The 115343-nt window shown below is 61.2% G+C and carries 95 protein-coding genes, 3 tRNA genes and 10 pseudogenes (1 of these 108 running past the window's edge); 53 read left to right on the top strand and 55 right to left on the bottom strand.

What is annotated here, in order from left to right; all coding sequences use genetic code 11:
- Positions 1-1717, top strand: partial view of an aminomethyl-transferring glycine dehydrogenase gene (gene gcvP, locus NKI95_RS21330; RefSeq protein ID WP_352719239.1) — the 3' portion only. It extends 1094 nt beyond the left edge of the window; the window shows 1717 of its 2811 coding nt (coding positions 1095-2811); the start codon falls outside the window, past its left edge; its stop codon occupies positions 1715-1717.
- 71 nt (positions 1718-1788) lie between these two features.
- Here gcvP and NKI95_RS21325 read toward each other — a convergent pair whose 3' ends face one another.
- Complete coding sequence (locus NKI95_RS21325) at positions 1789-2958, bottom strand: GGDEF domain-containing protein (protein ID WP_352719238.1); 1170 nt, start codon at positions 2956-2958, stop codon at positions 1789-1791.
- A gap of 274 nt (positions 2959-3232) precedes the next feature.
- Between NKI95_RS21325 and parE the strand changes: the two genes are divergently transcribed.
- The gene (gene parE, locus NKI95_RS21320) at positions 3233-5284 is read left to right on the top strand and encodes a DNA topoisomerase IV subunit B (protein ID WP_352719237.1); all 2052 of its coding nucleotides are present in this window, start codon (positions 3233-3235) and stop codon (positions 5282-5284) included.
- 189 nt (positions 5285-5473) lie between these two features.
- Here parE and NKI95_RS21315 read toward each other — a convergent pair whose 3' ends face one another.
- Positions 5474-6595 (bottom strand): DUF2336 domain-containing protein, encoded by a 1122-nt coding sequence (locus NKI95_RS21315; protein ID WP_352719236.1) that lies wholly within the window; start codon positions 6593-6595, stop codon positions 5474-5476.
- Positions 6596-6705: 110 nt separating this feature from the next.
- Between NKI95_RS21315 and NKI95_RS21310 the strand changes: the two genes are divergently transcribed.
- A complete protein-coding gene (locus NKI95_RS21310; protein WP_502908456.1) occupies positions 6706-7197 on the top strand; it encodes a MaoC family dehydratase in 492 nt (163 codons plus the stop codon).
- A 3-nt stretch (positions 7198-7200) separates the two neighbouring features.
- On the top strand, positions 7201-8082 hold the full coding sequence (locus NKI95_RS21305) for an HpcH/HpaI aldolase/citrate lyase family protein (protein WP_352719234.1): 882 nt from the start codon (positions 7201-7203) through the stop codon (positions 8080-8082).
- A 20-nt stretch (positions 8083-8102) separates the two neighbouring features.
- On the opposite strand, the gene NKI95_RS21300 is transcribed toward NKI95_RS21305, so the two are convergent.
- Complete coding sequence (locus NKI95_RS21300; protein WP_352719233.1) at positions 8103-8687, bottom strand: nitroreductase family protein; 585 nt, start codon at positions 8685-8687, stop codon at positions 8103-8105.
- A gap of 156 nt (positions 8688-8843) precedes the next feature.
- Here NKI95_RS21300 and NKI95_RS21295 point away from each other — a divergent pair, with 156 nt between their 5' ends.
- Positions 8844-9809 (top strand): RgsD C-terminal domain-containing protein, encoded by a 966-nt coding sequence (locus tag NKI95_RS21295; protein WP_352719232.1) that lies wholly within the window; start codon positions 8844-8846, stop codon positions 9807-9809.
- A gap of 11 nt (positions 9810-9820) precedes the next feature.
- On the opposite strand, the pseudogene NKI95_RS21290 reads toward NKI95_RS21295, so the two are convergent.
- From NKI95_RS21290 to NKI95_RS21270, 5 genes and pseudogenes are all read right to left on the bottom strand, one after another.
- Positions 9821-10770, bottom strand: a pseudogene (locus tag NKI95_RS21290) (lysophospholipid acyltransferase family protein).
- Positions 10771-10854: 84 nt separating this feature from the next.
- The gene (gene thrS / locus NKI95_RS21285; RefSeq protein ID WP_352719231.1) at positions 10855-12828 is read right to left on the bottom strand and encodes a threonine--tRNA ligase; all 1974 of its coding nucleotides are present in this window, start codon (positions 12826-12828) and stop codon (positions 10855-10857) included.
- Positions 12829-12994: 166 nt separating this feature from the next.
- Positions 12995-13810, bottom strand: coding sequence for a class D beta-lactamase (blaOXA, locus tag NKI95_RS21280; protein ID WP_352719230.1), 816 nt, complete (start codon positions 13808-13810; stop codon positions 12995-12997).
- Positions 13811-13955: 145 nt separating this feature from the next.
- The gene (gene yidD / locus NKI95_RS21275; protein WP_502909224.1) at positions 13956-14342 is read right to left on the bottom strand and encodes a membrane protein insertion efficiency factor YidD; all 387 of its coding nucleotides are present in this window, start codon (positions 14340-14342) and stop codon (positions 13956-13958) included.
- 66 nt (positions 14343-14408) lie between these two features.
- Positions 14409-14576: a hypothetical protein gene (locus NKI95_RS21270; protein WP_352719229.1), complete on the bottom strand. Its 168-nt coding sequence runs from the start codon at positions 14574-14576 to the stop codon at positions 14409-14411.
- Between the two features lie 91 nt (positions 14577-14667).
- On the opposite strand from NKI95_RS21270, the gene NKI95_RS21265 reads away from it, so the two are divergent.
- Positions 14668-15582 (top strand): LysR substrate-binding domain-containing protein, encoded by a 915-nt coding sequence (locus tag NKI95_RS21265; RefSeq protein ID WP_352719228.1) that lies wholly within the window; start codon positions 14668-14670, stop codon positions 15580-15582.
- Here NKI95_RS21265 and NKI95_RS21260 read toward each other — a convergent pair.
- On the bottom strand, positions 15579-16025 hold the full coding sequence (locus tag NKI95_RS21260) for an iron-sulfur cluster assembly scaffold protein (protein WP_023678879.1): 447 nt from the start codon (positions 16023-16025) through the stop codon (positions 15579-15581). The two genes, NKI95_RS21265 and NKI95_RS21260, sit on opposite strands and share 4 nt — an antisense overlap.
- 240 nt (positions 16026-16265) lie before the next feature.
- Here NKI95_RS21260 and folE point away from each other — a divergent pair, with 240 nt between their 5' ends.
- The 3 genes from folE to NKI95_RS21245 all read left to right on the top strand — a co-directional run bounded on the left by folE (position 16266) and on the right by NKI95_RS21245 (position 18463).
- Positions 16266-16901, top strand: coding sequence for a GTP cyclohydrolase I FolE (gene folE, locus NKI95_RS21255; protein WP_352719227.1), 636 nt, complete (start codon positions 16266-16268; stop codon positions 16899-16901).
- Between the two features lie 35 nt (positions 16902-16936).
- Positions 16937-17407 carry a phosphoribosyl-AMP cyclohydrolase gene (gene hisI, locus NKI95_RS21250; RefSeq protein ID WP_352719226.1) on the top strand — a complete coding sequence of 157 codons (471 nt, stop codon included), beginning with the start codon at positions 16937-16939 and terminating at the stop codon, positions 17405-17407.
- Positions 17408-17491: 84 nt separating this feature from the next.
- A complete protein-coding gene (locus tag NKI95_RS21245) occupies positions 17492-18463 on the top strand; it encodes a patatin family protein (protein WP_352466977.1) in 972 nt (323 codons plus the stop codon).
- Positions 18464-18483: 20 nt separating this feature from the next.
- On the opposite strand, the gene recJ is transcribed toward NKI95_RS21245, so the two are convergent.
- From recJ to NKI95_RS21220, 5 genes are all read right to left on the bottom strand, one after another.
- A complete protein-coding gene (gene recJ, locus NKI95_RS21240; RefSeq protein WP_352719225.1) occupies positions 18484-20268 on the bottom strand; it encodes a single-stranded-DNA-specific exonuclease RecJ in 1785 nt (594 codons plus the stop codon).
- 60 nt (positions 20269-20328) lie between these two features.
- A complete protein-coding gene (gene glpX / locus NKI95_RS21235) occupies positions 20329-21312 on the bottom strand; it encodes a class II fructose-bisphosphatase (RefSeq protein ID WP_352719224.1) in 984 nt (327 codons plus the stop codon).
- A gap of 142 nt (positions 21313-21454) precedes the next feature.
- Complete coding sequence (locus tag NKI95_RS21230; protein WP_352719223.1) at positions 21455-22768, bottom strand: homoserine dehydrogenase; 1314 nt, start codon at positions 22766-22768, stop codon at positions 21455-21457.
- A gap of 41 nt (positions 22769-22809) precedes the next feature.
- Positions 22810-24027 carry an LL-diaminopimelate aminotransferase gene (locus NKI95_RS21225; protein ID WP_023678886.1) on the bottom strand — a complete coding sequence of 406 codons (1218 nt, stop codon included), beginning with the start codon at positions 24025-24027 and terminating at the stop codon, positions 22810-22812.
- 40 nt (positions 24028-24067) lie between these two features.
- Complete coding sequence (locus NKI95_RS21220; RefSeq protein ID WP_352719222.1) at positions 24068-24400, bottom strand: hypothetical protein; 333 nt, start codon at positions 24398-24400, stop codon at positions 24068-24070.
- A 151-nt stretch (positions 24401-24551) separates the two neighbouring features.
- On the opposite strand from NKI95_RS21220, the gene phaC reads away from it, so the two are divergent.
- The 3 genes from phaC (at position 24552) to NKI95_RS21205 (ending at position 28084) form a co-directional block, all read left to right on the top strand.
- The gene (gene phaC / locus NKI95_RS21215; RefSeq protein ID WP_352719221.1) at positions 24552-26387 is read left to right on the top strand and encodes a class I poly(R)-hydroxyalkanoic acid synthase; all 1836 of its coding nucleotides are present in this window, start codon (positions 24552-24554) and stop codon (positions 26385-26387) included.
- A gap of 327 nt (positions 26388-26714) precedes the next feature.
- On the top strand, positions 26715-27833 hold the full coding sequence (locus NKI95_RS21210) for a YcbK family protein (RefSeq protein WP_352719251.1): 1119 nt from the start codon (positions 26715-26717) through the stop codon (positions 27831-27833).
- Positions 27834-28009: 176 nt separating this feature from the next.
- Positions 28010-28084, top strand: a tRNA-Glu gene (locus tag NKI95_RS21205).
- A 126-nt stretch (positions 28085-28210) separates the two neighbouring features.
- Here NKI95_RS21205 and NKI95_RS21200 read toward each other — a convergent pair.
- The gene (locus NKI95_RS21200; protein ID WP_023678889.1) at positions 28211-28507 is read right to left on the bottom strand and encodes a DUF982 domain-containing protein; all 297 of its coding nucleotides are present in this window, start codon (positions 28505-28507) and stop codon (positions 28211-28213) included.
- A 298-nt stretch (positions 28508-28805) separates the two neighbouring features.
- On the opposite strand from NKI95_RS21200, the gene map reads away from it, so the two are divergent.
- Complete coding sequence (gene map, locus NKI95_RS21195) at positions 28806-29633, top strand: type I methionyl aminopeptidase (protein ID WP_352466984.1); 828 nt, start codon at positions 28806-28808, stop codon at positions 29631-29633.
- A 53-nt stretch (positions 29634-29686) separates the two neighbouring features.
- A pseudogene (locus tag NKI95_RS21190) lies at positions 29687-30136 on the top strand (UPF0758 domain-containing protein); the annotation flags it as partial.
- Between the two features lie 30 nt (positions 30137-30166).
- Here NKI95_RS21190 and NKI95_RS21185 read toward each other — a convergent pair.
- A complete protein-coding gene (locus NKI95_RS21185; protein ID WP_352719220.1) occupies positions 30167-31024 on the bottom strand; it encodes a hypothetical protein in 858 nt (285 codons plus the stop codon).
- Between the two features lie 2 nt (positions 31025-31026).
- Positions 31027-31263, bottom strand: a complete 237-nt coding sequence (locus tag NKI95_RS21180) for a DUF6471 domain-containing protein (RefSeq protein ID WP_352719219.1) — start codon at positions 31261-31263, stop codon at positions 31027-31029.
- Between the two features lie 102 nt (positions 31264-31365).
- Here NKI95_RS21180 and NKI95_RS21175 point away from each other — a divergent pair, with 102 nt between their 5' ends.
- On the top strand, positions 31366-32328 hold the full coding sequence (locus NKI95_RS21175; RefSeq protein ID WP_352719218.1) for an IS1595 family transposase: 963 nt from the start codon (positions 31366-31368) through the stop codon (positions 32326-32328).
- A gap of 47 nt (positions 32329-32375) precedes the next feature.
- Here NKI95_RS21175 and NKI95_RS21170 read toward each other — a convergent pair whose 3' ends face one another.
- From NKI95_RS21170 to NKI95_RS21160, 3 genes are all read right to left on the bottom strand, one after another.
- Positions 32376-32612, bottom strand: a complete 237-nt coding sequence (locus NKI95_RS21170) for a hypothetical protein (protein ID WP_352719217.1) — start codon at positions 32610-32612, stop codon at positions 32376-32378.
- Positions 32605-33180 carry a hypothetical protein gene (locus NKI95_RS21165; protein WP_352719216.1) on the bottom strand — a complete coding sequence of 192 codons (576 nt, stop codon included), beginning with the start codon at positions 33178-33180 and terminating at the stop codon, positions 32605-32607. Before NKI95_RS21165 ends, NKI95_RS21170 begins: the two co-directional genes overlap by 8 nt.
- 74 nt (positions 33181-33254) lie before the next feature.
- Positions 33255-33653, bottom strand: coding sequence for a hypothetical protein (locus tag NKI95_RS21160; protein ID WP_352719214.1), 399 nt, complete (start codon positions 33651-33653; stop codon positions 33255-33257).
- 62 nt (positions 33654-33715) lie between these two features.
- Here NKI95_RS21160 and NKI95_RS21155 point away from each other — a divergent pair.
- The 4 pseudogenes from NKI95_RS21155 to trbF all read left to right on the top strand — a co-directional run.
- A pseudogene (locus NKI95_RS21155) lies at positions 33716-33925 on the top strand (JAB domain-containing protein); the annotation flags it as partial.
- A 175-nt stretch (positions 33926-34100) separates the two neighbouring features.
- Positions 34101-34679 (top strand): annotated as a pseudogene (locus NKI95_RS21150) (site-specific integrase); the annotation flags it as partial.
- A pseudogene (locus tag NKI95_RS21145) lies at positions 34663-35322 on the top strand (TrbL/VirB6 family protein); the annotation flags it as partial. The pseudogenes NKI95_RS21150 and NKI95_RS21145, both read left to right, overlap by 17 nt.
- Positions 35322-35690: pseudogene (gene trbF, locus NKI95_RS21140) on the top strand (conjugal transfer protein TrbF); the annotation flags it as partial. The pseudogenes NKI95_RS21145 and trbF, both read left to right, overlap by 1 nt.
- Here the strand turns inward: trbF and NKI95_RS21135 are convergent.
- Positions 35691-36368 (bottom strand): annotated as a pseudogene (locus NKI95_RS21135) (SDR family oxidoreductase); the annotation flags it as partial.
- Positions 36369-36466: 98 nt separating this feature from the next.
- Between NKI95_RS21135 and NKI95_RS21130 the strand changes: the two are divergent.
- A complete protein-coding gene (locus NKI95_RS21130; protein WP_352719213.1) occupies positions 36467-37366 on the top strand; it encodes a LysR family transcriptional regulator in 900 nt (299 codons plus the stop codon).
- Here the strand turns inward: NKI95_RS21130 and NKI95_RS21125 are convergent, their stop codons facing one another.
- Complete coding sequence (locus tag NKI95_RS21125; RefSeq protein ID WP_352719212.1) at positions 37367-38116, bottom strand: helix-turn-helix transcriptional regulator; 750 nt, start codon at positions 38114-38116, stop codon at positions 37367-37369.
- Between the two features lie 32 nt (positions 38117-38148).
- On the opposite strand from NKI95_RS21125, the gene NKI95_RS21120 reads away from it, so the two are divergent.
- The 8 genes from NKI95_RS21120 (at position 38149) to NKI95_RS21085 (ending at position 45207) form a co-directional block, all read left to right on the top strand.
- The gene (locus tag NKI95_RS21120; protein WP_352719211.1) at positions 38149-38385 is read left to right on the top strand and encodes a hypothetical protein; all 237 of its coding nucleotides are present in this window, start codon (positions 38149-38151) and stop codon (positions 38383-38385) included.
- On the top strand, positions 38369-39889 hold the full coding sequence (locus NKI95_RS21115; RefSeq protein ID WP_352719210.1) for a sugar ABC transporter ATP-binding protein: 1521 nt from the start codon (positions 38369-38371) through the stop codon (positions 39887-39889). The genes NKI95_RS21120 and NKI95_RS21115 overlap by 17 nt, the downstream gene beginning before the upstream one ends.
- Before the next feature lie 21 nt (positions 39890-39910).
- Positions 39911-40963: an ABC transporter permease gene (locus tag NKI95_RS21110; RefSeq protein ID WP_352719209.1), complete on the top strand. Its 1053-nt coding sequence runs from the start codon at positions 39911-39913 to the stop codon at positions 40961-40963.
- A gap of 31 nt (positions 40964-40994) precedes the next feature.
- Positions 40995-42113, top strand: coding sequence for a substrate-binding domain-containing protein (locus NKI95_RS21105; protein ID WP_352719208.1), 1119 nt, complete (start codon positions 40995-40997; stop codon positions 42111-42113).
- 65 nt (positions 42114-42178) lie between these two features.
- Complete coding sequence (locus tag NKI95_RS21100; protein WP_352719207.1) at positions 42179-43096, top strand: polysaccharide deacetylase family protein; 918 nt, start codon at positions 42179-42181, stop codon at positions 43094-43096.
- A 69-nt stretch (positions 43097-43165) separates the two neighbouring features.
- The gene (lhgD, locus tag NKI95_RS21095; RefSeq protein WP_352719206.1) at positions 43166-44389 is read left to right on the top strand and encodes an L-2-hydroxyglutarate dehydrogenase; all 1224 of its coding nucleotides are present in this window, start codon (positions 43166-43168) and stop codon (positions 44387-44389) included.
- Complete coding sequence (locus tag NKI95_RS21090) at positions 44389-44727, top strand: NIPSNAP family protein (RefSeq protein WP_352719205.1); 339 nt, start codon at positions 44389-44391, stop codon at positions 44725-44727. The genes lhgD and NKI95_RS21090 overlap by 1 nt, the downstream gene beginning before the upstream one ends.
- Before the next feature lie 264 nt (positions 44728-44991).
- Positions 44992-45207 carry a helix-turn-helix domain-containing protein gene (locus NKI95_RS21085; protein ID WP_352719204.1) on the top strand — a complete coding sequence of 72 codons (216 nt, stop codon included), beginning with the start codon at positions 44992-44994 and terminating at the stop codon, positions 45205-45207.
- Positions 45208-45256: 49 nt separating this feature from the next.
- Here NKI95_RS21085 and NKI95_RS21080 read toward each other — a convergent pair whose 3' ends face one another.
- Positions 45257-46921, bottom strand: coding sequence for a DUF8508 domain-containing protein (locus tag NKI95_RS21080; RefSeq protein WP_352719203.1), 1665 nt, complete (start codon positions 46919-46921; stop codon positions 45257-45259).
- 943 nt (positions 46922-47864) lie between these two features.
- Between NKI95_RS21080 and NKI95_RS21075 the strand changes: the two are divergent.
- The 4 genes and pseudogenes from NKI95_RS21075 to NKI95_RS21060 form a co-directional block, all read left to right on the top strand.
- A pseudogene (locus NKI95_RS21075) lies at positions 47865-48029 on the top strand (JAB domain-containing protein); the annotation flags it as partial.
- A 157-nt stretch (positions 48030-48186) separates the two neighbouring features.
- Complete coding sequence (locus NKI95_RS21070) at positions 48187-49065, top strand: type IV toxin-antitoxin system AbiEi family antitoxin domain-containing protein (RefSeq protein ID WP_352719202.1); 879 nt, start codon at positions 48187-48189, stop codon at positions 49063-49065.
- Complete coding sequence (locus NKI95_RS21065) at positions 49055-50479, top strand: nucleotidyl transferase AbiEii/AbiGii toxin family protein (protein WP_352719201.1); 1425 nt, start codon at positions 49055-49057, stop codon at positions 50477-50479. Before NKI95_RS21070 ends, NKI95_RS21065 begins: the two co-directional genes overlap by 11 nt.
- A gap of 7 nt (positions 50480-50486) precedes the next feature.
- Entirely contained in the window at positions 50487-50795 is a 309-nt protein-coding gene (locus tag NKI95_RS21060) for a hypothetical protein (protein ID WP_352719200.1), read from the top strand.
- 159 nt (positions 50796-50954) lie between these two features.
- On the opposite strand, the gene NKI95_RS21055 is transcribed toward NKI95_RS21060, so the two are convergent.
- Genes NKI95_RS21055 through NKI95_RS21040 form a run of 4 tightly spaced genes read right to left on the bottom strand, consistent with a single transcriptional unit; the run spans position 50955 to position 55676 of the window.
- A complete protein-coding gene (locus NKI95_RS21055) occupies positions 50955-52844 on the bottom strand; it encodes a RiPP maturation radical SAM C-methyltransferase (RefSeq protein WP_352719199.1) in 1890 nt (629 codons plus the stop codon).
- A complete protein-coding gene (locus tag NKI95_RS21050; RefSeq protein ID WP_352719198.1) occupies positions 52841-54715 on the bottom strand; it encodes an asparagine synthase-related protein in 1875 nt (624 codons plus the stop codon). The genes NKI95_RS21055 and NKI95_RS21050 overlap by 4 nt, the downstream gene beginning before the upstream one ends.
- The gene (locus tag NKI95_RS21045) at positions 54708-55439 is read right to left on the bottom strand and encodes a lasso peptide biosynthesis B2 protein (RefSeq protein ID WP_352678637.1); all 732 of its coding nucleotides are present in this window, start codon (positions 55437-55439) and stop codon (positions 54708-54710) included. Before NKI95_RS21045 ends, NKI95_RS21050 begins: the two co-directional genes overlap by 8 nt.
- 15 nt (positions 55440-55454) lie before the next feature.
- Complete coding sequence (locus NKI95_RS21040) at positions 55455-55676, bottom strand: hypothetical protein (protein WP_352719197.1); 222 nt, start codon at positions 55674-55676, stop codon at positions 55455-55457.
- Positions 55677-56200: 524 nt separating this feature from the next.
- Here NKI95_RS21040 and NKI95_RS21035 point away from each other — a divergent pair.
- Complete coding sequence (locus NKI95_RS21035; protein ID WP_352719196.1) at positions 56201-56536, top strand: hypothetical protein; 336 nt, start codon at positions 56201-56203, stop codon at positions 56534-56536.
- A gap of 303 nt (positions 56537-56839) precedes the next feature.
- Here the strand turns inward: NKI95_RS21035 and NKI95_RS21030 are convergent.
- Positions 56840-56942 (bottom strand) — tRNA-Arg (locus NKI95_RS21030).
- A 296-nt stretch (positions 56943-57238) separates the two neighbouring features.
- On the bottom strand, positions 57239-60631 hold the full coding sequence (locus NKI95_RS21025; protein ID WP_352719195.1) for a TM0106 family RecB-like putative nuclease: 3393 nt from the start codon (positions 60629-60631) through the stop codon (positions 57239-57241).
- Between the two features lie 105 nt (positions 60632-60736).
- Between NKI95_RS21025 and NKI95_RS21020 the strand changes: the two genes are divergently transcribed.
- Both NKI95_RS21020 and NKI95_RS21015 read left to right on the top strand, forming a co-directional pair.
- Positions 60737-61291 carry a hypothetical protein gene (locus NKI95_RS21020; protein ID WP_352719194.1) on the top strand — a complete coding sequence of 185 codons (555 nt, stop codon included), beginning with the start codon at positions 60737-60739 and terminating at the stop codon, positions 61289-61291.
- 150 nt (positions 61292-61441) lie between these two features.
- The gene (locus NKI95_RS21015) at positions 61442-61630 is read left to right on the top strand and encodes a hypothetical protein (protein ID WP_352719193.1); all 189 of its coding nucleotides are present in this window, start codon (positions 61442-61444) and stop codon (positions 61628-61630) included.
- Here NKI95_RS21015 and NKI95_RS21010 read toward each other — a convergent pair.
- Positions 61624-62394, bottom strand: a complete 771-nt coding sequence (locus tag NKI95_RS21010; RefSeq protein ID WP_352719192.1) for a trypsin-like serine protease — start codon at positions 62392-62394, stop codon at positions 61624-61626. The genes NKI95_RS21015 and NKI95_RS21010 overlap by 7 nt on opposite strands.
- 204 nt (positions 62395-62598) lie before the next feature.
- Here NKI95_RS21010 and NKI95_RS21005 point away from each other — a divergent pair, with 204 nt between their 5' ends.
- The gene (locus NKI95_RS21005; RefSeq protein WP_352719191.1) at positions 62599-63510 is read left to right on the top strand and encodes an MBL fold metallo-hydrolase; all 912 of its coding nucleotides are present in this window, start codon (positions 62599-62601) and stop codon (positions 63508-63510) included.
- 48 nt (positions 63511-63558) lie between these two features.
- On the opposite strand, the gene NKI95_RS21000 is transcribed toward NKI95_RS21005, so the two are convergent.
- From NKI95_RS21000 to NKI95_RS20985, 4 genes are all read right to left on the bottom strand, one after another.
- On the bottom strand, positions 63559-68865 hold the full coding sequence (locus NKI95_RS21000; RefSeq protein WP_352719190.1) for a hypothetical protein: 5307 nt from the start codon (positions 68863-68865) through the stop codon (positions 63559-63561).
- A 3-nt stretch (positions 68866-68868) separates the two neighbouring features.
- Complete coding sequence (locus NKI95_RS20995) at positions 68869-76026, bottom strand: hypothetical protein (protein WP_352719189.1); 7158 nt, start codon at positions 76024-76026, stop codon at positions 68869-68871.
- A 458-nt stretch (positions 76027-76484) separates the two neighbouring features.
- Positions 76485-77117 (bottom strand): helix-turn-helix domain-containing protein, encoded by a 633-nt coding sequence (locus NKI95_RS20990; RefSeq protein WP_352719188.1) that lies wholly within the window; start codon positions 77115-77117, stop codon positions 76485-76487.
- 112 nt (positions 77118-77229) lie between these two features.
- The gene (locus tag NKI95_RS20985) at positions 77230-78036 is read right to left on the bottom strand and encodes a hypothetical protein (protein WP_352719187.1); all 807 of its coding nucleotides are present in this window, start codon (positions 78034-78036) and stop codon (positions 77230-77232) included.
- A gap of 1061 nt (positions 78037-79097) precedes the next feature.
- Here NKI95_RS20985 and NKI95_RS20980 point away from each other — a divergent pair.
- Positions 79098-79481 (top strand): helix-turn-helix domain-containing protein, encoded by a 384-nt coding sequence (locus NKI95_RS20980; protein WP_352719186.1) that lies wholly within the window; start codon positions 79098-79100, stop codon positions 79479-79481.
- 105 nt (positions 79482-79586) lie between these two features.
- Positions 79587-79751 (top strand): annotated as a pseudogene (locus NKI95_RS20975) (JAB domain-containing protein); the annotation flags it as partial.
- Between the two features lie 78 nt (positions 79752-79829).
- Here the strand turns inward: NKI95_RS20975 and NKI95_RS20970 are convergent.
- Together NKI95_RS20970 and NKI95_RS20965 are read right to left on the bottom strand one after the other, a co-directional pair.
- A pseudogene (locus NKI95_RS20970) lies at positions 79830-81358 on the bottom strand (MFS transporter).
- A 61-nt stretch (positions 81359-81419) separates the two neighbouring features.
- The gene (locus NKI95_RS20965) at positions 81420-81863 is read right to left on the bottom strand and encodes a DUF417 family protein (protein WP_352719184.1); all 444 of its coding nucleotides are present in this window, start codon (positions 81861-81863) and stop codon (positions 81420-81422) included.
- Positions 81864-81954: 91 nt separating this feature from the next.
- Here NKI95_RS20965 and NKI95_RS20960 point away from each other — a divergent pair, with 91 nt between their 5' ends.
- The gene (locus tag NKI95_RS20960) at positions 81955-82476 is read left to right on the top strand and encodes a MarR family winged helix-turn-helix transcriptional regulator (RefSeq protein WP_352667981.1); all 522 of its coding nucleotides are present in this window, start codon (positions 81955-81957) and stop codon (positions 82474-82476) included.
- Between the two features lie 117 nt (positions 82477-82593).
- On the opposite strand, the gene NKI95_RS20955 is transcribed toward NKI95_RS20960, so the two are convergent.
- The 3 genes from NKI95_RS20955 to NKI95_RS20945 all read right to left on the bottom strand — a co-directional run bounded on the left by NKI95_RS20955 (position 82594) and on the right by NKI95_RS20945 (position 87855).
- The gene (locus NKI95_RS20955; RefSeq protein WP_352719250.1) at positions 82594-85173 is read right to left on the bottom strand and encodes a bifunctional diguanylate cyclase/phosphodiesterase; all 2580 of its coding nucleotides are present in this window, start codon (positions 85171-85173) and stop codon (positions 82594-82596) included.
- Between the two features lie 485 nt (positions 85174-85658).
- On the bottom strand, positions 85659-86525 hold the full coding sequence (locus NKI95_RS20950; RefSeq protein WP_352719183.1) for a class I SAM-dependent methyltransferase: 867 nt from the start codon (positions 86523-86525) through the stop codon (positions 85659-85661).
- A 139-nt stretch (positions 86526-86664) separates the two neighbouring features.
- Positions 86665-87855, bottom strand: a complete 1191-nt coding sequence (locus NKI95_RS20945) for a glycosyltransferase family 4 protein (protein ID WP_352719182.1) — start codon at positions 87853-87855, stop codon at positions 86665-86667.
- Positions 87856-88350: 495 nt separating this feature from the next.
- Between NKI95_RS20945 and NKI95_RS20940 the strand changes: the two genes are divergently transcribed.
- The 7 genes from NKI95_RS20940 to NKI95_RS20910 all read left to right on the top strand — a co-directional run bounded on the left by NKI95_RS20940 (position 88351) and on the right by NKI95_RS20910 (position 94185).
- Positions 88351-88707 carry an SPW repeat protein gene (locus tag NKI95_RS20940; protein ID WP_051409696.1) on the top strand — a complete coding sequence of 119 codons (357 nt, stop codon included), beginning with the start codon at positions 88351-88353 and terminating at the stop codon, positions 88705-88707.
- A gap of 331 nt (positions 88708-89038) precedes the next feature.
- Positions 89039-89854: a cytochrome c oxidase subunit II gene (gene coxB, locus NKI95_RS20935; protein WP_352719181.1), complete on the top strand. Its 816-nt coding sequence runs from the start codon at positions 89039-89041 to the stop codon at positions 89852-89854.
- A 91-nt stretch (positions 89855-89945) separates the two neighbouring features.
- Entirely contained in the window at positions 89946-91715 is a 1770-nt protein-coding gene (gene ctaD / locus NKI95_RS20930; RefSeq protein WP_352466989.1) for a cytochrome c oxidase subunit I, read from the top strand.
- On the top strand, positions 91712-92416 hold the full coding sequence (locus tag NKI95_RS20925; RefSeq protein ID WP_352719180.1) for a cytochrome c oxidase subunit 3: 705 nt from the start codon (positions 91712-91714) through the stop codon (positions 92414-92416). Before ctaD ends, NKI95_RS20925 begins: the two co-directional genes overlap by 4 nt.
- A 13-nt stretch (positions 92417-92429) precedes the next feature.
- A complete protein-coding gene (locus NKI95_RS20920) occupies positions 92430-93152 on the top strand; it encodes a heme-copper oxidase subunit III family protein (protein WP_352719179.1) in 723 nt (240 codons plus the stop codon).
- 10 nt (positions 93153-93162) lie between these two features.
- Positions 93163-93567, top strand: a complete 405-nt coding sequence (locus NKI95_RS20915) for a cytochrome C oxidase subunit IV family protein (RefSeq protein WP_352719178.1) — start codon at positions 93163-93165, stop codon at positions 93565-93567.
- 144 nt (positions 93568-93711) lie between these two features.
- Positions 93712-94185: an aminoacyl-tRNA deacylase gene (locus NKI95_RS20910; RefSeq protein WP_352466993.1), complete on the top strand. Its 474-nt coding sequence runs from the start codon at positions 93712-93714 to the stop codon at positions 94183-94185.
- 62 nt (positions 94186-94247) lie between these two features.
- On the opposite strand, the gene NKI95_RS20905 is transcribed toward NKI95_RS20910, so the two are convergent.
- From NKI95_RS20905 to tig, 5 genes are all read right to left on the bottom strand, one after another.
- Entirely contained in the window at positions 94248-95060 is an 813-nt protein-coding gene (locus NKI95_RS20905; protein ID WP_352719177.1) for a DUF2189 domain-containing protein, read from the bottom strand.
- Positions 95061-95375: 315 nt separating this feature from the next.
- Positions 95376-96308 carry a heme o synthase gene (locus NKI95_RS20900; protein ID WP_352719176.1) on the bottom strand — a complete coding sequence of 311 codons (933 nt, stop codon included), beginning with the start codon at positions 96306-96308 and terminating at the stop codon, positions 95376-95378.
- Positions 96309-96455: 147 nt separating this feature from the next.
- Complete coding sequence (locus tag NKI95_RS20895) at positions 96456-96836, bottom strand: c-type cytochrome (RefSeq protein WP_352719175.1); 381 nt, start codon at positions 96834-96836, stop codon at positions 96456-96458.
- 187 nt (positions 96837-97023) lie between these two features.
- Positions 97024-97548 carry a hypothetical protein gene (locus NKI95_RS20890; RefSeq protein WP_352719174.1) on the bottom strand — a complete coding sequence of 175 codons (525 nt, stop codon included), beginning with the start codon at positions 97546-97548 and terminating at the stop codon, positions 97024-97026.
- A gap of 160 nt (positions 97549-97708) precedes the next feature.
- Complete coding sequence (gene tig, locus NKI95_RS20885; protein WP_352719249.1) at positions 97709-99184, bottom strand: trigger factor; 1476 nt, start codon at positions 99182-99184, stop codon at positions 97709-97711.
- A 343-nt stretch (positions 99185-99527) separates the two neighbouring features.
- Between tig and NKI95_RS20880 the strand changes: the two genes are divergently transcribed.
- A tRNA-Leu gene (locus tag NKI95_RS20880) sits at positions 99528-99612 on the top strand.
- A 91-nt stretch (positions 99613-99703) separates the two neighbouring features.
- On the opposite strand, the gene NKI95_RS20875 is transcribed toward NKI95_RS20880, so the two are convergent.
- Both NKI95_RS20875 and NKI95_RS20870 read right to left on the bottom strand, forming a co-directional pair.
- Positions 99704-100288, bottom strand: coding sequence for a GDYXXLXY domain-containing protein (locus NKI95_RS20875; RefSeq protein WP_352719173.1), 585 nt, complete (start codon positions 100286-100288; stop codon positions 99704-99706).
- Positions 100285-101403, bottom strand: a complete 1119-nt coding sequence (locus NKI95_RS20870) for a DUF2157 domain-containing protein (RefSeq protein WP_352719172.1) — start codon at positions 101401-101403, stop codon at positions 100285-100287. Before NKI95_RS20870 ends, NKI95_RS20875 begins: the two co-directional genes overlap by 4 nt.
- A 223-nt stretch (positions 101404-101626) precedes the next feature.
- On the opposite strand from NKI95_RS20870, the gene NKI95_RS20865 reads away from it, so the two are divergent.
- The gene (locus NKI95_RS20865) at positions 101627-101767 is read left to right on the top strand and encodes a DUF1127 domain-containing protein (RefSeq protein ID WP_091596947.1); all 141 of its coding nucleotides are present in this window, start codon (positions 101627-101629) and stop codon (positions 101765-101767) included.
- A gap of 47 nt (positions 101768-101814) precedes the next feature.
- Positions 101815-101955: a DUF1127 domain-containing protein gene (locus tag NKI95_RS20860; RefSeq protein ID WP_023678914.1), complete on the top strand. Its 141-nt coding sequence runs from the start codon at positions 101815-101817 to the stop codon at positions 101953-101955.
- 359 nt (positions 101956-102314) lie between these two features.
- Here the strand turns inward: NKI95_RS20860 and NKI95_RS20855 are convergent, their stop codons facing one another.
- On the bottom strand, positions 102315-102776 hold the full coding sequence (locus NKI95_RS20855) for a hypothetical protein (RefSeq protein ID WP_352719171.1): 462 nt from the start codon (positions 102774-102776) through the stop codon (positions 102315-102317).
- A 239-nt stretch (positions 102777-103015) separates the two neighbouring features.
- Between NKI95_RS20855 and trmFO the strand changes: the two genes are divergently transcribed.
- The 3 genes from trmFO to NKI95_RS20840 all read left to right on the top strand — a co-directional run bounded on the left by trmFO (position 103016) and on the right by NKI95_RS20840 (position 105110).
- Entirely contained in the window at positions 103016-104425 is a 1410-nt protein-coding gene (gene trmFO, locus NKI95_RS20850; RefSeq protein ID WP_352719170.1) for a methylenetetrahydrofolate--tRNA-(uracil(54)-C(5))-methyltransferase (FADH(2)-oxidizing) TrmFO, read from the top strand.
- A gap of 78 nt (positions 104426-104503) precedes the next feature.
- Positions 104504-104806 carry a type II toxin-antitoxin system ParD family antitoxin gene (locus NKI95_RS20845; RefSeq protein WP_352719169.1) on the top strand — a complete coding sequence of 101 codons (303 nt, stop codon included), beginning with the start codon at positions 104504-104506 and terminating at the stop codon, positions 104804-104806.
- The gene (locus tag NKI95_RS20840; RefSeq protein ID WP_352719168.1) at positions 104778-105110 is read left to right on the top strand and encodes a type II toxin-antitoxin system RelE/ParE family toxin; all 333 of its coding nucleotides are present in this window, start codon (positions 104778-104780) and stop codon (positions 105108-105110) included. Before NKI95_RS20845 ends, NKI95_RS20840 begins: the two co-directional genes overlap by 29 nt.
- Positions 105111-105195: 85 nt before the next feature.
- Here the strand turns inward: NKI95_RS20840 and NKI95_RS20835 are convergent, their stop codons facing one another.
- Genes NKI95_RS20835 through yajC form a run of 4 tightly spaced genes read right to left on the bottom strand, consistent with a single transcriptional unit; the run spans position 105196 to position 109399 of the window.
- On the bottom strand, positions 105196-106023 hold the full coding sequence (locus NKI95_RS20835; protein ID WP_502909225.1) for a phytoene/squalene synthase family protein: 828 nt from the start codon (positions 106021-106023) through the stop codon (positions 105196-105198).
- Between the two features lie 25 nt (positions 106024-106048).
- Entirely contained in the window at positions 106049-106438 is a 390-nt protein-coding gene (locus NKI95_RS20830; protein WP_352719166.1) for an Mth938-like domain-containing protein, read from the bottom strand.
- Between the two features lie 15 nt (positions 106439-106453).
- Positions 106454-109006: a protein translocase subunit SecDF gene (gene secDF / locus NKI95_RS20825; protein ID WP_352719164.1), complete on the bottom strand. Its 2553-nt coding sequence runs from the start codon at positions 109004-109006 to the stop codon at positions 106454-106456.
- 51 nt (positions 109007-109057) lie between these two features.
- The gene (gene yajC, locus NKI95_RS20820) at positions 109058-109399 is read right to left on the bottom strand and encodes a preprotein translocase subunit YajC (RefSeq protein ID WP_352719163.1); all 342 of its coding nucleotides are present in this window, start codon (positions 109397-109399) and stop codon (positions 109058-109060) included.
- A gap of 275 nt (positions 109400-109674) precedes the next feature.
- On the opposite strand from yajC, the gene NKI95_RS20815 reads away from it, so the two are divergent.
- Positions 109675-110550, top strand: coding sequence for an ATP-binding protein (locus NKI95_RS20815; protein WP_352719162.1), 876 nt, complete (start codon positions 109675-109677; stop codon positions 110548-110550).
- A gap of 97 nt (positions 110551-110647) precedes the next feature.
- On the opposite strand, the gene NKI95_RS20810 is transcribed toward NKI95_RS20815, so the two are convergent.
- The 4 genes from NKI95_RS20810 to serS form a co-directional block, all read right to left on the bottom strand.
- Complete coding sequence (locus tag NKI95_RS20810) at positions 110648-112180, bottom strand: peptidoglycan DD-metalloendopeptidase family protein (protein WP_352719161.1); 1533 nt, start codon at positions 112178-112180, stop codon at positions 110648-110650.
- Between the two features lie 285 nt (positions 112181-112465).
- Positions 112466-113131 carry a protein-L-isoaspartate(D-aspartate) O-methyltransferase gene (locus NKI95_RS20805; protein ID WP_352719160.1) on the bottom strand — a complete coding sequence of 222 codons (666 nt, stop codon included), beginning with the start codon at positions 113129-113131 and terminating at the stop codon, positions 112466-112468.
- The gene (gene surE, locus NKI95_RS20800) at positions 113128-113886 is read right to left on the bottom strand and encodes a 5'/3'-nucleotidase SurE (protein ID WP_352719159.1); all 759 of its coding nucleotides are present in this window, start codon (positions 113884-113886) and stop codon (positions 113128-113130) included. Before surE ends, NKI95_RS20805 begins: the two co-directional genes overlap by 4 nt.
- Complete coding sequence (serS, locus tag NKI95_RS20795) at positions 113886-115190, bottom strand: serine--tRNA ligase (protein WP_352719158.1); 1305 nt, start codon at positions 115188-115190, stop codon at positions 113886-113888. Before serS ends, surE begins: the two co-directional genes overlap by 1 nt.
- Positions 115191-115343 lie beyond the last annotated feature (153 nt).

Raw genomic sequence — 115343 nt, 5'->3', positions numbered from 1 at the left:
AGCAGGCGTTTCGGTGCTCGGCGAAAGCCGCTTCGACACGGTGACCGTGGAAGTGAAGGGCAGAGCCGGCGCGATTGCCGCCGCCGCAGAAAAGACCGGCCGGCTGCTGCGCGTCATCGACGCCGACCATGTCGGCATCAGCTTCGACGAGACCTCCACCGAAGCCGATCTGGAGGCAATCGCAGCACTTTTCGGTGCCAAGGCCGGCGTTGCCGCCGGCAGTTCCATGCCAGGAAAACCGCGCGGCAAGGAGTTCCTCACTCAGCCCGTCTTCCGCGAAAACCACTCGGAAACCGACATGATGCGCTTCCTGCGCCGGCTGGCCGACAAGGACCTGGCGCTTGACCGCGCCATGATCCCACTCGGCTCCTGCACCATGAAGCTCAACGCCGCCGCCGAAATGATGCCGGTGAGTTGGCCTGATGTCGCCAACCTGCATCCCTTCGCGCCGGCAAACCATTCGATAGGCTATCGCGCCATGATCGACGAGCTGGAAGGCTGGCTGGCGGAGATCACCGGCTTCGACGCGGTGACCCTGCAGCCCAATGCCGGCAGCCAGGGCGAATATGCCGGGCTGCTCGCCATTCGCGGCTATCATCTGTCGCGCGGCGAAGGCCATCGCACCGTCTGCCTGATCCCGTCCTCGGCGCATGGCACCAACCCGGCAAGCGCGGCCATGGCCGGCATGAGCGTCGTCGTCGTGCGCTGCACCGAAGACGGCAATATCGACATGGACGACCTGCAGGCCAAGGCGGCCGAGCATGCGCAAGACCTCGCGGCGCTGATGTTCACCTATCCTTCGACGCACGGCGTCTTCGAGGAAGGCGCGCGCGACCTCTGCGCCCTTGTCCACAGCCATGGCGGCCAGGTCTATTTCGACGGCGCCAATCTCAACGCGCTGGTCGGCCTCGCCCGTCCCGGCGATATCGGCGCCGACGTCTGCCACATGAACCTGCACAAGACTTTCTGCATCCCTCATGGCGGCGGCGGCCCCGGCGTCGGCCCGATCGGCGTCAAGGCGCATCTGGAGCCATATCTGCCCGGCCACGTCACCGAAGGCTCGGCCCATGCCGTGGCGGCGGCACCGTTCGGCAGTGCCTCGATCCTGCCGATCACCTGGATGTATATCCGCATGATGGGCGCTTCCGGCCTGAAGCAGGCGACCGAGACGGCGATCATCTCCGCCAACTATGTGGCGACGCGGCTTGGCGAGCATTTCCCCCTGCTTTACAAGGGGCGCAACGGACGCGTTGCGCATGAATGCATCCTCGACACCCGCGTGCTCAAGGACAGCGCCGGCATCAGCGTCGACGATATCGCCAAGCGGCTGATCGACTATGGCTTTCACGCGCCGACCATGTCGTTCCCGGTGGCCGGCACACTGATGGTCGAGCCGACCGAATCCGAGCCCAAGCGCGAGCTGGATCGTTTCTGCGAGGCCATGATCGCCATAGCCGGCGAGGCAGCCAAGGTGGCGAAGGGCGAATGGCCCTTGGCCGACAATCCTCTGGTCAATGCGCCACACACCGCCGCCGAGGCATTGGCCGGCCAGTGGACCCATCCCTATTCGCGTCTGGAGGCGGCCTACCCCGCCGGGGATGCCGATACGGCGGCAAAATACTGGCCGCCGGTGTCACGCATCAACAACGTCGCCGGCGACCGCAACCTGGTCTGCTCCTGCCCGCCGCTGTCGGAATATCTGGGTGCGGCGGAATAGACCATGATCCCGAAAAGTGGAATCCGGTTTTCGGACAAGATCATGGTCTAACAAGAAGATAGAAGCTTCAATCAGGCAGAACGCAAGGCCGGCCCGTCGGACTTGCTCGCCCGGTCCCGGGCGACGACGCGATTTCGCCCGGCGCGCTTTGCCGCATAGAGTGCTGCGTCGGCTTCGGCCAGCACATCGTCGAGACCGGTGCCGCTTGTTCCGCCAAAGCCGATGCCGCCACTGACTGTGCTTCGCAACGGACCAAGCTGGGTGGCCACGACTTCCGTGCCGAAGGCGACGCTGATCTTGCTCGCAACATCATAGGCCTTCTCTTCCGTCATCCGCGACATGACGAGGACGAATTCCTCGCCGCCCAGTCGGAAGGCGTCGACGCCGGTTCTGGCGTATTTCCTGATGACCCCTGCGAAGCGGCGCAGGACCTGATCGCCGACCGGGTGACCGAATACGTCGTTCGTCCTCTTGAAATGGTCGAGATCGAACATGGCGACGGACATGAACGGACCGAAGACCCGCTCGCCGTAGAGTGCCGTCAACGCCCGCCGATTCATCAGCCCGGTCAATGGATCGGTCATCGTCTCGGCCTTAAGTTCGATCTGCGCCTGCAAATGGTGCAGGGAGAGCGTCAATGCGCCGAGCCCGGTCATGCAGGCGACGGCCACGACGGAATTCACCCGCTCGGCCCAATTGTCCGGTGCTACACCGAGCACCCATTGGCCCTTGACCAGCAGGACCGCGCCGCAAAGTCCGAACGACAGCGCACAGACGCCGCTCAGGAACGAGACGACCAGCAATATCCGGCGATCGTGACCACCCTCAATCCAGAACATCGCCCCGATGAGCGAGAGCAGCGCCGTTACCGTCGCGTAGGTGACAATAAAGCCGACACCATCAAACCCGAGATACGTCGCGCCCGCGCAAACAGCCATCGCAACCAAGGTCGGCAAGATGGCTCGCCTGTAGTCGCCTATGCTGAGATATTGCATGGCCGACAGGCAGATAATCAGGAAGCCGAGGCTGAGAAGCACAAGCACGATCTGGCAAAGCCAGGCGCTTGGATCCCTGGTGTAATGCCAGAACAACACTACATGTGCGACGAGCACGAGAATGCCGCACGCCACCGTCAGCACAAAGCGTGCCTGTGGCGCGGTGAACCAGATCGCAAACATGGTGATGCTAAGGCACGTGCCCGACAGCGCCGCCGCGAGCAGGAGCGAACTGTAATCCAACATGCTTAAGCGACAGCCTCATGAGGGTTCCGCTGCATTCTAGATCAGCGACAGTCCGCAAATACCGTTTTTTCAGCCAATCTTCCGGCGTAACCTTCGGACAGGGTTTACAAAACGTCGATGCTCCAGGCTTCGACCCCATTTCCGCCGCTTGGTTGTCGAATGGTTTTGCAGTAAGAGGCTCTATCCTCGAACGTAACAGGAACCTCCGTCGCCTGCCCGCGAAAAGCGTGGCAGTATCGGGTGGTGATTCGCAGCATCGGAATCCAGAACCAGCATGGACGACAACAACGATCTTTTTGCCAATTTGGGCAAGCAGCCGCAACCGGCTCGCGCCGCCGCGCGCCCAGCCGACCCGCTGGTGCAGGCGGCGAAGCGGCCGGCGGCCCGTGACGCCAGCGAGAGCTACAGTGCCGCCGACATCGAGGTGCTGGAGGGCCTGGAGCCGGTGCGCCGCCGCCCGGGCATGTACATTGGCGGCACCGACGACAAGGCGATGCACCATCTGTTTGCCGAGGTCATCGACAATTCGATGGACGAGGCGGTCGCCGGCCATGCGACCTTCATCGATGTCGAGCTTTCCGCCGATGGGTACCTGTCCGTTACCGACAATGGCCGCGGCATCCCGGTCGATCCGCACCCGAAATTCAAGAAGCCGGCGCTCGAACTCATCATGACGACGCTGCATTCAGGCGGCAAGTTCGACAGCAAGGTTTACGAGACGTCCGGCGGCCTGCACGGTGTCGGCGTTTCCGTCGTCAACGCGCTGTCCGACCATCTCGAGGTCGAGGTCGCGCTGGGAAGGAAACTTTATCGGCAAAAGTTCTCGCGCGGCATTCCTGTGACCGGCCTGGAGCAGCTCGGCGAGGTGCACAACCGGCGCGGCACGAAGATCCGCTTCCATCCAGACGAGCAGATTTTCGGCAAGGGCGCGGCTTTTGAGCCGGCGCGGCTCTACCGCATGGCGCGGTCAAAGGCGTATCTGTTCGGCGGTGTCGAAATCCGCTGGACCTGCGATCCCTCGCTGATCAAGGAAAAGGACACGACGCCGGCCAAGGCAGAATTCCATTTTCCGGGCGGCCTCAAGGACTATTTGAAAGCCTCGCTCGGCGACGAATTCCAGGTGACCCGTGAAATGTTCGCCGGCAAGAGCGAGAAGCAGGGCGGCCACGGTTCGCTCGAATGGGCGGTGACCTGGTTCGGCGGCGACGGTTTTATCAATTCCTATTGCAACACCATCCCGACCGCGGAGGGCGGCACGCATGAGGCCGGGTTCCGCAACGTTCTGACGCGCGGCTTGCGTGCCTATGCCGATTTGGTCGGCAACAAGCGCGCCTCGATCGTCACTTCCGAGGATGTGATGATCTCGGCGGCGGGCATGCTGTCGGTGTTCATCCGCGAACCGGAATTCGTCGGCCAGACCAAGGACAGGCTGGCGACGATCGAGGCGATCCGCATCGTCGAAAGCGCCATCCGCGACCCGTTCGACCACTGGCTGGCCGACAATCCGCAGGAAGCTTCGAAACTGCTCGAATGGGTGATCGCGCGTGCCGACGAGCGGGTGCGCCGCCGCCAGGAAAAGGAAGTGTCGCGCAAGAGTGCTGTGCGCAAGCTGCGCCTGCCCGGCAAGCTCGCCGACTGCACGCAGAATGCCGCCGCCGGTGCCGAACTTTTCATCGTCGAGGGCGATTCGGCCGGTGGCTCGGCGAAGCAGGCGCGCGACCGCGCCAGCCAGGCGGTGCTGCCGCTGCGCGGCAAGATCCTCAATGTCGCCAGCGCCGGCAGCGACAAACTTGCCGGCAACCAGCAGATATCCGACCTCATCCAGGCCCTGGGCTGCGGCACGCGCTCGAGATATCGCGACGAGGACCTGCGTTACGACCGGGTCATCATCATGACCGATGCCGACGTCGACGGCGCCCATATCGCCTCGCTGCTGATCACCTTTTTCTACCAGGAGATGCCAAGCCTGATCCGCGGCGGCCATCTCTATCTGGCGGTGCCGCCGCTTTATTCGATCCGGCAAGGCGGCAAGGTCGCCTATGCCCGCAACGACGCGCACAAGGACGAACTCCTGCGCACCGAATTCACCGGGCGCGGCAAGGTCGAAATCGGCCGCTTCAAAGGGCTGGGCGAAATGATGGCTGCCCAGCTCAAGGAAACCACCATGGACCCGAGAAAGCGCACGCTGCTGCGGGTCGATGTGATCGACGCCGAGGCGGCGACCAAGGATGCTGTCGACGCACTGATGGGCACCAAGCCCGAGGCCCGCTTCCGCTTCATCCAGGAACGCGCGGAATTCGCCGAGACGGAAGTGCTGGATATCTGAGCGTCTTCTGCCAGGCGAGGTGGCGAGCCGCGGACGGCGGCTGTCACTGTTCGCAAGACTTTCCGGATTTTTCGCGCAAGATGAGGTCTGGAACGGTTCAGCGTTTCACGGAAACGCCGAACCGCTCTATCTTTTTGTTTTGACGCAATTCCGGATGGAAAACCGTTTCACACTTTTCCTGGAATTGCTTTAGGCAGCGGCGATCGCCAGCGCGTGCCCGCGTGCGTTTTCGCGCAGCGCGTCGAGGTGGATCGATTTGACCAGCCCGGCGAGATCGCCTTCGGCGGACTGCCCTCCCAATTCCTTCAGCATCAGCCAGCTGACTTCCTGGACGCCGGCGAGGCGTTTGCCATTGGCGACCTCGCGCCAGACCTTCAGCGCGCGCAGGATGATGGCGTGGGTGGCGGCGGCAAGCCCGGCGCTGCGGAACAGTGCCTGCAACGCTATGTCATGCCCGCCGGCCAGCAGTGCCCTCACCCGTTGCTCGGACTGCTGGCTGAGCGCGACCAGCGCCGAGCCAAAGAAGTCGACCTTGCCGTGCGCGATGGTGCGGATGATGAAGCTTGCGGTCAGGTCGCCGCGCAGGCGCAGATGTTCGACAAGTGCGGTATGTTCCTCTGCTCGCGTGCCTTCGATCAGCGTCACCGAAGCCTTGACGCAAGCATCGCGCGTGACGCGCTCGGCCCTGGCGGCGCCCATCAGCGCCAGCACCAGCGCTGAGCCCTTGAGCGTCTCGCCCACTTTGACCAGCAGCAAATGGCGGCAATCGGCGGGCAGGCGCACGTCGGCAATCAGCGCCTCGCGCACCAGAGGCAGGTGGCCGTGCCGCTCGGCCATGCGCCGAAAGCTGATCGATGCGATGTCGGCGCCGCTGTTGGCGAGCAGCGTGGCGCAGGCCTCCGGCTCGCCGATCTCGGCGATCGCCGCCGCAACCGACATTGAGACGCGCGGCCGGTCGGCGATCACCTTCTGCGTCGCTTTCTGGCCGCCGGCAACCCGATCGATCAGGTCGGCATCGGTAAGCAGCGGCGACCGCGCCAGCACCAAGGCTGCGACTTCCGGCTGGTCCGAGGCCAGCGCGCTGACGATCTGCGGCGGCGCATGATGGCTCATGGAAAGCGCGTCGGCGATCGCCAGTCGCACCTTCGACGATGCGTCATCGAGCAGCAACGTCAGCGCCGCCTCCGCAGCGCAGCGGTCCTCGAAAGGCAGGTCCGAGTCGACATAGGCGCGGGCAAGTGCGCTTGCCGCCGCAACGCGCTCCGACACCTTCGCCGTGTGAATCCATTTCAGGAAATGCGAAACGACCATGTCGCCTGCTTACGCCCTTTGCCAGAACGCTTCTGGCCCCTGTGGAGACCGTAGGCACAAATGGTTTACGAACGGTTCACCATGTTCGTTAACTGGCTTGCGAGCCCGGTTTGCAACGCCTATCAACCCTTAAGCAGCGGAGGAGATCGACAATGGCCGGACTTTATCTGGAGGAGTTCGTTGTCGGCCATGAGTTCAAGCACACGCTGCGCAAGACCGTGACCGAAAGCGACAACATGCTGTTTTCGGTGATGACGCTGAACCCGCAGCCGCTGCACATCGATTTCGACTTCGCCGCCAAGAGCGAATGGGGCAAGCCCCTGGTCAATTCGCTGTTCACGCTTGGCCTGATGATCGGCATCTCGGTCAACGACATCACCGTCGGCACCACCATCGCTAATCTCGGCATGAAGGAGACGGTGTTTCCGCACCCCGTCTTCCATGGCGACACCATTCGCGTCGAGACCACTGTCGTCTCGGTGCGCGAATCCAGGTCGAAGCCGGACCGCGGCGTCGTCGAGTTCGAGCATCGCGCCTATAATCAGAACGACGTCCTGGTTGCCAAATGCACGAGGCAAGCGATGATGATGAAAAAGGCATAGCCGATGCGTTCCCTGCTCTTCGTTCCCGGCGATTCGGAAAAGAAGCTGGAAAAGGCCTTTGGCGTGGGCGCCGACGTGGTCATCGTCGATCTCGAGGATTCGATTGCCGCGCAGAACAAGGGTCTGGCGCGCGACACAGCGGCGCATTTCATCGCCGAGCACAGGCACCGAACCAACTCCGTGATCTATCTGCGCGTCAATGACCTTTCGACCGGACTGACCGACGACGATCTGGCGGCGCTCGTGCCAGCAAAACCAGACGGCATCATGCTGCCTAAGTCGAACAGCGGACTGGATGTTCAGCATCTCTCGGCCAAGCTCAGGGTGCACGAAGCTGAAAGCGGCCTGCCGGATGGAGCTATAAAGATCCTGCCGATCATCACAGAAACGGCCGCAGGCGTCTTGGCCGCAGCGACCTACGCCCGTGCAAGCGCGCGGCTTGTCGGCGTCACCTGGGGGGCGGAAGATTTGTCGGCGGCAATCGGCGCGCGCGCGACGCGCGACGAGAACGGCCGCTACACGGATGTATTCCGCTTCGCCCGCACCATGACCATCCTCGCCGCAAGTGCCGCGGAAGTCGCCGCAATCGACACCGTCTTTCCGGATTTTCGCAACATGGCCGGTTTCGAGGCCGAATGCGCCGAGGCCGAGCGCGACGGTTTCACCGGCAAGCTGGCGATCCATCCGGCGCAGGTGCCGGTCATCAACGCCGCCTTCACGCCCTCGGCGCAAGCGGTGAAAAGCGCCCTTGCGATCGTCGAGGCGTTCAAGGCGGCAGGAAATCCCGGCGTCGTCGGCATGGATGGCAAGATGTACGACCGGCCGCATCTCAAGCTCGCAGAGCGGCTCCTGGCGCGAGCCAAGGCATCGGGGCTTGATCCTTAGGGGTCTGTTCCGCTCCGAAATTATCCCACCCACGGCCCCGAATAGTCGGCATAGAGCTTTGCCGGATCTGGCCGCGGCCGTTCCGGCGCTGGCCCCTGATAGGAGCCGATATGGACGAAACCGACGACCCGCTCATGCGGCGCCAAGCCGAGGATCGCCCTGCCCTCCGGCACGTCGGAATACCAGTTGCTGATCATGTTGGTGCCGTAGCCCAGCGCATTGGCGGCAAGCATCAGGTTCATCGCCGCCATGCCGCCGGACAGGAACATCTCCCATTGCGGGATCTTTGGATTTTCCCTGGGGATCGAGATCACGCCGATGACCAGCGGCGCGCGCGAAAAGCGCGCCAATTCCTGGTTGCGGCGGCCTTCCGGCAGCGGTCCTTCACGCTGCTCGGCAAGTGCCGCCAGCTTCTTGCCGATCTCGACGCGAGCCTCGCCGCGATAGAGGATAAAACGCCACGGCTCCAGCCGGCCGTGGTCCGGCACCCGCGAGGCGGCGGCGATCATCGTCGCGATCTCAGCATCGCTCGGCGCCGGCTCTTTCAAATCCGGGATCGGCGTGGAATTTCGGGTCAGCAGAAAATCGATGATCGGCGACGCCATGGGCGCAAGTCTCCTGGAATTTGAGCTGAAGCGCACCATCGGGACATCGGGCGGCTTGGGCATTGGCGCGGCGCGCCGGACAAACAGCCCTGCAGCAAAAGCCGACCGGACTCTTAAGCCTTGAAATTGCCACCGCCTTGGGCTTCAACGCAAGGCATGTTTGAGGGGACATTGCGTCTTTTCCTGGTATGGCTCGCTGTCGCGCTGTTGATGGTGCCGGTTTCGCTTGCCGTCGCCCAGGAAGTGGACGGCCTCGGCGATCTGAAACTTCCCGGAATTTCGGGCTATGCGCCTCCGAAAAGCGAGACATCGCTGGCGTTGGGGAGCAGCGGGGCAATCACGCTGTCGGCGCAATTGACCGACAAGGGCGCCGACATTACGCGCGGCATCGTCTGGCGCGTTTTCAAGCCCGAATCGGCCAGCGACGGCAAGCTGCCGATGGTCGCCTCGGCTCATGGCGGCACGGCCGTATTCCAGCTCGAGCCGGGTTCGTATCTGGTCCACGCCTCCTACGGACGGGCCGGCGCCACCAAGCGCATCACCGTCGGCAAGGAAGCCAAGCGCGAGAGCCTCGTGCTCGATGCAGGTGGCCTCAAGCTTGATGCCGTGCTGTCCGGCGGGGTACGCATACCGCCGAAGAAGCTGCGCTTCTCGATCTATGAGAGCCACGCCGCGGCCGATGGCGATCGCGCCCTGATCATACCCGATGTCGAGCCGAACAGCGTCGTGCGGCTCAATGCCGGCACCTATCATGTCGTGTCGACCTATGGTGCGGTGAACGCGGTCATCCGCTCCGACATCCGCGTCGAGGCCGGCAAGCTCACCGAAGCGACGGTCGAGCACCGTGCCGCCGAGATGACCATGAAGCTGGTGCGCGAACCGGGCGGCGAGGCGATCGCCGACACCTCCTGGTCGCTACTGAACGAATCCGGCGATCCGATCAAGGAAACCGTCGGCGCCTTTGCCTCGATGGTGCTGGCCGAGGGCGACTACACCATCATCGCCAAAAATCGCGACCGCATCTACCAGAAGGATTTTACGGTGGTGGCCGGGCACAATCAGGACATCGAAGTTCTGGCCACCGAGGCTTCCGCTATCGATTCCGAGGAAGGCGCCGACTAAGCCGCGCCCCTCTAGGCTGCTTTGCGCATGCGTCGCGCCAGCAACGGCACGCGGCCACGCGCCTCGACCGGCGCTAGGTCGAAGACGCCACGCTGAAGGCGGTCGAGCAAGGCCTTGCGGTCGCGCAGCGGCTCCAGTTGGTCCCACCCCAGCGCATCGCCCACGCGCACGTCGATCGATTTGCCGGATAGCCGCGCAAATTCGCAGATGAGCAACGATGTGCGCAGCGTCAGCGAGGCCTTGCCGACGAATTTCGCGACACGCCCGTCGCGCTCGGCCATGTTCATCGGCCCGCTGACCAGATGGAACAGCCGCCCGTTCTGCCCGGAAAAATGCATCGGGATGACCGATGCCTTGGCATCCTGAACGAGACGGGCCGGAAACATCTTCCACGGCAAATCGCGCGCCCGGCCAAATCCCTTCGGCGCGGTAGCCACGCGGCCGGCCGGGAAGACAACGATGGTGACGCCCTGCTTGAGCAGCTTCACTGCCTCATGACGCACTGCCATGTTGTTCTTCAGCGCGTCCTTGGTCTCGGAAAAGTCGATCGGCAGCGAATAGGCCTCCATCTCGCGGATCTTGAGCAGATCCTTGTGGATCATGACGCGGAACGGCCGGCCGAGTTGCTCCGCCAGCGACAGCACGGCAATACCGTCGCCGATGCCGAACGGATGGTTGGCAACGATCACCAGCGGTATATCCGGCAGGTTTGCCGGCGGCCATTGACCGGCGGTCCTCACCCGGACGTCGATCAGCTCCAGCATGTGGCTGAACACGCGCTCGCCGCTCGGCACCACGTGCCGGCGCCAGAAATCATCCAGAAATCATAGAGTGCCGCGAAACGATCGCGTTCCGATAGGCCTTCGACCGATTGGATGAACCAGCGCGTCAGCGCCGGCTGATGCGGACTGGCATAGGAGAGCTCTGGAAATGGTCTTTCGCGCATCTTCAGCTTGAGCATGGGGCTCGCTACATAATTGGCGTGACAGGCATATGAAAAATGGCGGTGGATCGCTCCACCGCCATTCGTTGCTGATTGGCTGGCTCACGCCGCGCGGCGCTTGCGGTCGGGTGTCACCGCCTCGTCGGCAAGCAGCTTTACGGCGGCTGCGAGGCCGAGCGATTTCTGGTCGCGCGACCCGAGACGGCGGACATTGACCGTTTCTTCCTCGGCCTCGCGCTTGCCACAAACAAGGATGACCGGGACCTTGGCAAGCGAATGCTCGCGGACCTTGTAGTTGATCTTCTCGTTGCGCAGGTCGGCTTCGGCGATCAGCCCGGCCGTCTTCAGCTGCGCAACGACCTTTCGCGCGTAATCGTCGGCATCGGAAGTGATCGTCGCCACCACCACCTGCAGCGGTGCGAACCAGAGCGGGAAATGGCCGGAATAATTCTCGATCAGGATGCCGAGAAAACGCTCCATCGAGCCGCAGATGGCGCGATGCACCATCACCGGCTGCTTCTTTTCCGAATCCGAGCCGATGTAGAAGGCGCCGAACCGTTCCGGCAGGTTGAAATCAACCTGCGTGGTGCCGCATTGCCAGTCGCGGCCGATGGCGTCCTTCAGCACATATTCGAACTTCGGCCCGTAGAACGTGCCCTCGCCCGGATTGACGCCCGTCTTGATCCGGTTGCCCGACCGCGCCGCGATCTTGTCGAGCACGTCCTGCAGCACGCCCTCAGCATGATCCCACATCGCGTCGGTGCCGACCCGTTTTTCGGGGCGGGTCGCCAGCTTGACGGTGATTTCGTCGAAGCCGAAATCGGCATAGGTCGACAGGATCAGGTCGTTGATCTTGATGCACTCGTCGGCGAGTTGTTCCTCGGTGCAGAAGATGTGGGCATCGTCCTGGGTAAAGCCGCGCACGCGCATCAGCCCGTGCAGCGCGCCGGACGGCTCATAGCGATGCACATTGCCGAATTCCGCAAGTTTTACCGGGAGATCGCGGTAGGACTTCAGCCCGTGCTTGAAGATTTGGACGTGGCCGGGGCAGTTCATCGGCTTCAGCGCAAACACCCGGTCGTCGTCGGTGTCGTCGCCAGCAACCGTCACCTTGAACATGTTGTCCCGGTACCAGCCCCAGTGGCCTGACGTCTCCCACAGGCTCTTGTCGAGCACCTGTGGTGCGTTGACTTCCTGATAGCCCTGCTCGTCGAGGCGGCGACGCATGTAATTGACCAGGTTCTGGAACATCCTCCAGCCCTTGGCATGCCAGAACACGACCCCGGGGCCCTCCTCCTGGAAGTGGAACAGGTCCATCTCGCGGCCGAGCTTCCTGTGGTCGCGCTTCTCGGCTTCCTCCAGCATCGTCTGATAGGCTTCGAGCTGCGCCTGATCGGCCCAGGCCGTGCCGTAGATGCGCGTCAGCATCGGATTGTTGCTATCGCCGCGCCAATAGGCGCCGGCGACCTTCATCAGCTTGAAGGCGTTGCCGATCTGGCCGGTCGAGGCCATATGCGGGCCGCGGCAAAGGTCGAACCAGTCGCCCTGTGCATAGATCTTGAGATCCTGATCCTCGGCGATGGCGTCGATCAGCTCGAGCTTGTAGCGTTCGCCCTTGTCGGCAAAGATCCTTTTCGCCTTCTCACGCGACCAGACCTCTTTGGTGAACGGCTTGTTGCGCGCAATGATCTCGCGCATCTTCTTCTCGATCACCGGGAAATCGTCGGGCGTGAACGGCTCGTTGCGGGCAAAATCGTAGTAGAATCCGTTCTCGATCACCGGTCCGATGGTCACTTGCGTTCCCGGCCAAAGTTCCTGCACGGCTTCGGCCAGCACATGCGCCGCATCGTGGCGGATGAGCTCCAGCGCGCGCGGGTCCTCACGAGTGATGATCTCGACTTTGCCCGATCTGCCGATCGGGTCGGAAAGGTCGCGCAGCGTGCCGTCGATCGAATAGGCAACGGCCTTCTTGGCCAGCGACTTCGAGATCGATTCCGCCAGGCCAGCGCCGGTCATCGCCGCGTCGTAATCGCGGACGGAGCCATCGGGAAATGTCAGGGAAACGGAATTCAGCATAAATTCTCCTATCCAGTCCCGCAAACGAGCGCGGGTGGTGAAATGCATGTCGCCCAAAACTGCCTAGCGGTTTTGGGGCTACGACATGCATCAGTAAGAGCCGGATGCGTCCGGCGGCGAGCGGTCTTTTATGGACAGTTTTCGGCGCCGTAAAGCCGGATGTAGGTCACCTGAGGAGATTCGGCAGCTCTTTCAGGAACATCGCCCGCGTCTTGAGCCCCTTTGGCGTGTCGGAACGTTTCGTATCGACTACCAGGCGGGCAAAGACGATCTTGCGGGTATCCGTCTGCGCCCAGCCGACAAACCAGCCAAGCGAGCGCTTGTCGGCGCTGTCGCCGAGCCTGGTCGTCCCGGTCTTGCCCTGCACCGTCCAGCCGCCTGCCCGGAAGGTCGGGACAATCGCGCTGGTCATCGCATGGGCCTTGTCCGACACCGGCAGTTTCCGCGCCAGCAGTTTACGCAGAAAATCGACCTGCTCGACCGGCGATATCTCGAGCGAAGAATTCACCCAGGAATGGGTGAGGCCGTCATTCTTGCCGGACGTGCCGGAGACGTCGGTGTTGCCATAGTCCAATCTGGACACATAGCCGGCAAACTGTTTGCTGCCGAGCCGGCGCGTAACCTCGCGTGAGAACCAAAGGACCGAATCCCTTTCCCAGATCGTCGGGTCGACGGTTTTGCGGTCCCGTTTCGGCGCGTTGAACTCCGCTTTGTACTCCCAGCTCGGCGTGTGCTGGTCACTCAGGATTCCGGCGTCATAGCCGATCAGCGCCAGCGGAACCTTGAATGTCGAGGCGGGACTGAAGCGCTGGTCGCAGGTCCCTTGCCGATACAGCGTCTCGCCACTTGCGGCGTCGACGATCAGCGTGCATTCGACGTCCCCGAGCGGCGCCGACTGCGCACGGATCGGAAACCCCAACAGCCACGCCAGGACATAGAGAACCACGGCGAAAACGAAGGGAAGACGATCTATCCGGCGCATTTGGTAATCTCTCCTGAAGGGTGTCAGGAGCGGCTTAGCGAGGCGTCTTGTCTCGATTTTGTCTCAAATGCGCGATGTCCTCGCAAGCTGCGGTTAACCCTACCAGATCGTAAAAGCGGTCCGGTTGAGCACTGAACAGTTGCGGTCAGCTGTCCAGGTCGCTACGTTTTTTCCCGATCCGCCAGTACTGCCATGGCGTGAACCAACGGTAACGATCAGCCAAGATCTCCGGCACGCGGTCGATGCCGTGCGTTCCGAACGGTCCGCAGCGCAGCACCCGGAAAAACCCCATCCAGCCGCCGGCCCACAGCCCGTGGCGGGCGATCGCTTCGTGCGCGTATTCGGAACAGGTCGGCAGATGCCGGCAGGAATTGCCGACGAAGCCGGACAGCGTCAGCTGGTAGAAGCGGACGAGCGACGTGCCGAGGAGGCGGCCCGGCGTCTTGCGCCATGGACCGGGCCAGTTGCGTCCTTGTCGAATCGGCCTGGCGCCGTGCGCATGCCGATGTTGGCCAACCACCGCAGTCTCCACATCGCGTTTTCCCTACGATAGATGTGCGCATCGGGCCAGGAACGCAATGGCGTTCCGGCAATCCCGTCATGGCTTGGTAAGGCGAACCGGGTAGCGGTCGGGCGTCGGCTTCCGACATACGGCGACGCTGGTCGGCGGCCTCTCCTCGCACCAATCCCTATGCGGTTTCTCGTCGTGCCATTGAAACGTCGCGATCCGCACGACATCGCCCAGAATGTTGAGAAACTGGATCATGGCAGCACTCCTTGAGCGCCGATTAGAGCGCCGCTGGCCTTGCTGTTCAAACGAGTATAACGTCCACGTCAGATAACTCTGAGTTATGCGAATGAAGCGCGGACACCTCCCACTGACGGCTCTCAGAAGCTTCGAAGCAGCCGGTCGTCACCTGAGCTTCATCCGTGCGGCCGAGGAGCTTTATGTTTCGCAGGCGGCGATCAGCCGCCAGATCCGCGAGCTCGAAGCCTTCCTGCGCCAACCTTTGTTCTTCCGCCATCATCGCCGCGTCGAGTTGACCGACACCGGCCGGCGGCTGCTCGACCAGTTGGTCAGAAGTTTCGAGGGCATCGACAGGCTGCTTTCGGAATTGACGGCGGCCCCGACGCAGTCCGTGGTCCGTGTCAGCGTCGAGCCGTCACTTGCATCCGTATGGCTGGTGCCGCGGCTCAACCGGTTTCGCGAGTTGCGACCCGATATCGACGTTTCTCTTGAGGTCGACCCGAGGTTGATAGAGTTCCGCAGCGATCAGCCCGAACTTGCTCTACGCTTCAGTGCGCACGCCACCTCATGGCCACGCAGCGAAGCCGAACAGCTTGCCTCGGTCGTCGATTCACCGGTTCTGTCGCCGGCGCTTCTTGCATCCGGCCCAGCTCTGGAAAAACCGATCGACCTTGGTCGCTATACATTGCTGCACGAAGAAAACCGTCAGGCTTGGGCGCGCTGGTTCGAAGCGGCCGGCGTGACGGCTGAAGCCGTGCCTGCGCGCGGCTCGATACTGGCGGATGCTTCGCTTTCCAAGCAGGCAGCCTTGCTTGGACATGGTGTCGCGCTGGGCGATCTTCTGCAGATCGGCGAAGAACTTGCGTCCGGCGCGCTGATCAAGCCTTTCGACATCGACGTCGCGTCGGGCGCCTATTGGCTGGTGGCCAGAAGACTGAATGACCTTTCCGAGCCGGCCAGGGCTTTTGCCGACTGGGTCCGGGCGGAATTCGCCGAAAGCCGGCGTTTCCTTGCCAAGGTCTAGGCCGCCTCTTCCGCCCGCTTTTTTTCGATCTGGCCGATGGCGTCGACCACTGCGTCGAAGGTCAGCATGGTCGAGGCGTGGCGCGCCTTGTAGTCGCGCACCGGTTCCAGGTATTTCAGGTCGGCGAAGCGGCCTTCGGGCGGCGGGCCATTTTCCTTCAGCATCTTCAGCATCGTCTCGCGCACGCTGCGCAATTCTTCGGCGCTGGCGCCGACGACATGCTGCGCCATGATCGAAGACGACGCCTGGCCAAGCGCACAGGCCTTCACGTCATGCGCGAAATCGCTGACGACGCCATCATCCATCTTCAGATCGACGGTCACCGTCGAGCCGCACAGCTTGGAATGTGCTCGTGCGGTTGCGTCGGGCCGGTCGAGCCGGCCGATCCGTGCGATGTTTCCGGCAAAACCCAGAATTTTCGCATTGTAGACATCGTCGATCATATTTTTCCAATCCGTCGCCGCCCAGCGAACAGCGATTGCCGCTCTGGCGTCTTCCTTTCGCTCGGTACGAACATATATAATGGCGGTAGTCGGGTATCGACAAGGCGACCACAAACCTCGTCATGCCCAATTCTGTTCACGCCACTTACGGGCTGGAAACCGGGCGAGTTTCTAACACCCGAAAGGTCGTGGTCCGTTCAACTCGTTCCTCCTGAGAGAGGAACTACGGGAGACGCCTTTATGGACGCCGTTATCAAGAAACTCATGCCGCGGTCTGCCTATATGGAAAAGCCGGTCACCGACCGGCCGAGCGAGGCCGAAGTCGAAGCCGCGGTGCGCACCTTGTTGCGCTGGACCGGCGACAATCCGGACCGCGAGGGCCTGATCGACACGCCGAAGCGCGTCACCAAGGCGTTCGGCGAAATGTTCAACGGCTATGATATGTGCCCAGCCGAGGAACTTGGCCGCACGTTCGAGGAAGTCGCTGGTTATGACGACCTCGTCCTCGTCAAGGACATATCCTTCCACTCGCATTGCGAGCATCACATGGTGCCGATCATCGGCAAGGCGCATGTCGGCTATCTGCCTGACGGCAAGGTTGTCGGCCTGTCCAAGATCGCCCGCGTCGTCGACATCTTCGCCCATCGCCTGCAGACCCAGGAAGCGATGACCGCGCAGATTGCCGGCGTCATCCAGGACGTACTCAATCCGCGCGGCGTGGCTGTTATGCTTGAGGCGGAGCATATGTGCATGGCCATGCGCGGCATCCGCAAGCAGGGCTCGACCACGCTGACCTCGACCTTCACCGGCGTCTTCAAGGACACACCCGAAGAGCAGGTCCGCTTCGTCACAATGGTGCGCGGCGGCAGGATCTGATCGGCCTGCCGGCTTCGCTAGATAAGGACCGGCGAATGTCGGCATTGGAATTCCCGAAAGCTCCAACAGACAAGAAGGCACTCGAGGAAGGCGCGGTCCTTTCACCGCGCTTCGATTCCGGGGGCCTCGTCACCGTCGTCGTCACCGATGCCGAAGACGGCATGCTGCTGATGGTCGCGCATATGAATGCCGAGGCGCTGGCGCTAACGCTCGAGACCGGCGTCGCGCACTACTGGTCGCGTTCGCGCAATGCGCTGTGGAAGAAGGGCGAGACCTCTGGCAATGTCCAGCAGGTCGTCGAGATACTCACGGATTGTGACCAGGACGCGATATGGTTGCGCGTCAAAGTGCAGGGTCACGAAGCAACTTGTCACACCGGCCGACGTTCATGCTTTTATCGGACGGTGGGGCTGAGCGATGGCAAAGGGACGCTTGCCAGCGACGGCAGCAAGCCGCTGTTCGATGCGGAAAAAACCTATCGAAAGCCCAATACACCATCAATATGAACCATTCGCAGCACTTCAGCCACGTATATTCATGATTTCGATACGGCCCGCCTGTAGGATGACCGTGGGACAAGGGAGATTGTGATGCTCGACTGGGCGTCATTGCGCAACAGACCTGACGTTCGGGAGGCCAATGGCCTCTCCTCGGCCGCGGGCGCATCCGAAACCAAATCCCCGGGCAAAACAGGGATTTCGCTGGCATTGGGTGGCGGCTGTGCGCGCGGCTGGGCGCATATCGGCGTGCTGCGCGCGCTTGACGAAGCCGGCATCGAAGTGTCGATGATCGCCGGCACCTCGATCGGCGCGCTGGTCGGCGGCTGCTATGTTGCCGGCAAGCTCGACGAGCTGGAAGAATTCGCGCGCAGCCTGACCAGGCGGCGCATTTTTGGTCTTCTCGACCTCAATCTACGCGGCAGCGGCCTGTTCGGTGGCATGAAGCTCGATGCGCGGCTGCGCGAGCACATAGCCGGCATCCGCTTCGAGGACCTGCCAAAACCATTCGTCTGCGTCGCTTCGGAAATCCGCACCGGCCATGAGATCTGGCTGTCGAGCGGCTCGTTGAGCACCGCCATGCGCGCCTCCTACGCGCTGCCCGGCGTGTTCGAGCCGGTCGCCTGCAATGGGCGTGTGCTGGTTGACGGCGCCCTGGTCAATCCGGTGCCGGTCTCGGTCTGCCGTGCCTACGAGCAGCCGCTCGTGGTTGCGGTGAACCTTCACTACGATCTGTTCGGCCGCGCCGCGGTGATCAAGCACAGTGCCGGCGAGCTGGTCATCGAGAAAGACGCGCCGCGGGCCGGCCACGCCGATCCCGAACGTCAGTCGCGCGAGACGCGGCTCGGCATTACCGGCGTCATGGTCGAAGCCTTCAACATCATCCAAGACCGCATCTCGCGCGCCAGGCTGGCCGGTGACCCGCCGGACATATCGCTGCAGCCGAAGCTCAGCCATATCGGCCTGACCGAATTCCACCGCGCCGACGAAGCGATCCGTATCGGCTACCAGGCAACGATGGCGCAGATCGGCGATCTGACCCGGCTGCAGACCGTCCTCGCTTAGGCAGAGCGGTCAGCGAGCTCTCAGGCAAGCGCCGCGTCGACGATACGAAATTGCACCGTGCGGTTGCCGTTCCAGTGGTTGCCCGACAGTGAGCCGGCTACATGCACCGGCTTGCCCCTGTTCTTGAACAGGAATTCGCCAAGAGCCGTGTCGACGGCGCGAAAGGCGATCGCCTGGATGCGGCCGCCGCTTTCCGACTGCAGTTCGGCGCGGATGTGGTTGCTGCCGACCGCCCGCGCATCGACAAGCCGGTGGCGCGGCAGCGCGAACACCGGCGCGACGTGCCCTGCGCCGAACGGCCCTGCCCTCTCAAGCGCATCGAGCAGCGCAAGCGTCGCGCCCTCGGCGGCAAGCGCGCCGTCGATCGCCAGGCTCTCCTCGCCTTGCAGGCGGAACACATCCACAGCCGCGCGCTCTTCGAAGAAAGCCCTGAGTTCGCCGAGCTTCGCCCGCTCGACAGTGATGCCGGCCGCCATTCCGTGGCCGCCGCCCTTGACGATCAGCCCAGCATCGGCAGCCTCGCGCACCAGCCGGCCGAGGTCGAAGCCCGACACCGAACGGCCTGACCCCGTACCGACACCATTGGCGTTGAAGGCGATGGCAAAGGCCGGCCGTCTTGCATGGTCCTTGAGCCGTGAGGCAAGCAGGCCGACAATGCCCGGATGCCAGTTGCTGCTGGCTGTGACCACGATGGCCGGACCATTGCCGCCGGCAAGCTCCGCGTCGGCCTCTGAGCGCGCCGCGGCCAGCATCTCCTGCTCCATGGATTGCCGCTCCTGGTTGAGCCGATCCAGCGTCTCGGCGATGGTGCGGGCTTCGACCGGGTCGTCGGTTGCAAGCAGGCGGCTGCCAAGTGCTGCGTCGCCGATGCGCCCGCCGGCGTTGATGCGCGGACCGATCAGAAAGGCCAGATGGAACGTGCTGATCGGCTCGCCTATACGCGAGACCCGCGCCAGCGCCGCCAGCCCTTCGTTTCTCTGCTGCCGCGCCACCTGCAGCCCCTTGACCACGAAGGCGCGGTTGACGCCGGTGAGCGGCACCACGTCGCAGACTGTGCCCAGCGCCACCAGGTCGAGCAGGGCAAGCAGGTCCGGCGGTGCGGCATCCGGCAAGCGGCTGCGGAGGATCTTCGCGGTCTGCACCAGGCAAAGGAAGACGACGCCGGCGGCACAAAGATGGCCCTGGCCGGAAAGGTCGTCCTCGCGATTTGGGTTGACGACCGCAGCCGCCCCCGGCAACGCCCCGCCGACCTGATGGTGATCGAGCACCACGACGTCGGCGCCGGCGGCCTTCGCCGCGTCGATGGAAGCAGCACTATTGGTGCCGCAATCGACGGTGACGATCAGCGTCGCGCCGCGCGAGACGAGTTCGCGCATCGCTTCCGGATTGGGGCCGTAACCCTCGAAGATGCGGTCCGGTATATAAATCTCCGACGGCACCGAGAAATGTGCGAGGAAGCGCTTGAGCAGCGCCGACGAGGCGGCGCCGTCGACATCGTAGTCGCCAAAGATCGCCACCTTTTCCCTGGCCATCACCGCCTGGGCGATGCGAGAGGCCGCCTTGTCCATGTCGGTCAGCGATGCCGGGTCGGGCAGCAGGTTGCGGATGGTCGGATCCAGAAACCGCTCGGTCTGCTCGGCGGTGACGCCGCGCCCGGCCAGCACGCGCGCCACGATATCGGGCACGCCATAACCTTGCGCGATGGCGAGCGCAGCCATGTCCTGGCGCTCGGTCAGCCGGTGTTCCCAGGAAACGCCGGTGGCCGATTGCCTGACATCGAGGAAAAAGCGTCTTTCCCCCGTCACGTGACGCGCCGTCTGCAATTTGTCATTGCGCACAATATGCAACGGCTGACTGAGTCGAAATCAAAACTTTTCCAGATCCTGGTGCCTGGCCTTGATCTCGCGCACGGTCCGCGATGACGAGCGCAGCACGATCGTATGCGTGGTGATGAAATTGCGGCCGAACTTGACGCCGGCCAGCATATTGCCGTCGGTCACGCCGGTCGCGGCAAACAGCACGTCGCCGCGTGCCATGTCTTGCGTGTGGTAGATCCGTTTGGGGTCGGAGATGCCCATCTTGGCGGCGCGCACCAGCTTTTCCGGCGTGTCGAGCATCAACCTGCCCTGCATCTGGCCACCGGTGCAGCGCAAGGCGGCAGCTGCGAGCACGCCTTCCGGCGCGCCTCCGGTGCCGAGATAGATGTCGATGCCGGTCTCGTCCGGGTCGGTGGTGTGGATGACCCCGGCGACATCACCGTCGCCGATCAGACGGATTGCGGCTCCGGTCGCCCGCACGGCTTCGATCAACGCGCCATGGCGTGGCCGGTCGAGAATACAGGCGGTGATCTCCGCCACCGGCACGCCCTTGGCCTTGGCCAGGCTGGCGATGTTTTCGGCCGGCGAGGCATCGATGTCGATGATGCCGTCGGCATAGCCCGGGCCGATCGCGATCTTGTCCATATAGACGTCCGGCGCGAACAAAAGGCTGCCTTTTTCGGCAATGGCAATAACGGCCAATGCGTTGGGCAGGTTCTTAGCGCAGATCGTCGTGCCTTCCAGCGGATCGAGCGCGATGTCGACAGCCGGGCCTTTTCGGGTACCGACCTCCTCGCCGATATAGAGCATCGGCGCCTCGTCGCGCTCGCCCTCGCCGATCACCACCGTGCCGTTGATGGCAAGACGGTTGAGCTCCTGCCGCATGGCATCGACCGCAACCTGGTCAGCGGCTTTCTCGTCGCCGCGTCCGCGCAATCTGGCGGCCGCGACCGCGGCGCGTTCGGTGACGCGCACCAATTCCATGGTCAGTATCCGGTCGAGGCCGGCGACAATGTTCTGGGCCACATTCATCGATGGACAATCCTCGTTGGCACTCGGCCTCCCGCCAGAGACGCGCTTCTTGTGTCAAAGCCCCGTGACAACAGCAAGACCTGCGCTGGACCTTTTTGAAAGCGCAGCAATATCAATCGATTAAACGCAAAATGTGAGACTACTATCCGGCCCGCTCGATGCGGATGACTTGCGGCTTGTCGGTCAGAAGCCTGTCCCTGGTGATGCCGTCGACGGCCTTGCGCACCGCCGCCTCGGTCGTCTCGTGGGTCACCAGGATGACGGTCTTCTGTGCCTCGGTTTCCGGCCCAGCGGCATGCTGGACGATCGATTCCAGCGAAATGTCGTTGTCGGCCATGCGCTTGGCTATTGCCGCGAAAACGCCGAGGCGGTCGTGCACGGTCAGCCGGATGAAATAACCGCCGGCATGGCTGCGCATCTGCGCCTTCTTGTAGGGCTTCAATTCCTTCGCCGGCCGGCCGAAGACCGGACCATGCTGGAAGCCAGGCCGGCTCTTGGCGATGTCGGCAATGTCGCCGATCACCGCCGACGCGGTGGCGTTGCCGCCGGCGCCAGGGCCGGAAAGCAGCAATTCGCCGAGGATGTCGGTTTCTATCGCGACCGCGTTGGTGACGCCGTGCACCTGCGCGATGACCGAGGCCGTCGGCACCATGGTCGGGTGCACGCGCTGCTCGATGCCGCTTTCGGTGCGTTGGGCGACGCCAAGCAGCTTGATCCGGTAGCCGAGATCGCCGGCCGCGCGGATGTCGGCCTGGCTGATGTTGGAGATGCCTTCCATGTAAATATCGTTGGCGGCGATCCTCGTGCCGAAGGCAAGGCTGGTCAGGATCGACAGCTTGTGCGCGGTGTCGTGGCCCTCGATGTCGAAGGTCGGGTCGGCTTCGGCATAGCCCAGCCGTTGCGCATCCTTCAGGCAGGCATCAAAGGACAGGCCCTCGGCTTCCATGCGCGTCAGAATATAGTTGCAGGTACCGTTGAGGATGCCGAAAACGCGGGTCACCGAATTGCCGGCCATCGCCTCGCGCATTGTCTTGATGACCGGAATGCCGCCGGCCACCGCCGCCTCGTAATTGAGCAGCACGCCTTTCCTCTCGGCGATCTCGGCCAATGCCACCCCGTGCTTGGCAAGCAACGCCTTGTTTGCGGTGACGACATGTCGGCCGGCCTCGAGCGCCGCTTTGACGGACGAGCGTGACGGGCCTTCGTCGCCGCCGATCAGCTCGACGAAGACATCTATCTCGGCGGTCTGCGCCATCTTGACGGCGTCGTCGAACCACTGTGCTGTGCCAAGATCAACGCCGCGGTCGCGTTTGGGATCGCGGGCCGAAACCGCCGACACGACGATGTCGCGTCCGCACTGCCGCGTCAGTTCGGCCGCCTTGTCGCGCAGCACGCGGGCCACCGACGCACCGACGGTGCCCAGGCCGGCAATTCCAACACGCAACGCTTCAGCCATGTCCGGCGACGCCCCATTCGGTCGATTGATGTGTAGAAAAATCAGCGATGCGCGGCGAGCGGTACGACGTTATTCGGCTGCTTGGCGCTGGACGCGAGGAAGCGCTTGATGTTGCGCGCCGCTTGCCGGATCCGGTGCTCGTTTTCGACCAGCGCGATGCGCACGTGATCGTCGCCATGCTCGCCGAAGCCGACGCCCGGCGCCACCGCGACGTCGGCGTGCTCGATCAGGAGCTTGGAGAATTCAAGCGAGCCCAGGTGCTTGAACGGCTCCGGGATCGGCGCCCAGGCGAACATCGATGCCGCGGGTGCCGGAATGGTCCAGCCGGCGCGGCTGAAGGCGTCGACCATGACATCGCGGCGTTTGCGGTAGACGTCGCGCACTTCGGCGATGTCGGCGCCGTCGCCGTTGAGTGCATGCGCGGCCGCCACCTGGATCGGCGTGAAGGCGCCGTAGTCGAGATAGGATTTCACGCGCGTCAGCGCCGAGATCAACCGTTCATTGCCGACCGCAAAACCCATGCGCCAGCCCGGCATCGAAAAGGTCTTCGACATCGAGGTGAACTCTACCGCGACGTCGATGGCGCCCGGCACCTGCAGCACCGAAGGCGGCGGATTGCCGTCGAAATAGATCTCCGAATAGGCAAGATCCGACAGGATGATGATGTCGTTCTTCCTGGCGAAGGCCACCACCTCCTTGTAGAAATCGAGCGAAGCGACCAGTGCCGTCGGGTTGGACGGATAATTGAGGATCAGCGCCAGCGGCTTCGGGATCGAATGGCGGATGCCGCGCTCCAACGCCGGGATGAAGCCGTCGTCCGGCTCGACCTGCAGCGAGCGGATGACGCCGCCCGACATGATGAAGCCGAAGGCGTGGATCGGATAGGTCGGGTTGGGGCAAAGGATCACGTCGCCGGGGGCGGTGATCGCCTGCGCCATATTGGCAAAGCCCTCCTTCGAGCCGAGCGTCGCCACCACCTGGCTGTCCGGGTCGAGTTTCACACCGAAGCGGCGGGCATAGTAGTTGGCCTGGGCACGCCGCAGACCCGGAATGCCGCGCGACGACGAATAGCGGTGCGTGCGCGGATCGCGCACCACCTCGCATAATTTGTCTACGATGGCCTTGGGCGTCGGCAGGTCCGGATTGCCCATGCCAAGGTCGATGATGTCGGCGCCGCGCGAACGCGCGCTGGCCTTCAGCCGGTTGACCTGTTCGAAAACATAGGGCGGAAGCCGGCGGACCTTGTGAAATTCTTCCATGGCAGTTCCAGACAGTGAGGTTGCGGTCGCGCGTATAAGCTTATTTGCAATTAGGGTCGAGAGCGGGGTCGCATTTGCCTTCGATCTGCTTCAGCGCCTCGGCGCCGTGTTTTTTTGCCAGCTGGTCCAGCGCTGCTTGGTCCGCGACCTTGACGCCGCCGCCCTTCGCGGCCTGATTCTGCTCCTCGGCCTTCAGTTGGGCAAGCTTGGCGTTCTTTTCCTCGTCGGTGAATTGCTCGGCCGCCACCTGCGGCGGGATGTTCAGGTTCGGATAGGAACCAGTGTCCTTCGCGCCGACAAGGCCGGTGGCGGGCGCTGCACCTTCCATGTTGCTGCTCGTGCAACCGGCCATCGCCAACAGGACGAGCGCCATGCGGCAAAAACGACCAGTGCCGGAAAAAACGTTCTTGCCAATATTAATCGTCATATTGTTTTCCTGGCGGCCGGGTTAGAGCACATTGGACCCTGTCCGATATCCCATGGTAATATGTCAACAAAACGCTTCGGGAGGAACCCCGCGAACCATGTCCAAAACACCCGATTCGGGCAAAGCGGAAGATGACCAACCTTCGACCGTCGAGCAATATCTGGTGAAGGACCCGGAACGCTTCGCTCTGAACATGGCCCGCATGATCGAGCAGGCCGGCAAGGCCGCCTCGGCATGGGCCGAGCCGCGGGAAAAGGGCGAGGTGCGCGATCACGTCGCCGAGCCGGTCGTCGACATGGTGAAGACCTTCTCCAAGCTCACCGAGTACTGGCTCTCCGACCCGCAGCGCGCGCTGGAGGCGCAAACGCGGCTGTTTTCCGGCTACATGACCGTCTGGGCCAACGCCGTCCAGCGCATCGGCGCCGGCGCCGAGGACGCCGAGGACGCGGTCAAGCCCGAGCGCGGCGACAAGCGTTTCCAGGACCCCGAATGGGGCCGCAACGCCTTCTTCGATTTTCTGAAACAGGCGTATCTGGTCACCTCGCGCTGGGCGGCCGAACTGGTTGAGCACGCCGACGGTCTGGACGAGCACACTCGCCACAAGGCCAGCTTTTATGTCAGGCAGGTGTCCAATGCCATCTCGCCGTCGAATTTCATCCTGACCAATCCGGAATTGTTTCGCGAGACCGTCGCCTCGAACGGCGAAAACCTGGTGCGCGGCATGAAGATGCTGGCCGAGGACATTGCCGCCGGCAAGGGTGACCTGAAGCTGCGGCAGGCAGATTATTCGCCCTTCGAGATCGGCAAGAACCTCGCCACCACGCCCGGCAAGGTGGTCGGCCGCAGCGACGTCGCCGAAATCCTGCAATACGATCCAGCGACCGAGACCGTGCTCAAGCGTCCGCTGCTGATCTGCCCGCCATGGATCAACAAATTCTACATTCTCGATCTCAACCCGCAAAAATCCTTCATCCGCTGGGCGGTTGAGCAAGGCCACACCGTTTTCGTCATCTCGTGGATCAATCCGGACGAGCGGCACGGCACCAAGGGCTGGGAGGCCTATATCCGAGAGGGCCTGCAATACGGCCTCGACACGATCGAAAAGGCCACCGGCGAAAAGGACGTCAACGCCATTGGCTATTGCGTCGGCGGCACGCTTCTGGCGGCGGCCCTGGCGCTGATGGCGCAGGAAGGCGACCATCGCATCAAATCCGCCACCTTCTTCACCACCCAGGTCGATTTCACCTATGCCGGCGATCTAAAAGTGTTCGTCGACGAGGAGCAGGTCGCGGCCGTCGAAAAGGCGATGAACGAGAAAGGCTATCTCGACGGCACCAAGATGGCGACCGCCTTCAACATGCTGCGCTCGGGCGACCTGATCTGGCCCTATGTCGTCAACAACTACATGCGCGGCAAGGATCCCCTGCCCTTCGACCTGCTCTACTGGAATGCCGATTCGACCCGCATGGGCGCGGCCAACCATTCCTTCTATTTGCGCAATTGCTATCTCGAGAACAGGCTTTCGCAAGGCATGATGGAACTGGCGGGCCGCACGGTTTCGCTGAAGGACGTTACCATTCCGGTCTACAACCTCGCCTCTAAGGAGGACCACATCGCGCCGGCGCTTTCGGTATTCCTCGGCTCGAAATATTTCGGCGGCGAGGTCGACTACGTCATGGCCGGCTCCGGCCACATCGCCGGGGTCGTCAATCCGCCGGCGGCGCAGAAATATCACTACTGGACCGGCGGCAAGCCGGCCGGCGACTTCGACCAATGGCTCGCCGGGGCCACCGACCATCCCGGTTCCTGGTGGCCGCACTGGCAACGCTGGATCGAAGCCAAGGACAATACCCGGGTACCGGCCCGCAAACCGGGCGAGCACATGCAAATTCTAGGCGAAGCCCCCGGCACCTATGTCAAGGTGCGTGTGTAACCATCTGTAATGTGTGGTGAGTTGACGCGCCGCCAAAAGCGGGCGAAATGGTGCCGTCAACCCTGAGCAGCCTTGATTCATCCTCTAGCCGCCAAATTACTTTGAGGCTTGCAGATTTGACACAGGTCTCGTTTCCGGTTCGGGGAACAAGGGTCATTTCGACGAGACGTTTCGGCGTCGCGCCAATGACGAACCGGTCGGATATCGAGGGGGAATTTTGTTTTGAGATCAGCAGGATCGCGCCTCGCGAAGGGAGAAAGCCGCGCCATTGTGGCGGCGCTTTTCTCGGTGCTCCTGGCGTCCTGCACCTCGGCCGGCGACCCGACCATGTCGGTCGGCATGCCAGGCTATAATACCTCGGCTACCGAAATCAGCACGGCCGCCGGTGCGCCCCAGGCCAGCACGGCCGCATCATCGTCGCAGATGACAACCGCACAAATGACGATGAATGCCGACGGCGACGCCAACCTTCCCGAGCAGGTGGCCTATGTGCCAGTGGCCAAGCCGGGAGCCAAGCCCGATGCCGGCTTCCCGATCGCCGTTCCCACGGCAGCCGAGACGATCCCGGGACAGACGCCGCAGCCGCTGCAACCAAACGCCCAGACGGCTGAACAGGCCGTGGCACAGAACAGTGCTGATGCATCGAAGCCCGACGCCAAGGCCGCCGCGCCGGCGATGAACAACCCGGTTTATGTGACCGCCGGCGAGATGCCGCAGCCACAGGCCTACGCACCGAAGAAAAACTTCCTGGCCTCACTGTTCAGCGCCACGCCTGCTTCGGCGGCACCTTCTTCGCCGGCCAACAGCAGATCGGGCGGGCAGCCAACGGTCATGCAGGCCAAGGCGACGCCTGCGACAAAACCCACCGTCACCCTGGCCTCGGCCAACCCGGCCGAAAAGCCCGTGCAGCTGGTGTCAACCGGCGATACCAGCCACTTCACGGCCGATGCGCTGCCAGGCGTGCGCCAGACGGCGCTGTTCGAGATCAAGCGCAAATCCGGCCTCGACGATGAGAGCGACGTCGACCTCAACGAGGACGAAGGTTCGGGTGGCGCCTACCAGGTCGCCTCCGCCGCCGGCCTCGCCCGGCTGGCACCCAACGGTCTCCTGAAACAGAACGAAAGCGTCGATGTCGCCTGCTTGAAGCCGTCGCTGGTTCGCGTGCTGAAGACGATCGAAGGCCACTACGGCCGCAAGATGACGGTCACCTCCGGCTATCGGGATCCGGCCCGCAACCGCCGCGCCAACGGTGCCAAGAACTCGCTGCACATGTACTGCGCCGCCGCTGACATCCAGGTTCCCGGCGTCTCGAAATGGGAACTGGCGAGCTATCTCCGCACCATGCCGGGCCGCGGTGGCGTCGGCACCTACTGCCACACCGAATCCGTTCACGTCGATGTCGGCCCCGAGCGCGACTGGAACTGGCGTTGCCGCAGGCGCGGCTAGGGCGAGGTTCTTCCGCCACTGCGAAGGCTCCCCTCGGCGGCGTTGCATCATGCTGCAAAAACCAGCTTGGCTGTCGGAAAGACGCGGTTTGGAGCCAACGGAAAAAAGTTGTCGCAGCCGGCGGCAGACGGGTTGCCGGTTTGTCGCGACGCAACTATAAGCGCTCACATCTGAGCGCGCCCATCGTCTAGCGGTCAGGACACCGCCCTTTCACGGCGGTAACAGGGGTTCGATTCCCCTTGGGCGTACCAGCAATTTCAACTTGGCATATGTCTATCGCCAGCGTGATGCTGCGCAAGCTTTGCTGGACCCGCCACTCTGATGGGGATGTCGGCAAGAGGAGGCGAAGACGGACTGAGGATTGTGTCGAAAGCTCCCTACGCCCGCAGTCCCCTCGCCTCGCCGCCCCGCTTGCGCGGAACCATCATGTCCCTGGCAAGGAGGCCGCTCACCCGGCAAAACGCCATGAAGGCCCGCCATGCGTCTTCGGTCTCGACGATGTCCACCGTGGCACCAAAACAGGCGTTGAACGCGGCCTGGTAGGTTGGCCCCTTCCGGCGAACCGGCCACGTTTGCAGGAAATCGAGCGCCTGCTCGACACTGTAGATTTCCTCGACCGGCTGGCCGGGCACAGGCGCGATCCGCACCGGCACCTCGAATTGCAGTCTGTCCATTCGATCTCTCCCGAACCGACGCCCCCGCAGCAACGCCGTTCGTCGCAAAAAATTGCCGTGGCGGCTTAATGCTTGGGCCGCTTCTCGCCCAGAAATGTGTCGTCACTGCGGTAGCCAATGAACCCGGCGGAAGCATGGGCCGCTACAGGCAAGGAGAATGCCCCCAGGCATGAATATCGCCGGTCTTCGGCCGTCGCCGGCAGTTCGTCCTTGAACCTTGCGCTTTCCAGTGCCAAATCTGGGGAGATTTCTCTCGCGGAGGCTCATCCAGCCTCGCATCTCTGCAAGACGGATAAAAATGGTCACCTATCTCGACGCCGCCACGGCACCGCTCAGAAACACCGGCCAGATCCGTCTTTACGACGAGGAAGGTTTTGTCGGCATGCGCAAGGCTTGCGATCTCACCGCGCGCTGCCTCGACGAACTGGTGACGATGGTGGCGCCCGGCGTCACCACCGAAGCGATCGATCGCTTCGTCTTCGAGTTCGGCATGGACCATGGCGCGCTTCCGGCGACGCTCAACTACCGTGGCTACACGAAATCATCCTGCACCTCGATCAACCACGTCGTCTGCCACGGCATACCCGACAGCAAGCCGTTGAAGGATGGCGATATCGTCAATATCGACGTCACCTATATCCTCGACGGCTGGCATGGCGACTCCTCGCGCATGTATCCGGTGGGCACGATCAAGCGTGCCGCGGAGCGGCTGCTCGAAGTCACGTATGAGTGCCTGATGCGCGGCATCGCGGCAATCAAGCCGGGCGCCCGCACCGGCGCCATCGGCGCCGCCATCCAGACCTATGCCGAAGCCGAGCGTTGCTCAGTGGTGCGCGATTTCTGCGGCCACGGCGTCGGCCGGCTGTTTCACGACGCGCCGAACATCCTGCATTACGGCAGCGCCAGCGAAGGCGTCGAGATGCGGCCGGGCATGATCTTCACCGTCGAGCCGATGATCAATCTCGGTCGGCCGCATGTAAAAGTGCTGTCGGACGGCTGGACCGCGGTGACGCGCGACCGTTCGCTGTCGGCGCAGTACGAGCACACGATCGGCGTCACCGAAACCGGCTGCGAGATCTTCACGCTGTCGCCAAAAAACCTCGACCGCCCCGGCCTGCGGGCCTAGTGTCTGGCAGATCGGGCGTTACCGTGCCCGGCAAATGCTGGGTGGGGGCAGCCATGAACGGTGACGACGACGAGCGGGCCTTCTTTCCCGAAAGGCCGGTGCGATCGCCCGCCAAGGCGGTGGCCGCCGACAAGCCGCATTATCTCGGCCATCGCGACCGCTTGCGCGAGCGCTTCGCCGCCGGTCCCAACACCCTCCCCGACTACGAACTGCTCGAGCTTTTATTGTTTCGGCTGATCCCGCGCGCCGACACCAAGCCGGTCGCCAAGGCATTGCTGGCACGCTTCGGTACATTGGCCGAGGTCCTCGGCGCGCCCGTCGAGCGCCTGCAGGAGGTGAAGGGCATCGGCCCGGCGGTGGCGCTCGACCTCAAGGTGGTTGCGGCAACGGCGCAGCGCATGGCGCGCGGCGAGATCGCCGGCCGCGAGCTGTTGTCGACCTGGACGCAGGTTCTCGAATACTGCCGGTCGGTGATGGCCTTCGAGGAGCGCGAGCAGTTCCGCGGTCTTATGTAGCAAACGCACCAAGCCGAATTAGTCGGCTTCGCCCGGAATGGCGTCGTGGACGTCCGTGACGATATAGCCCTTCGGCTCGCCGGCAACCGACTGGACAAGCACGTCCACCACGAAGGTACTGGTCAGCGGGTTTACCTCTTTCGTGATCTGCCCTTTGAGGTCATTGATGGACTTTCGGAAATAGACGGGCAGCGCCTTATCCGAAATTGACGGGATAACACCCTTGTTGCCAGTGCGACCCTTCTCTTTGCCGGGGCCGCGATTTGCTTGATCCATAAACAGCATCACCTCGCGCTTGATCTGGTTATCGGGTGGCGCATCGGGTGCCTCCAAAAGCGACGGGTCTGCACTTAGCGCCGCGTCGATGTTTATGGCCGCGCGGTTCAATTCGGTTTCGTCAAAGTCGTATTCGACCACAGTCTCCTTTTCGCCATCCGTCTTTCGGTAGCGAGCGTGCTTGATCCCAAGTTCTGCGCCTTTCTTGCCGAGTAGTGGCTTCACAAATTCCCTGATGTCGCGGGCGTCGTCGTCTGATGGCGGGTCCAAACGGACCGTATCCTGTGGGCCGCTTGAAAATGCCTTGATGCCTCGCCAAAGCCTATTGGTGAAATCGGCGACGATAAGGACTGAATCTACCGGCTGCACTGCCTGACCGAGCATTTGCAGATAGGGCGCGATCTCCATCCAGATGGAGCCGCTTTCCAGCTTGGTCACATACAGCTTGGGTGCCGTTTCGCCGTGCGGTCTGTAATGACGCCCATACATGCGGGCAAGCGCAGAAAAGCTCTCGGAAAGATCGCCAAGCTCTAGTGGCTGACCCGGATTAAGCAGAATTACAATCCTGTCGCCTTCACGTCTTGATTCAAGATCAGCCATTATTAAAGCCGGATGTCTGTTGCCTGTATTACGTCCAAACATTGTAGCAAAAACGCAGCGGTAAAGCCACCGCGACTTATCTTATTATTTAGATTTCTTTCATTTTCATGAACGCCGATGGCGGCAAGCTTTTCTGCGAGCTGCGCATAGGTCACGCCCTTGCGCTTCAATTCGGATTTCAAAAGGTTCTTCGCTCGCGTCTCATACTCGACGGTAGCCGGGTCGTCCTTACGTGCCATAGGGTCGCCTCAAAAATATCATCGTATCTGATGATATAACCCCTTGCATTTGGCGATACAAGCCCGCATATACGGTGAACAATATCACCGGATATGATGACAATGGCCCAACACTTCCTCCTTTCCGCCGAAAGCCGCTCCCTCTCCCTCAAAGAGATTTACAAGGGCGGCGAGGAAAAGGCTTACGACACGTTCAAGGGCCTTCGCTGGGCTTCGACGCAAGGCGAGCCTGTTTGCCCGAAATGCGGATGCCTGGATCACTACGACATTCCGACCCGTCGCAAGTTCAAGTGCGCCGCCTGCGGTGCGCAGTTCTCTGTCACGTCTGGCACGATCTTCGCTTCGCGCAAGCTGGCGTTTGTCGATCTGCTGGCCGCGATCTGCCTGTTCGTCAACGGCGCCAAGGGCATGTCGGCGGTCCAGTTCTCCCGCGATCTGGACGTGCAGTACAAGACCGCCTTCGTGCTCGGCCACAAGCTGCGCGAAGCCCTGTCGGCTGAAACCAAGAATGAAACCCTTGAAGGCGAAGTCGAGATCGACGGCGCTTACTTCGGCGGCGTGGTGCGCCCTGAGAACCGCGTAGAGGACCGCAAGGACCGTCGCGTGAAGGAGAACCAGTCAGACCGTCGCCGCGTTGTCATCGCCCTCCGCGAGCGCGCTGGACGTACCTTGACGTTCATCCGCCGCCGCGAAGCCGAAGGCGTTGAGATCGCCCGCGCTCGAATGCTTGCCGGCACCAAGCTGTTTGCAGACGAAGCCAGCCATTGGGACGCGCTAGAGGCGGATTACGCTTCAACCCGCATCAATCACTCGGAAAGCTACAGCGACGGCCACGGCAAGCACACCAACATGGTGGAAAGCTATTTCAGCCGCCTTCGCCGGATGGTCGCCGGCCAGCACCACCACGTTTCGCACCGCTACCTTTACCAGTACGCCAATCATGCCGCATGGCTGGAAGATCATCGTCGCCGGTCAAATGGTGGCAACGCATTCGCCCTGCTTGGCGGTGCGCTCAATCATCCTGTGTCGAGGGTTTGGGCGGGTTATTGGCAGCGGGTAGAATAAAAAAGCCCGCTTGAAAGCGGGCTTTTCCGAAAGCCGTGCACGTATTCCTAAGCGGCGATATCGAACTCATGTTCAATATCGTCGTTATTAATACCGTCTGCATCTACAACGAGTGCAACCTCTTTGGAGGCGTCCCAAGAGGCCCATTCGTCGTTTGAAATTTGGTCGACCAAGGTTGCACACGGATTGAGGTTAAGCGACTTCACTCGCTCCATGGCATCCAGGAATCCAGTCCGCAACGCATCAGTCAATTCAACCGATGGTGCCTTTCCAATATCAGCCATGTTCCAACTCCTTTGCCATGTATGTGCCCCCTTTGGGCACATGGTCGTACGGCGCGTACCCATATTTTTCAAAATGCGCAGGGTCAATCGCATCCTTCACCAAAACGCGCTCGCAGCCAAGAAGTTTCGCATATTCTTCGGCACAAGCCAATATGGGCATAAGGACACCGCCCCTAAAGTATGATGGGCCAAAGGACCTTTCAACCCAGTTAACGGTCAGATGGGTCTTACCAGACGAGGGTTTGCCTAGGGCCAGCCCCTGCAAGATCTTCTGATCTCCAAGCGTCTGCCATACAGCCAAATTGAAATTTGATGGCTTTGCCATGAACTTGAAATAGAGCCGTTCCCAGCTATACGGGAGCCCTTCGTGTGTATCCACACCATAGTATTTAGGCCATTCCACCCGCGCATAATCGTAGGCTTCCTGGTTCATGGAAGCTAGCGTGATCCCACGCCACGTCTCTCTGTCTTCCGCTGTTTTTATGCGCCGGTTTAATGCATTCACAATCCGACCGCGCGCTTCGGTTCGCAGGGCTTGGTAGTAACCATACTTATATTCATCGAACATAGCCGAGCCGACTCGCCTCTTGATTTCTTGCCGAGCGAAGTTGTTATTTCGGCCAAAGGCTTAGCACAAGTCTTTTATTTGGGTATTGCTAGGGTCTTTCGCTTCCGCCAGACCTTCGCGGAATTCACGCATTGCCGAATCGGCTCGACAAGAGCCGAGTCCCAGCCCTTCGCCTGCACGATGCGGCGCGCTGTCTCTTTGTTCGTCGCGCTGCCTTCCGCTTCATTCATCAATATCAGGCGGTACAGTTCGCCCTTGCGAAACCGGTTAGGCTTTCGCTTCAATGCCGGTATCAGCGTCGGGTCGCCCTGATAGCCAAGGATGAGCAGCACGGCGTCAATGTGGTGAAGTTGGTCGGCCAGGTCCGCACCCTTGAACCGGATTGCGCCGGAAATCTCGGCGCGCTTCGCGACCAGCGTGTTAATCGCGTGCTCGTATCGGGTGGAGCGGACAATGGGGGCAACTCTTGGCATTCCCTGATTCTAGGGGAACGAGCTGCCGCGTGCTTGGTCTATGTTGGTGCGTTTGCTACATAAGACCGCAGTTCCGCATCCTGTTCCTCGACAAGAAAAACGCGCTGATCGCCGACGAAGTGCAGCAGGTCGGCACGGTCGACCACACACCGGTCTATCCGCGCGAGGTGGTCAGGCGCGCCTTGGAGCTCTCCGCCACGGCGATTATTCTGGCGCATAACCATCCCAAAATGCCTATTTCAATCCCGCAGGCTCACGCTCTATCACGCTGATTCATCTGCATTTTTTGACTTGTCGTAATCCCGGTTAGTGTGGCAGATTCGGGGTGGGTTTCGGGGGATCAAAACCCCTACAGACCCCAGTTGCCGACCCTAGTTTTCCGGTGGGTGCAAACCCCACTTACCATCCGTCGGCAAAGGCCACTCTCAACCCAACGGGAGAACAAGCATGCCGATCATCTCCGATGGAGAAATACGCGCCGCAATCAGGCGGATCGAACATAGTGGCAAGCAAGAAACACTTGTCGATGGCGGAGGACACGGCACCGGCCGGCTCATCTTGATCCTGAAGCCGATGCCGACCCGCGTGACTGCCGATTGGATGGCGCAACAGTGGCGCGATAAGAGGCGCGTCAAAAGGAAGATCGGTTCATACCCATCGATATCTCTCGCCAGTGCGCGCGAGATATTCGACCGCGATTTCGCCAAGATCATCCAGAAGGGCCGCAGCATCAAGATCGCGACAGATACCCGACCGGGCACCGTGGCGGATCTGTTCGCAGGCTACGTCACCGCACTCAAGGCAGCGGGTAAGCCCTCCTGGAAGGAGACAGAAAAGGGTCTCAACAAGATCGCCCACACGCTCGGACGCCATCGGCTAGCACGCGAAATCGACCCAGAGGAAATTGTCGAGGTAATCCGGCCGATCTATGAGCGCGGCGCCCGCGCCATGGCAGACCACGTCAGAAGCTATGTCCACGCCGCCTACAGCTGGGGCATGAAATCCGAACACGACTACCATCGACGACGCCATGGCGATCGTTCTCGCAGCGCTCGCTCTGCTCGGCCTTGGCATCTTTGGCCCCGGCATCGCTAACGGCCTCGTCTCCGGCGGACCCCAGCTCGGCGCTGGAGCCGCTGTCGGCACGGGTCTGGCTGCCGGCGGCGTCGCGATGGCAGGCGGTGCTGCCCTTGGCGCGGCGGCAAGCGGTGCTGGCGCTGTGACAGGTGGTGCGGCGACGGCTGCGCGTGGTGGCGCCGCGCTCGCCGGTGGAGCCGCGACTTCCTACAGCCTCGCCTCTGCCGGCCAGACAGGCGCGGCCGGCGTGGCCTCCGGCCTCGGCGGCATCGTCCGCGCCGGTGCCAGTGCCGCCACATCGTCGCTCCGGCGCGCCGCGTCCCGCACTGCCGACAGCATGGCGCAGAGCTTTTCCAGTGGTGCAAAGGCCGCCTTCGAGGCCACTGGCGGCACGTCGACTGAAGGCACGATCGGCGGCGCTGCCAACGATCCTTCCACTTCCCCCGGCGCCTCGACGCCGCCCGCCTGGGCGAAGCGCATGAAGCGCTCCCAGTCGGTCAGCCATGGGGCCTCGGCCGTCAGCCACGCCGTGCGATCGGGCAACGCCCATGGCGGTGGCTCTTCCGTCAATCTCTCCGAAGGGGACCGCTGATGTTCAAACGACCTTCCACCCACTACGGCAAGACACCCGAACCCGAGACGCCGTACCAAAAGGCGGCCCAGGTCTGGGATGAGCGCATCGGCTCGGCCCGTGTCCAGGCTAAGAACTGGCGCTTGATGGCGTTTGGCTCGCTGCTGCTCGCCGGCGGCTTCGCGGCGGCGCTGGTCTGGCAATCGGCGCGAGGCACCGTCGTTCCCTGGGTCGTTCAAGTCGACCGGCTCGGCCAAGCCCAGGCGGTCGAGCCAGCCGTCACCGATTACCGCCCGACCGATCCGCAGATCGCCTGGCACCTCGCCCGCTTCATCGAACAGGTCCGATCGATCCCCGCCGACGCAATCATCGTTCGGCAGAACTGGCTCAGTCGAACCGGTGGCGAAGGGCGTTGCCATTAGGAAGAGAACGGCATTGGCAATGTCATCTGCTTGGCCGATACGTTTCACCGGCAGGCGTTGCGCGACGCCATTGAACATCGCTTCCCGCTTCTCGGCATCGAGGCCAGACCATAACGGCGTCGCAATTAGCCCCGGCGAAACCGCGTTGACCCGCACCGGCGCGATTTCCAGCGCAAGGCCGCGTGCCAAGCCTTCGAGGGCGGCGTTGATGGCGCCCTGAAGCACGGAGGTTGCCGAAGGACGGACACTGAGGAAGCCCGAGACGAAGGTCAGCGAACCGCCGTCACGTATCTTTACTGCGCGGGCGACACGGTAGGCGCCCCAGAACTTGCTTTCCATCGCCTTCGTTGCGTCTGGCAGCGGAAGAACCCGCACCGGGCCGCTCGGCGTCTGTGCTGCGGAGACGACGACATGGTCCCACAAAGTAACGTCCAAATAGCGTTCGACGGCCTCGTTGTCGCCGGTATTGAGCTTGACCGCCTGAAGTTTACCGGAGCTCGAGTTAACGGCAGTGTCAAGTTTTTCTTGCGAGCGTGACGCCACCGTGACTTCCCCACCACTTTCGGCGGCACGAAGCGCTGTTGCCAAGCCAATCCCCGAACTACCTCCAACGATCAATATCTTCTGATTATTCAAGGACTGCATCTGTCTCGCTCCCTAGACCTATTGCGCGGAACCTACCCCGTTTCTGATTGCACAATAATATGTTGCGGCCGCCAGAGTTTGTTGTCATATCTGCAAGAATGGTTGGCGATCTCATCGATATGGTTGCGTTTGCCAGCATAGCGGAAACAGGCAGCCTCTCGGCCGCGGCTCGCAAGCTTAGCCTCTCGCTTGCCGTCGTGAGCAGACGCCTGTCGCGTCTTGAGAGTCGTCTCGGCATGCGGCTCGTCAATCGAACGACTCGGCGGCTTTCATTGACCGACGAAGGGACGGCATTTTATGCGCGGTGTGCGCGCATATTGTCAGATATAGAAGAGGCTGAACTGGAGGTAACGCGCGGCCGCGAGACAGCGTCCGGCTTGCTGCGTGTCACCTCGACTGTAGCCTTCGGCCGACGAACTCTTGCGCCATTGCTGGTCGAATTCCAGCGAATGCATGAGGGGCTTCAGATTCATCTTCATTCCAGCGATACGATCGAGAACATTGTAGACGCCGGCTACGATCTTGCTGTCCGCTTTGGTGCCTTGCCCGATTCCAGTCTTGTCGCTCGACAACTGGCGCCCAATATCCGGATTATCTGCGCTGCGCCGTCATACCTTGAGCGGTGCGGCCGCCCTGCAGCAGTAGAAGATTTGCTCCGTCACGACTGCATCGCATTCGGAAATCCAATCTTGGATCACTGGACCTTTGCCAATGGCGAAACTATCAAGGTCAAAGGCGTGCTGACTAGCAATGACGGGGAAACCGCACATGCTTGGGCCCTACAGGGCGCAGGACTTATTTTGAAGTCGATTTGGGACGTAGCGGACGATCTGCGAACCGGTCGCCTTGTGACTGTCCTTTCTCAGTTCCCGCTCCCAGCCTCGCCAATCCACGCGGTTTACCCGCATAGCCGCCATGCCGCCGCCAAGGTAAGGCTATGTGTCGATTTCCTTGCGCAAAAGCTCCGTAGAATCGGCTTGCCTCATGCAGGTATTTGATCACCCAATGGTGAGACGGTCGTTAGGTATGCTGGAACGTGCGGCAAGCGTTCTTGGAAAATAAGCTAGGAAGCATTCCAGTATACTCTTCGAATGCCACGGTAAAAGCACCTGAACTGCTAAATCCAACCGCAAAGGTGTTTCAGTAACACTTTGTCTGTTGCGCAGCAGTTCCATCGCCTTGTTCATTTTCAGTTCGGTTATGAATTCGCGCCAACTTATACCGAGTTCATCCCTGAAACGTCGGCGAAGCGTCCTCTCGGACATACCGGCGGCAGATGCCGCCTCAGCAACGCACACGCTGTCGAAATTCGCCCGAGCAAACGAAATCGCACGTTGCATTTCGGGCGCTTTGCCGAACGGTGTCCACATCGCCCGCTTGCGATCGAACCAGTCGGCAAAGAGGCGTCCGATGGCTTCATAGAAGGAGTTCGCAAGGGCGTCGGCAGGGTCTCGCAAGCAGTTCCAGCGGCGCGAGTAACCGACCATCTCGCGGGCGAGCACGGGGATCGGCACGGTCCAGCAGCCGGGATGGCGCCAGTCCGTTTCCGAAGCCGTGAACTTGACCAGGGTGACAGTTGCTGGATTGGCGGCGACCAGTCGATATGGCCGCATGGTGGGAATGTAGACCATAAAGCCGGCAGGCAGCGTCCAGCGACCAGACGGGCCTAGGAGCCTGACCTCGCCCTGCTCGACGCAAACCAGCATTCCGCCGGGCTCTGCCTCTGAACTAGCGTCGAACTTTCTCATCGAGAGAAAGACCGTGTGCGTAGGCGCGCCGAGTGGGAGACGAACTCGGGATCCTTGGGTCCGATTTCGAACTGCTCGAACGGAACCGCCGCAAACGGGCAGTTGTCCTGCGCAACGATATTCATCCCTATACCTTTCTGCATTTTGGCCGATTATCTCAAATCTATGGCCATTTTCCGAAAGACGGCCACTCCCTCATTCTTAGCAAGGGACGAAAGAGCCCTGTGGGGAAAGGCATCAAGGGAGAGTGGAATGGCTGGGCGCTTTGACGCTTTAACCGACGCCGGCCAAAGCGCGCTGTTCTCGGTACGCGATATCAAGAAGAGCTTTGGCGGTACCATCGCGCTGGGTGGCGTATCGTTCGATGTCCACTCTGGAGAAATTGCCGCGTTGCTTGGTGAGAACGGTGCGGGGAAATCCACCCTGATCAAGATAATGGCCGGGGTGTTCCGTGCCGACGCCGGCGAGATGCGCTTCAAGGGCGAACTCCTGAATACCGCCGCGGCGCATGGCAGGATCGCCTTCATCCATCAGGATCTCGGCCTCATACCGTGGATGACTGTCTCTGAAAACATCATGCTCGGCACCAGCTACAAGCGGCGTTTCGGCCTTATCGACTGGAAAGGCGCTGCGGCGGATGCTGCCAATGCGCTGGCCATTGTCGGCGGCGACATCCATGCCGACGACCGCGTCGGCGACCTGACGCGAACTGAGCGCTCGCTGGTGGCAATCAGCAGGGCACTGGCCAGCAAGGCTGAACTGGTTGTGCTGGACGAGCCGACGGCCAGCCTACCGCAGCCGGAGGTCGACCGCCTGCATGAGGTGCTCCGCCGGTTGCGTTCGAGGGGGGTCGGCATAATCTACGTCTCGCATCGCCTCGACGAGGTCTATGCGCTGACCGACCGTGTCGTGGTCCTGCGCGACGGCCGTGTGGCCGCCAACCGCAATACCAAGGGTTTTGATTCGAAAGATCTCGTGCAGGCCATCATTGGTCGACCGCACGACCAGGTGTTCGTAAGGCCAGATGCTCCTGTTTCTCCCGGAACCGTTCTCGACGTGCGGAGCATGACCGCCGGCGAAGTCGGCCCGGTAAGCTTCACTGTCGGCAAGGGCGAGATCGTCGGTTTAGTCGGCCTGCGCGGCGCCGGACAGGACGCCATCGGCAGGGTGCTTTTCGGTGTTGCACACCGCGACGACGGAGAGGTCACGCTGGACGGCCAAGATTATTCAGCGCGCGATCCGCTTGAGGCGATCCGCTCAGGAGTGCTGATGGTTGCCGGCGACCGCAACGCCGAATCCGTAGCCCACGGCATGAGCGTCCGCGAAAACATGTTCCTCAACCCCTCCGCCTCGGGGCGCGGTCTGATGGAGTTCCGCGCACCCGGTACGGAAGTCGAGGAAGCGCGGCGCCTAGGCGCCAATGTGAGGTTGAGACCGAATGAACCGTCCGCTCACATCGAGACGCTGTCGGGTGGCAATCAGCAAAAGGTCGTTATGGCGCGGTGGATGCGCATCGGCGGTCGCCTCTTGATCCTAGAAGACCCAACCGCCGGCGTCGACGTCGGCGCTAAGGCGGAAATCTATCGGCTGATCGGTGAGGCAACCGACCGCGGTCTCGGCGTGCTGCTGATTTCCACGGACTTCGAGGAGGTCACGGCAATCTGCCACCGTGTCCATGTCTTTGTCAGTGGCCGCATCATTGCTGGAATGCAGTCATCACAACTGTCTGTCGAGGCACTGGTAAACGCGGCGTCGCTTTCGGCCGCGGCATAGTCAAGCAGACGGGAGGAAGAAATGGAATCGATCAAATCGACTGCGCTCGAACCGACGCCGCGCGAACTGGCGGGCCTTAGTTCTCTGCAGCGCACCGGCCGTCTGGTGCCCGTCTACGGTCTGCCCATCCTGACCGTGTTGCTGATCATCCTCTTCTCGCTACTCCTGCCGCGCACCTTTCCGACGTTGCTCAATCTGCGGTCCGTTCTGGGCGACAAGTCGATCATTGCCCTGCTGGCTCTCGCCGCGATGGTGCCAATGATGGCGGGCCGTATCGACCTGACGGTCGGCTACGGCATCGTCATGTGGCACGTGCTGGCGATCAGCCTGCAGACCACTTTCGGCTTCGACTGGCTCACCGCCTGCCTGATCGTGCTGGCCTGCGGCGCCGCCCTCGGCGCGCTGAACGGCTTCCTGGTTGAGATCGCCCAGATCGACTCGTTCATCGCCACGCTGGGCACCGGCACGCTGCTTTACGCCCTGGCGCTTTGGCACACGGATGGCCGGCAGGTCATCGGCGCGCTGGCGCCGGAATTCACCTCGATCTACGCCACCAACCTGTTCGGGCTGCCAATCGCGGCGTTCTACGTGCTGATCATCTCGGTGGCGCTGTGGATCGTCGCTGAATACCTGCCAATCGGCCGCATGCTCTATGCGATCGGCGCCAATCAAAGAGCCGCTGCGCTCAACGGCATCCGCACCCGCCGGTTCGTCATCGGCGCTTTCGTCACCTCGGGCCTGATAGGCGCCTTTGCCGGCATCATCCTGGCCGCGAAGCTCAGGATCGGCCAGGCCAGCGTGGGTCTTGAATTCCTGCTGCCGGCGCTTGTCGGCGCCTTCCTCGGCTCGACCACCATCAGACCCGGCCGGGTTAACGTCTGGGGCACCGTTGTCGGCGTGATCATCCTCGCCGTCGGCATCTCCGGCATCCAGCAATTCGGCGGCGCGTTCTATGTCGAGCCGCTCTTCAATGGGGCGACCCTCCTCGTGGCCATCGGCCTGGCCGGGTACGCCCAACGACGCCGCACCTTCGGTTCTGCCTACAAAACCACGCAGCGGCCGAAGAAAGACTAGCGACCACCAAATCAAAACGGAGGAAACTGCAATGACCAGACTGAAGCTCTCACGTCGGCTGATGGCGCTTGCCTTGTCGACGGCCATATTCGCTCCCGTGGCCGTGATGGCGCAGGATGCCGGCGTCGAGGCCGCGAAGGCCATCGTCGCCGACGCCGCGAAGTCGAACGCGCCGTGGACCGGCCCGACCACCGGCCCGGCCGCTCAGAAAGACAAGTTCATCGTCTACGTCTCCGCCGACCAGCGCAACGGCGGCATGCGTGGCGTCGGCCTCGGTGTCGAAGAGGCGGCCGGCGCGCTCGGTTGGCAGGTTCGTACCCTCGACGGGCAGGGCACGGTTTCGGGCCGTTCGTCGGCTCTGCAGCAGGCCATCGCGTTGCAGCCGCAGGGCATTGTGCTCGGCGGCATCGACGCCAAGGAGCAGGCCGAATTGCTGAAGCAGATCTCGGCTGCCGGCATCAAGATCGTCGGCTGGCATTCGACCGCGACCCCCGGGCCGGCTGACGAGTTCACCCTGTTCGCCAACATCACCACGGAAGCGACCAATGTCGCCAAGGCAGCGGCGTCCTACGCCGTCGCGCAGTCGGACGGCAAGGCCGGCGTCGTCATCTTCACCGACTCGGTCTACGCGATCGCCATCGCCAAGTCCGACGCCATGGCCGAAGTGATCAAGGCCTGCGGCGGCTGCAAGCTCCTGTCGGTCGAGGACACCCCGCTGGCGGAAGCGAGCACGCGCATGCCGCAGCTCACCACGTCGCTGCTGCAGCGCTTCGGCGCCGACTGGACCTACTCGCTGAGCATCAACGACCTGACCTTCGACTTCATGTCGGCGTCGCTGCAGTCGGCTGGCATCGCTCAGGACAGCATCCCGCAGAATATCTCTGCCGGCGACGGCAGCGAAGCGGCTTTCCAGCGCATCCGTGACAATTTCTACCAAGCCGCGACGGTGGCGGAGCCGCTGAACTTGCATGGCTGGGAAGTTGTCGACGAGATCAACCGCGCGCTGGCCGGCGAGAAGTGGTCGGGCTTCGTGGCGCCGGTGCACCTGGTCACCAAGGATAATATCGGCTCCGACGGTGGTCCGAAGAACACCTACGATCCCGATAACGGTTACCGCGACGCCTACAAGAAGATCTGGGGCATCCAGTAACAGTCTTTCTTTGCGAGAGGGGGTGAACGCCGCCTCTCGCGCTTGCAGCAAGCATGGAGACAAAAATGTCCAACACCTTTTGGCCGGATGGAATCCGTCTGGTTATCTCGATTTCGATGCAAATGGAGGCCGGGGGCGAAGCCCCGTACGGGCCGGGTGGACCGTTCTCCGGCTTTATCGACATGGATCCGGCCTATCCGGATTTCCCGACCAAGTCGTGGTACAAGTACGGCTATCGGGAAGGCATCCAGCGCATGCTTGACCTGTGGGACAAGTACGGCATCAAGGTCACGTCCCACATGGTGGGATCGGCTGTCGACCGCGCGCCCGAAGTCGCCAAGGAAATCGTCGACCGCGGCCATGAGGCGGCGGCGCACGGGCGCGACTGGGTCCAGCAGTACGATCTCGACTACGAGGCCGAGAAGAAGTTCATCCAGGACAATATCGACAGCGTGAAGCGCGCGACCGGCAAGACGCCGATCGGCTACAATGGCGCGGCCATGCGCGGCACCATCAACACGCTCAAAATCCTGCAGGAACTGGGCTTCAAGTACTTCATCGACGACGTGAGCCGCGACGAGCCGTTCCTGATCAAGGTTCGCGACCGCGACATGGCGATCGTGCCCTATTCGCTGAACCTCAACGACATCATCCAGTTCGAGGCCTACCGGTTCTCGACGCAGGCCTTCGAGCTTCAGCTCAAGGACGAGTTCGACCAGCTTTACGAGGAGGCCGCAGGCCGTCGCCGTATGATGGCGATCTCGACACATGACCGCATCCAGGGCCGGCCCTATCGCGTCCGTTCCCTCGGGCGCTTTCTGGAATACGCGGCCAAGCATCCCGGCGTGGCCTTCCTGCGCAAGGACGCAATTGCCGACATCATCTATTCTGACCCCAACCCGCTGCGTGACATCAACGAGCACGATGCGTGGGCGGAGTGGGAACGCAAGAACGGCAAGCAGAAGATCAAGCCCATCGCCTGACGACCTCCCAGACTGCCGGTGGCGCGCTCCTGTGCGTCACCGGCGCTTTTTTTTGAAATGAGCCGGAGCATGAACAAATACGATCTTGCCTTCATCGGCGGCGGCATCGTCGGTGTTCCAACCGCGTTGGAGATGACGCGGCGCTATCCCGGCATGACGGTGGTACTTCTCGAGAAAGAGCCCGAGCTGGCCCAGCATCAGACCGGGCGCAACAGCGGCGTGATTCATGCAGGCGTCTATTACCAGCCCGACAGCCTGAAGGCGCGATTCTGTAAGGCGGGTGTGGATGCCACGATCGGGTTCTGCCGCGATCACGGGCTCGCCTACGAGCAGTGTGGCAAGTTGCTTGTGGCCACCGATGCCATGGAACTTGAGCGGATGAACGCTCTGGAAGAGCGGTGCAAACAGAACGGCATCGCAATCGAGCGTCTTGACGCCACGGAGCTGAAGCGCCGCGAGCCGCGCATCGCCGGTGTCGGCGCCTTGTTCACGCCCACCACCGGCATCGTCGACTATGGCGCGATCACCCGCCGCCTGGCCGAACTCTTTGGCGAGGCCGGTGGCGAAGTGCGTCGCTCCTTCGAGGTCGATCATCTGCGCGAAGTCGCAAACGGCGTCGAGGTCGGCGCCAAGGACACCATCATTCACGCCAAGAATGTTATCGTCTGCGCCGGCGTCATGGCCGATCGGCTGGCCCGGCTGTGCGGCATGGCTGTCGATTTCCAGATTGTGCCGTTCCGCGGCGAGTACTACCGGCTGAGGAAGGACAAGGACGATATCGTCAGGCATCTGATTTACCCGATCCCCGATCCGGCGCTACCCTTCCTGGGCGTGCACCTGACAAGGATGATAGGCGGTTACGTCACCGTCGGCCCCAACGCTGTGCTGGCGCTGGCGCGCAATGGTTATGCCCGCACCGACATCAGCCCCGGCGATCTGGCCGAAATGTTACGCTTCTCGGGTTTCCGGCGTCTGATCGTGGCGAATATGAAGTCAGGCCTGACCGAGATGCGCAATTCCTTCTACCGCCGCGGCTATCTAGAGCTCTGCCGCAAATACTGCCCCGAGCTAGAATTGTCCGACTTGACGCCTTATCGCCCGGGCATACGGGCCCAGGCTGTGATGGCTGATGGCACCATGATACACGACTTCCTCATCCGGCAGACCGCACGCACCATTCACGTCTGCAACGCGCCTTCGCCGGCGGCCACTTCGGCGATGCCGATCGCAAACCACATCGCCGAGCAGGCAACGGTCGCGTTTGACCTGCCGGCGCCTGGAGCTAAAGCCTGATGCTGTTCGACCTGCGCACCTATCGTGTACGACCGGGAACGCTTGCCGGTCAGCTCGAGCATTACGAGCGCAACGGCCATCCGACGCAAAGTCGCTATCTCGGCGAACCGATGTTCTATGGCACCGTCGAGACCGGCGACGTGAACTCCTACGTGCATATCTGGCGATATGAAGACGCAGCCGACCGGGAAAGGCGGCGGGCCGCGCTGTATAAGGATCCGGCCTGGCTAGCCTATCGCACCCGCAGCGCCGAGCTTGGCTATCAAACCGAGCAGACCAACATGCTATTGAAACCGGCAGGGTTCTGGTTTCCTATACCCTATCCGTCCAAACCATAATGAGCGCAGTTGCGCGTTAAGCCTGAGCCGACGCGACCGAGCCTCACGGCTTTCGATTTTGGTCAGCAGGCCATCCGATTTCTATCCGGCCATATCCGTTGTGACTACTCCCCTCCTCCGAGCCTTCCATTTCTCGTGCAGAGACCTCAGTCATAGCCTTGCGACTGTATGATCAATGGTTCGGGAGCGTGCCCGAGCCTGCTCGCAGGCAGCGGTTGGGATGCCACCAGCGGTGCAGCCTCCGGCGAACATTTGGAGGCCCCGATGAAATATCTGACGGTTGAGGAAGTCTCGGAACGCTACCGCGGTAGCATCTCTGTTGGGACGCTGAGAAACTGGCGAGCCATGAGGATCGGCCCGGCCTACGTCAAAATCGGAAAAGCGGTACTGTATCCGATCGAGGAACTTGAGAGGTGGGACAACAAAAATATCGTGGTGTGCCGTGCATCGAAGCAACTCACGATGGACGCGAGTGAGTGAGCGCGATGATCACGCAGGAGCACACAGAATGGCCCCCAAACACGGGCGGCTAGTTGAGCGTCAAGACGACCGGATTGTGGTCGCTCGTTTGGTCACGGAAGTCGGCATTGAGGTTCAGGTAGGTGATCGAGGTGACGTCGCTCGACGACAGGCTACCGCCCACGACTATGTGGTCGATAGCCTCCCGCAGGCCGTGGAACTGCGACGAGAAGGTGTAGTTCTCGCCCCGGCTGTCCGGGAGCATAGTAAGGCCAAGGCTGCCCGCCTCGAAGGGAGCAAGCGTGGCGGCCTCTGTGACATCGTTGAAGTCGCCGAGGATAATAATCCGGGGCGGGTTCGTGCCAAAACGTGACTCCAACTCAGCGACGATGGCTTTCGCCTGCGCGCGTCGCCCTGCCGACGACTGCGGCACGGGATCTTCCGCATTCGAGTAGAGCCCCTGGTCCCCGACCTTCGAGCTCAGGTGGACATTTAGCAAGACGTAGGGCGTCCCGTTCACTGTGAGTGTCGCCAGCAGCGGCTTTCTCGACTGATAGAACGGATTTACATCCTCCTCACACCGGTCGGCTGTGTCGAACAGGCGCTCGACTGCCCCGACCACAACGCCAGCCCCGCTCTTGACGAGATAGACGTTGCGGATGTTGCCACCAGGCTGACCACCATCGGCATTGGGCACCAGTGGATCGAGCGCAACAATCTCGTAAGCAGGGCCATTAGCGGCCCCGATCGCGGCAATTAGCTTCGCGAGGGTGGCACCCGCGGTGACCGTCATCGTGACACCAACACCATCGTCGTCCTGGACTTCTTGCAGGGCAAGGATATCCGGCGCGCCGAGCGATCCCACGATCTGCTCAGCAATGCCAGCGAAGCGCGACGGCGGGTCATTCGCGTCGAGATTCTCGGCATTGAACGTCGCGATGCGCAAACCCTGCACGGGGGCGGGCGGCGCTTCGGGCGCGGCAGGCTGTGTTAGGGATGCCGGATCGATGACGTGGTCGAGTGCCACCATGTACTCGCCATTTTCGTAGGTGACGACGCCCGTGAGGTCGCCAAGGCGCGTTCCAGGATCGACGACGATCGTTGGTTGAGTCGCCGGCAAGCGAACGCGCATGATTTCAGGAAAGACGTGGCCGGGGATACTGATAGGCAGGCCGTCGACGGTCAGTTCGCCTGGCTGCAGGTTCGCGCGTGCAGCGACATAGACGATCTTGTTGTCCCGCGCGGACACGGCCAACGCATCATCGATACTGACGCGCATGCCCTCGAGGGATTCAAAGTAGTCACGGGGATGATTTGCCGGATCGAACGGCGTGTTCGGAATGTCAGCAAAAGCGATGGAGGCCGTTGCCCCCGGCGGCATGAGCGGCACCGGCGCGGGAACGGCAGCGGTGCCGTTTACGGTCATCGCCGTGACATTGGTAAGTTCGGTAATCGTGAGGTAAGACTTTCGGTCTTCGTTTGGGATGGTCGACGTTTCAATCGTCCCGCAGGCAACCACGGTGCGGTTGGGCGGAAAGCCTTCGGTGAAGGGCTGGAATTCGACGGGGCGTCCCGTCACCGTGACGAGGCTCCCGACGTCATGGGCTGGGAAGCCCGCGACGTTGCGCAGGAAGACATAGAGGCCATCCGAGGTGGCTGGATCGTTGTCGGGTGCCGTGGACTGAAGGAAGAAACCGTCGCCGAACAGCTCTGTCACCGCGCCTGATACGGTCAAAACCCCTCCGCCTGCGACGGGGGATCTGTGGTCAGCGCCCTGTACCGCGGACACCGGCGTTTCCTGAGCCACCGCCATTGTCGAGACAAGAAACGCAGCTGTTGTGGCACCAGCAATGGCTAAACCGAGAGAACGTAGACGGAAATACATTCTCGACCCCTCGCGAAATTCAGTCCAGCGACGCCACGATATTGTTGCTAGCGACGAAACGCAATCTGCCGTTGAATTACTACGGTCTTGTGACCGATGATCTATGTCGCGGCGGCAAGCGCCGGCTGGGGCGCGAGACTACGGCAGCGTAGCTTCGGCAGGAATAACGAAGATTGAGCGCCTAGCCATCCCAGTTTGGGGCGCGTTGTCGAGTTCTTTAGCCAAATTGCGTTCAGGCTCGCCGATGCGGGAGCCGTGCCGAAGTGTCTTAGCGAAGGGTCGCAACCAGTGAGCATCGCCGCCGATCGGTGGCCGGGCTGTCGTAAACCGAGCCCGCATCCGGTCTCGGCCGGGCGGCTTCCATCCCTGATGCAGCATGCGGACCACCGCGGACGGGGACAGTCGGTCCCGCGTCCCGTCCTGCGGCTGGCGCTATGCTGACGCTCCTACGGCTGTCCCGTTCACCGTCCGCGGCGGAAGCGAATTTCCTCCATCCCGCGCGCGACAATCGTCCGCTGTTGCGGACGCACGCAGGGTTGCGGTTTATACGCCGTTCTTTCCTTAGAGCGCCGGCAGTCGCCGGCGCGGAGATCAGCCGTTCCTAGGTGCGTTGGCCAGCAAGATGAGCGTTCGGAATCCATGGTTGATCGGGACGTCGGAGTACTGAGCAACTGCAATCATGCCGGCACGTGGAATATCACAGGCGGTCACTCAATACATGTCCCATTAACGGCACCAACGTTCTAAGAATGAATCACAAGTATTTGAAAAATAGCATGATTATTGTCGCAGTGTTGTGATGCATCATCGGTCGGGCGACCCGACGCCATCGCGGGCCGACATCGAGATGACGAGGGAGATCATCGACGCGGCCAAGCGGCTGGGCATCGCCGTGCATGACCACATCATCATCGGGCGCAAGGGAAACGCCAGCATGAAGGGCCTGATGCTGATCTGACCGCGAATGTCTGCATCGCCGCGACCGCGCGCCGCGTGCCGTGCCTTCCGCCCGTCGGGCCATACTCGGCTGACGCCTGCCCTCAAGCGCCGAAGGCTGCCTGTCGGTATATTATGGTAACGATTTTTCCGTTTTTTCGCGAATTTTTGCGCTTACAGTGTTCGGCAGTTACTTTGCGTCGCAATTGTGGTATACTGAGAATGTCGAAATTCGCCTATTAGCTGAAAAACAGCATCAACAGTGTACTATGAAACAGCCTAAGCTGACAGCCGTCATACGAGCCGCTGGCGATGTCATTCACATCGACGACGCCGCGCGCGTGCTCGCCGTTTCCCGGGACAAGGCAGCCAAAACCCTGTCAGCATGGGCTGCGCAGGGTTGGCTGCAGCGGGTCGGCAGCGGTCTATATGCCCCTGTTTCTCTGGACATGCGCGGCAGCGATCAGGCTGTAGCAGATGCGTGGCTTTTGGTTCCGTCGCTGTTCGGGCCCGGTTACATTGGGGGCCGCACAGCCGCCGAATATTGGGATCTGACCGAGCAGCTTTTCCGCGACATTGTTGTCTACACCGCGCGTCCCATACGCGAACGCTCGAAGGAAAGCGGCGGCGCGCTGTTCACGCTGCGTCAAATCCCCGAGGCCCGGATATTCGGCACAAAGGCTGTCTGGCGCGGCCACACGAAAGTCAGCGTCTCCGACGTTGACCGCACCATGCTGGACATGTTGGACGATCCGGCAAGCGGCGGCGGTATTCAGCATGTGACGGAATGTCTTGATCGATACCTGCGCAAGGACGAGAGCAAGCCGGATCAGTTGATCATCTATGCCGATCAGCTTGCCAACGGCGCTGTATTCAAAAGGCTGGGTTTCCTGGCGGAGCGACATCCGCTCGGGGGGGCGCTGGTGCTCGCATGCAGATCTCGCCTGACGAAGGGCTACGCCAAACTCGACCCTGCGCTGACCTGCGAACGCGTCGTGACACGGTGGAAGCTTCGGGTTCCGTCAGACTGGATCGGAGTGTCCGGCGATGATCAGTAAGGCCGAGATTCTGGAGACGGCGGCCAAGGTCGGCCTGCGGCCGGACGTCGTCGAAAAGGATTATGTCCTTGGCTGGACGCTCGCGGGGATCTCTGCTCACGACGAACTGCGGGAGAAATGGGTCTTCAAAGGCGGGACGTGCCTTAAGAAATGTTACTTCGAGACCTATCGCTTTTCGGAGGATCTCGATTTTACTCTGGCGGATGCGGCGCACCTTGACGAGGCATTCCTCAAACGGGTTTTCGCCGAGATCGGCGAGTGGGTCTACGAGCGGTCGGGCCTCGAAATGCCAACCGAAGGGCAGAGCTTCGATCTTTTCAAGAATCCGCGCGGCAACGTCTCGTGCCAGGGCAAGCTCAGCTACAAGGGGCCGGTCTCTCCAAACGTCGCCGTGATCCGCCTGCCCCGCATCAAGCTCGATCTGACAGCCGACGAGCGGATCGTCCTGCCGCCCGTCAGGGTGCCCTTGTTTCACGCGTATAGCGACGCGCAGGAAGCCAGCTTTGAGGTGTTGGCCTACAGCTACGAGGAGGCCTTCGGCGAGAAGGTACGGGCCCTCGCCGAGCGAACGAGGCCGCGCGATCTCTATGACGTCGTGAACCTGTTCCGGAACAGCGAGGCGCGCCCACAGGCGGCCGCGCTCCTCGACGTCCTGCGCCAGAAATGTGAATTCAAGGGCATTGCCGTTCCGAAGCTGGAAGACCTTGCGGCCCACCGCGACGGACTCGAAGGCGGCTGGGAGAACATGCTGGCGCATCAATTGCCCGCGCTGCCGCCAGTCGCCGATTTCTGGGACGTCCTGCCTGACTTCTTTGCCTGGCTCGCCGGGGGCGAGGCGCCCATCGTGCTGCCGGCGTACGCGCTGGCCGCGGGCGAGTCTGTCATTCACGGGCGCACGTTCGGGCTGGATATTCCGAACGCAGCGCAGACGCATCTTGAGATCATCCGGTTTGCCGGCGGAAACAGGCTACGCGTCCTCCTTGAATATCAAGGCACGACGAGGCGCATTGAGCCCTATTCCCTGCGTCGCACGAGCGAGGGGAACATAGTCCTCCATGCCTTCAATCTCGACAAGAACGAGCACCGCAGCTACCGGGTGGACCGGATCACCGGAGCGCGCGCGACGAGCGAAACGTTCGTGCCGCGCTACGCAGTGGAACTTACACCGTCAGGTCCGGTAAGCATTCCGCCCGCCCGTGGCGGCGGGGCGTTCGGGGGCATCACCGTCAACCGCCCTCAGCCCGTCAGGGCGCGGGCCCGCGCGTCGAGTGGCCCGACATATGTCTATCAGTGCCCTGTCTGTCAGAAAAAATTCCGTCGTCAGACGCGCGACAGTTCCCTGAAACCGCACCAGTCGCCTGCCGGCTACGCCTGCAGCGGGCGCACCGGCTATCTGATGGATACGCAGTATTGAGTTCGTAATGACCGAGCCATCTCCGCCGCAGAACAAAAAGCAAATGACTGACCCTCGAATTTCCGGCGACCCGGCAATCCTGCGAGCAGCCGTGGCACAAGCGCATGACCGGCGGCTGTCACGCGAAGCAGCCTTGCGTGAGAAGCTGAAGGCTTCGGCGGTGCCGCTCCCGCCCGAACTGTTCGAGGAAGTCGCGAAGGTCAGTGGCCTTGAGATTGATGAGGTAATGACGGACCACGATGCCCGGGACCGATCCGATCTTAGATTTAAGATCGGAGACGAGAGAGGCGCCATGGTGTTCAACCGCGCACCTTGATACCCGAGCGAGACGATCACGGTGTCGAGCGGACTGCCGGCTTCTCAATCGCGACGTAGCCGGCTGAGATCATGCCGTAGGCCCAAAAGGGCCGAGTTTGTTTTGCGGGCTAATGGCCTCTGAGCAACCAAGACGGCCAGAAGTCTTAGTAAAGCCGGATTATCTCGAGGCGCTTTCAGCACAGAGGCCAGCCTCCATTATTTCCGGCTGACGATGTGGCAAGGCGAGGGTGAGGAACAAGTCGTTTTCTTGGATCATCAGTTCGGCGTCAACCAGGCCCGATAGACCGTCCAAGATGGCGCTAGCCGATGAAGCCGGCAGACGCTTGCGTAACCGCGCTGCGCTCTCGGGCCGCTCACTGCACCACGTATGTAGCTCGGCTGCGAGACCTTCGAGCAAATGCTCACGCGCCTTGCGGCCGAAGCGTCGGTCGTACACGATCACACGATCTGCCGCCTCGGCCCAAAACACTAGGCTCGATCCGCCGCGACGCCACGCTTTCTGCCATCGGCAGACCCAACGCTGCATCGCCGCGTGCGATTCGTCTGGTAACGTCGCCGGTGCGTCCCAATCAAAAAAATATGCAATGCGATCTAAATCGCAGGAAGCAGGATATACGTACGCGTAGCTCGCCTCCGGCCGTACGCGGCATGCAGGGTCGGCTCGCGCCACTTGGTAAAGCGGACTGAACCGTTCGAGCCAGATGCGACTCGCACCGATAGGCGGTTGAAGATGGCCGAGCCGCCTGAGGATCTCAAATTGTGCGTCGTAGTCCTTCTGCCGTTCTTCCGGAAAGCCGAATAGAATGTTCCAACTCACATCAAGTCCATAGTAGCGGGCCCAGCGCAGTGCGTTGACGTTGTCGATGCCCCGCACGCCCTTGCGCATTAGTTTCAGCACCGCAGAGCTCAGTGACTCAATGCCGGGCTGGATTGACGTTACGCCAGCAGCAAGCAGCCGTGCGATGTCCGTCCGGTCGAGGTTTGACTTCACCTCGTAGAACAAATCGTATGGCGCGCCGGCCTCGGCTAGAGCCGCGAGCACTGAATCAAAGTAGCGGTGATCGAGAATGTTGTCGGTAGCCTCGAAGCGCAACGCGCCGAATTCCCGCGAATAGTGCGCTAGCTCGGCCAGGATGCGGTCCGCCGACTTGCTGCGAAAGCCCATGGACTGACCATTGAGGCCGCAGAAAGTGCAATGGTGGCGCTGCCCCCACCAGCAGCCGCGCGAACTTTCAAAAGGCAGCGCCGGCCGCACCGTTTCAAGCGGCGGCTCAGTAACCAGCGTGCGGGCGCGCGCGATGTAGTCGCTGAAATCGGCAAGCGGCACCTGGTCTAGGTTGGAGACGAAACCACGGCCAGCCTGTTGCACCGCGCGGCCTCGCAGTCGGCCCAGCACACCCGGCACCGAGAGCGGGTCGCCCCCATCAGCTAGCGCTGCAAGGAAACGTGGGAACGCTTCGTCAGCCTCGCCAGCAATGGCGAAATCGATCCAATGGATTGCTTCAAGCCATGCCAGCCCCATGTCGCCGTCGAAATTCGCGCCGCCGAAAACGATGATCGCTCCTGGATGGGCTTCCTTGATCCGCCGGGCAAGTGCGAACGAAGCCGTGTTCTGCTGGAAGGTGGATGAGAAGCCGACAACGTCGAAGCGTGTCCAGTCCACTACCGCCATTAGACGGTCGAGATAAGCTGGCACTGCAACGTCGCGCAGACGCGCAAGCTCGGCGGTTGGCATGCCGATCTCGGTGGCGACGTCGGCGAGTTCCGCGCGAAACTCGTGGATAAAGCGGTCGCCTGCCAACGGCGCTTGGTCACGGAAGGCGGCAGCCGCGAATAGCCATTCGCCAAGCAGGATCCCGCGATGCTCGGCTAGCGTTTCGTATTGTTCGAGGCCGAGTTGACAGGCGAAATCGATATTGAGATGGAACCCGTCGACCTCGAAGCCCGCCTTCCGCGCCGCCGCCTTTAACAGCCCAACCTGCAGCGATGGGCCGATCGAGGCGAAAGGCATGGTCACAAGCGCGACGGTGGTCGTCGACGTTCTCATGGCAGCGCCTTGGCCGGCAATCGCGCCGCAGCGCGTGGTCGCGTCAGAGACGGCCCGTCACGAAGTACGATCGGCCGCGCCAACCACGCCTGGTGATGCGTCATCCAGACGACCACCGAAAGTGAAACGACCAACCGATCGAGACTGGACACGTTCTTCACGGCCCCGAGGCTAGCGCGTTGCAGTGCCAACAATAGCGCCTCGACATCAAAGATCTCCTGGCACGCGCTGTCGAGACCGACCACTAACTCGCGCAGCCGGCCCTCCTCGCGCGCCAGTGCCGCGAACACGTATTCATTGAAGTGGCCTGTGTCGGCCCGTTCGAGGATGGCCTCGGGCAGCAACTCGGCGAAGCCCTGGCGAATTATGGGCTTGGAGACTCGCGGATCGGCCGCCATGCGCCACTGGATGCCCAGCCCTAGCCCAGCAACGCGCGGATCGAGGAAGGGATGGGCTTCATGGATGCCCCTGGGCGCCGCCATGTACCACCGACTGAGATCACCCTGGCGGCATTCCATGCCGTACAGAGCCAACGACAGCGCCGGTGAGCGATGGCTACGGTAGATGCGGCGGACTACCGCGCGACCGCGACCAACCAAGTCGTGGCGCCGCGCGAACTCCGGCCTGATCCAGGAGGGAACGCGCGCGCGCGGCTCCTCGCCCAAGCCAGCCACTAACGATACTGGCAGTAATTGGGCGACGCCGTAGGTGGATAGCAGCGACCACATGTTGACCCCGGTGGAGTCGGCCCAGTCGCGCGCGGTGCTCCAGGCCTCGCTCAGGCGCAGGCCGCGCAGGGCGTCGGCGATTGAGTAAGGCTCCATATCGATCTGCTCGTCGGCGCCCAGCCCGGTGAGGATAGTCGTTGCGCCGGCCGCTGCTGCCGCCTCGACCATTGCCAGCTCGGCGCGCGACCAGAACAACGCCGGCCAGGGCTCGTCATGCGCTGGATAGGAAACGTAGGCCCCGAAGCCGTCGGCCGCAATCGGGTGGGGTATCAAGTCGGGATGAGCATGTAGGACAGCATCGATAAACGGCCTCTCGTAGCGCAGCGTAGCGAGCTTGTCGAAGACCAGCGATAGCGTGTGGATCGGCGGACCCCCGATCTGGCGCTGGCGGCGCTGGCTGAGCAGCGTAATCGTGGTCGAGTCGAAACCGCCCGATAGATGGCAGGCGGTTTCACCCTGAACCCGTTCGCTAACAGCCGCCGACAATAGCGCGGCAAAGTGCTCGGAGACCTCTTGCGGCTCGTCAGGGACTGGCTCGACAATGTGGTCGAGCCAGTCGCGGCGAGCCGTGGCGACCTTTCCATTGTCGCACTCGATTCGCACCCTGGCCCCTGCGCGGACCCGCGTCACTCCGCGGTAAGCGCACCTATCGCTGTGCGCTTCCTCGAAAACGCCTCCTGGCGCCATAATCATGTCGGCGAGATACTCGTCGTCAACCTCCGCACAGGGCAGCATCTGCACGACGCCAGCGACCGTCGAGCTGAAAACCAGCCCGGCCGGTGTGTCCGCCCAGTACAGAGGATAGCCACCGAAGGGGTCGCGGGCTGCAAGTACGATGTCGGCGCGGCGGTCGTAGATGATCAAACAAAAATCGCCCTCGATTTCGCCTAAGCCGCGCTCACTGGTTTCGCTATAAACGGCGGCCACGAGGCGCGCAGGATCTGCGTTGACCAGGCGCGAAACTGTTGATGCCGGCAGACGGCGCATGAGAGCTTGGCGGTAGTATATGCGCCCAAGGACAAGGACGACGGTCTCTGTGTCCGCATAGCAATTCAGGAGGCTTGTAGCGGCCCCCAGTTCCGTGCGGACTGACTCGTCGCCGACAACGAGGCGGAAGGCGGGGCTGCCTTCAGCCTCAATCATAGCGCCGAACCTCGCGGTAGGAGCGGCAGCGCTCGACACTGTCAGACACAATGCGGCCGTCACGCACGCACCAACAATGGCCGGCTAGAGGGCTCAGGCTGACCCCCAGCACCAGTGAGGATGGCGAGCCCGTCCACGCCGCTAGCACCCAGCAGCAAAACGCGATTTCCTTGCAGTCCGGCCGCATCGGGTGGCGGGCCGCGATCGTAGTCACCGAAACCTCCAACGTATTGATGTCGCGGCTAAGAAATGCCGTGCTCGCTACGCCATGTCGATGCCAGGCATCTATAGCTTGAGCCCAGCTCAGCCGTCTGAACGACAGACGCGCTAGGCTGAGCAATAGCCAGATTGTCAGGTCGAGTGGCAGCCGGCTGTGCCGCAAGCCACCAACCAAGCCGCTGACCAGTCCTGCGAGTCCACGAGCCCAAACTGTGCGCCGGGACTCAGTCCCGCTCAGCAGGCGATGCGTGCGCATCAACTCGACCAGCGCCCGGAAATCCTCGGCGACCTCTACTTCGCTCAGGCGATAGTGCCGCGCAATGCTTGTTACCGCGTGGCGCGGACCATCGCGCACGGCCAAGTCGACCAGCTCCATGGCAGTGCGATTGACGGCTATGAAGTCGCCATCGAGATCGAGCAGGCGTCCGCTGCCATCGGCGGCCAGAATAACGATCACGCTGTCTTTTAGACGGAAATCGATGGCATCGGTCTCGAGCAAGGCCATCGAGACCGTCCAGCGTTACTTCTTCTTCACTGGGGCCTTAGTTTTGGTCTTCGCCTCAGGTTTCTTAGGCGCCTTGGAACTCGACTTGCCGACACTCGCTACGACCTTTTTCTTAAGGTTGATCGAGTCGGTGGCGCCCCCCTCGGGTTTGGCGTTGATAAGGCTCGCTGCGCTTTCCACACGGAAAGCCACAGGCTTCGTGTACCTTGGCGTATCCGTTGAGTCAGTACCAGTCATGATCAACTCCCCCATTCCCGCTTCAAAAGCGGCTCATTTACCGGCGTTCTGCTACGATTACAAAGTAACATCGGCTTCAGTAACTGCAAGGTTTATTTCCGCTGCTAGGGCTCACGGCCCTAGCCACCACGCCGCAGGGCATAGGCAAAGGCCGAAGCCAAAATTCTTGTTATCCCAAACATACAGGTGCAGTATGCTGCTCGATCCTTCTGAAACGATAGCACTGACATTTTGCAGGCGGTCGTCAAACCAGTCGCCGTGGCGTGTGACGTTTGATCGCTTCGAAAGACAAAATTAGGCGCGAGCAATGGTGAGGAGAACGCAATATGGCTAGCCTAACGTTAGATGTCGGCCAAGGGATCGAGGTAACGAGCGCAGATGTGCTCCGGATCCGGCGATACATTCCAATACTTGATCACTCAGAGCCGGACGGTACTCCTAGTCACCGCCCAATGGCTGGCAGGAACAGCCGCGTTGATTGGACTGAATTGGATTTTGTGCAAGAGCAACCGGCGGATGCTGCGATGCTGGTCACCAAGGAAAATGACAAGATCGTGCAATTCACTATGCTGGATGACAACCCGATTTGGCTCAATGCCGGCGCGGCGGCCGGGCCATATCACGGTGCCAAGTTTGATCTACCGCCCAAAGCCAATGCTGCGGTGTTGATTGGGAACAAGGTTCAATACGTGAAAGAGACGCCCCAGCAGGTTGCGACAATCATTAAGGCGAAGGGTGGCAAAGTGCTCCCTCTCGATAGAACGATGTTCGAGACAGCCGTGAAAGAAATCGAGTCGTGGGTGTCTGAACCAGAGATCTGGGATGCCGACCTTTACGAAACGGGTGCTCCTGGCACATGATCTGAAAAATAGGGCGCACCGCCGCGTGGGCGATATCCGCCGCGAGGGTAAGGTTTCCGCAGCCCATCCACGACCACGAGACATGTGACGCAGAGTAGGTAGAATGGCGGAGACAGCCGCACAATGCTGGGCTCGTATTGAACTCCTCATCCCTCCCGGCCGCGCGTGCGCCATGCCGCTACATGGCTCGAAGGAGTGTCCGTTCCTCCAAAACCGGCTGAAAAACCGGCTGAATTCTCAAAATTAAGCCGGTGCCGCAGTCGGCTTACTGCAAAAATCACTAACGATTTCAATTGGATGGAATGGCGCGCCCGAAGAGATTCGAACTCCTGACCCCCAGATTCGTAGTTTGGAGGCTTGGCGCACCCGCCGCGATTAGACCGCGGAGCCTTCGCCTTCGGAGCGCGGCAGCTTCAGGCACCCCTGCCCTATTGCCCAAGCCTTAAGAAGCAATCTCTCCGACACCTAGCAGGCCTCATCCCCTGTCGCGCCTTGGCGTCTTGCCACGAACTCAGGCGGTCGCGGGGCCAAAGGCGGCTACGACCTCGTTAATCGTCGGTTGCCAGCATGCCCTGGCGCACCTCTTCGCCGAAACAGAAACGAAAGAAAGGGGAAAACTTGCGTGCACCGCGTGTGCACGTCGCAATCTAACTACTTGTTTTTTATAACCTATCTGTCCAATCCATCATCTTTACAGGGAACTTATGGATCGACCACCTCGGCCATCTCTAGATAGCGGCAGAAGCCGTTGGCGAGCTGCATCTGCCGCGGGGTACGACATTCTGGCTCGAATACATCCGGATTGGCCACGAGAATGCACAGGGCCTTGGCGCGGGAGGTGGCGACATTGAGGCGGTTCGCGCTGTAGAGGAACTCCATGCCACGCGGGGCGTCGGCATGACTGGATGTCGTGATGGAATAGAACACGATGGGCGCCTCCTGCCCCTGGAACTTGTCAACCGTCCCTACCCGCGCGCCGGGGAGGCGCGCCTGGATTTCAAAGACCTGGGCGTTGTAGGGCGCGATAACCAGGATGTCTTCCAGGGTGAGCGACGCCTCGTTGCCCTCGCGGTCGCGCAAACCTGCACCTGACGCAAGGATCCCCAGCACAATATTGCGGATACGGTCGGCTTCCTCCGGGCTGGAATTCTGGTTGCCGCTGTGCTGCACCGCGACATAGCGCAGGCCGCTCCCGCCAAGCGGGCCGTCCATCAGGATGGCCTGGTTCTCGAGATCGGGACGGGGGAGGAGTCGGCTTTCGTAGAACAGCTCGGAGGTGAACCGGCAGATGTCGGGGTGGAGGCGCCAGGTCTGCTCTAGGAATAGGCCCTCGTCGTCGGCGATGGTCTGCCGTCCGCCGAGAAGGTGGTCGAGGGCCGAGACCTCCGTACCTTCGGGGTGCGAGCCCTGCATCGGCTGCTCAAGCTGCTGCGGATCACCAAGGAGGACAAGGCTGGCTGCGGCCGGCGATATGGCAAGCACGTTGGCGAGCGACATCTGCGCGGCCTCATCCACGAACAGCACGTCGACGAGGCCAGCGGCATCGGGCCGGGCCCACAGGAACCCCGTGCCGCCGAGCACGTGGTAGCCGCTTGCAAAGGCGCCGAGGGCCTCGGGGTTCTTGGTGGTGAAGGTGAGGTGCGGGACATTGTCTTCCGCATCCGTGACCTTGTGCAGGGACTGCAGGTCGAAGTCTTCCTTCGCTGCTTCCTCGGCGGCCTTCGCGAGCAGGTTGCGAATGACCTTGTGGCTGTTGGCGGTCACCCCGACGCGAAGGCCGGCCCTGGCCAGCGCAAGGATCGCGTAGGCGCCGGTATGGGTCTTGCCCGCGCCAGGCGGTCCTTGGATGGCGAGCACGCCCTGCAAGGCCAGGACGAGGCGGCAGGCCGCATCGACCGGGCTCTCGCCCGGCTGGCGCAGCGCCGCGCCGCAGGCATCGGGCGGCCGCAGCAGCAGCAAATCGCGAGCCGCCTTGTAGGCACCGGGACCGCCGATGCCATGATCGGCCACGCACTCGCCGATCTGCACCAGGGACTCGGCCAGGACAGTCGTGTCGATGTAGGTATGGGCGAAGATCGCTTCGGGGTGAAGACCGGCAGTGTCGCCCCTTTTCTTGATGTCGATAAAGCGATGTTCCAGATCGACGGCCTCGACCTTGCCGAAGCGCTCGCCGCCGACGCTGCGCAAATCCTCGCCGCCGCGAAACTCCGCGTCCTGCGGGGGGAATCTATAGCGGTGGACAGGGGCCTTGGCGGTTCCGCCCACGGTATCGACGAACTCGAGGCCGGCGATGCCTGCTCGCTCATCCTCCAGCTCATCCGCGGACAGCGCCGCCAGCCGGAAATATTCCCACCAGATCGCCTTCTCCTCCCGGCGATGCCAGTCGAGCACGTTCGCCAGCACGTAGAGCGCCTGCTGCTCGGCGCTGCGCTCTGCGGAGTCCACGGGAATGCCATCGGTCAATTTGGCCCCGACTGCATCGATCCGTGCCTGCCAGGCTGTAATATCCGGCGGAGCGCCCTCTCCAGGTGGAGCCGGTCGGGGAATCTCCACGCCTGAGGCGACCGCGTCAGTCCGCAGGCGCTCCAGCCAGTCCCGAAGCCGCTCCGTCGAGACACAGTCATCTTGGTTGTAGCCCGTCACGACGGCCCGATCTTCCGCATTGATGCCGCCTGCATCTCCGAGCTCCAGGCGGGCCTGGACCTTGCTCAAGGCATAGTTGGCATCGGGCAGCGACACCGCGCGTACGAATTCGTAGAGCGGCTCCAGCTTCTTGATGGAATAGCTCTCGACGCTGGCGCGGATGGCGTGGCGGACCACCGCGTAGAGATCGACCAGGACCTGCCCGCGCAGCAGCGTGTCGATCTCTTCCTCGCGCGTTGCGTAGCGCCCCATCAGGCGTTTGAGCGCGCCCACCTCATAGGCCGCGTAATGATAAATGTGCATGCCGGGATGGTGCGCTCGCCGCTCGATCACGAAATCGACGAAGCGTTCAAAGGCGGCCCTTTCGTCGGGCGGCGTGAGACACCAGTCGGCGACGTAGGTGAGCGCGCCGTCGGCGTCCTTGAAGGCATAGCCGAAGAGATATTCGAGGCCGCCTTCGCCGACGAAGGGGTCGCCCTCGAGATCGAAGAAAATGTCGCCGTCGTCCGGCACCGGCAGGCGGCACAGGCCAAAGCCCGGTTCTATCGGCAGCGCTTCATGCAGGACCTGCCCGGCCGCGCGCCCCGCGACCTGGATCCGGGCCTGCTCCCGGATGCGATTGTAGGACGAAGCGGCGCCACGCTCCGGCTTCCACGGCAGCGGAAGGGGGAGCTCGGCCAGCGCAGCCATGGTGGCCACGTCGTGGCCGACGAGCTCGCCGCGCTGCACGGCCGTGATCCCGGCCACAAGGGAGAGGTGATCGTCCTGGTGGCGCCGGTCGTCGCATCGGCCGCGCCAGCGGCAGATATCGCAATGAGCGACCGGCTCCGGATAGGCGGCGCCCTTTCCGTTCAAGGACGCGACGAAGCGTTCCCGGACATTGCGGTAGTAGGCGGCATAGTCGCTGACCCGAAAGGCCTCCGGCTCGAAGTCTGTAAGGGGCGCGACAACGTAGGCGTATTCTGGCACGAGGCCCTGCACCTGCCCGACGAGGTCAGAATAGAGGCAGAGCTGCAGCACCGTCCCGCCCTTGGTTTCGCGGGCGAGCTTGGTGTCGATGACTTCGTAAGACCATGTGCCGAGATCGCTTGGCGTCTCGACGCGCCGAAGGATGTCGGCCCGGCCCGTGAAGGGCGGCGCGCGCAGCGCGGCTTGCACGATGATCTGCGCGCCGGCGCGCATCGCCTCGATCGTGGCGGCCACTGAGCCGTCATCGATCCCCTTACCTGCAATGACCGCGACATTAAGGCCGGACGCATGCAGATGATCGACGTAGGCCGCCTCGTGCGCGGCGCCGCGCTGCTGCAGAATCTCCAGCAGCGGGTCCCAGATCTTCGGCTTCTCAAGTGCGCCGTCCACAACCTGAAGGTCAAGCGCCGTCAGGTGGCCGCAGTTCAAGTGGCCGACCAGGTCGGAGGCACTCAACTGTAGTTCGGAGCCGATTTTTAGCATAAACAATGTCTACGCAGATTAGTGGCAGCGGGGCAATTGCGAGCGTGCCGAAGAACAGTTTTCCCCTTTACGAAATCTTCCCGTAGCGTCTTTATATTGCGCTAAATGACGCTCGAAGAACCCAAAAAATATCCTGGTGAGCTAGCATCCCCACAGCAGGTTCACGCCCTGGCGGAAGAATACCGCAAAGCAGCAAGCCTTCTCCTTCAGCTCAGCCGACCCGGCAAGCCGCTTACCCGAGCGCCGTTCAGAATGGCGGCAATCCATGCGATCGAACTCTATCTGACCGCACTTTTGCTCCACTTTGGGCTCAATCCCAATCAGATCCGCAGCATGCGGCACGACCTGTCGGCGCGGACGGAACACGCTTTGGAGGCGGGGCTAAGCGTTCGCGCCAAAACCGCCAAGCATCTTCAGTCCCTCAGCCAGAACCGAGAATATCTCGTTACCCGTTACGGCCCGGAGCTCGTAGCAACCGCCTCACAGTTGAACCGTCTCACCGCTACCCTCGAAGAGGTGGCGACAAAGGTCACTGTATTGATCACGCTGCCGCCGAGAAGGCCCAAGCAATCACACTCGGCCGACGGGCTTAAAGGCCAGTATCCAGCCACCCTCTTGCAAAAACCGAAACCCAAGGACACGACAAGTGCGCGCCAGTAGCAAGGACCACGCTGGAGCGGCAAATGCCACGCCACCGCAAGCCAGCGTGCAATTCAACGTGGCCTTCCACGGTGATTTGGAACATCTCAATCTCTCCGTGATAGTTCGGGCGTCGGGATCTCTTATTTGCCGAGCGTATCGAATGTGGCCTTGACCAAATTGCTATCTGGCCGCTCGCGCACCTACCGCCCTGGCTTCTTTGCGCGGTTGTTTCCAGCGGGAAAATGGAAGCTGACCCTAGACCCGAAGCTGTCGGGACATTTCCGGCTGGCTCAGGATAGCGAAGTCGAGTTAAGCCGACATACCGAACTCGCCATCTTGATGGATCACCGCTATTGACGGCAGTCCGCAAGGCCGCCATCCAATCCGCAGATTTTGTTGCCGGTCGTGGCGCCCCAAAGCTTTATAAAGCTCGCATCGTCAGCGGTTGACACACTGCTGAGATATGAAGTTTTCGTGCCCGGTACCTGGGACTCGTTCACACCGAACACGATGCGTGTCGTCGAATCCAACATGACGTACCCCGCTCCCCCACTGTCACCTCCGCATAGTTTCGCGCCGCCTTGCACTTCGTACCGGTTGAATTTTACTGGTATCTTTTTTACGGTCGCGCTCCCTACATACAATGTATCGCTCACCGGCCCACCTTCAGCTAAGCAGCCGTACCCGAGAAGAACGATGCTGTCTCCTGCCTTTACTGTTGCAGCGTCGGTATTTAGGACCTCGTATTTGAGATTGGGCGCAGTAATCGTGCTGGACGCTCCACACATTGCAATGTCAGCGGTTGTGTCTGCTGGATATTTTGGATTCGTTTGGCATTTCAGGGCCAGTGTTTGACCGTTGATTAGCGCCTCGCCGCTTGTACTTCCGTCAAGGCAATGTGCAGCAGTCAAGATTGCTTTGGGTCCAACGACTGTCGCCGTACAGCGGTTCGGTGCGTCGAAAATCAAGGTCGCAGGCCAGAGATCAGGGTCCGCCGGCGCACCGCCGACTATAAATGGCGCAAGAGATGCCGATCGTTCAATCTGCGTCAGCTTAAACTCGGCCCGCACCTCTGTTGCGCAACAGCCAAATAGTACCACCACCATCAATCGCGTTAACATGACCCCCCCCCATTGCTTGTCACTAAATCATAGCTACATCTTGGTTTAGCACGCAATTCAAGAGCGATCTTAGTTATCTCAGATCTAGTGGGTCCGCCAATGAAAATATGATATGGGTGTTTTGGTTTGCCTTCCGTGCCGAGCGCCAATTAAGGTGACGTGGGTAAGACCGGTGGGCTTGAAACGTTGAAGACGGGGCCTGAAATGTGGTCAAAGCTCGGGGCGAGGTTAGCGCTCGCGACGGTATGTTGCTTGGCACTGGTTTTAGGGATGCTCACGCAACCAACCAAGGCCGCGGACTATGAGACCGTGCCAGTCACGGGTGTCCCGGACGCCTACATTTTCCGTCACAAGGACCAACTTGCTTTCTTTGTTGTCACGACTGATGGTGTGGTTGTGACCGACCCGATGAGCCACAAAAGTCCCGGGACAGCGGCGAAATACTTGGCCGAAATCAAGAAAATAACAAGCAATCCCATCAAGTACGTCATTTATAGCCATAGTGACCCGGAACGAAGCGGCGGGGGGCAATTGTTCAAGGATGAGGGCGCGAAGTTCGTCGCTCATGCTCAAGCAAAAAAGTTACTGGAGAAGAAGAAGCTCGACGATCCCGCCAGTTTTGATACCGTTATGCCGGACCAGACGGTAGACAAAGGCACACCTTTCGAATTCGACCTTGGTGGAAAAAAATTCATCGTCAAAGATGTAGGACGCAATTATTCCAACGACATGCTGGTCGTGTTGCTCAAGACCGACAAGGTGCTGTTTGCCGTTGATTTCATCCCGCTCAAAACGCTGCCCGCGGGGAAAATGGAGCGCAGTTGGATCCCTGACTGGGAGGTTTCGCTGAAGACAGTATATGACGATCCGGACTGGGATAAACTTGTGCTCGGAAGCCGCTATGGAGGTGTCGGCGAGGCGTCGAAATCGGACGTACAGGCGCTGCGAGACTATTTCACGGCCCTGAAGGCGGAGGTCAAGAACAGGGTAGACGACTGCTGGACCGTCGCGATGCACGAGATCACGCTTCCCGCCTTTGCAAATTGGGGCAACTACAAGGATTTGCCCGGAAACGTCGAGCGCTATTGCTATTACTGGACAGCCGACCCGAAATGAGGGCAAATCCGTTCGTACAGCCGGGATACGCAAGATTGCGTCAGGATCTCAGCTGTCAGCTGGAGCGAGTTGTGCGAAGCTTTCATCAGAGCTGCCATCTCTCAGTATAGAACCCATGTTGTGCGGGGACCTGAACGGTATCGTGCACGCGAACATGGGGCCTCGCTCGGCGGTCACGACGTCGCCGATGACGTCGCCGTCCGCCACCATCACCTCGGTTTCCTCGACTATAACCGCGTAGCGTTCCTGCTTACTCGTTTGCGGCAGGGTGATCTCTTGCAACCAGGTAACGGTGTTGCCGCTCAGGCTCGGCACAAGTTTGGGATACTCGAGTGGTTTGCCGTTGACCAATAGCGGCATATAATCGACGTCTTTCCCCTTCGACGGTATGCCATCCGTTTTCACTGCGCGGCAGACGCGGATGCGAAGCCTGGGACGATCCATGAGATGCCGTTCATCAGGGATCTCATCGCCTTGGCTTTCGTGATAGCCAATCCCTGTCACAGTAACGAGTATCTTGCGCTTGTCGACGAACTCGACAATCGCTTTGCGCTGCGGCGGAATTTGCGCCCATTCGGCGACGGGATACGACAACGCCAATCTCGTCTCACTCGAATTCGGCTGATACCTTGCCAATCCGAGGCGGATGAACGGGAAATAGGACTCGCCCGGAGTGATCGGAAGGTCGCTGTACCAGACGTCACCGCGCTGGGCGTCGAGCTTGGGCGTGTATGTGGCGATCGCGACGCGAACGGTGTCCGGATCCGCGGCCTGCGCTTTCAGCGGTTGGGCCGGATCTGGCGGATCGTTGGGGCAACCCTTGTCGATGTCCAGCTGAGGAATGCCGCCAGGAAGGTCGGCATCGCGGTGGCGCAACTGCAGCGGGAGATTCGCTACGCGGGACTCGGCGGACACAAACTGGTCGGCCGGGATGAGATCGCTGAGGTCGCCGGAAAGATGAATCGGATCAGCCCCCCAGCGGGTCAAAAATTCTTCCTTGGGATTGATGACGTTGGGCGCCGCCCGATTAAGCAACGTGCACCTGGCGACCTCGTCAGCAGTGGCATCGCTGAACAAATTAGGCGGCCAGCAGATAACGGCAAGGCGCTCGCCTTCGCCGGAACTGTGCCACGGCCGCTTGAGATACACTCGCAGATCCACGTTGCGGGTAAAGGTAATCTTGTTCTTCCTAGGATCGATATCCCATCGAAATACCGGAAGGATTCGATCGACGACGGGAGACGCCGGACGTGCCGTTGAAGGGACCCAAAGGGTAACATCACGAGCGGAGTCGCGCTTCTCGAAGTCCTCGGGTTTCGGATCGCCCTTTTTAGCATCGGCTGCCGGTTTTGCGGGCTTATAGAACTCTGTAAAGCGCGAGATTCCGTGCAGACCAAAGGTGACGCGGCGCGCTTTTGTGTCCGGGAAATCGATCTTCAAGCCACGAAGTCCGCCCGTTTCGTCGCGTATCAGCGAAAGATCCGAGAGGCCTGCGCGCCCATCGTCGCGAACGATCTTATCGACGCTGAAGATTGCTGGGCCTGCGCTGCTCGGCACATGAACGAACGCCCCATCTTTTAGCGTTACGTCGTCCTTGTATTCGCGCCAGACAGCCTCGAAACGCAGCTTCCCGGTCGATGCCCGATGAACCAGCGCAGTACCAACAAAAAAGGTTTGGCTGGCGTCTTCTTCGCTTGGATAACAGAGCGGCGACTCGACGTTCGCAGCGACGTATTTGGCCCAATGATCCGCTGACTGCTCAGCCTCAGGGAGAGGTTTTACCCGGACGGCGCGAAGGGCCGCGACCCCAGCGCGTTCAACCGCATCGTCCTCGCATTTCACGCTGACCTCTTTGACGCGCGGTGCGTCTATCGGCCTCTTCACGGGATTGACCACGCGCAAACGACGCTGGTCGGTGATCGTCGGCACTGGACCACACTGCTGTTGAAACAGCTCCACCAACGGCATCTTCCCCGCGACCAGTTCGGACACCCGGGCTGTCGTCGGTTTCTGGAAGAATTCGACAACGTTCGACAAGGCTGCTGCGACCTTCGAGTGCGCAGCAGGCGACGTCGCATCTTCCTTGATCTGGTTTTTCAGGCCCGTCTGAAGTTGCGTAAGGATTTTCAAGCCGGAGGCCACAGGCCGCAACGATGCTAAGTCGTTTTCCTGGTCGGTACCGGACCAAAGGAGAAGGTCGATATCCGCCCCTGGACCGATTTCGAGCTGAACGGCAGGCGGGTTCTCTTTGTCGAGCAAGGTGATCTTGTGAAGCGGTTGACCCGCCGGCGGAGAGAGTGTGCGGACCTTGATGCGGACTGGACGGGCTTTGTGAACGGCGTCAGTCGCCTTTTCGTAGAAGTGGAGCGTCTTACATTCCACGCTGTCGTCGATGGGCGCATCGTGCTGCAATACGCGCACGTGACATTCGCGTGCGAGCGGATCAGGATAATACGGCAGGGCATCCTCTGAGCCTCCGGGCTTTAGCACCTGGCCGGGATTTGTTCCGCCCTTCTTGTCTTTGTTCGGTCGCGCGTTCGGAAACTCTCCGCTGGTTAAAATTCGGTGATACTGGTTGAACGCGCCAGGCGGCCGCTGCGCGTAGCTCTGGTCAAATTGACCGTGTGCTTCTGCCAAATCGAAGGTCGAGCGCGGGGGCACAAGATACCGCGTGGCCCGCGCGCCGACCTCGCGGAGGATCACCGTCATGGCTTGCTCTCCGCGCAATTCGCTGGGCTGTTTAACGACCAACGGATCATCGGGCGGCAGCAGAACTACAGGCGCGCCAGCGCGTTCCCCGCGCATGTACAGAAAGCCTTCCTCCGCTTCCCTGCCGCCGACCGCTGTGGTCCCGGGTTTCCCGTTCTGGGGCACGCGCGTGTAGAATAACTGCGCCGCCGTCGGCAGCGAGATGCTGCCGCCGTTGGCGTATACCAGACGGGCGCCCAACCAGTAGCGGCGACCAAAGCGAAGCGGTGGAATCCCGCCACCCTCGGAGGGCTTCTTGGCCAGTTCAAACCCAAGATTGGCGCCCAGTTCGCAATATGCGTCGACCTCGGTGACTGGAAACAGCTGGTCGTATTTGTTGGGAAGCTCCCAAATGCGTTTCCTGAGCTGCTCGTCGGTTTCGCCCTTGCGCTGTTCGGCTATCGCAGGCGGCCGCTCGCCGGTGCCGACCGCGAGACTGCCGCCGGTCCATACCGCAACCGTCTCCTGTGGCACGTATTGCTCGACGATCTCATTGTTTTTGGCCGGGTCCTCGTTGCTGACCGTCCGCGTAATGGGCTTGACGAATCCATTCTCTCGGTCGACATCGTGTTGAAGCCAATCCGAGAATTCCTTTTTGATATCCTTGGGGTCGTATCGCACTTGCCGGTCGGTGAGTGTGCGCCAACGTTTCATCGGAGGTACTTCAGCAACGTTCTTGCCGCAGATGCCGACGTCGAGCCGATAGCCGATGACCAAATCCTCGGCGTAGAGCTGTATTGCTCCACCATCGATCTTGAACTCGGCTATAGTTATTTCCTCCACGATCTCCTTTGACCGATCCCTGTCTATCAACGCGATCCCGCGTGAACGCAGGTTTGGCAGCGCCACCTTGATCTGACTGTCCAGCTCACCTTTCTCGCGCGCAGTTGTCCGTGAGTGTCCGGTGTTTTCCAGCGCCTGCACCGCCGCATCCACGTCGAAGTCGACCAGCCTGAAGCGTGCCTGCGTATCCTTACCCGGGGCCGCGAGATTGAAGACACCGCGCTCATAAACGAGCGGGGCGTCGTCCTCGGCAAGTCCCTTGATCCTAACATTGATCGCGAATGCCGCATGAAGTTTCGGACACGGTCCAAAAAAGCCGTTAACCCCATCCTTATCCGCCAGCATGGTTGCGGTGGTAACCCGACGGTCTTTTTCCGACCCGTCTCCAAAATCCGCGAACATCCAGAAGCATTGGTCAGAGTTGTAAGGCAAGCTGCCGAGTTTCAACTCGACGTCGATGATAAAGCCGAGAAATTTCGCCAACGAGGGATGGCTCAATATGCTCAGGAATTTCCTGCGCGCGATTTCCACGGGCTTGTTGCAGGCGTCTGAGAGTGCGTCGACGCTCTGCACGGGGGTATCCGGTCGCCAGGCTGCGTGATAGGCGGCGACGGCGCGCTGCAGCGTTGCTTCGCCCTCAGCACGTTGCGCCCTGGCTTTTTCTTCCCGATCCTGCCGGTCCTTCGCGCTCAGACCAGGCTCTTCCGGCATTTCCGAAAATCGGCCGCGCGTCCATGGAGAAGCGTCGACGGCCATCTGCGCGAAGTAGTGGTCCAGCGTGCCCACTTCGGAGCGGCGTGTAAGTGACGCAATATCGGGAACTGCTGTAACCTTGAGACCGCTCTGAGTTTTCCTGATGGCAGCGTCCAGTTCGAACGTAAACTGAGCGACCTTCAGATTGTACGCCGTTTCAGCAGCGAATTGCTGGCCGAAATGGCGAACGAACGAGCTGGAAATGTAGTTCTGTACACCGGTGGCCTTCGTACCTGTCAAAGGCCCTTCCAACGTTTTGCCAACCAACATCACTTGGCCGGTTACGTCTTCCGGCACCTCGTCGTTACTATCTGTATTATACCACCGGGAACTCTCCGTTTTTTCGTTAAGCAACCGATTGGTCAGCGTATCCGACGCGAAAATGCCGAACATGCTGCTGTTGACTGTGTCGAAAAATGCCGGCGACACCATCGGCCGGGCCAGGTCCCAAGCCTCGCGCTTGCCGTCGAACGCGAGTTGACCGGCGGCTGACAGGAGCATCACAGCGGTCTGCGAACCGTAAAGGCCCTCGACGCCCTCTGCGAGAGTCGCGACCGGATAGCTCATCGGACTTCCTATGATTGCACTGACTGCGTCATTGCCAGCACCACCCTTGTTTCTCTCCATCTTGAGCAACTTGGGTTGATCTTCTTTCAGTGCCTCCATCAGGTTGTCGAACTGCGCCAAGTCTCCGCAATCCCCCAGGAAAATCCGGCGCCATAAGGCATTTGCGGCGTCGGCGCGGCCCTCGTTGAATTCCTTCGACAGCGGAGCGTCTTTTGGATCGTTTCCGTTGCCGGTGATGTTCCCACGCGCATACCAAGCGATCTCTTTTGGCGGATTGGCGTCCGCAAAATCGGCGTTCGGATTGCTGCTCACAAACAGCTTCAGGTTTTTCCTGTTTTCCCAGATCCTCCTTGGCCAGTTCTCGATGTCGACCTCGGTGCCGCCGGGAAAATCCCTGAAATCCGGCATCAAAGCCAGGCTGACCCGTAAAGACGAAGCATTGCCGGATTTATCCCGCTGGAAACCATCGGGGATTACGCGTGCCACAATCTTTGCTTTGATCATCCGCTAGGTTTCCAAAAGATCCATATCGAAATACGTCCGGTAATCCTTCCAACGCCGCATCTTCGGCGGTACTCGCTCGATAACCTTGTAGAAGATCTCGTTTGGATGACAGCCAGCTTTCACCATGGGATGCTGGCTGGCGTCGAACAAAACGGCTTGTCCGCCACCGCCGCCACTGCCCGCGATCTTGTAGGTTGCCGTGAATCCGTAGGATATCTCGGCAAAGCCGACCTTGAAGGTGAAGCGGTACGAGGACGAGCCTCGCATATTGCCGTTCTCGTGCTCGATGGCGACTTCGATGTTCACGGAAATGCTGAAGCACGCGATGCTGCCCTCACCCACCGCATGGACGAAGCCCTTGATATACGTGCCGCCGCCATGGGCGCAGCGGATATAGATGCCGGCCATCACCCGGCCGACCGCGCTGAGCGGGCCGAACGAGAGCCCGACAATGGCGCCAAACTCGAATGAGCATTCGACCATTACGAATTCGCGGCCGTTGGCGGTCAGGGCCACGAAGCCACCGCCACCGTAAGGCGGATAGGAGATGATCAGCGGCGCGTCGGCGGAAGCGAGCGCGAAGCGGAATCGCGCGTCGCGATCCTCAAACGGCAGGTTGGCGGTGACCGAGAAGCCGACGTTGTAGAGGATCAGTCCGCCGAGCGGTACGATATCTTCCGAGAACTCGAAGCCAGCCTCGATGCCGAGCGGGAAGATCGTCGGGCGGACGTAAAAGCCGCTATCATCGCCGTAGGAGAAGAATGACTCAATGAGCTTGATGAACTGCAGCTCGTTTCCGATCGCGACGTCTTCGAGTTTTGCGTCGAAATCGGGCTTTCCCCCGTTCACTGATGTAAACCGGGCTTCTCGAAAGGTTAGTGTCAGAAAGTTGTTGGGTGGTTCGCTTAGAATGTTGATGATGAAAGGCCTTAGTACGCCTTTGACTTCAACCGTTCGCTTGCCAGGGTCTAACAAATCGATGCTCACCCGCGCTGAAAGCGTGAGGTCATCTTCTGTAGAACTAACCATCTTGAAAACGGGCGGAAACGGCTGCAGCTCCGTCTTCCAGTCGAAGCGCTGCTCGATCTTAGTCGGCAGAAATGCCGCGAGTGCCTTTTTCAGTTCGGCTTCGAGCAGGTCACGGACACGATCGAGATCGATCAGCGCGGACAGATTCCCTTGCGCCAAGCTCTCGATGATGCGCGCAAGCGCCCTGATGCTCCGCGCCAACGCAGGCTCCTGCGCCGCCCACCGCTTCTTTAGTTTGTCCGCCTGGGCGAACCCCTCGGGCCGTGTAGCATTGGCGCTAACCTTGGTTTTGATGTCCGCCAACTCGCCGCGGTCGGCCTTGATCTGTGTGGTGTCCTTAAACGCTTCGATCACGTCGGCGCTGACGACCGCGGTCAGGAACGCGGCGCGACGCCTCTTCTCGTCGCTGCCCGTGGTCGTGTCGAAGACATCGGCGACTGTGTCGAGCACGGAGATCGCGAGATCGTGGACGGCCACCATCGGGTTGGTGATCTCGAGCAGCGCTTTGGCGGCGGCACTGCCGAGCTTGTCGTTGACGGCATTGAACGTCGGCGCGGCCTGCAGGACCAATGCCGCGACGCGGCGGTCGTGTTGCGTGGCGTAGGTGAGAACCTCGCCGCCGAGTGCGGCGAGATCGGCGGGAAATGGGCCGCCGGCGACCCATTTCGCGATCCCGCCGCCGGCACTTCGCAGATCCGACATCCTGCCGGACAGCGCTGTGGCAGACGCTGTCAATTCCGAGATCGCCTGCTTGATGTCGGCCAGGTGCCGCGCCAGCGTCCCTGTCAGCCTGGCGGAGAGTAGCTTGATCCGATCCTCGAAAGGCTGCTCTTTCGATCCATGCGTGCCGGCAACCTCGCCTATTGAGGTGAGGCTCTCGAGCAGGAACAGAATATTGCCCACAATGTCTGCGACCGCACGTTTCGCGGCTGCGATATCCTGATCAAAAGCCGTTGCGACAACTGCCGCTTTGAACACTGGAGCACGCTTCTGCTCCAAGGCCAGATCGTCGAGCGCCTTGGCCATGACGCCGGCCTGGAGGATCATGTCCTGGATTGCGGCGAGCGCATCGCGTCGCAGCGCCAAGATTTTGCCGGACAAACTAAGTGTCTCGGCGATCTTGGCGCAATCGCCCCCCATCTTCTGCAAATCGGCGCGACGCTGCTCCAGCTCGCCGATCGCCCGGGCGGCGCGCTCATGGGCTTGCGCCGCCGCCGCGCGGGCTTCATCCACGCGCGCCCGGATCGAGGCCGGCGTTTGCGCCGGCAGCTGTACTGTACCGAGTTGTGTCGCGATCGCTGCGATATGCTCGGAAAGCGGCCGTCCCTTCCCGATCAATTCGTCGGAAATGTAGATGGCAAAATCGATTGCGGCGGCACACCACTTGGCGAGTTCACCCGCTGCCGTAAATACGGCCGACGTCTCGGCGATTCGGGCGAGCGCCAGGGCAGCGTCGAATACTTTGTTGGTGAGCGCGATCAGTTTTGGCGCAACGTCGCGCGCATTGTCGTTGATTATCGCGCTGATTTCCGACGCCAGCGAGCGCAATGCCATATGGGCCCGCGCGATCGGTTCGCCGGCAATCTCGTACAGCAGCGCATTGGAAAGCCGCTTGTAGACCTGCTCCGGATCAATCGTGGCGAAGTCGTCGCATGTGGTTTTCTCGACAGCTTCTCCGAACAACAGCTCGGCGAGCTTCGGATCGGTGATCAACCCTCCACAAAGCGCGCCGATTTCCTTGAGGATCTCCGACTTCAGATCTTGGGCGATCTTCTCGAGATCCTTCTCGGCGCCGTCGATCTTGAGTTTGGCAAGCTTGCGGACCTTTTCCCATTCGTTGCCGACGGTCGCGAGAATATCGCCGACGAGCGGCGGCATCGGGTTGTCGCGAATCGCCTTTGCTTCTGCGATCAGGGCATTCCCCGCGGCGACGACTGCCGACGCATGAGCGAATAGTGTGGCAAGATCCGCTCCGCCTTCAGCCGCACTCTTTGCGGCTTGGACGCGTGCAATCAGGGTGTCAAATGCACCGGTAAGGCGCGGATACAGGCTGCGCCAGTTAAAGTCAGGTCCGAATTTCTTCTTAACCGCTTCGTCGATGTCGGCGAGCGCCTGGCCGAGCAAGCCGCTGCCGGGAGTGCCATTGCCGATCAACGCTTCCGCGACCTGTTTGATCACGTTCTTGGCGTCGGCCAGTTGGTTCTCGAGTCCGCCGCCACCGAAGCTCATTTGCTCCTGCAGCTTGGGAACCTTTTGCTCTTTCTCGCTCAGTTCGCCCGCGATCAGGTTTTTCTTGTTATCCGCGCCGGCAAAGGAAACCGTTTTGAGCACGTCGGCGAGCGAAAAGATACCGAGCAGCTTGGGCAGCTTGTCGGCGCCGCCAAGAAACTCCTTGGGGTCGAAGCGGCCTTCGGAAAGCGCCTTGAAGTCCCCCGTCGGTGGCAGGCCGTCGAGCCCACCGATCGGCGCCGATTGCGGTTCGCCCGTGACCAGCGCAGTGACGCGCGAGCGCTTCGTGCCGCTGCCCGGCTGCGGCCCGCGCCCACCGACAGGACCGAACTTGCGCGACAGCGCGACCACGCGCGTGCTCGGCTTGGCAAAGCCGCCAACAACGTCACCGCCGCCGGAAAAGTCGAGCTGGATCGCCGGACTGAGCACGTCAAGGAACAGTTCGGAAGGATTCTGGTCGGGCGCAAATGCATGCCGCACAAACAGCTCGTTGAAAGCAACCGTCATCCCACCAGCCGGCTTGCCGACCAGGCGGTCCAGGCTTTGCACCGTGATGTTCGCCGTACGCATCACCGGGTAGTAGGGCGGTTGATCGGAGCCCTCCATGATGCCGTCCATGCGGAACGATTCGATCGGCGGGTCGCCCGGCTTCGCCACGTTTTCGATGAAACGGCCGGTGGCGGTGAGCTCCCAGTTTTGGGTGTCGAAGTCGGTCTCGCCGTCCTTCAGCGAGGCAGCGTAACGGCGGCGCACGCTGCCGTGTTTTGCCAGGCGCAGAGGATCGGCCGGTAGGTTACGATAGTAGGTTTCAACCAGCGCCTTCATGGTGTCGGGGATGTGGGCCGCAACGTTGTCGACAAAAATCAGCGGAGCACGGATCGGCTCGGCATCTGCATCCTTGCGGAATTGAAACTCGAAATTGTTGTCTTGGCCCTTGCCGACGCGTGGCCAGAAAACCAAACCTACTGCATCAGCGCCGTCCGGTTTTTTCAGCCAAATGCGGCCATTCTCTTCGGCCTGTGCTGGCGTCCCGTCCTCCGGATCGCGGATATCCGGAGTACGACCGGTGACCATGGTGATAGTGTCGGCCGGCCACAGCCGACCGTCATGTGCCTGGCCGAAGGCAGGAAATTGCTTCTCGCGCTTGCCGATAAGGATGAACAGCCGTTGTATCAGGTAAGCGGTCGGCCGGTTGTTGATGGGATGCGGGTAGAAGCGCCGTTCCGTCACCTTGAGCAAACTGGCGCGATGGCCGATCGGAAACAGAAATCCCTTGTAGGAGACTTCCACAAAGATATCGCGACCGAGCACGGCACGGTGGCGCCAGCGCTCCAGACGTAGGCTTGGATACCAGTTATCCTTCAGGTCCGGGTCGCACTTCCAGGGGAAGCTGGGATCGCAAACCAGATCGGGATCGCTCGGGTCGTAGACAATCGGCGATGGAGGCTCCCACTGCCCCTCGCCGACGAACGTACCTCCCATCGCGGTGAGCAGCAAATCCGCCGAGGCCAGGGGCTTGGGTACATACACGCCCTCGTCTTTGACGGTAGTCGGATTGTCTGGGTGACGCCTGTCCCACAAACCGATGCCTGGAGGAAATAAGATGACCGTGCCGGCGGCGTCGGTTGCCAGCGGATTCTTTCCGATTTCGGTCGGCTTGTCCTTTAGAGCCTTGTCCTTATCCAACACGATGCGCCTTAGCGCGGGCAACGCGTAGACAGAGCTGAGCGTTACCAACTCCCGCCGATCGCTGCGGCTCAACGACAGCGTCAGGTCCTTCCTATCGGGGCGCGTCGATGGCTCGTGGAATTCCGGGCGGCTCTGGTCGCGGTCGGCGGGCGGGTTGCCGCGCAAAAAATCGAGCAGGATGTCGCGCGCCCAGATCGCCCGCACGCTCCTGCCGCCATCGACCGAGTCGAGACGCGCGTGCCAAAGCGGCGTGGGATCCTTAGGCGCTCCCAGGACATGCGGAGGAATGATCCACTTCGCGCGGCTATCCGGGGAAAGTATGAGGCGGTAAGGAAACTCAATTGCTGTTTCGTCCTCGCCCGGTGGTCGGATTGATTGGACAATCTTGGCCAGCGCCTCGGCACGGTTGGTACCCTTGTCAATGCCGACCAGGTTCATCTGATCGGACAGCGCGGTGTTGATTGGCAGCGCACGCTCGGACACCACCTGCGCCAGATCCGACCAATCGGTCAGCGTCTTGATCGACAGATCCTTGGCGGCGAGCTCGTTGGCATTCTCCGGCTTGACCTTAAAGACCAAGCGCGTAGGTCGGCTCAGCCTCGCGCGGACCACCCGCTCAAAGGGAGTGTCCGGTTTGAGAGTATCTTTTTGGGTGCCTTTAAGCCGATCCCGCTCATCAATATTAACAGGTGCAGATCCGAGACCAAGCTGCGTCTTCTTGGCATGCTCGGCAACGTGCTGCGGGGGAAACTCAACGATGAGCTTGTAGGCCAGCGCATCCTGGTCGGCCTGAAGGCCGACCACGGGCTCGATCCGGCGCGGCACCAGCCGCGCGCGTTGACCGTTAACTAGGATCGCGAAATTGCGGAATCCGAATGTGAGGCTTAGTAGGTCCTGGCTGCGCAGGACCTGCAACTTTCCCTTGTCCAAAGGCGCAATGAAGAACGGCGCGGTGTCCAGCAGCAACAGGCCTTTGCTGCCTGACGCCATGGCAACAGCCGCCTCATCCGACGCCGACAAAGACCTGCTTTCTTGGGCAGGCCTCGGGGGCGTTCGCCGCGCCTGTACCTTGATCAATTCAGGTTCCCGTTCGGCAAGAGCGGACAATGGCCCATCGTCCACGATGTCGGGCGGTGGCGCGCCGACGCTGCCGAGCCGGATATCGAATGGGATCGGAACGAACGTGATCTTGGCAGAGTCTACCCCGGTAACCGGCACATGTGCCTCGTGGAGTTCGGCCGGAATCGACAGAGGCGGGGCTAAGCCGTTCTTGAAGGTCGTGACGATGCCATCGACATCGTTTCCGGCGACCGACAGCACTAGGTTCGCGGTTTCGATCGAGTGCGCGGCCCGCGAAACGCGTGCCGTCATGAAGCATTGCCGCACGCCGGTCGGCTGAACCAACGCTATCGGCGAAAGACGCAATCCGGCTAGGTCAGTACGAATGTCTACAGCATTGCCGTTGGTAACCGCAGCTTCGGCTTCGCCCAGCACCGTGAAGGCAGAAACGGCCGAGCCATCTGGTCGCGAGACAAACCCGAACTCAGCCCGCTGGATCGAATCGAACGTCAACGAAAGCGCGCGCCTGCCGATCTGGCCGGGCTCCGCGCGCGGCTTTTCGATCTCTGGATTTAGCATCGCGAGGATGCCAGCGCCTTGAGGCGCGGCTTCGCTTAAAACATCGAGTACGTCCGTGGCGGGACGGCGGCCAATACTCAAGCAAGCCTCTCGCGCTGAGAGGCGGAGTCCGTGAAGCGAAGCGGAAACGATCGGTTCCTCCGCACGCCAGCGAAGACACCAATCGGGTGTGAAGCTGACCACCGTCTCGCGACGTTGGAAGATGACAGGTGACCCAGTGATGGCGCTCAGCGGCGCGATCCCTTTCACCTGTGCCAGCGCCGGCTGCAGTCCTTCAAGCCAAGGGGCAAATGGCACGCGTAACGGCACGTCGAGATGGTGAAACCGAACCGATAGATACCATTGTCCGGCGATCACCTGCAGATTGGCGACGAAGTCGGTCGAAAGCCCTACATCCGCACTGGCGGTGCGGAGGACGCGGATCCAATGTTCTTGTGCGCGACTGTAGCAATGAAGCTTGGCGTTCTTGCCGAATAACGCGCGATCAACTCTCCATTCGTGTCCGTTCAGACGGGCGACAAAATGGTTGCTGTCGTAAAAAACTTCGAGCTTCCCAGGAGAGCTGCGGTTAAGCAACAGACCTGCAGAACCAACTGCCGATCCGATCAATACTTGCCGGCGCGTAAGCGCTAGTTCTCGCAGATCAGATCGTTCGTGAGCCAACCTTCCGTCTTTGTAGCGGTCCAGCCACGCGAGAGCATGCAAATATCGGAACATAGCCCCCAATCCCCAGCGAGCTTGCATCTCAGATTGCAATCCCAGATGGTTGCATAGTCTGCTTGCTGATTCAACGAAGTAATGCGCAATTCACTTGACCAAACTTCGCTGAAACGACTTGGGAAGACCTTTAGACGGCAGCGGGGGCGCCTTGTCGCCCGAAGGCGGTTGACCAGACGAAGGCAGTTCCCAAACTAGTCGCGCGCGACTTGCCAGTCCGCTTTAACCCATAGGCGAATTGATCGGGGCCCTCGCGTGGCGTGTTCCACATCTTCGACTTGCAGCCCTCGACATCCTCCGCCAGCAACGTCTCGATTTCAGCCAGCTTGCTGCCGCTTGGCGGCAAGCTGATCGGCGAAGGCAAACGTGCCGCCCTCGAGCGAGCGATAGGACGGCAAGCCGCCTTTCGGCCTCAGCGAGCCTTTGCTTGGCCCTTTCACGGCATCGGCGGGAGGATCGACATAGAGACCGACGATGTCGCGGACCTTGGCGGCCAACTTCGGATCGTTGGAAAGCTTGAAGGCACGGATGCGGTGCGGCGCCAAGCCATGAGCTTTCCAAATGCGCTGAATCGAGGTCAGACCAACGCCCGCCACCTTGGCCATCAGCCGCCCGGTCCAGTGCGTCGTCTCGCCGGACGGATCGCAGAGCGTCAGGGCGACGACCCGCTCGGCCACATCCAGCGGCAGGCGGGGCGTGCCGGGCGGCCGGGTCTTGTCGCGCACCAAGCCCTCGACGCCTTCGTCCATGAACCGCGCCTGCCAGCGCCACACTGCGGTCTTGCTGACCCCCGCCGTCCGCATGATCTCCACTGTGCCCACGCCATCGGCCATGGCCAGCACGATCCGAGCGCGCCAAACATGCTTGTGCAGGCTGTTGCGGTCGCCAACGATCGACCGCAGTCGCCTACGATCTGTTGGGCTCAGATGGATGACAACGCCAGCACGCACATCCCGCAGACTCGCACGACGCCGCGCCGCGCCGAATCCCAACCCGGACTCTTTTGTCCCGATCAACCCACTAAGTGGCAAGCCGAATCCCGCCACCAAAGAACCCAGTTGATCAAAGTCGCTCAAACGCACCTATTCGACTGAAAATGGTACCGACTGTTTCCGCCATCAACTCGAAAGCGGAGACTTGAGCTGCGCAGGCCCATGAGAGTGCCGCGACGATTGATTCAGCAAGAAGTGGCCAAGAAGGACCGTTGCCTAAACCAATTAGCCTGAGTTCATTTCCTTCCGTAGGCCCGCGCTCCGACCCTTGAAGGTAAAGTGCCCTGCCAAGCATGTTAGGATGAGCTGCTTCGCACAGCATACCGTAGGTTGGAACCAGAAATGCTTGACCCGGGCTCTTAGAGATGCGCGTGATTGTCGTGACGATATTTGTGGGATTGTAAATTGTGTCGGCTTCCGGCAAGCGCGAAGAAAAAACTGTCTTCAGGGAATACCGTTCGAGTTCCTCGCACGTGACACACGTGTCGCGTAAATTAATGGACGGATTAAGTATAGGAGCTATTTTGCCTTCTTTGTCCGTACCAAGCAATGTGGCATTGACGGTACGGGAGGCGTCGACAAAAGCGACCGCAGTCTCCAACGCTGAGCGGGATAGCAGGCTGGCACACACAACATCCTGACGACCGAGAGCCCACACGCAACTCCGGCTCAAGTCAATGACCCGGAGCGCATTCATTATCGCGTACGCTTCCCAATTTCCAAGTTGGTCGCGCCAGTAGAAATTGTTGATCGGCAAACAATCAGTTGCCGATTCTGCTACCTCCGCTATTTCGGCGTTGAATGCGTCGGCTGTGCGGAACCTCCACCCGTATGCTTTAGGCAACTTCCTTCCCAACGTATTCAGGCGCCCGATCATTTCGTTCGCGTTGGTAACAAATGGGTTCTCGGAAGGCACTACCCGGTGAAGCACGTCCCTCGGAACCATACCAACCAAGTCAGGCTTGCTTGACTTGGGCATCCTCAATTTCGAAATGGTCGGCCTCCCACCGGGCAATATGACGACTCCGCAGGGCGAACTCTGTTGCGCCGTGAGAGCGTTCATAGGCGGATGTCTGAGAGACTGCAAACCTAGTCGTGTTTGCGACGAGGTTGCTAAATGGTAGCTGCTCGAGGTTTAGGCGTTTTCGCCGCCCTCCTAAATTATTGAAAGATATGGCGCGCCCGGAGAGGTTCGAACTCCCCACCCCCAGATTCGTAGTCTGCGGGGACGTGGCCCCGGCGGACCGGAAAGCCGCCCCGTGGATAGATGCCTGCCGACCGCAGGCAGCATTCGGACCACGGCGGACGGGGACAGTCGGTCCCGCGTCCCGTCCTTGCGGCAGGCGCTATGCTGACGCTCCTGCGGTTGTCCCGTTCACCGTCCGCGGCGAAGGCGAATTTCCTCCGTCCTACGCGCGACAATCGTGCGCTGTTGCGGACGCGCGCAGGACTGCGGCTTATACGCGGTTCTTCCTTAGAGCGCCGACGGTCGCCGGCGCGGAGCGGTAGGTTAAGGATGTCACCGTCTCCAGAACGACGGCGATCACGAGAGTTATGCGCTTTCGACCTGACTCACGCGCAAACTCGGTTGGCAGTATCGGGCCTTCCTGTTCCCATTCGCCAGACAATGGCAAGTTTCTTGGAAACCGACTACCCCCCAACCCAAGCAAGCGATCCTCCTCTGTTCCTCAACGCGGTTCGATGATTTAACCCTCACCAACTCCAGAAGCCACCGCCATAGTCGGTACCACAACCCTATCATCAAGACTCCCAATCAAACGGACCAGGCCAGAATAGGAGTAGTCCTCCTTAGGGGGACAGCAAAGGGCGCGGCGTCCCAGACCGCCACGACCGCCAAAAGGGGCGCGCCTGCCCTCCGGCCTTTTTCTAGCCGGCAGCCCGAGATGGTCCTACCGTGGTCAGAACCCGCTTTCAGTCTTGAGCGAAGTCACCTTAGAGGTGCGTGACGCGCCGGTATCGACAGATGTTCTCAATGAAGATCGCCTTGTCGACCCCAAGCGCCGGGAGGTCGTCTCCGTCTTCACTATGGCGGACCGATCATCCCGACTGAGACTTGGTTTGAGATGCAAGATGATGGAACCACTGTATCTGACGCCGGAGGAAGTGACCGAACGTTTTCGCGGCGCAATCTCGACCGGGACATTGGCCAACTGGCGAGCATTGCGCGTCGGGCCAGCTTTCGTGAAGATTGGAAAGTCGATTGTCTATCCCGTGGCCGACCTCAACGAATGGGCAAGTCAGCAAACCGTTAGGTGCCGTGCGACAAATCGACTCAACGGGAAGGAACATGAGCAATCGTGAACCTGGTCGAATAAAGTTCACCTACGCACCCCAGAACCCGCCCTCAGTAAACGTCTGTCTCGTCTTTTTATCATGTAATATCAATCAGATACTGAGTCGCGACGGGTGATGCACAACCATCCGTCGGGAGACCCGACGCCGTCGCGCGCCGACATCGAGATGACCAAGCTGATCATCGAGACGGCCAAACCGCTGGGCATTGCCGTTCACGACCACATCATCATCGGCAGGAAAGGCCACTCCAGCATGAAGGGCCTGCTGCTGATTTGATCGAGAATGCCTGCATCACCGCGATCGCGCGCGCACGATGAAGACAGGCGACGATACTGCACTTGGCCAGGCGAGGCGTTATCCCTGCGTCTTCAGCCCCCGAAGCATTGTCACCGCGACAATTGCCGTCAGCAGCACAATCCCCGCGGCAGTCATCAACGTGATGTCCCCGCGCTCGTGTACGCGCTTCGCGCTGCCAACAATAACGCGCTGCCGTCGCCGAGACTTGGCGCAAGGCTGCTCGCTGCCCCAATACCGCGTAGCGCGGTCTCTATTGTATTGGCGGGAATACCCGCGGGCATGGTGACGCCGAGCGCAGTGCGATAGAGGAGGGTGGCAAGACTGCCAAGCAAGGCGATGCCTAGCGCGCCACCGAACTCGGAGGCCGTCTCGGAAAGGGCCGAGGCAGCGCCGGATCGCTCCTTGGGCGCCGCGCTTACGACGAGGTCCGCGACGATCGCAATGCCGGGAGCCGAGCCGATCGAGAACAGCACGTTTCCCAGAACAATCAGAACCAAGCTGTGTATTTCCCCAGCGTATGCCATCAGGGCAAGACCGCCAGCAGCAAGCGTCAGGCCGAAGCCGAGGACATAAGCTGGCCGCATCAGCCTGAGCACAGCCGAAGTCAACAATGATCCCACGATGAAGCCGAGCCCGGCCGGGATGCTCCAGAGGCCCGCTTCCAGGGGGATTAGCCCCAAGACCAACTGGAGATACTGGGCGACAAGAACGAGAATTCCGAAGCCAACGAAGAAGTCGAGGACGTTAATGCCGAGCGCCGCCACCACAGCCGGCCGCTTGAACAGGCGCAAGTCAAGCAGCGGATCGGGCAAGCTCATCTGCCGCCTTGCGAACACCACTCCGAACAACAGGCCTAGTGCGACCGCGGATGCCGCCCACACGACACTGCCGCCCTCAGCAACTAGCTTGATCCCGAAGACGATCGGCAACACAGCTGCCAGAGACAAGGCAGCACTCAGGATATCAAGTCGCCCGGCGTTTGGGGTCCTGTGCTCGGGCAGCAATACCGGTCCGACTATCAGCAGAAGCGCCGTAATGGGGAGAGGCACCAGAAACACGGCTCCCCACCAGAAGTGTGATAGAAGCAGACCACCAACGACCGGGCCGATCGCGCCGCCAAACGAGAAACTCGCGACCCAGACGCTTACAGCGAAGGTCCGCTGACGGTCATAGCGGAACATGTTGCTGATGAGAGATAGCGTCGAGGGCGCCAGCGTTGCGCCAGCAATCCCGAGCAGCGCCCGAGCCAGGATGAGCATCTCGGCACTGCGCGCAAAGGCTGCGACCAGCGACAGGAGCCCGAAAGACGTAGATCCAATCAGCAGCAGCTTCCGCCGGCCGATGCGATCGCCAAGAGCTCCCATGATGAGGAGCGACCCGGCCGCCAGAAAGCCGTAGATGTCCACGATCCAGAGCAGTTGCGCGGCCGTGGGCTTGAGGTCGGCGCTTAGCGATGGCACGGCCAGGTTCAGCACGGTCAGATCCATCGCGTAGAGTATGCAGGGCAGCGCGATGATGGCGAGGCCGATCCATTCGCGATGCGTGGCTCGGCCCGCGTGCAGGCCGGTGGTGTCGGATGTGCCCATTGCCATCTCCCGATTGTTGAAGTCCGCTGACGGATTGCCTGGCTGCTTACGCCGCTATCATTCAAAGCGAAGACACGCGCGGCTTTGTGGCCTCCAAGGCCTCACCAGCGGACCAAAGCGCAACCCCGAGAAGGGTCAGGTCCTTGACGATGAAGGCGCCAAGCGCCGGGTCGAGTTGCGGCGTGGTGACGAGGAAACTCAGCGTGACCACCAGCGAGGCAGCGATGCCGTAACTGCCAATTGCCGAGACCCATGGCGTAAAGGGACGCGAGGCCATCATGAGAGCCAAGGCGATCTCCACAACGCCGATGAGGTCCGAGGACAGCTGCTGATTAAGCAGTCCGGGGAGCCAGAATAAGAACGGGCTGTGAACAAGCAACGGATGAATCGCCGTCGCTTCGGCCGCAGTGAACTTCGCCACTCCGAACAACGCGAAAAATAGGACAACGCTATATCGAGCTACCACCTGCCCTGCCACCAGGGTCCATTTCTGCAAAGTTGTCATGACTTTTTTCCTTGATAAGTGCGTGCTACACGCACATAATAAGTCATATAATCGCTAGCGCCGTCAACCCCTCATGATAAAGACTGCCGCCATGACACGTTTGAGAACCGCCAATATGCTTGCCGCCTTCGCTGGCGAAATCGCTGAACGCGTGGACGCGACCCTCAAAAGTCACCCCAACCAAACCGACTCTGCCTCAGCTGCGCTCAACATCATGGGCTTTTGGGAGGGCATCACCAACGCGCAGCTCGCGCGGGCGCTAAACCTCTCGCACACTGCGACGGTGCGTCTGGTCGACAAGCTTGAGGCTCAGGGTTTCGTCGAAGCTCGCAAGGGTGAAGACAAGCGTGCTACGCACCTCCACGTCACTCCGGCCGGCCGCGAAGCCGTATTGCCCGCTCTTGTCGCACGTTGCGCGGCGGTCAACGACTATCTTGGGGTCCTCACCGCGGCTGAAGAAAAACAACTCACCGGCCTTCTCGAAAAGCTAATGCGCCCACTAGCGACGGATGCATACGGGGTCAGCCATTTTTGTCGCCTCTGCGAATTTGCGGCGTGTCCCGGGGACCAGTGCCCGATGCACGCCAACATAGAGTCTTGGCCCGAAATTTGACGGACCATGTACCTTGCGTCGCTGCTGCTGATTTGAGGTTTGTTGTTTTGAGCTTTGTTGCGCGGATGTACCGTGAGGCTCAAGGCAGGTCGGGTCGATAAACTCCGGCGCCGAGGCTCAGCTGGCCGTGCGCAGGCGCCGCGTTCGGACAAAGGTCTTAAGTCCCTCGGAATCAAACGCGTGGCCGAAGGCATAACCCTGCAATATGTCGCAGCCCAGGCCCTTGAGTATCCGTGCATGCTGCATCGTCTCGACGCCTTCCGCGACAACCTCGATACCCAGCGACTTGCCGATTTCAATGATCGACGAGACAACCTGCCTTCTCTGCGGCGATTTGACGATTGGGGTAACCAGCTGCCGATCTATCTTCAGCCGGCGAGGCTGCAACTTCAGCAAACTGACCATCGAAGCGTAGCCGGTACCAAAATCGTCTATTTCGACGTCAATCCCCAGTTCTTTTATCTGCTCGATGTTCCAGGTGACAAGATCGTCGTTCTCGTCCAGGAAAATCGACTCAACGAGCTCAAACGAAACTGTTCCTTTCTTGATATTTTGTTCTCGCAGGCTCTTGATGAGCTCTTCGTCTTGAAGGCGCCTCGCCGAGACATTGACCGACACCCGTGGAATGTTAAGTTTTGCAGCGGACCACTCTTCGAAATCCGAAAGCGATTGCTTCAATATGGCTTGATCGATGATCGAGACGACGTTCAGTTCTTCTGCAATCCTCAGGAAGACGTCGGGCGCCAAAATACCCTTTACTGGATGTCGCCACCTCGCCAGCGCCTCAACCCCAACGATTTCGAGCGTCTTTGCGTCAAATTGGGGCTGGTAGAACGGGATGAACTCGTTGCGCTCGAGGCCGCCGAGAATTTCGTCGGCAATCCGCTTTGTATCGACGATTTCGCTTTGCATCGCGTCGGTGAAGAATTCGTATCGATTGCGCCCACGCCTCTTTGCTCGGTAAAGCGCAATATCGGCGTTCACCAGCAGGTGTTTTGCTTCGACATCTTTTCCGTTGTCGACAGCTATACCCACGCTGACGCCAAAACGGCATCGATGGCCCTGATAGTAGACGGGTTCGCGCATCTGGCTGATGACCCGATCGGCAAGCAGCGCCAGTTGCTTGGTATCGTCGCGTACCACGCACAGAACGATGAATTCGTCTCCTCCGATGCGGGCGACGAATCCTTCGTCGCCGACCTTCGATCTGAGGACTGTCGACGCGTGAACCAACATCGCGTCACCGGCGGCGTGGCCCAGCGTATCGTTGATGTGCTTGAACCGATCCAGATCGATGTGAAGCAGTGCCGCACGCCCGCCGGAGCGCCTGGCGTTTGCCGCGTAGTCTTCCAGTACCTGGTCGAGGTAGCGTCGGTTGGGCAAGCCGGTCAGCGAGTCATGAAGCGCGATGTGCTCTATGCGCGCCTTGGCCGACTCGAGTTCTGCATTTTTCGACTCGGACAGCTGTTTTGCGCGAACCAGATCCTTGTTCAGCAGGACGTCGGCAGTCACGTCCCATTCCGCGCCGATCATTTTTGGGGTGTCGTTTGCGGCCCGGTAAAGGATCGCCTTGGAGCGGACATGACGGACTTCGCCATTCGGGCGCACAATCCGGTACTCCGACAAATATGGTCGTCCGCTGGCCACCGCCCTATCGAAATCTGCATTGGCGCCAGCCAGATCATCTGGATGGATCGCTCCCGCCCAGTCTGTGTAACCCCGGTGCTCCCCCGCTGGTTTGCCATATATTTCATTGACGCGTTCATCCCATGTAAGCTCGTTGGTCGCGAGATCGTGTTCCCAAACCCCAATAGCCGAGGCTTCCAGAGCGAGTTCAAGGCGTCGTGACAATCGGCGCAATTCCGCATAATTGCGCTGTCTTTCGCCTATCAGACGACCCGTGACCAGGAAGGGGAACACAACCAAGGCCCCGGCCGTCGCCATGATCGCGCGCAGCAACCATGCATTACTTGGCGTCGAAGGCCAGCCGTTCTTGGGAATGGCAGCGAGCTGCCACGAGCCTGAAGGAAGCAAAACGTCAGCCGTCACCGGATCGCTTTTGCTGATCTCCTCATTGCCGTAGAATTGACCACCACGGTGACCGAGGGCGTCCCTGCCGATCAGCGCGACGTCGATCCCGAGATCGTCGTCAAGCATGCCGCTCGCTCTGTAAAGGCGCTGCACGTCGACAACGGCGGAAATAATGCCCCAGAACCTTTCCGTGTTGCCCGCGCTCGGCACGAAAACCGGAAAGCGGCCAATGAAGCCTTGTCCTCCCTGCTTCAGCTCGACGGGACCGGCAAGCACCAGCTTGCGTTCGTCTCGCGCCCTTAGCGCAGCCGCACGTTGCCGCTCGTTCTTGCGGTAGTCCAGGCCCATCGCCTGCTCGTTACCCTCCATCGGGTACATCAGGGAAACGACCAGATCGGGCGCGCCGGCAATATTGTTCAATTGCGAGTCGGCGCCAAACAGATTGCTCGCCAGCGAGGCGAAGCGTTGCTGTCCCATATAGGGCTCGGTCACGACCGCGGCGACCAATCCACGCACGAGTTGAAGGTTTCCGTTGATATTGCCTTCGAGCTTGGCACGGATGAGATTGACCTTGGTCAGCACGTCCGCACGGACGGCCTGGTCCGAGACGACTTTGTTCTGGTGCTCCGCGAACGCTGCGCTGATAAGTATGACGACAAGCGCGATCGCCGCCGGAATATTTGCCGACGAAAAGACGACCTCCTTGATGCCGCCGAACCTAGCGCGGAAAAAAGCCAATAGGCGATTCCTCAAGTGCCATTTCAGGTTCCCGGGTCGACCCGATGAGGAACATTAGCTTTCAATGTTTAATTTGACCTTCACGCTCCTTAGAGCTTTTGCACTTTCCGACCGTTGCTGATGTTGCAGGCCCGAGCGGCTGGAGCCAGCTGCCGATTTCCACTGCCATCGTCCCACTGATTGCGATGCGCTGGCGCCGGGGATCCAGCGTCTGCTGACCATTCGCGAGGAGATCTGATGCGAGCGGGAAACGGCGGCCGGCCGCCGTTCCCTGCTCATCTCATGGCGTTCGTCTGTGGAAGCGGACCGACAGAGAGGCCAGCTAGACCAGGCTTGCTCGGAAGATCGAGGAGCGCGAGCGCGATTGCACACTTCGACGCTCCGACCCGAGTACTCAAGAGTGTTGGCCTGGACTAGTGGCCCTCAATCGCCTTGGGAGACACAAGGTATGGTATCTTGCCGACGCTGCGCTTCGTCGCGCCAATGGAATAGGCCATCGGTATCTTGGGAGAGTTCTCGGGCAGGCCGTACATATCCTTGCCGGCCCGCACTGCAAATGAAAAGTGCTGCCACGAAACCGTGTCATGCTCATTGAGAAAATCGAGCGTCAGACCCGCTGAAATCAGCGCATTCACCACGTCACTGATCGGGTGGATCCACTCATAATAGCGAGGATGCTTCAAGATGCGGTCATCGCCGGTGTAGGTCAGTTCCTCGTTCCAGGCGAGCGGCCGAGCTATCGGCGTTCGCCAGTCGTGCTTCAATTCCAGGGCCGCGGCCTTTCGATCGCACTGAAACATCAATGGATGGCCCTCGGCCATGTAGAGGCGGCCGCCGGGTCGCAGGAGATCGGCAACCACCCGCGCCCAACGGAACACGTCGTCCAGCCAGTTTACCGAACCCCAAGTAACGTAAGCGATGTCAAAGGTCCGACCGAGCGCTTCCACCGCCTCGAACAGTGGCGCTTCCACGAAGCGCACGTCGGTGCCTGCCTTCGCAGCAAAATCCCGCGCCGCGGCGATCGCGGTCGGTGAAAAGTCGAGCCCGGTCACACTGCCCGCGCCGAGATTCTTAAGGCTGATCGTGTCAAGACCGATGTGACACTGCAGGTGGACGATATCCTTGCCGGCGATATCGCCGAGCTCGCGCGTTTCCAGCTCATAGAGATTGGATCCGCCGGCCAGCACATTCTCGATGTGGTAGCTGCCCGTTGTGTCGGTCGAGTGCAGTTCGGCCCGATCATCCCAATTAAGGCGGTTCGCGCCCAGAAACCGTTCCAAATTCCCCCTACCCCTGACTGACGCATGGTAAACAAGTCGTTAAAGTACCTTTGCAGCGAAAGTATCGCGCGTCAATCCGGACCGGGCGGCAGTGCGCCAGCGCTCGCAAAAGCCATGGCCCAGGAAGGCTTGCTGCTGATCAAAGGCTTCTGGCGCAATCGCCGCGCCCGGCGACAAGACCCCGCAGGCGCTCCCTGACGCCGCCGTCGTGGTCTGCATGTGGATTAGTCGGTTCCTCAGCCCCCGCGGCCACCATCGCGATGTTTCTGGAGAGCTCGTTTGCGGGGTCAACTGCGTCTGCTGTGCCGCTCGTGAGTGCTCGGTAGAGTGCCACATAATCGCTGCACATGCGCTCGACCGTGAACCGCTTCTCGAACGTCTGCCGCACTCGTGCGCGCTCGAGGCTGTCTATCCGCCGGAGCGCGCCCACAGCTTCCTCCACCGTATCCACGATCCATCCGGACACACCGTGATCGATGATCTCCGGGACGGCGCCACGCCGGAACGCAATCACCGGCGTACCACAGGCCATTGCTTCGATCGTTACGAGCCCGAAGGGTTCCGGCCAGTCGATCGGGAACAAAAGCGCTTTCGCATTGCCCAGAAAATCCGCCTTTTGCCGCTCATCGATCTCGCCAATGAACTCCACGTTCGAATGCCGCAGCACTTGCGGCTCGACCCTTTCCTTCCAGAACGACTGGTCCACCTTGTCGATCTTGGCGGCGATCTTCAGGGGAAACCCGGCTCGCGCTGCTATTTCTATGGCCGTTTCCGGCCCCTTTTCCGGCGAGATACGACCGAGAAATGCAAGATAGCCAGAGGTGTTCGGGTGGAATGGCAAAAGATCGCGGGGCAGGCCGTGATGCACGGTTCCAACCCAATTGACGGGCGGCATGGGCCGGCGCTGGTCGAAGGAAATCGAGACCAGGGGAACGTCGTCGAACATCGCATAAAGCTGCGCCACATCGGGCAGGTCGAGCCTGCCGTGAAGCGTGGTAACCGTTCGTCTGGCAAAATCCCGAATTATGGGGAAGTGCAGAACATCGACGTGGAAATGCAAAACTTCGAATTCATCGGCTCGCCGGCGCACCCGTTCAAGCATCATGACATGGTGCGGAACACCGTCCAGAACCCTGGGATTCAGGCGCAACGCGACCTCGCAACACGGCACCAGCTCGGCTGAGGTACGAGAATCGCCGCTGGCGAACAGCGTCACCTCGTGGCCCTGTCGGACAAGTTCTTCGGTCAGATACGACACAATTCGCTCGGTTCCACCGTAGGTTCGGGGCGGCACGGATTCGGTTAGCGGCGCGATCTGGGCTATTTTCATTTAGAAAATCTTTTCGGCGGCAACCGCCGTCTTTCAAACAAGCTTCGGCGGCAACCAAGACAAGCGAGAGCTTCCCGTTGCAAAGTATTCTATGCAGAGCGTATTTATAGTTGTGCCGTCCGTGCTCCTCCCGCGCAATTAGGTTGCCCTTATTCAATTCCTCTGGATCCAAGAACTGCGATCGCCGAGAAATGTTTCACCGGCTCGATAAAAAGACAGAATGAGCTACGCGCCGCCGCCCCGCCGCCCCTGACCAGGCAGCTTTGGATTTGCTCGATCACCATCAATTGATCCAGGCGTGTCGGTGCCCAATGGAACATAAAGCCCGGAAATCAGTTAGATAGCCGGATTTGACTGGAGTTCGCCAGATGCGCAACTCCGGCCGGGCAAGGGCACTGCCGTGACACGGAGTGAGCGGCTTCGGGCGTATCGCGCCGAACTCAGGCACCACCTTGCCGAACTCGGGAGCCATAAACGCTCCCTATGGAGGATGCCATGAACCAGTGGACAAACGCCAGGCTCTGTGACGTAGCCAACCTGATCCTTGGGGCAATTCTGTTCTTTTCTCCCTGGATCTTCGCCTTTGCGGCAGGCCCGCAGACGCAGAACGCCCTCGGCAGCGGAATCTTGATCGTCGTGCTTTCGATTGCCGCCCTCGCGGCATTTGCCGTGTGGGAAGAGTGGGTGAATCTGGTCGTCGGACTGTGGGTCCTCGTGTCTCCCTGGGTGCTTGGATTCCAGGCGACAACGGCGATGACCGTGCATGTCGTGATCGGCATTCTGGTCGCCGTCCTGGCCGCGATCGAGCTCTGGATGATGTACCAGAACCCTCCGACCCAGTCCGCCGCCTAGCAGGCGCAGCCACCCGGCGCCCTTTTTAGGCCTGACGGATCGATGGGTCGTCTGCCGGCCTCTCGGCAACAGCCGCCGGAGGCCGGATGGCAGTTTGTTTGGACGAGTCCCGAGAAGGATGGCGCATTATGGTCGGTGACAATCCGCGTTCGACGGCCAGGATTGCGGGACATCCCATTCATCCGATGCGAAGGACCGCCAGCACAGAGAAATGGTATTTTTGCCCTTCCCACAGCCGGCTCTAGAATTTTCATCGCAAATCAAGTTATGATGCACTTGGTATTTCCCGGGACGGCTTTGCGCCGCTTGGAATACCGGGAGGAACCGGGACATGGCCGTTGCGCTTGTACTCGTTCTGATAGTCGTGGGCTCGGTGTTGTTCCACTTCCTGAGCCCATGGTGGTGGACGCCGATTGCCTCAAACTGGGACTATATCGACAACACCATCATTATAACTTTCTGGATCACCGGCGTCGTCTTCGCCGCCGTGGTTCTTTTCATGGCCTATTGCGTCTTCCGCTTCCGTCATCGGGAAGGCAATCAGGCGGCATATGAACCTGAGAACAGGCGGCTCGAATCCTGGCTGACGGTCGTCACCGCGGTTGGCGTCACGGCTTTGCTGGTTCCCGGCCTGTTCGTCTGGAGCCGGTTCGTTACCGTTCCAAGCGACGCAACGGAGGTCGAAGTCGTCGGCCAGCAGTGGCAATGGAGTTTCCGCCTCCCCGGCAAGGACGGCAAGCTCGGCACATCGGACACCCGCGACGTCAACGCTGAAAATCCACTCGGCGTGATCGCCGCCGATGCCAACGGCCAGGACGATGTCGTAGTGGAAGCGGCCGACCTGCACCTCCCGGTTGGCAAACCGGTCAAGATGCTGCTCCGCTCGATCGATGTGCTGCACGATTTCTACGTGCCGGAATTCCGCGCCAAGATGGACATGATCCCGGGCTCGGTCACCTATTTCTGGTTCACTCCGACCAAGACCGGAACCTTCCAGGTCCTGTGTGCCGAACTCTGCGGCCAGGGACATCCGATGATGCATGGCGTGGTCATGGTCGATACTCAGGAAGACTATCTGGCGTGGCTTGGCCAGCAGCAGACTTTTGCGCAGCTGTCCGCGCCCCAGCAGATGGGCTCGGCAGAGTAGGAAACCGGAACGACGGCGCGCCGTCGGGATTGAAAATAGTGCGGCAAGCCCGAACTGTCGGGCTGGCCGAAAAGGGCACGGAGGTGTTCCTATGGTCGATATCACACCTGCAGATGCGGTACCGCCGGCCGAAGTCGCGGAAATGGAACTTTACCATCCGCACAGCTGGTGGACGAAATATGTCTTCTCGCAGGATGCCAAGGTCATCGCCATCCAATATTCGGCGACGGCGACGGCGATCGGCATGGTGGCGCTGGTGTTGTCCTGGCTGATGCGGCTGCAGCTCGGCTTCCCCGGCACGTTCGACTTCATCACTCCGGAAGCCTACTACCAGTTCATCACCATGCACGGCATGATCATGGTGATCTACCTGCTCACCGCACTCTTCCTGGGCGGCTTTGGCAACTATCTGATCCCGCTGATGGTTGGCGCTCGCGACATGGTCTTTCCCTATGTCAACATGCTGAGCTACTGGATCTATCTGCTCGCCGTGCTGGTCCTGGTGTCGAGCTTCTTTGCGCCCGGCGGACCGACGGGTGCCGGCTGGACGCTCTATCCGCCGCAGGCGATCATGACCGGTACGCCAGGCGGCCAGGACTGGGGCATCATCCTGATGCTCGTCTCGCTGATCCTGTTCATCGTCGGCTTTACCATGGGCGGCTTGAACTATGTCGTGACGGTGCTGCAGGGCCGCACGCGCGGCATGACGCTGATGCGCCTTCCGCTCACCGTCTGGGGTATTTTCACCGCCACGGTCATGGCTCTGCTCGCCTTCCCGGCGCTGTTCGTCGCCTGCGTGATGATGCTGCTCGACCGGGCGCTCGGCACCAGCTTCTTCATGCCGGCGATCGTCGAGATGGGCGAACAGTTGCAGCATGGCGGCGGCAGCCCGATCCTGTTCCAGCATCTGTTCTGGTTCTTCGGCCATCCCGAGGTCTACATCGTTGCGCTTCCGGCCTTCGGCATCGTGTCCGACCTGATCAGCACCCATGCGCGCAAGAACATCTTCGGCTACCGCATGATGGTCTGGGCCATCGTCGGCATCGGCGCGCTGAGTTTCGTGGTCTGGGCGCACCATATGTATGTCAGCGGCATGCATCCCTATTTCGGCTTTTTCTTCGCCACCACGACATTGATCATCGCAGTTCCAACAGCCATCAAGGTCTACAACTGGGTACTGACGCTGTGGCGCGGCGACATCCATCTCACCATACCGATGCTTTTTGCCCTGGCCTTCATCGTCACCTTCGTCAATGGCGGGTTGACCGGGCTATTCCTCGGCAATGTCGTCGTCGACGTTCCGCTGTCGGACACAATGTTCGTCGTCGCCCATTTCCATATGGTCATGGGGGTCGCCCCGATCATCGTGATTTTCGGCGCGATCTATCACTGGTATCCGAAGGTCACCGGTCGGATGCTGAACGAGACACTGGGCCGGTTCCATTTCTGGGTCACCTTCCTCGGCGCCTATCTGATCTTCTTTCCCATGCACTATCTCGGCTTGATGGGCGTGCCGCGGCGCTACAACGAATTGACCGACATGACGGTGATGACGGAATCGGCCCACCACCTGAACTCGTTCATCAGCATCATGGCTTTTATCGTCGGTTTTGCCCAGATTGTGTTTCTGTTCAATCTCATCTGGAGCATCCGCCATGGCCGTGAGGCTGGCGGCAATCCGTGGCGGGCAACGACGCTTGAGTGGCAGACGCCCGAAACACCGCCCGCCCACGGCAATTTCGGCAAGGATCTGCCGATCGTCTATCGCTGGGCCTATGACTACAGCGTGCCGGGAGCCAAGGAGGACTTCATACCGCAAAACGTTCCGGGCTCCTTCGCGCCCTCCAGGGAGCCGGCATGAGCGTAATCCTGGTTTTCCTGCTCGTGATCGCCGGTATTGCTGGGTGGTGGCTTTCCCATCAGCGGCTAATGACGAAGCCGTGGCTCGAGCAAGGTATGATCGGGGATTTTGTCGCCCTGGACCGATCGGCGCTGCCGACCGCAAAGATCGGTCTCGGCGTCTTCCTTGCCGTCGTCGGCTGCCTGTTCGCGCTGTTCACCAGTGCTTACTTCATGCGCATGGCGCTGTCGGATTGGCGGCCGCTGCCCATCCCGCACCTGCTCTGGCTTAACACCGGCGTACTGGTCTTGAGCAGCATTGCGATACAGTGCGCTTCGCTCGCGGCGCGCAAGGGTCAAGTGGACATGGTCAGGCTCGGCCTCGCCACCGCTGGGCTCACAGCGCTCGTCTTCCTGATCGGACAGCTTGTGGCATGGCGGGAACTGAGTGCGGACGGCTATTTTCTGGCGTCCAATCCGGCCAACAGCTTCTTCTACCTGCTAACGGGAATGCATGGCCTGCATATACTGGGGGGGCTGGTCGGGTTGGGCAGAACGAGCGTCGGCGCCTGGAACGGAGCGCCGCCGCACCGGCTTCGCCTCAGTGTCGAGCTGTGCGCCATGTACTGGCATTTCCTGCTTTTCGTCTGGCTCGCCATCTTTGCTCTTCTGGCCGGCTGGGCTTCGACTTTAATCGACATTTGCCGAGGGTTGCTGACCTAGGAGGAACGGGCGGATGGCAGAGACGACACTGACCCACATCGGCCGAACGGGGCCGCGCCCCCCAGGCTGGCAAGGCATCGCCGCCGACTGGTCCTCGGATCAGCGGGCGTTCAAAAACGTGTCCTGGGGCAAGGCCATGATGTGGATCTTCCTGCTCAGCGACACGTTCATCTTCGGCTGCTTCCTGCTCTCCTACATGACCGCGCGTATCTCAACACGCGTGCCGTGGCCCAATCCGAGCGAGGTCTTTGCCCTGCGCATCGGCGGCTCCGACATTCCGTTGATCCTTATCGCCATAATGACCTTCGTGCTGATCTCAAGCAGCGGAACGATGGCCATGGCGGTCAATTTCGGCTATCGCCGCGACCGCCGCAAGACTGCAGTCCTGATGCTTTTGACCGCAGCACTCGGCGCGACCTTCGTCGGCATGCAAGCCTTCGAATGGACCAAGCTGATCACCGAAGGCGTCCGGCCTTGGGGCAATCCATGGGGCGCTGCACAGTTCGGCGCATCCTTTTTCATGATTACCGGCTTCCACGGCACGCATGTGACGATCGGGGTGATCTTCCTGATCATCGTGGCGCGAAAGGTCTGGCGCGGGGACTACGACGTCGGACGGCCCGGCTTCTTCACCAGCCGGAGGGGCCGCTACGAGAACGTCGAAATCATGGGGCTTTACTGGCATTTCGTCGACCTGGTCTGGGTGTTCATTTTCGCATTTTTCTATCTTTGGTGAGAGGCAGGACATGGCTGAAGCAACCGCAAACGGCCTGGGACAGCATGCGCTGGACCGCGCCCATACCCATGATGCGACGACGACCGGCGTTACCCCGGCGGAGGTTCATCAGGAGCACCCGATCAAGCTCTATTTGGTGGTCTGGGCGTGGTTGTTCATCCTCAGCACCTGCTCCTATCTGGTCGACTATTTCGGCCTCCACGGCTATCTCAGATGGTCGCTGATCCTGATCTTCATGATCCTCAAGGCCGGGCTGATCGTCGCCATCTTCATGCACATGGCCTGGGAACGGCTGGCGCTGACATATGCGATCATCCTGCCGCCGGTGCTGGTTCTGGTGTTCGTGACGATGATGGTCTTCGAAGCGGACTACACGCTTCTCACCAGAATGGCGTTTTTCGGGGCCGGGCCCTGACATGCAATCCGGATCCAGGCCGTCCGGTCCTGGAGCCTTCGCCTTGAAACAATCCACGGCTGGTCCATTTCTGTTGGTATCGGAAACGACTGGCCATGCCGGCGTTTCCACATGCGTCGCGAACACCAGCAAGGGGCGCCCAAGATGACCATCGCAAACAGACTGAAGGACTTCATCGATAGGAAAGGAATTTCCTACGACACCGTCGAGCATCACCGCACGGCGACAAGCAGACAATCCGCCATTGCGGCACATGTGCCTGGCAGCATAATGGCCAAATCGGTTGTCGTTCACCACGACCGTGGCTACGCGCTGGCCGTGGTTCCAAGCACGCACAGGATAGAACTCGCGACATTGCAGGATGTCATGGACAAGCCCCTTGGATTGGCCTCTGAAGACGAGGTGGTCTCGTTGTTCGGCGATTGCGACGTCGGCGCCGTGCCGCCGATCGGCGCTGCCTATGATGTGCCGGTGGTCCTCGACGAAAGCCTCGGCGACGCTCCCGAAGTCTATTTCGAGGGCGGCGACCACAAGACGCTTGTGCATGTGAGCGGCAAAGATTTCCGCGACCTGACAAAGGACGCGCGCCAGGCCCGTTTCAGCCACCCCGCCTATTGAAAGCTCTGCCCCACCCTGCCCGCACCGGCATTTCGCCGGTACGGGCACGGCAGGTTTTCAGCTCACGGTCTGGTGGCCGGCGGCGATTCCACAACTTTCCGATAGACATGCCAGGTGGCATGACCAAGGATCGGCAGCACGACTGCCAACCCGGCGAACACTGGCAGCGAGCCGATGATCAGGGCGACGGCGACGATAAGGCCCCACACCGCCATCACGATCGGGTTGGCCAGGACAACGCGCACCGAGGTGTGGATGGCTTCGTAGGCCCCGACATCGCGGTCGAGCAACAACGGGAATGCGACGACCGTGGTGCACAACACAACCGCGGCGAACACGAAGCCGATGGCGTGACCCAGGATGATGAGCGTCCAGCCGCGTCCCGTGGCGAATATTTCACTGATGAAGCTGGACAGCGATTGCGGTGGCGCCGGGCCGAACAGGGTCTGATAGAAAATCTGGGCCGTCAAAAGCCAGGCGATGAAGATCGCAAGCAGCATGATGCCGACCGCTGCAATAGCCGGCAGTGCCGGAGAACTCCTGACCTCAAAGGCGTGTCTCCACGAGGCATCGAGCCCGGCTTCCCGTCGCCGGCTGATCTCATAGAGGCCGATCGCCGCGAACGGACCAATCAGTGCAAAGCCGGACACAAGCGGAAACAGCAATGGCAGCGTGTTGTTGCCTGATGTCCAGACAGCAAGCACGATTCCCGCAAGCGGATAGATCAGGCAGAGAAAAACGATGTGCGACGGCTTGACCATAAAATCATCGACCCCACGCCTGAGCGCATCAAAAAGATCGGAGACACCGATTTTTCGAACTCTGGTGTGTTCCAGCGTCTCGCTGGCACCTGCTATCACGTGAAAGCTTGCCATGACCATTCCTCCAGACCAGGTCCGGTAAGGTCGCGTTTTACTGTGCTGCCGTTCTGCATGATTGGCCCACGCAAACCGCGACCTGCACCATGATCAATATACTCTCATGCGGGGGACTTGTCGCGCTTTGTAGGAAGGCCGGGAGTAAGGGTCCCGGGTAGCCTGACTAGCTCCAGACGCCGTTTTTCGATATGCTCTTCTAGTCGAAGGTGAAGGTCATGGATGGAAGGACAGTTCTCATACTCGGCCTTGGCGTCGTTATTCTGCTGTTGCTGGGATTTTGTGCTCTGCCGACGTGATGTTTTGGAGCAGGTGTCAATAGCCGGCTGACGCGACCACTCGCATTACAATGGTGTCGGCAAGCAGCGCCGCAAAGATTGCGAAAAGATAGACAATCGAATACGCAAACAGCGCCTTTGCCGGCTTCATCTCCTTGTCGGCGACGAGAACCTTCCAGGCCTGCCAAATGAAACCTGCGCCCAATGCGGCTGAAACAGTGCCGTAATATCCGCTCGCGAAGCCAAAGCCCCAAGGGAGAACGCCGATTGGCGCCAAGAGCAGCGAATAGGCGAAGATTTGTTTTCTGGTCGAGTGCTGGCCGGCCACATTCGGCATCATCGGGATACCCGCCGCGGCATAGTCGCCGACCTTGAAAAGGGCCAGCGCCCAGAAATGAGGCGGCGTCCAGAGGAAAATGATCAGAAACAGGATGAGACTTTCAATACCGATAGCGCCGGTTGCAGCCGCCCACCCGATCACCGGAGGAAGGGCGCCTGCCGCGCCGCCTATGACGATGTTCTGTGGCGTCGAGCGCTTCAGCCACATTGTGTAGATAACGACGTAGAAAAAAATGGTGAACGCCAACAGCGATGCGGCAAGCCACCCCACCAGCACGCCGAGCGTCATGACCGACAGTGCGGAAAGCACCAGACCGAAGCCGAGAGCTTCGCCAGGCGTGACGCGACCGGACGGAATTGGTCGCTTGGACGTGCGAGACATCAAGGCGTCTATGTCTGCGTCGTACCACATATTGAGCGCGCCGGCGGCTCCTGCTCCGACCGCAATTGCGCCGATGGCGATTACGGCGATAACTGGATTCATTACGCCGGGCGCCATCATCAGGCCGACGAAGGCGGTAAAAACGGCAAGCGCCATGACTCGCGGTTTCAAAAGCGCAAAGAAATCACCCGCCGTCGCCTCCGAGAGGCGGATGCCGGTATCCTTGAGACGGCTTTCTTCAGTCGACATTCAGACGACCACCGATGGGAACGGCAGCCTAGCCGGCCAATGTCTTTTTTGCAACGAGCCGCCTCCCCACCTGACGCTGCCGGCAGATTGCGGCCGAGGCTATGCCTCGACCTGTTTGCGATACCAAGATCCGGCGGAAGAGCCGCGTTATTTGGAGAATTGCTTCAGGTAGGCAATGACATTGGCGATGTCCTCGTCTTTCTTGAGGCCGACAAACGCCATCTTCGTTCCTTTGACCATCGCTTTCGGATCGTGAAGGTAGGTGGTCAGCGTGGCCTCATCCCATTTGACGCCGGACTTGCCGGCCTCGGTCATCGCCTTGGAATAGCTGAACCCCGGATGCGTCCCGGCCGTTCGGCCGATGACGCCGTTCAAGGACGGACCGATCTTGTTCTGGTCCTTGTCTGCCACGTGGCAGACCTTGCATTTGGCGAAGACCTTCTCACCCGCCGCGGCATCCTGGGCCCACGAGGGGCCGGCAATGACGGTCGCGACGGACATGACGATAAAAAACACAATGGCACGCATGGCATTTCCTCCCTGATCGCCAATTTGCCCTGGCTGACCTGCACAGGCCGACATCTAGTCCGCTGGCATGCGCTCTTGAATGGCAGAACGGATATCCACTGCCTGGAGTTGCGGCACCTACATACCACAGAACCCGGCCGGCAGGTAGAGTTCGATCATTGAATGGATTAATGCGGATAATCCGCGCTCAAGGCAATTTGGTGTTGCAGGTGGTGGCGATCCGGCCGACCGCCTCTTCAACTCCGGCTAGGTCAAACTCGGCTTTGCCGCGCCCCGACAGCAGCCCGAACCGCCAGGACAGCAGCAGCCGGTCCGCGGAAATCAGTCGCCTGATGCCGTCGGCACCGTCGCGGACCAGCATCCTGCTGCGCGGGCCGACCGACCAGCTTTCGTTGAGCTTGCCGGATTGGCCGACAGTCACCGACATGGCGATGGTTCGGCTGGCGGAAACGGTGTCGCTCAGCTGCAGCCATTCGCTCCAACGCGGTTCGCCGGCGGTCCGGCAGGCGATCGTCAATACCGGGCTGTAACTCAATGCGCCGCCGCCGGTGATGAGCTTGTTGGTCGCGTAAAGCGAGGCGGTGACAAGGCCATCGCTGGTCTTGTCGAACCGCCAGTTGTCGAGAACCGTATCAGCCTGAGCGATCCCGCAGACCGACGCAAGCAGGAATGCCGCCGCCATCACGCTTCCGATACCGAAGAACTGTCTCAACGATGCCTCCAACAACCGCTGCGGTCAGCAACCCTGCGCAGATAATCATCAAAGCTTCGTATCGCCACCTCGACCGCCAGATGCGTGAAATCCGTTGCGTCTGCGCCACAACGAAAAAGGCCGCCTCGAGAAGGCGGCCTTTCGGAATTCAGCAGGGACGTTATTCAGCGTCCTTGGCGGCCTTCTTCTTCGGCGCGGCCTTTTTCTTCGGCTCTTCAGCGTCGTCGTCGGCCTTCTTGGCGTCGGCTTTTTTCGCGGCCGGCTTCTTCGCCGGCTTTGCCTTGGTCGTCTCCGTATCCTCGTCGTCGGCCAGCAGTTCTTCCTTGCTGACCTTGACATCGGTGACCGAAATCTGGCCGAGCAGATGGTCGACCACCTTCTCTTCGAACATGGGCGCGCGCAACGTATTCAGCGCTTCGGGATTGTTGCGATAGAATTCGAAGGCTTCCTGCTGCTGGCTGGCCGGATAGCGGCGTACCTGCTCGAACAGGCCGCGCTGCAGTTCCTCGTCCGTCACCGTGACGCCTGCCTTCTCGCCGATTTCGGCGAGAACCAGGCCGAGACGCACGCGGCGTTCGGCAAGGCGCATATATTCGGCGCGCGCTTCTTCCTCAGTCGTCTCTTCGTCGGCGAAGGTGCGTCCGGCGGCTTCGAGATCGCGGTTGACCTGGTTCCAGATGTTGTTGAACTCGGCCTCGACGAGCTTGGACGGCGCCTCGAACGAGTAGGCGGCGTCGAGCTGGTCGAGCAACTGGCGCTTGACCTTCTGGCGCGTCATCGAGCCGAACTGATTTTCGATCTGACCGCGCACCACCACGCGCAGGCGCTCCAGCGACTCCAGGCCGAGGTTTTTGGCCATCTCGTCGTTGATCTCAAGTTCGCCGGGCTTCGACACTTCCTTGACGGTCACGTCGAAAGTGGCTTCCTTGCCGGCCAGATGCGCCGCCTGGTAGTTTTCCGGGAAGGTTACCGTGATCTGCTTCTCGTCGCCAGCCTTGCTGCCGACCAGCTGGTCCTCGAAGCCGGGGATGAATTCCTTGGAGCCGAGTACCAGCGGCTGATCGGTGCCGGCGCCGCCGTTGAAGGCTTCGCCGTCGATCTTGCCGACATAATCGATGGTCACGCGGTCGCCCTCGGCGGCCTTGCCGGTCTTCGGCTCGTAGGTGCGGGCGGATTCAGCGACACGCTTGACCTGCTCGTCGATCTCTTCATCCGGCACGTCGAACACCTGGCGCGTCACCTTGATGTCGGAGAAATCCTTGATCTCGATCGGCGGAATGACCTCATAGTTCAGGCGGAACTCGAAGTCGGCGCCGCCTGCCAGAATCTTCTCGGCCTCCTTCTCGTCCTCCGTCATGATCACTTCGGGCTGCATGGCGGCCTTTTCGCCGCGCCCGGTGATGATCGAACGGGTCGAATCGTTGAGGATCTCGTTGACCACTTCGGCCATGAACGATTTGCCGTAGACCTTGCGCAGGTGCTGCACCGGCACCTTGCCCGGGCGGAAGCCGTTGATGCGGACCTTGTTCCTGGCATCGGAGAGCCGCGCCATCAGCTTGGCTTCCATGTCACCGGCCGGCACGGTGATCTTGATCTCGCGCTTGAGACCGGAGTTGAGCGTTTCGGTGACCTGCATCATAAAACCTTTGTTTCCACCAATGAGGCCGTCAAACGGCCCCTGCCGTTTACAGCCTGCCGGTATGATCTTGCCGGGAATGGCTTTTGGTGCGGGACTTGGCGATCTGTCCGCCCAACGCGGCACAAATCCTCCAGAAATACGCTCCAAAATGTGAATAAGTCTTTGTTTTTCCTACTTCTTATCACATTCTGCAGAAGCGGATCGTCGCGTCCCGTCACATTCGACACGCCTTTTGTCACAGGCGACGCTGATTTTCAACCATCTTTGCATTCCGGCCAATGATGCCGATATCGGCCCTGACATTGACAGAATGATGGCTACATGGGATTGGCCGGGCAATGCGGATGTGGCGGAATTGGTAGACGCCCTGGATTTAGGTTCCAGTGCCGAAAGGCGTGGGGGTTCGAGTCCCTTCATCCGCACCACCCTTCGCTCTTCGAGCTTCGGGTGGCAGGCCACTCGAAGCTCCTCTGAAGCCTTGGCGAAGGAGGATCATTGCCAAGGCCGTAGCGCGATCTAGTAAAGCGGCTCCTCGAACAGTGTCTTGTCGCCGTCCACCAGCGCTTTGATCTGCGCCGTGCCGTTGGCCGCGATCGCCACGCGGATGCCGAACGGCCGCACCCGCATATCGTTCTGGATCGCGATCCCCTCGCCTTCCGGCAGATAGAAGCGCTCGATGCCGTACTCCGGCGCGATCGTCGTTGCTCCCTGGCTGATATCCCAGCCCTCGGAGACGTGTCCGACGATATCGGCTTCGCCGGATGCTGCCGGCACCGGCGCTTGCCCGAACCAAGCCGCGGTCGGCCCCCAATAGCCATCGGCGCCCTGCTTCAGCCTGACCACGATCGACGTTTCCTCGCTGGAAAGCTTGCCGGCCGGAATGTTGCCGATCAGCTTCACCGGTATGCGCGAAATCTCGTAGCCAAGCGAGATATAGTCACCGCGCAAGAGATCGCGCGGATCGATCGGCTCGACCCTGAGCAGGACCTGCTTGCCGTCGCGCAGGATCGCCGCGCGTCCGGCGATGATCCAGCTCAGAAAGCCGATCTGGACGAGCGCCAGGACCAGCGCCGAGATGATCAGTCTTTTGCCGGTCATCATGCCGCCGCTCCTGTCATGTTCGAGGCGTTCATGCGCTTTTCTATGCGGATGATAATAAAGGCCAGAACGGCGAGAAGCACCGCCGCCGCAAGGAAGAAGCCTGCCGTGTCGAGCATTGATTGCAGCATCACCACATAGATGATGGCGAGTTCGAAGGCGAAGCCCGCATAGGCAACCCAGCGCAGCCCCCGGCTCTCGCGGCCGCCCAGCACGATCGCCGCGACGATGCCGGCCAGCGCAACAGCCGAGGCAATGGCGAAGCCGCTGCTGTAGCTGCTTTCATCCGCCAGTTCGAACTGGATCATCGCCAGGCCGGTGAGAAAGCCGATCAGCGCATGCAAGGGCAACCTGCCGCCGAGTTGCAAAACACTCTCGACCGGCCCGGCAGCAAAGATCGCAGCGGTAAAAAGCAGCACCGACGCGGCAACGAGCGGGATGGCGACTTGCAGCGTGTCGTACTCCATGACCAACAGCACCAGGTAGAAAAGGACCGACAGGATGATCAGGTGGCGCGCCGCCTGGCTGCGCGTCCAGAACGAAACGGCGAACAGCACCAGCGCCATGACGACGAAGAGATGCGGAAATTCCGTGCGCCGGAAGTAGTCGAACCCTCTCAGGAACAGCCAGGCATCGGCGATGCCGACGGCAGCGACGGTCAGCGGGTTTGAGCGCAGCGCCACCGCCGCCAGCGCCGTGCCGACGCCCCAGGTGATCAAGGCCGAGGCCTCGTCGCCCGACAAATGATACATCTGGCCGATCAGCGCGATCGATCCGCCGAATGCCGCCGCTGCGACGATCCACAGCGCCTCGCCGATCGCCGCATGGTCGCGCATCTTCAGCACCGCGCCGCCGACATAGCCGGCAAGGATAACGGCAAAAAGTGCCGCGACCCGCACCAGCCGCGGGATGACTTCCCAGTTGGCGGCGATAAAAATCAGGATAGCCGCGCCGAACAGCAGCGCCGCCATCATCGCCAGGATCGAGCCGAAGCTCAGCGATTTGCGTTCGTTGGCCTCGACGTCGCGCGTCAGCGCATCGGCTGTCGGCGCGTCGATCAGGCCGGCCTGCTGCCATCGCGCGATATCCGACCTGACCCGTGACGAATAGCTCGCCATTGCCCCTCCCCTTTCGCTTCGTCCTTTTAGCTCGTGCGCCCAAGCGTTTGACCTTACGGCATTTTCCGATTTGGGCGGAAAGCCGGACGCGCGTTAATGTTGCATTGCACAATTTGCATTGCTGCCATGCACCAATAGCGCTTTTAAATCGATATGATCCCACCTATTTTCACGGTGCACACAAAGACGGAATGATCCGAAAGAAAGACGAAACGAGAATACCATGAACCTGATCCGCAACTATCGCAACTGGCGCCGCTATAGGGACACCGTGTCCGAGCTGAGCCGCCTGAGCACCCGTGAACTGACCGACCTCGGCATCAGCCGCAGCGACATTCACTACGTCGCCCGCAAGGCGGTCTAATCCTTCGGGCCGCAAATGGTCCGACCAGTTTTGAAAAGAGAACGACAATGAACCTGATCCGCAACTATCGTAACTGGCGCGTCTACCGCGAGACGGTTACCGAGCTGGGTCGCCTGTCGAACCGCCAGCTCAACGATCTCGGCATCGTCCGTGACGAGATCAAGATGGTCGCTCGCAGGGCGATCTAACCACAAGAATTTCGCCAGGGTCGACCTCCTCCCCGACCCTGACGGATACGGTCAGCCTTCACCTCCTCCCGAGGGTTGACCACAAAAACGGCGCCCGCCGGACCTCCTCCCTCGGCGGGCGCTGTTTCTAAGTTGTTTCTAAAAAGGGTTTCGCGCCCTTTCAAATGGCGAAAAGAATTTCGTCAAAGCCGACCTCCTCCCCGGCGATGACGAATATGGTCGATCTTCACCTCCTCCCGAGGATCGACCAACAAAACGACACCCGCCGGACCTCCTCCCCCGGCGGGTGTTGTTGTTTTCAGGTCTAGGCACTCCGAAGCTGCTTTGGGGAGAGCCGTCTTTGCGGGACGGCCCTATCGTCAGTCCAGCGCCCCGCTTTTCAGCACGCCCCGTTCCTTCCACTGGCTCAGCGGAAAGATGTCCGGCGCGCCGCCCATCGGCGCATACCAGGAATCCACCACCCATTCCGTATCGCCGCGGTCGCTGATCACCGCCGTCCAATGCGGATAGCGCCCGTCGACAAACAGGCCTCGCGAGGCCTTGTCCTCGACCTTGTGAAACCTGAGCAGTTTTCGCTCGGCAAGATAGACCAGCAACGCATGCGTATTGGTCGATTCGTCGACACAATCCATTTGGCCCCTGATGCGCGAGGCACCGAATTCTGACTGCGGCTGGTCACGAATGCCGATGGCCTGGAAAATGCGTTGCTCGAAATAGCGGACCGCCTTGGAAATAGCGGAACGCTCGGCCTGGGGCGAAGCCGCACCCGCACGCAGGATAGAGCGGAAACGCGCACCGTCACTGGGGCCAAGCGCGAGCATTGTGCGATAGTTGCAACCGTAGCCGTGACATATGGGGATCCGTTTGGGAGCCGTCGCGGCCAGTTCGCCGGCGGCCGCTGATCCGCCTACCGCGGTCACGACTGTCAGAAATGTCGCTCTGGCAAAGACCCCGAGACTCCCACCCATTCGCGATAGTAGACGATTGCAGCGCGTGGCGGCAACAGCGCGGCTCATTCGTGTAATTGCAATCCTCGCGCCAAGCGACTATTTCGGCGCTCATGGACAAGAATCCCATTCACGTCATCGGCGGCGGTCTCGCCGGCGCCGAAGCCGCCTGGCAGGCGGCCGAAGCCGGCGTCCCCGTTGTCCTGCATGAAATGCGTCCCGTCCGCGGCACCGAAGCGCACAAGACCGACGGGCTGGCCGAGCTCGTCTGTTCCAATTCCTTCCGCTCGGACGATGCGCAAACCAATGCCGTCGGCCTGCTGCACGCCGAAATGCGGCTGGCCGGTTCACTGATCATGAGCGCCGGCGATGCGCACCAGGTGCCGGCCGGCGGTGCGCTGGCCGTCGACCGCGACGGATTTTCCGAAGCGGTCACCAGGAAGCTCGAAGCCCACCCGCTCATCACCATCCGACGCGAGGAAGTGCCCGGCCTGCCGCCGGCGGACTTGGACCAGGCAATCGTTGCCACCGGCCCGCTGACCGCGCCTTCGCTCGCCCGATCGATAGCGGAAGTGACCGGCGCCGACGCGCTCGCCTTCTTCGATGCCATCGCGCCGATCGTCCATTTCGACACGATCGACATGGACATCTGCTGGTTCCAGTCGCGCTACGACAAGGTCGGGCCCGGCGGTACCGGCAAGGACTACATCAATTGCCCGATGGACAAGGAGCAGTACCTTGCCTTCGTGCAGGCGCTGGTCGACGGCCAGAAAACCGAATTCAAGCAGTGGGAAGGTACGCCCTATTTCGACGGCTGCCTGCCGATCGAGGTGATGGCCGAGCGCGGCGTCGAGACATTGCGCTACGGGCCGATGAAGCCGATGGGGCTGACCAATGCGCATAATCCGTCCGTAAAGGCCTATGCCGTCGTTCAGCTTCGCCAGGACAACGCGCTGGGCACGCTCTACAACATGGTCGGCTTCCAGACCAAGCTGAAGCACGCCGAGCAGGTGCGCATTTTCCACACCATCCCCGGGCTGGAGAATGCCGAGTTCGCCCGCCTCGGCGGCCTGCACCGCAACACCTACATCAATTCGCCGACGCTGCTCGACGCTTCGTTGCAGTTGAAGTCGCGACCCGGCCTGCGTTTTGCCGGCCAGATCACCGGCTGCGAGGGCTATGTCGAGAGCGCCGCCATAGGCTTGCTTGCCGGGCGCTTCGCCGCCGCAGAACGGCTCGGCCACGCGCCGTCGCTGCCGCCCTTGACCACCGCGTTTGGCGCGCTGCTCAACCACATCACCGGTGGCCATATTGTCTCCGACGACGAGCCTGGAAAGCGCTCTTTCCAGCCGATGAACGTCAATTTCGGCCTGTTCCCGCCCGTGGACACGCCGAAGATCGAAGGCAAGCGGCTGCGCGGCAAGGACAAGACGGTCGCCAAGCGGCACGCCGTGACGTCGCGCGCGCTGGCCGACTGCCGCGAATGGCTGGGGCTGCCTTCCCGGGCGGAAGCTGCGGAATAGTGCCGATCTCCGCTCTTGCGCGTTGCGCGGCGGAGAAGTAGGATATTATCCTACTTTGTATCGCGAGGCCAAAATCCCATGGAATCCGCTGAGAAACTGTCCGTCACCGTAACGCCCGCCATGGCGCGTATGATCCGCGAAAAGGTCGAGGACGGCTCCTACGGATCGGCGAGCGAGGTCATCCGCGCGGCACTTCGCGCTTTCCAGCGCGAAGAGGAAGAACATGCCGAGCGCATGGCCTCGATCCGGGCGCGCGTGAAGGCCTCGATCGAGGACACAAGGCCTGACGTTCCGCTGGACCAGGCAATCACGAGAGTGAAGAGCAGGATTTCGGAGTTGGCGAGGGGGAACGATGATCCAGCGTCTCGCCGTAGTTCTTAGCGAAGGCGCGATCACGGATTTGGTATCGATTGCCGGCTATATCGTCAACCGCGGTGCGAGCGAAGCGGCTGCGGACAATTTCGTCGACAGGATCAAGCTGCGTTGCGGAAACATCGGCAATGCACCGCGTGGCGGCCGGCCGCGCGACGACATTGCACCAGGATTGCGAACGGTGCCGTTCGAGCACTCGGCTATTATCGCCTATGTTGTCAGCGACGATCTCGTTCGCATCGTCAACATCTTCTATGGCGGTCGCGATTATGAAACGCTGATGCGCGATGGCGGGTCGAGTGATCCATCGTGATGGAAGCTACTCGGCCGGGCCGATGCTCGCCGCCGGCAGTCCCGGCTTGGCGGCCGGGCCGGATTTCCTCATTAGCAATCAGCCTTCACACCGCCGGCCAGCCCCGCGTCGCGCGCCGGAACAAAAGCCAATGCCGGCGCAAGGCCGAAAGCCGCACCGCGCCATCAAGCGGTGAATGGCGGGAGCCGTCAATCTTGCTGAGATAGGCGCTCGACAACGCCAGCGGCAGAAAGGCCGGGCGCAGCGAAACCGGCAGAGCGGACGCCCCCTGCGTGAAAGCGGAAAGATGCTCGCGTGCCAGCGCGATCATCGCGGCCACTGCGCGTTCCGCGCCCGGCCCGCCGTCGCCTGTAACGAATTCTTGCGGCGACGATCCCGCCGCCGCCAAAATGTCGGCCGGGACAAAGCATTGCCCTCGCTTGCGATGCAGCGGCAGTAGAAGCAGGAGACCGGTCATTGCCTGCGCACAACCTGCCCTGCCAGCAAGTTCGGCAAGGCGCGGTGCTTCGACCGGATCGAGCACCATCGCCGCAAGCTGGATAAGTGCTGCGGCAGTCTCGCCGCAATAGCCTTCGAGGTCGGTGCGCGACGGCATCGGGTCGTCATAGAGATCGAAGATGCGCGCTTCGAGCATATTGTCGAAAGCGGCCTTGGGCAGGCGGTGAGCGGAAATAGTCGCCCTCAGCGCGTCCGCCACGGGATGGCCGACCTTAGCGCGATCCTCTTCGGCGGCGATGATGTCTCGCCACCATTGCAGCCGGACTTCACCCGGCAGCGCTTCGCGGATGCGATCGCGTATGCCGGCAATTTCGGCGTTGAAGGCATAGAGCGAAAACACCGCGTCCCGCTTGTCTTCGGGCGCGTAGAGCGCGGCGAGATAGCGGTCATGGTCGGCGGCGCGCACCGTCTCCATGACGGCTTTGGTGTTTTCGGCCACGTCAGTCGACGGCGATGAGCGCTGCGGCCACGGCGCGGTCTTCCGCCAGCAGCACATTATAGGTCCGCACCGCCGCCCCGGTCGACATCGGATCGGCGGAAATGCCCGCTTCTTTCAGCGCCGTACGCAGCGCGGCCGGCAACGGCCTCAGATCCCTGCCGCTGCCGACCAGCAGGATCTCGACCTTGTCGGCCTCATTGAACAGCTTGGCGAAATCCGCTGCCGTCAGCGCCAGCGGATCGGCCGGCTCCCAGCCGTATATGCCCGAAGGCAGGCACAGCAGCGAGCCGCGATGCGACATGTCGGCAAAGCGGAAGCCGCCATTGCCGTAAGCCTCGATCGGTGCGCGGCCCGGGAAATGCGCCTCGCGGATGACGATGCCCTTGGCCACTTTTGCGGCAAGCCGTCAGGTGGCTATGGCTTTGCCGCCGCCCACCGGCTTTTCCTCATCGGATGCTGTGGCCTGCGGCCGCAGCTTGAACAGGATAAGCAGTGGCGCGGCGATAAAGATCGACGAATAGGTGCCGAACACGACGCCGAACAGCATCGCCATGGTGAACGAGCGGATCACCTCGCCGCCGAACAGCACCAGCGCCAGCAGCGCCAGGATCGTCGTCACCGAGGTCAGCGTCGTCCTCGACAGCGTCTCGTTGATGGCGTTGTTCAGCAATTGCGGCAGCGACATTCGCTTGTATTTTCGCAGATCCTCGCGAACACGGTCATAGACGACGATGGTGTCGTTGAGCGAATAACCGATGATAGTGAGGATCGCCGCCAGCGACGACTGGTTGAATTCGAGGCCGGTGATGACGAAGAAGCCGATCGTCATGACCACGTCGTGCACGGTCGCAACGATGGCGCCGACCGCGAACTGCCATTCGAAGCGGAACCAGACATAGATCAGGATGCCGAGCAGCGCGACAAGCATGGCAATGGTGCCTTGCTTGGCAAGTTCGCCCGAAACCGTTGGCCCCACCACTTCGACGCGGCGAAAATCATACTGGTCCTGCAGTTCGCCGCGCACCTTGTCGATGACGGTCTGTTCGGCGTTCTCGCCACCCTCCTGGGTACCGACGCGGATCAGCACGTCGTTCGGCTCGCCGAACTGCTGAACCTGCACCTCCCCGATATTCAGTTCCGTCAGTCTGCCGCGGATGTCGGCCAGATCGGCATTGCCGGCCTTGGACTGCACCTCGATCAGTGAGCCGCCCTTGAAATCGATGCCGTAATTGATGTCGATGGTCATGAAGCCGATGACCGACAACACCGAAAGCACGCTGGACAGTGTGAACGTCCAGCGGCGGATGCCCATGAACGGAATTTTCGTGCCGGGCGGAATGAACGTCACAGGCGCCCGCGGCAACTCCTTCGGACGGGCGCGGCGAAGCCAGATCGACACCAGCAGGCGGGTGAAGGTGAAGGCGGTGAAGACCGTGGTCAGGATGCCGATGGCATAGGTGACGGCAAAGCCCTTCACCGGTCCGGTTCCGAGCCAGAACAGCACCACGGTCGCGATCAGCGAGGTGACGTTGGAATCGACGATGGTCGCCAGCGCCTTGCTGAAACCGGTGTCGATCGCCTGGATCACCGAGCGGCCGTTACGCCGCTCCTCGCGGATGCGCTCATAGATGAGAACGTTCGAATCGACCGCCATGCCGATGGTCAGCACGATACCAGCGATACCGGGTAGGGTCAGCGTTGCGCCAAGCAGCGACAGCAGCCCGACAATCATCGCCACATGCACCGCCAGCGCGATGTTGGCGAGGAAGCCGAGGAAACCGTAGGCGACGAACATGAATGCCACCACCAGGATCGACCCGATGATGCCGGCGACCTTGCCGGCATGGATGGAATCCTGGCCAAGTCCCGGCCCCACCGTGCGTTCTTCGATCACCGTCAGCGTCGCAGGCAAGGCGCCGGCACGCAGCAACACGGCGAGGTCGTTGGCGCTCTCAGCGGTGAAATTCCCCGATATCTGGCCGGTACCGCCGGGGATCGGTTCACGGATCTGCGGCGCCGAAATCACCTGGTTGTCGAGGATGATGGCAAACAGCTTGCCGACGTTCTGCGATGTCGCCTGGCCGAACCGCTGCGCCCCTTTCGAATCGAAGCGGAACGAAACAACCGGCTCGTTGTTTTGGGAGTTGAAGGTCGCCTGGGCATCGACGAGGTTTTCACCCGAAACGATGACGCGGTTCTCGATCAGATACGGTACCGGCGGGTCGTCCTGCGAATACAGCACCGAGGATCCCGGCGGCGGACGGCCGTTCAGCGCGTCCTGCACCGGCATCGATTGGTCGACCATCTGGAAAGTCAGCTTTGCGGTCTGGCCAAGAATTTCCTTCAGCCGCTGCGGGTCTTGGAGACCAGGCACCTGCACCAGGATACGGTCGTCGCCTTGGCGCTGCACGATCGGCTCGGTGGTGCCGAGTTCGTTGACGCGACGCTCGACAACCTGGATCGCCTGCGTCAGCGCCGTCGAGGTGCGATATTTGATCCCCGCATCGGTGACGGCAAATTTGAGCAGGCCGGGCTCGGAATCATCCAGCGTCATCTCCTGGATGGAGCCGCCGCTGAACAGGCCTGCGGCCACCGGATTGGTCAATGGTTTCAAGGCTGTCTTGGCAGCCTCGATCTGTGCGGGATCGGTGATGCGGACCTGCACCGTACGGCCCGTTCCGGAAAGGCCGGTATAGCCGATCTTGGCATCGCGCAGCAGCGTCCTGATTTCGTCGCGCGTCGTCTCCAGCCGATCCTTGATCAGATCGTTCGGATCCATCCTGAGCAGGATGTGCGAGCCGCCCTGCAGGTCGAGGCCGAGCGTCATCTGCCGCTTCGGCAGCCAGTCGGGCAACTTGGCCAGCGTGCTGGCGGAAAAAAGGTTGGGCGCAGCGAGGACCACTGTGGCGGCCACGGCCAGCCAGATCAGGATCATCTTGAAGCGCGAAAAATAAAGCATATGGCGTCGTCCGTCAGGGCGTGCTGGCGGATCGTTCCGCCGACAATTCGGTTATTTCTTGGCGTTCTGGTTCGCCACCGGTTCGCCCTTGACGCGCACGTCGGCGAGTGTCGAGCGCAGCGCCGTCACCTTGGTGCCGCCGCCAAGGTCGATTTCGAGCTCGTTGTCGTCGATCACCTTGGTCACCTTGCCGACGAAGCCGCCGCCGGTGACCACCGTATCGCCGCGGCGAACCGCCGCCAGCATCTCGCCGCGCTTCTTCAGCTGCGTGCGCTGCGGCCGGATGATCAGAAAATACATGATCACGAAAATCAGAGCAAACGGCACGATCTGGATAAACATTGCGGACGAGTCCCCGCCGATGCCTTGGGCGTATGCCGGTGTCACGAACATCGAGGTACTCCTGAACTTTGAAAAACAGCCGCAAGGCGGCCCCGCCAAATTTGGCCGGAATATAGTCGGTAACGTTGCCAATGCAACTGCGCCGCCGGGCAAATCGGCTGCTTTTCCGGGCTGGTGAGCCGTGTTAGAGGGTGATCCCGAAAAGCGACGCTCGGTTTTCGCAAAAGATCATGCCCGAACAAATGCTTGGGACGAGTTTCGAAACCGCTGAAATCAGGTAGGTTGGCCTGCCGCACGTCCCGAATGCGAAACAAAAAAGACAAGAGATGACCGACAGCACCATCGATACCCTGAGCCAGAAGCTCGACCGCCTGATCGAGGCGGTCGCCCGCCTCGCGCCGCCGCCGGTGCCGCAAACCGACCTCGGCGAAGCCGATTGCTTCGTCTGGCAGGCCGATCCCGGCTATCTGGAGCCGGTGCGCAAGGTCAACCGCGTCGACATCGGCCTGATACGCGGGGTCGATCGCGTCCGCGACATATTGGTCGACAACACCGAGCGCTTCGCCTCCGGCTATGCTGCCAACAACGTGCTGTTGTGGGGCGCGCGCGGCATGGGCAAATCGTCGCTGGTCAAGGCGGTGCACGCCGCGGTCAACGCTTCGACCAAGCTCAACCTGCCGCTCAAGCTTATCGAGATCCATCGCGAAGACATCGACACGCTGCCGAAGCTGATGGGACTGCTGAAGGCCGCGCCGTTCCGCTTCATCCTGTTTTGCGACGACCTGTCATTCGACCATGACGACACGTCCTATAAATCGCTGAAGGCAGCTCTTGAAGGCGGCGTCGAGGGCCGCCCGGCCAACGTCATCTTCTACGCCACCTCGAACCGGCGGCATCTGTTGCCGCGCGACATGATCGACAATGAGCGCTCGACGGCGATCAATCCGTCCGAAGCGGTCGAGGAGAAGGTTTCGCTGTCGGACCGTTTCGGCCTGTGGCTTGGCTTCCACAAATGTTCGCAGGATGAATATCTCGACATGATCGACGGCTATGTCCGCCATCACGATCTCGCCATCGATCCCGAGACGCTGCGCGCCGAGGCGCTGGAATGGGCGACGACGCGCGGCAGCCGTTCGGGCCGCGTCGCCTGGCAGTTCACCCAGGATCTGGCAGGCCGGCTCGGAAAATCGCTCAAGGATTAGCCGCTCAAGGACTAACAGCAGAAGAAGCCCGCACCTTGCGGAGCGGACTTCCTCGGCGGGCTGAAGGTCAGGCGGCCCGCAAATTGCTTTTCGTCTTCTATTCGAGATAGGTCGAAGGATCGACCGGCGCCGAGTTCTTCCGCACTTCGAAATGCAGTTTCGGCGAGTCGGTGGTGCCGCTCATGCCGGACAGGGCGATTTCCTGGCCGCGCTTGACCTTCTGGCCGCGCTGCACCTCAATCGAGCTGGCGTGGCCGTAGACGGTGACCAGACCGTTTTCGTGCCGCACCAGCACCGTGTTGCCGAATTCCTTGAGGCCGTCACCGGCATAGATGACGACGCCGTTTTCGGCCGCCTTGACCGGCGTCCCCTCGGGCACGGCGATGTCGACGCCGTCCTTGCCGCCGCCGAAGCTTGAGATCACACGGCCGCGCACCGGCCAGCGCATCTTGCCGATGCCGGTTGCGTCCGGCGCCACCGCATTGTCGTCCTCGGCCTGCTGGATGACTTTCGCGTCCTTCTTCGGCGGCGTGTAGGAGGCGAGCGTCTGCGTCGGCGTTGTCTTGGCAGGCGGCTGGGTCGTGGCCGTCGTCACCGGATCGACCTTTGCCGGCTTCGCACCGGCGACGACAGCGGTTCCGCCTGCCGGCACTTTCAGGGTCTGGCCGATCTTGAGCAGTCCATCCTGCATGCCGTTCGCCTGCTTCAACGCGACGACGCCGACGCCGGTCTTTCTGGCGATGGCGGACAGCGTATCGCCTTGCTGAACCGTGTAGGTACCGCCGGCACTGGCCGGCTTGGCCGTCGCCGAAGCCACCTTCGCCGCGGCCTTTCCATCCTTCGGCTGGCTTGCGGCAGCCGAGGCGTCCACCTGCGCGGTAGACTTGCCTTCCCTAACCTTCGGCTGCTGCGGCAGCACGGCCACCTTCTCCGGCGCGTCGGCCGGCTGGTCGTGCCTGGTGCCGTTCGCGGGCTTGGCGTCGGCGACTTTCGGCGCGGCACCGTTGCTCGAATACGCATAGGCCGGGATGACGAGCTTCTGGCCGGTCTTCAGCCCCTTGGTCGCGCTCAGCCCGTTGACTTTCATGATGGCATCGGCCGGCACGCCGTAGCGCCGGGACAGGCCGGAAATGGTCTCGCCATCCTTGACGACGATCTCGGTCGCATGTGGTGCGCCGGCGGCCGTCGCCATGCGCGGCGCGTCGGGCTCGGCGTTCTTGAATGGCCTTGCCGCCGGAGCGACGGTGCCGGTTGCCGTCCTGTCGACACGAGGAGCGGCAGGCGCCAGGGCCGGCGCGGCAGCGGTGCGCACCGGACGGGCGGCAGGCGCCAGGGCGGGAGCCGGAGGCGGCAATTGCTGCGCCGTGACCGGTTCGAGGCTTGAGCGGCTGACCGACTGGGTGTGGCTGCCGTCGATCGGCGCGGCCGCAACATCGCCCGGATAGGGCTGAGCAGCATCCTGCTTGTCGATGATGGCGCGCTGGTTGTTGGTCGAGGCGGTGAACACGTCGTCGACGCTGTTGAACCGCGCCACCTGGGAACTACACCCCGTCGCAGCGCCTGCGATCATGAGGACGGCGCAGCCACGCGCCAGATTGCGTCCGTTTGCCTTCAAAACACTGAATTGCATCGCACTAACCCGCACAGACCCGGTACAACTGAGTGTGATTAAAGCGCGTTAATGTTACCGGTCGGTTAAACCTGTAGAATCAGGCGCAAATTTTCTTAAAATATTCGAGGAAGGCTCTCAGCTTCGTCATCCTAGGGCGGAGCAGGAGCGGAGCTTCCGTCGCGGAGACCCTGGGATCCATTCCGTGACGTTGGCCGAAGAATGCGGCGGAGCAGAATTCTGCTGCGCCCTAGGATGACGAAACACCCGGCTTCGGCTGCCCCCAAGCGGCCGACGGTTAGGATATCAAATCACCGCGGCGACGCCGCGCAGGATCGGCTGCAGGCGCACCAGGCCGATATCCTCGCGTTCGAAGCGGCTGCCGACCTTGGTCAGCTTGGCCAGCACCTGCTCGCCTTCGTCGGGTCCGATCGGCGCGATGACGATGCCGCCGCTCGACAATTGGTCGAGGAGAAAGCGCGGCAGGCTGTGGAAGGCCGCCCAGGCGACTATGCGGTCGAACGGCGCTTCGTTGGCCAGCCCGTTGGAACCGTCGGCCTGGCGCACGATGACATTGCCGATGGCGAGTGCCTCGAGGCGCTGCCGGGCCTGTTCGGCCAGCGTCTTGTAACGGTCGATGGTGACGATCCGAGCGGCAAGCCGCGACATCACCGCCGCCGTATAGCCGGACCCGGTGCCGATCTCGAGCACCCGGTTGCCCGGCTCGATGGCAAGTGCCGCGATCACCGCCGCCTGCAGGTCGGCACCTTCGATGGCCTCGCCGCATTCGATCGGCAGCATACGGTCCGACCAGGCGATCGAGTGAAAATGCGGAGACAGAAAGCCGCGCCGCGGCGTCGCCTCGAAGGCGGCGATCAGCGCCTTCGGCACTGTGCCCCTGCCTCGCAGGCGAAGCAGGAAGGCAGCGAAACCTTCGCGCTCGTCGACCGTTGCAGCGTGGTTCAAGTTCATGCGAGCGCCTTGGCCAGTTGATCGCGGATTTCATGCGCGGTGAGATCGAGCTGCAGCGGCGTCACCGACACCTGCCGATTGCGCAAGGCATGGAGGTCGGTGCCTTGCTTGCCCTCGACCGGCTCGCGGCCGAAGCGCAGCCAGTAGTAAGGCAAGCCGCGCCCGTCGCGCCGCTCGTCGACCCACAGGCTGTGGACCAGCTTGCCCTGCGAAGTGACCACAGTTCCGGCGATCTCTTCCGGCGCACAATTCGGAAAATTGACGTTGAGCAGCACGCCGTCCGGCAACGGCATGGCGACGAGCTTTTCGAGCAGCGCCGGCGCCAGCGCTTCGGTGGTCTCGTAGGGAACGACGCGGTCCTCGCCGACATAGGAATAGGCCTGGCTGATGGCGATCGATCGCACGCCGAGCAGCGCGCCCTCCATGGCGCCGGCGACGGTGCCCGAATAGGTGACGTCGTCGGCGATGTTGGCGCCGGAATTGACGCCGGACAGGATCAGGTCGGGCGCTTCGGGCAGGATCTTCTTCACGCCCATGATGACGCAGTCGGTCGGCGTGCCGCGCACGGCAAAGTGCTTTTCGCCGATTTTCCTGAGCCGCAGCGGCTCCGAGATCGACAGCGAATGCGCATAGCCGGACTGGTCCTGTTCCGGCGCCACCACCCAGACGTCGTCCGACAGCGTGCGGGCGATGCGTTCGAGTGATGCAAGGCCCTCGGCATGGATGCCGTCGTCGTTGGTCAGAAGGATGCGCATTATTTCGATTCGATCTTTTGCAGACCGCCCATGTAAGGCCGAAGCGCTTCAGGAATGGTTACGCTGCCGTCCTCATTCTGGTAATTTTCGATGACGGCGATCAGAGCGCGGCCGACGGCGGTGCCCGAACCGTTCAGGGTGTGGACGAAGCGGTTGCCCTTGCCGTCCTTGTCCCTGTAGCGGGCGTCCATGCGCCGCGCCTGGAAATCGCCGCATACCGAGCACGACGAGATTTCGCGATAGGCATTCTGGCCCGGCAGCCAGACCTCGATATCGTAGGTCTTGCGCGCGCCAAAGCCCATGTCGCCAGTGCACAGCGTCATGGTGCGGAAAGGCAGGCCGAGCCGCTTCAGCACCTCCTCGGCGCATTCGGTCATGCGCTCATGCTCGGCAACCGAAGTCTCCTGGTCGGTGATCGACACCAGCTCGACCTTGTAGAACTGGTGCTGGCGCAGCATGCCGCGCGTGTCGCGCCCAGCCGAGCCCGCCTCCGAGCGGAAGCACGGCGTCAGCGCGGTATAGCGCAGCGGCAGTTTTTCGTGCGGCGTGATTTCGTCGCGAACGAGATTGGTCAGCGGGACTTCGGCGGTTGGTATTAGGCCAAGCCTGCCGTCCCCATGCCGAACGAAGAATAAATCCTCCTCGAATTTTGGCAGTTGCCCGGTCCCGAAAAGCACCTCGTCGCGTACCATCAACGGCGGCTGGATCTCCACATAGCCGTGCTCGGTCGTGTGCAGATCGAGCATGAACTGGCCGAGCGCGCGTTCCATCCGCGCCAGGCCGCTTTTCAGCACGGTGAAACGCGAGCCGGAAAGCCGTGCTGCCCGCTCGAAATCCATCATGCCGAGCGCTTCGCCGATCTCGAAATGCTCCTTGACCCAGTTCGGCCGCGTCGGCACCTCGCCGACGACGCGCTTGACGACGTTGTCGTGCTCGTCCTTGCCGACCGGCACGTCGTCGAACGGCACATTTGGCAGCACTGCCAACGCATCGTTCAGCGCCTTGTCGAGCTCGCGTTCGCGCGCCTCGCCATTCTGGATGAAGGCCTTGATCTCGCCGACCTCGGCCTTCAGCCTTTCGGCAAGAGCGGCATCGCCCGAGCGCATGGCATTGCCGATCTCCCTCGATGCGGCGTTGCGGCGTTCCTGCCGGGTCTGCAGCTCCGTCAGATGCTCGCGCCGCGCCTCATCCGCGCCGATCAGGTCGTCGACCGTGGACTGCGCCGCCTCAGCCGACCACGAGCGCTTCTGGAGCGCCTCGACAAGGGCCTTCGGGTTGTCGCGAATCCATTTGATGTCAAGCATGGTCTGTTCGTCCTCAGAGGGCATGTCGCCCAAAATGCGCAGCGGTTGTGGGGCAACGAGATGCCCAAAACAAAGACCAGAGGGCGTAAACCGCATCTTTCGTTGATGCAAGATGTCAGGCCGAGTTCCTTCGCGCCCCCCTCTGTCCTGCCG

Source organism: Mesorhizobium sp. M0306, from assembly GCF_040321655.1.
Lineage (GTDB): Bacteria > Pseudomonadota > Alphaproteobacteria > Rhizobiales > Rhizobiaceae > Mesorhizobium.
This window is presented reverse-complemented; position numbering and strand designations above follow the sequence as displayed.

Bases quoted from the DNA above. Each gene is read 5' to 3' on its own strand.
- NKI95_RS20855 (WP_352719171.1), bottom strand. From the start codon at position 102,776: ATGCTCGCGCTTGGCCCCAGTGACGGTGCGCGTTTCCGCTCTATCCTG.
- NKI95_RS21165 (WP_352719216.1), bottom strand. From the start codon at position 33,180: ATGTTCGATGAATATAAGTATGGTTACTACCAAGCCCTGCGAACCGAA.
- NKI95_RS21040 (WP_352719197.1), bottom strand. From the start codon at position 55,676: ATGACTGGTACTGACTCAACGGATACGCCAAGGTACACGAAGCCTGTG.
- NKI95_RS21185 (WP_352719220.1), bottom strand. From the start codon at position 31,024: ATGGCTGATCTTGAATCAAGACGTGAAGGCGACAGGATTGTAATTCTG.
- hisI (WP_352719226.1), top strand. From the start codon at position 16,937: ATGTCGGCATTGGAATTCCCGAAAGCTCCAACAGACAAGAAGGCACTC.
- NKI95_RS21005 (WP_352719191.1), top strand. From the start codon at position 62,599: ATGTGGTCAAAGCTCGGGGCGAGGTTAGCGCTCGCGACGGTATGTTGC.
- NKI95_RS21175 (WP_352719218.1), top strand. From the start codon at position 31,366: ATGGCCCAACACTTCCTCCTTTCCGCCGAAAGCCGCTCCCTCTCCCTC.
- folE (WP_352719227.1), top strand. From the start codon at position 16,266: ATGGACGCCGTTATCAAGAAACTCATGCCGCGGTCTGCCTATATGGAA.
- NKI95_RS21225 (WP_023678886.1), bottom strand. From the start codon at position 24,027: ATGGAAGAATTTCACAAGGTCCGCCGGCTTCCGCCCTATGTTTTCGAA.
- NKI95_RS20870 (WP_352719172.1), bottom strand. From the start codon at position 101,403: ATGGCGAGCTATTCGTCACGGGTCAGGTCGGATATCGCGCGATGGCAG.
- NKI95_RS21210 (WP_352719251.1), top strand. From the start codon at position 26,715: ATGTCGGTCGGCATGCCAGGCTATAATACCTCGGCTACCGAAATCAGC.
- NKI95_RS21200 (WP_023678889.1), bottom strand. From the start codon at position 28,507: ATGGACAGACTGCAATTCGAGGTGCCGGTGCGGATCGCGCCTGTGCCC.
- NKI95_RS21305 (WP_352719234.1), top strand. From the start codon at position 7,201: ATGCGTTCCCTGCTCTTCGTTCCCGGCGATTCGGAAAAGAAGCTGGAA.
- surE (WP_352719159.1), bottom strand. From the start codon at position 113,886: ATGCGCATCCTTCTGACCAACGACGACGGCATCCATGCCGAGGGCCTT.
- NKI95_RS21045 (WP_352678637.1), bottom strand. From the start codon at position 55,439: ATGGCCTTGCTCGAGACCGATGCCATCGATTTCCGTCTAAAAGACAGC.
- NKI95_RS20960 (WP_352667981.1), top strand. From the start codon at position 81,955: ATGACACGTTTGAGAACCGCCAATATGCTTGCCGCCTTCGCTGGCGAA.
- NKI95_RS21295 (WP_352719232.1), top strand. From the start codon at position 8,844: ATGTTTGAGGGGACATTGCGTCTTTTCCTGGTATGGCTCGCTGTCGCG.
- NKI95_RS21110 (WP_352719209.1), top strand. From the start codon at position 39,911: ATGGAATCGATCAAATCGACTGCGCTCGAACCGACGCCGCGCGAACTG.
- NKI95_RS21260 (WP_023678879.1), bottom strand. From the start codon at position 16,025: ATGATCGACGATGTCTACAATGCGAAAATTCTGGGTTTTGCCGGAAAC.
- NKI95_RS20925 (WP_352719180.1), top strand. From the start codon at position 91,712: ATGAGCGTAATCCTGGTTTTCCTGCTCGTGATCGCCGGTATTGCTGGG.
- NKI95_RS21170 (WP_352719217.1), bottom strand. From the start codon at position 32,612: ATGGCTGATATTGGAAAGGCACCATCGGTTGAATTGACTGATGCGTTG.
- lhgD (WP_352719206.1), top strand. From the start codon at position 43,166: ATGAACAAATACGATCTTGCCTTCATCGGCGGCGGCATCGTCGGTGTT.
- trmFO (WP_352719170.1), top strand. From the start codon at position 103,016: ATGGACAAGAATCCCATTCACGTCATCGGCGGCGGTCTCGCCGGCGCC.
- NKI95_RS21025 (WP_352719195.1), bottom strand. From the start codon at position 60,631: ATGCTAAAAATCGGCTCCGAACTACAGTTGAGTGCCTCCGACCTGGTC.
- NKI95_RS20805 (WP_352719160.1), bottom strand. From the start codon at position 113,131: ATGAACTTGAACCACGCTGCAACGGTCGACGAGCGCGAAGGTTTCGCT.
- NKI95_RS21010 (WP_352719192.1), bottom strand. From the start codon at position 62,394: ATGTTAACGCGATTGATGGTGGTGGTACTATTTGGCTGTTGCGCAACA.
- NKI95_RS20940 (WP_051409696.1), top strand. From the start codon at position 88,351: ATGAACCAGTGGACAAACGCCAGGCTCTGTGACGTAGCCAACCTGATC.
- thrS (WP_352719231.1), bottom strand. From the start codon at position 12,828: ATGCTGAATTCCGTTTCCCTGACATTTCCCGATGGCTCCGTCCGCGAT.
- blaOXA (WP_352719230.1), bottom strand. From the start codon at position 13,810: ATGCGCCGGATAGATCGTCTTCCCTTCGTTTTCGCCGTGGTTCTCTAT.
- NKI95_RS20915 (WP_352719178.1), top strand. From the start codon at position 93,163: ATGGCTGAAGCAACCGCAAACGGCCTGGGACAGCATGCGCTGGACCGC.
- NKI95_RS20965 (WP_352719184.1), bottom strand. From the start codon at position 81,863: ATGACAACTTTGCAGAAATGGACCCTGGTGGCAGGGCAGGTGGTAGCT.
- phaC (WP_352719221.1), top strand. From the start codon at position 24,552: ATGTCCAAAACACCCGATTCGGGCAAAGCGGAAGATGACCAACCTTCG.
- NKI95_RS21115 (WP_352719210.1), top strand. From the start codon at position 38,369: ATGGCTGGGCGCTTTGACGCTTTAACCGACGCCGGCCAAAGCGCGCTG.
- NKI95_RS21050 (WP_352719198.1), bottom strand. From the start codon at position 54,715: ATGATTGAGGCTGAAGGCAGCCCCGCCTTCCGCCTCGTTGTCGGCGAC.
- NKI95_RS21105 (WP_352719208.1), top strand. From the start codon at position 40,995: ATGACCAGACTGAAGCTCTCACGTCGGCTGATGGCGCTTGCCTTGTCG.
- NKI95_RS20900 (WP_352719176.1), bottom strand. From the start codon at position 96,308: ATGTCGACTGAAGAAAGCCGTCTCAAGGATACCGGCATCCGCCTCTCG.
- NKI95_RS21055 (WP_352719199.1), bottom strand. From the start codon at position 52,844: ATGAGAACGTCGACGACCACCGTCGCGCTTGTGACCATGCCTTTCGCC.
- parE (WP_352719237.1), top strand. From the start codon at position 3,233: ATGGACGACAACAACGATCTTTTTGCCAATTTGGGCAAGCAGCCGCAA.
- NKI95_RS20945 (WP_352719182.1), bottom strand. From the start codon at position 87,855: ATGAAAATAGCCCAGATCGCGCCGCTAACCGAATCCGTGCCGCCCCGA.
- NKI95_RS20810 (WP_352719161.1), bottom strand. From the start codon at position 112,180: ATGCAATTCAGTGTTTTGAAGGCAAACGGACGCAATCTGGCGCGTGGC.
- NKI95_RS21125 (WP_352719212.1), bottom strand. From the start codon at position 38,116: ATGAGAAAGTTCGACGCTAGTTCAGAGGCAGAGCCCGGCGGAATGCTG.
- NKI95_RS20910 (WP_352466993.1), top strand. From the start codon at position 93,712: ATGACCATCGCAAACAGACTGAAGGACTTCATCGATAGGAAAGGAATT.
- NKI95_RS21085 (WP_352719204.1), top strand. From the start codon at position 44,992: ATGAAATATCTGACGGTTGAGGAAGTCTCGGAACGCTACCGCGGTAGC.
- NKI95_RS21065 (WP_352719201.1), top strand. From the start codon at position 49,055: ATGATCAGTAAGGCCGAGATTCTGGAGACGGCGGCCAAGGTCGGCCTG.
- NKI95_RS21220 (WP_352719222.1), bottom strand. From the start codon at position 24,400: ATGGCGCTCGTCCTGTTGGCGATGGCCGGTTGCACGAGCAGCAACATG.
- NKI95_RS21035 (WP_352719196.1), top strand. From the start codon at position 56,201: ATGCTGGTCACCAAGGAAAATGACAAGATCGTGCAATTCACTATGCTG.
- NKI95_RS21315 (WP_352719236.1), bottom strand. From the start codon at position 6,595: ATGGTCGTTTCGCATTTCCTGAAATGGATTCACACGGCGAAGGTGTCG.
- NKI95_RS21100 (WP_352719207.1), top strand. From the start codon at position 42,179: ATGTCCAACACCTTTTGGCCGGATGGAATCCGTCTGGTTATCTCGATT.
- NKI95_RS21230 (WP_352719223.1), bottom strand. From the start codon at position 22,768: ATGGCTGAAGCGTTGCGTGTTGGAATTGCCGGCCTGGGCACCGTCGGT.
- coxB (WP_352719181.1), top strand. From the start codon at position 89,039: ATGGCCGTTGCGCTTGTACTCGTTCTGATAGTCGTGGGCTCGGTGTTG.
- NKI95_RS20985 (WP_352719187.1), bottom strand. From the start codon at position 78,036: ATGATCGGGCGCCTGAATACGTTGGGAAGGAAGTTGCCTAAAGCATAC.
- NKI95_RS21300 (WP_352719233.1), bottom strand. From the start codon at position 8,687: ATGGCGTCGCCGATCATCGATTTTCTGCTGACCCGAAATTCCACGCCG.
- NKI95_RS20875 (WP_352719173.1), bottom strand. From the start codon at position 100,288: ATGATGACCGGCAAAAGACTGATCATCTCGGCGCTGGTCCTGGCGCTC.
- NKI95_RS20860 (WP_023678914.1), top strand. From the start codon at position 101,815: ATGAACCTGATCCGCAACTATCGTAACTGGCGCGTCTACCGCGAGACG.
- NKI95_RS21180 (WP_352719219.1), bottom strand. From the start codon at position 31,263: ATGGCACGTAAGGACGACCCGGCTACCGTCGAGTATGAGACGCGAGCG.
- NKI95_RS21160 (WP_352719214.1), bottom strand. From the start codon at position 33,653: ATGCCAAGAGTTGCCCCCATTGTCCGCTCCACCCGATACGAGCACGCG.
- NKI95_RS21130 (WP_352719213.1), top strand. From the start codon at position 36,467: ATGGTTGGCGATCTCATCGATATGGTTGCGTTTGCCAGCATAGCGGAA.
- NKI95_RS20920 (WP_352719179.1), top strand. From the start codon at position 92,430: ATGGCAGAGACGACACTGACCCACATCGGCCGAACGGGGCCGCGCCCC.
- yajC (WP_352719163.1), bottom strand. From the start codon at position 109,399: ATGTTCGTGACACCGGCATACGCCCAAGGCATCGGCGGGGACTCGTCC.
- NKI95_RS20865 (WP_091596947.1), top strand. From the start codon at position 101,627: ATGAACCTGATCCGCAACTATCGCAACTGGCGCCGCTATAGGGACACC.
- NKI95_RS21265 (WP_352719228.1), top strand. From the start codon at position 14,668: ATGAAGCGCGGACACCTCCCACTGACGGCTCTCAGAAGCTTCGAAGCA.
- serS (WP_352719158.1), bottom strand. From the start codon at position 115,190: ATGCTTGACATCAAATGGATTCGCGACAACCCGAAGGCCCTTGTCGAG.
- glpX (WP_352719224.1), bottom strand. From the start codon at position 21,312: ATGAATGTGGCCCAGAACATTGTCGCCGGCCTCGACCGGATACTGACC.
- NKI95_RS20815 (WP_352719162.1), top strand. From the start codon at position 109,675: ATGACCGACAGCACCATCGATACCCTGAGCCAGAAGCTCGACCGCCTG.
- NKI95_RS20895 (WP_352719175.1), bottom strand. From the start codon at position 96,836: ATGCGTGCCATTGTGTTTTTTATCGTCATGTCCGTCGCGACCGTCATT.
- tig (WP_352719249.1), bottom strand. From the start codon at position 99,184: ATGCAGGTCACCGAAACGCTCAACTCCGGTCTCAAGCGCGAGATCAAG.
- NKI95_RS21245 (WP_352466977.1), top strand. From the start codon at position 17,492: ATGCTCGACTGGGCGTCATTGCGCAACAGACCTGACGTTCGGGAGGCC.
- NKI95_RS20840 (WP_352719168.1), top strand. From the start codon at position 104,778: ATGATCCAGCGTCTCGCCGTAGTTCTTAGCGAAGGCGCGATCACGGAT.
- NKI95_RS20835 (WP_502909225.1), bottom strand. From the start codon at position 106,023: ATGGAGACGGTGCGCGCCGCCGACCATGACCGCTATCTCGCCGCGCTC.
- NKI95_RS21060 (WP_352719200.1), top strand. From the start codon at position 50,487: ATGACCGAGCCATCTCCGCCGCAGAACAAAAAGCAAATGACTGACCCT.
- ctaD (WP_352466989.1), top strand. From the start codon at position 89,946: ATGGTCGATATCACACCTGCAGATGCGGTACCGCCGGCCGAAGTCGCG.
- NKI95_RS21270 (WP_352719229.1), bottom strand. From the start codon at position 14,576: ATGATCCAGTTTCTCAACATTCTGGGCGATGTCGTGCGGATCGCGACG.
- NKI95_RS21325 (WP_352719238.1), bottom strand. From the start codon at position 2,958: ATGTTGGATTACAGTTCGCTCCTGCTCGCGGCGGCGCTGTCGGGCACG.
- NKI95_RS21020 (WP_352719194.1), top strand. From the start codon at position 60,737: ATGACGCTCGAAGAACCCAAAAAATATCCTGGTGAGCTAGCATCCCCA.
- NKI95_RS21000 (WP_352719190.1), bottom strand. From the start codon at position 68,865: ATGATCAAAGCAAAGATTGTGGCACGCGTAATCCCCGATGGTTTCCAG.
- NKI95_RS20845 (WP_352719169.1), top strand. From the start codon at position 104,504: ATGGAATCCGCTGAGAAACTGTCCGTCACCGTAACGCCCGCCATGGCG.
- map (WP_352466984.1), top strand. From the start codon at position 28,806: ATGGTCACCTATCTCGACGCCGCCACGGCACCGCTCAGAAACACCGGC.
- secDF (WP_352719164.1), bottom strand. From the start codon at position 109,006: ATGCTTTATTTTTCGCGCTTCAAGATGATCCTGATCTGGCTGGCCGTG.
- NKI95_RS20905 (WP_352719177.1), bottom strand. From the start codon at position 95,060: ATGGCAAGCTTTCACGTGATAGCAGGTGCCAGCGAGACGCTGGAACAC.
- NKI95_RS21090 (WP_352719205.1), top strand. From the start codon at position 44,389: ATGCTGTTCGACCTGCGCACCTATCGTGTACGACCGGGAACGCTTGCC.